Annotated in this window: 99 protein-coding genes and 1 pseudogene (1 of these 100 running past the window's edge); 42 read left to right on the forward strand and 58 right to left on the reverse strand. The window is 69.6% G+C overall.

Translation table 11 applies throughout. The features are described from left to right. Positions 1–129 precede the first annotated feature (129 nt). Complete coding sequence (locus LXM50_RS12970) at positions 130–678, reverse strand: DUF1992 domain-containing protein (RefSeq protein WP_233311752.1); 549 nt, start codon at positions 676–678, stop codon at positions 130–132. A gap of 445 nt (positions 679–1,123) precedes the next feature. On the opposite strand from LXM50_RS12970, the gene LXM50_RS12975 reads away from it, so the two are divergent. The 4 genes from LXM50_RS12975 to LXM50_RS12990 all read left to right on the forward strand — a co-directional run bounded on the left by LXM50_RS12975 (position 1,124) and on the right by LXM50_RS12990 (position 6,039). Then, a complete protein-coding gene (locus LXM50_RS12975) occupies positions 1,124–2,473 on the forward strand; it encodes an HNH endonuclease signature motif containing protein (RefSeq protein WP_233311753.1) in 1,350 nt (449 codons plus the stop codon). A 274-nt stretch (positions 2,474–2,747) separates the two neighbouring features. After that, the gene (locus LXM50_RS12980) at positions 2,748–3,551 is read left to right on the forward strand and encodes a hypothetical protein (RefSeq protein WP_233311754.1); all 804 of its coding nucleotides are present in this window, start codon (positions 2,748–2,750) and stop codon (positions 3,549–3,551) included. Positions 3,552–3,913: 362 nt separating this feature from the next. Next, positions 3,914–4,972 (forward strand): LPO_1073/Vpar_1526 family protein, encoded by a 1,059-nt coding sequence (locus LXM50_RS12985; protein WP_374107834.1) that lies wholly within the window; start codon positions 3,914–3,916, stop codon positions 4,970–4,972. A 287-nt stretch (positions 4,973–5,259) separates the two neighbouring features. Then, positions 5,260–6,039, forward strand: coding sequence for a hypothetical protein (locus tag LXM50_RS12990; RefSeq protein ID WP_233311756.1), 780 nt, complete (start codon positions 5,260–5,262; stop codon positions 6,037–6,039). Positions 6,040–6,211: 172 nt separating this feature from the next. Here the strand turns inward: LXM50_RS12990 and LXM50_RS12995 are convergent, their stop codons facing one another. Then, a complete protein-coding gene (locus tag LXM50_RS12995; protein ID WP_233311757.1) occupies positions 6,212–7,609 on the reverse strand; it encodes a recombinase family protein in 1,398 nt (465 codons plus the stop codon). Between the two features lie 89 nt (positions 7,610–7,698). Here LXM50_RS12995 and LXM50_RS13000 point away from each other — a divergent pair, with 89 nt between their 5' ends. After that, positions 7,699–7,836: a hypothetical protein gene (locus tag LXM50_RS13000; protein ID WP_233311758.1), complete on the forward strand. Its 138-nt coding sequence runs from the start codon at positions 7,699–7,701 to the stop codon at positions 7,834–7,836. Between the two features lie 266 nt (positions 7,837–8,102). Beyond that, positions 8,103–9,407 carry an MATE family efflux transporter gene (locus LXM50_RS13005; protein WP_233311904.1) on the forward strand — a complete coding sequence of 435 codons (1,305 nt, stop codon included), beginning with the start codon at positions 8,103–8,105 and terminating at the stop codon, positions 9,405–9,407. Positions 9,408–9,523: 116 nt separating this feature from the next. Here LXM50_RS13005 and LXM50_RS13010 read toward each other — a convergent pair whose 3' ends face one another. The 4 genes from LXM50_RS13010 to LXM50_RS13025 all read right to left on the reverse strand — a co-directional run bounded on the left by LXM50_RS13010 (position 9,524) and on the right by LXM50_RS13025 (position 13,526). Next, complete coding sequence (locus LXM50_RS13010; protein ID WP_233311759.1) at positions 9,524–10,732, reverse strand: hypothetical protein; 1,209 nt, start codon at positions 10,730–10,732, stop codon at positions 9,524–9,526. A gap of 129 nt (positions 10,733–10,861) precedes the next feature. Further along, positions 10,862–11,518: a response regulator transcription factor gene (locus LXM50_RS13015; protein ID WP_233311760.1), complete on the reverse strand. Its 657-nt coding sequence runs from the start codon at positions 11,516–11,518 to the stop codon at positions 10,862–10,864. Further along, a complete protein-coding gene (locus LXM50_RS18770) occupies positions 11,515–12,813 on the reverse strand; it encodes a histidine kinase (protein ID WP_233311761.1) in 1,299 nt (432 codons plus the stop codon). Before LXM50_RS18770 ends, LXM50_RS13015 begins: the two co-directional genes overlap by 4 nt. A 77-nt stretch (positions 12,814–12,890) precedes the next feature. Further along, positions 12,891–13,526, reverse strand: a complete 636-nt coding sequence (locus tag LXM50_RS13025) for a TrmH family RNA methyltransferase (RefSeq protein WP_233311762.1) — start codon at positions 13,524–13,526, stop codon at positions 12,891–12,893. Positions 13,527–13,639: 113 nt separating this feature from the next. Between LXM50_RS13025 and LXM50_RS13030 the strand changes: the two genes are divergently transcribed. From LXM50_RS13030 to LXM50_RS13055, 6 genes are all read left to right on the forward strand, one after another. After that, a complete protein-coding gene (locus LXM50_RS13030; RefSeq protein WP_374107831.1) occupies positions 13,640–14,929 on the forward strand; it encodes an Nramp family divalent metal transporter in 1,290 nt (429 codons plus the stop codon). A gap of 138 nt (positions 14,930–15,067) precedes the next feature. Next, positions 15,068–15,418, forward strand: coding sequence for a hypothetical protein (locus tag LXM50_RS13035; RefSeq protein ID WP_233311763.1), 351 nt, complete (start codon positions 15,068–15,070; stop codon positions 15,416–15,418). 89 nt (positions 15,419–15,507) lie between these two features. After that, positions 15,508–16,140, forward strand: coding sequence for a metal-dependent transcriptional regulator (locus LXM50_RS13040; RefSeq protein WP_233311764.1), 633 nt, complete (start codon positions 15,508–15,510; stop codon positions 16,138–16,140). 60 nt (positions 16,141–16,200) lie between these two features. Then, positions 16,201–17,028, forward strand: a complete 828-nt coding sequence (locus LXM50_RS13045) for an HAD-IIA family hydrolase (protein WP_233311765.1) — start codon at positions 16,201–16,203, stop codon at positions 17,026–17,028. 3 nt (positions 17,029–17,031) lie between these two features. Continuing rightward, positions 17,032–17,604 carry a YdeI family protein gene (locus LXM50_RS13050; protein WP_233311766.1) on the forward strand — a complete coding sequence of 191 codons (573 nt, stop codon included), beginning with the start codon at positions 17,032–17,034 and terminating at the stop codon, positions 17,602–17,604. Then, a complete protein-coding gene (locus LXM50_RS13055) occupies positions 17,601–17,762 on the forward strand; it encodes a hypothetical protein (protein WP_233311767.1) in 162 nt (53 codons plus the stop codon). The genes LXM50_RS13050 and LXM50_RS13055 overlap by 4 nt, the downstream gene beginning before the upstream one ends. Positions 17,763–17,765: 3 nt before the next feature. Here LXM50_RS13055 and LXM50_RS13060 read toward each other — a convergent pair whose 3' ends face one another. From LXM50_RS13060 to pyrE, 3 genes are all read right to left on the reverse strand, one after another. Next, positions 17,766–19,004 (reverse strand): anhydro-N-acetylmuramic acid kinase, encoded by a 1,239-nt coding sequence (locus LXM50_RS13060; protein ID WP_233311768.1) that lies wholly within the window; start codon positions 19,002–19,004, stop codon positions 17,766–17,768. Positions 19,005–19,006: 2 nt separating this feature from the next. Then, complete coding sequence (locus LXM50_RS13065; protein WP_233311769.1) at positions 19,007–19,930, reverse strand: ROK family protein; 924 nt, start codon at positions 19,928–19,930, stop codon at positions 19,007–19,009. A 133-nt stretch (positions 19,931–20,063) separates the two neighbouring features. After that, positions 20,064–20,639 (reverse strand): orotate phosphoribosyltransferase, encoded by a 576-nt coding sequence (pyrE, locus tag LXM50_RS13070; protein ID WP_233311770.1) that lies wholly within the window; start codon positions 20,637–20,639, stop codon positions 20,064–20,066. A 221-nt stretch (positions 20,640–20,860) separates the two neighbouring features. On the opposite strand from pyrE, the gene LXM50_RS13075 reads away from it, so the two are divergent. From LXM50_RS13075 to LXM50_RS13085, 3 genes are all read left to right on the forward strand, one after another. After that, positions 20,861–21,403, forward strand: coding sequence for a YbhB/YbcL family Raf kinase inhibitor-like protein (locus tag LXM50_RS13075; RefSeq protein ID WP_233311771.1), 543 nt, complete (start codon positions 20,861–20,863; stop codon positions 21,401–21,403). 126 nt (positions 21,404–21,529) lie between these two features. Beyond that, a complete protein-coding gene (locus tag LXM50_RS13080) occupies positions 21,530–21,961 on the forward strand; it encodes a heme-binding protein (protein ID WP_233311772.1) in 432 nt (143 codons plus the stop codon). Then, positions 21,958–24,147, forward strand: coding sequence for a malate synthase G (locus tag LXM50_RS13085; protein WP_233311773.1), 2,190 nt, complete (start codon positions 21,958–21,960; stop codon positions 24,145–24,147). The genes LXM50_RS13080 and LXM50_RS13085 overlap by 4 nt, the downstream gene beginning before the upstream one ends. Positions 24,148–24,236: 89 nt before the next feature. Here the strand turns inward: LXM50_RS13085 and LXM50_RS13090 are convergent, their stop codons facing one another. Beyond that, complete coding sequence (locus LXM50_RS13090) at positions 24,237–24,764, reverse strand: DUF6611 family protein (protein ID WP_233311774.1); 528 nt, start codon at positions 24,762–24,764, stop codon at positions 24,237–24,239. Positions 24,765–24,980: 216 nt separating this feature from the next. Between LXM50_RS13090 and LXM50_RS13095 the strand changes: the two genes are divergently transcribed. Further along, positions 24,981–25,826 carry an exodeoxyribonuclease III gene (locus LXM50_RS13095; RefSeq protein ID WP_233311775.1) on the forward strand — a complete coding sequence of 282 codons (846 nt, stop codon included), beginning with the start codon at positions 24,981–24,983 and terminating at the stop codon, positions 25,824–25,826. Then, positions 25,826–26,818, forward strand: a complete 993-nt coding sequence (locus tag LXM50_RS13100) for a Cof-type HAD-IIB family hydrolase (protein WP_233311776.1) — start codon at positions 25,826–25,828, stop codon at positions 26,816–26,818. Before LXM50_RS13095 ends, LXM50_RS13100 begins: the two co-directional genes overlap by 1 nt. Before the next feature lie 166 nt (positions 26,819–26,984). On the opposite strand, the gene LXM50_RS13105 is transcribed toward LXM50_RS13100, so the two are convergent. The 10 genes from LXM50_RS13105 to LXM50_RS13150 form a co-directional block, all read right to left on the reverse strand. Then, entirely contained in the window at positions 26,985–27,533 is a 549-nt protein-coding gene (locus LXM50_RS13105) for a YcxB family protein (RefSeq protein ID WP_233311777.1), read from the reverse strand. A 46-nt stretch (positions 27,534–27,579) separates the two neighbouring features. Beyond that, complete coding sequence (locus LXM50_RS13110) at positions 27,580–28,158, reverse strand: hypothetical protein (protein ID WP_233311778.1); 579 nt, start codon at positions 28,156–28,158, stop codon at positions 27,580–27,582. A 396-nt stretch (positions 28,159–28,554) separates the two neighbouring features. Then, complete coding sequence (locus LXM50_RS13115) at positions 28,555–28,908, reverse strand: Imm8 family immunity protein (RefSeq protein WP_233311779.1); 354 nt, start codon at positions 28,906–28,908, stop codon at positions 28,555–28,557. Then, entirely contained in the window at positions 28,905–30,431 is a 1,527-nt protein-coding gene (locus LXM50_RS13120) for an RHS repeat-associated core domain-containing protein (protein ID WP_233311780.1), read from the reverse strand. The genes LXM50_RS13115 and LXM50_RS13120 overlap by 4 nt, the downstream gene beginning before the upstream one ends. Before the next feature lie 253 nt (positions 30,432–30,684). Then, positions 30,685–31,062, reverse strand: a complete 378-nt coding sequence (locus LXM50_RS13125) for a hypothetical protein (protein WP_233311781.1) — start codon at positions 31,060–31,062, stop codon at positions 30,685–30,687. 113 nt (positions 31,063–31,175) lie between these two features. Beyond that, positions 31,176–33,233, reverse strand: coding sequence for a collagen binding domain-containing protein (locus LXM50_RS13130; RefSeq protein ID WP_233311782.1), 2,058 nt, complete (start codon positions 33,231–33,233; stop codon positions 31,176–31,178). A 277-nt stretch (positions 33,234–33,510) separates the two neighbouring features. Beyond that, positions 33,511–34,128, reverse strand: coding sequence for a dihydrofolate reductase family protein (locus LXM50_RS13135; RefSeq protein WP_233311783.1), 618 nt, complete (start codon positions 34,126–34,128; stop codon positions 33,511–33,513). Positions 34,129–34,325: 197 nt separating this feature from the next. Further along, positions 34,326–35,006, reverse strand: coding sequence for a helix-turn-helix domain-containing protein (locus LXM50_RS13140; protein WP_233311784.1), 681 nt, complete (start codon positions 35,004–35,006; stop codon positions 34,326–34,328). 18 nt (positions 35,007–35,024) lie between these two features. Then, positions 35,025–35,465 (reverse strand): VOC family protein, encoded by a 441-nt coding sequence (locus LXM50_RS13145; RefSeq protein ID WP_233311785.1) that lies wholly within the window; start codon positions 35,463–35,465, stop codon positions 35,025–35,027. Positions 35,466–35,584: 119 nt separating this feature from the next. Beyond that, a complete protein-coding gene (locus LXM50_RS13150) occupies positions 35,585–36,751 on the reverse strand; it encodes an MFS transporter (protein WP_233311786.1) in 1,167 nt (388 codons plus the stop codon). A gap of 75 nt (positions 36,752–36,826) precedes the next feature. Here LXM50_RS13150 and LXM50_RS13155 point away from each other — a divergent pair, with 75 nt between their 5' ends. From LXM50_RS13155 to LXM50_RS13180, 6 genes are all read left to right on the forward strand, one after another. After that, entirely contained in the window at positions 36,827–38,224 is a 1,398-nt protein-coding gene (locus LXM50_RS13155) for a sensor histidine kinase (protein ID WP_233311787.1), read from the forward strand. Continuing rightward, entirely contained in the window at positions 38,221–38,916 is a 696-nt protein-coding gene (locus tag LXM50_RS13160; RefSeq protein WP_233311788.1) for a response regulator transcription factor, read from the forward strand. Before LXM50_RS13155 ends, LXM50_RS13160 begins: the two co-directional genes overlap by 4 nt. A 68-nt stretch (positions 38,917–38,984) precedes the next feature. After that, entirely contained in the window at positions 38,985–40,214 is a 1,230-nt protein-coding gene (locus tag LXM50_RS13165; protein ID WP_233311789.1) for a benzoate/H(+) symporter BenE family transporter, read from the forward strand. A 137-nt stretch (positions 40,215–40,351) separates the two neighbouring features. Continuing rightward, positions 40,352–41,236 carry an ABC transporter ATP-binding protein gene (locus LXM50_RS13170; RefSeq protein WP_233311907.1) on the forward strand — a complete coding sequence of 295 codons (885 nt, stop codon included), beginning with the start codon at positions 40,352–40,354 and terminating at the stop codon, positions 41,234–41,236. After that, positions 41,233–42,342, forward strand: a complete 1,110-nt coding sequence (locus LXM50_RS13175; RefSeq protein WP_233311790.1) for an ABC transporter permease — start codon at positions 41,233–41,235, stop codon at positions 42,340–42,342. The genes LXM50_RS13170 and LXM50_RS13175 overlap by 4 nt, the downstream gene beginning before the upstream one ends. 288 nt (positions 42,343–42,630) lie before the next feature. Then, positions 42,631–43,215, forward strand: coding sequence for a nitroreductase family protein (locus LXM50_RS13180; RefSeq protein WP_233311791.1), 585 nt, complete (start codon positions 42,631–42,633; stop codon positions 43,213–43,215). A 164-nt stretch (positions 43,216–43,379) separates the two neighbouring features. Here LXM50_RS13180 and LXM50_RS13185 read toward each other — a convergent pair whose 3' ends face one another. Continuing rightward, entirely contained in the window at positions 43,380–45,209 is a 1,830-nt protein-coding gene (locus LXM50_RS13185; protein ID WP_233311792.1) for a glycoside hydrolase family 15 protein, read from the reverse strand. Between the two features lie 117 nt (positions 45,210–45,326). On the opposite strand from LXM50_RS13185, the gene LXM50_RS13190 reads away from it, so the two are divergent. The 3 genes and pseudogenes from LXM50_RS13190 (at position 45,327) to LXM50_RS18615 (ending at position 48,271) form a co-directional block, all read left to right on the forward strand. Continuing rightward, positions 45,327–46,700 carry a glucose-6-phosphate dehydrogenase gene (locus LXM50_RS13190; RefSeq protein WP_233311793.1) on the forward strand — a complete coding sequence of 458 codons (1,374 nt, stop codon included), beginning with the start codon at positions 45,327–45,329 and terminating at the stop codon, positions 46,698–46,700. A gap of 334 nt (positions 46,701–47,034) precedes the next feature. After that, a pseudogene (locus tag LXM50_RS18610) lies at positions 47,035–47,520 on the forward strand (MFS transporter); the annotation flags it as partial. Between the two features lie 94 nt (positions 47,521–47,614). Beyond that, entirely contained in the window at positions 47,615–48,271 is a 657-nt protein-coding gene (locus LXM50_RS18615) for an MFS transporter (RefSeq protein ID WP_267920893.1), read from the forward strand. Positions 48,272–48,530: 259 nt separating this feature from the next. Here LXM50_RS18615 and LXM50_RS13200 read toward each other — a convergent pair whose 3' ends face one another. After that, positions 48,531–49,529: an AsnC family transcriptional regulator gene (locus tag LXM50_RS13200; protein WP_233311794.1), complete on the reverse strand. Its 999-nt coding sequence runs from the start codon at positions 49,527–49,529 to the stop codon at positions 48,531–48,533. An 87-nt stretch (positions 49,530–49,616) separates the two neighbouring features. Between LXM50_RS13200 and LXM50_RS13205 the strand changes: the two genes are divergently transcribed. Together LXM50_RS13205 and LXM50_RS13210 are read left to right on the forward strand one after the other, a co-directional pair. After that, a complete protein-coding gene (locus tag LXM50_RS13205) occupies positions 49,617–51,131 on the forward strand; it encodes a hypothetical protein (protein WP_233311795.1) in 1,515 nt (504 codons plus the stop codon). Continuing rightward, complete coding sequence (locus LXM50_RS13210; RefSeq protein WP_233311796.1) at positions 51,128–52,285, forward strand: S9 family peptidase; 1,158 nt, start codon at positions 51,128–51,130, stop codon at positions 52,283–52,285. Before LXM50_RS13205 ends, LXM50_RS13210 begins: the two co-directional genes overlap by 4 nt. A gap of 280 nt (positions 52,286–52,565) precedes the next feature. Here the strand turns inward: LXM50_RS13210 and LXM50_RS13215 are convergent, their stop codons facing one another. The 14 genes from LXM50_RS13215 to LXM50_RS13280 all read right to left on the reverse strand — a co-directional run bounded on the left by LXM50_RS13215 (position 52,566) and on the right by LXM50_RS13280 (position 72,577). Beyond that, positions 52,566–53,933: an 8-oxoguanine deaminase gene (locus LXM50_RS13215; protein WP_233311797.1), complete on the reverse strand. Its 1,368-nt coding sequence runs from the start codon at positions 53,931–53,933 to the stop codon at positions 52,566–52,568. A 328-nt stretch (positions 53,934–54,261) separates the two neighbouring features. Further along, on the reverse strand, positions 54,262–55,728 hold the full coding sequence (locus LXM50_RS13220) for a nucleobase:cation symporter-2 family protein (RefSeq protein WP_233311798.1): 1,467 nt from the start codon (positions 55,726–55,728) through the stop codon (positions 54,262–54,264). A 285-nt stretch (positions 55,729–56,013) separates the two neighbouring features. After that, positions 56,014–58,236: an ATP-dependent Clp protease ATP-binding subunit gene (locus tag LXM50_RS13225; RefSeq protein ID WP_233311799.1), complete on the reverse strand. Its 2,223-nt coding sequence runs from the start codon at positions 58,234–58,236 to the stop codon at positions 56,014–56,016. Positions 58,237–58,557: 321 nt separating this feature from the next. Further along, the gene (allB, locus tag LXM50_RS13230) at positions 58,558–59,946 is read right to left on the reverse strand and encodes an allantoinase AllB (protein WP_233311800.1); all 1,389 of its coding nucleotides are present in this window, start codon (positions 59,944–59,946) and stop codon (positions 58,558–58,560) included. 89 nt (positions 59,947–60,035) lie between these two features. Continuing rightward, a complete protein-coding gene (locus LXM50_RS13235) occupies positions 60,036–60,761 on the reverse strand; it encodes an aspartate/glutamate racemase family protein (protein ID WP_233311801.1) in 726 nt (241 codons plus the stop codon). 21 nt (positions 60,762–60,782) lie between these two features. Continuing rightward, a complete protein-coding gene (locus LXM50_RS13240; RefSeq protein ID WP_233311802.1) occupies positions 60,783–62,312 on the reverse strand; it encodes an NCS1 family nucleobase:cation symporter-1 in 1,530 nt (509 codons plus the stop codon). Between the two features lie 187 nt (positions 62,313–62,499). After that, positions 62,500–63,498 carry a LacI family DNA-binding transcriptional regulator gene (locus LXM50_RS13245; RefSeq protein ID WP_233311803.1) on the reverse strand — a complete coding sequence of 333 codons (999 nt, stop codon included), beginning with the start codon at positions 63,496–63,498 and terminating at the stop codon, positions 62,500–62,502. Positions 63,499–63,796: 298 nt separating this feature from the next. Continuing rightward, positions 63,797–64,942 carry a glycerate kinase gene (locus LXM50_RS13250; protein ID WP_233311804.1) on the reverse strand — a complete coding sequence of 382 codons (1,146 nt, stop codon included), beginning with the start codon at positions 64,940–64,942 and terminating at the stop codon, positions 63,797–63,799. A gap of 64 nt (positions 64,943–65,006) precedes the next feature. After that, positions 65,007–66,794: a glyoxylate carboligase gene (gene gcl, locus LXM50_RS13255; RefSeq protein ID WP_233311805.1), complete on the reverse strand. Its 1,788-nt coding sequence runs from the start codon at positions 66,792–66,794 to the stop codon at positions 65,007–65,009. A 44-nt stretch (positions 66,795–66,838) separates the two neighbouring features. After that, entirely contained in the window at positions 66,839–67,717 is an 879-nt protein-coding gene (locus LXM50_RS13260) for a 2-hydroxy-3-oxopropionate reductase (protein WP_233311806.1), read from the reverse strand. A 32-nt stretch (positions 67,718–67,749) separates the two neighbouring features. Then, positions 67,750–68,550, reverse strand: coding sequence for a hydroxypyruvate isomerase family protein (locus tag LXM50_RS13265; RefSeq protein ID WP_233311807.1), 801 nt, complete (start codon positions 68,548–68,550; stop codon positions 67,750–67,752). A gap of 537 nt (positions 68,551–69,087) precedes the next feature. Then, positions 69,088–69,903 carry a bifunctional allantoicase/(S)-ureidoglycine aminohydrolase gene (locus LXM50_RS13270; protein ID WP_233311908.1) on the reverse strand — a complete coding sequence of 272 codons (816 nt, stop codon included), beginning with the start codon at positions 69,901–69,903 and terminating at the stop codon, positions 69,088–69,090. Next, entirely contained in the window at positions 69,900–71,180 is a 1,281-nt protein-coding gene (locus tag LXM50_RS13275; RefSeq protein ID WP_233311808.1) for an aldolase/citrate lyase family protein, read from the reverse strand. Before LXM50_RS13275 ends, LXM50_RS13270 begins: the two co-directional genes overlap by 4 nt. A 5-nt stretch (positions 71,181–71,185) precedes the next feature. Next, on the reverse strand, positions 71,186–72,577 hold the full coding sequence (locus LXM50_RS13280) for an NAD-dependent malic enzyme (RefSeq protein WP_233311809.1): 1,392 nt from the start codon (positions 72,575–72,577) through the stop codon (positions 71,186–71,188). A 191-nt stretch (positions 72,578–72,768) separates the two neighbouring features. On the opposite strand from LXM50_RS13280, the gene LXM50_RS13285 reads away from it, so the two are divergent. Next, a complete protein-coding gene (locus tag LXM50_RS13285) occupies positions 72,769–73,569 on the forward strand; it encodes an IclR family transcriptional regulator (protein WP_233311810.1) in 801 nt (266 codons plus the stop codon). A gap of 366 nt (positions 73,570–73,935) precedes the next feature. Here LXM50_RS13285 and LXM50_RS13290 read toward each other — a convergent pair whose 3' ends face one another. The 3 genes from LXM50_RS13290 to aceE form a co-directional block, all read right to left on the reverse strand. Beyond that, positions 73,936–74,610 carry a hypothetical protein gene (locus LXM50_RS13290; RefSeq protein ID WP_233311811.1) on the reverse strand — a complete coding sequence of 225 codons (675 nt, stop codon included), beginning with the start codon at positions 74,608–74,610 and terminating at the stop codon, positions 73,936–73,938. A 184-nt stretch (positions 74,611–74,794) separates the two neighbouring features. After that, complete coding sequence (locus LXM50_RS13295) at positions 74,795–75,721, reverse strand: hypothetical protein (protein ID WP_233311812.1); 927 nt, start codon at positions 75,719–75,721, stop codon at positions 74,795–74,797. A gap of 454 nt (positions 75,722–76,175) precedes the next feature. After that, positions 76,176–78,881, reverse strand: coding sequence for a pyruvate dehydrogenase (acetyl-transferring), homodimeric type (aceE, locus tag LXM50_RS13300; protein ID WP_233311813.1), 2,706 nt, complete (start codon positions 78,879–78,881; stop codon positions 76,176–76,178). A 113-nt stretch (positions 78,882–78,994) separates the two neighbouring features. Here aceE and LXM50_RS13305 point away from each other — a divergent pair, with 113 nt between their 5' ends. Then, on the forward strand, positions 78,995–79,741 hold the full coding sequence (locus LXM50_RS13305) for an SDR family oxidoreductase (RefSeq protein ID WP_233311814.1): 747 nt from the start codon (positions 78,995–78,997) through the stop codon (positions 79,739–79,741). Between the two features lie 252 nt (positions 79,742–79,993). Here the strand turns inward: LXM50_RS13305 and pucL are convergent, their stop codons facing one another. The 6 genes from pucL to coaBC form a co-directional block, all read right to left on the reverse strand. Continuing rightward, a complete protein-coding gene (pucL, locus tag LXM50_RS13310; protein ID WP_233311815.1) occupies positions 79,994–80,887 on the reverse strand; it encodes a factor-independent urate hydroxylase in 894 nt (297 codons plus the stop codon). Positions 80,888–80,899: 12 nt separating this feature from the next. Then, positions 80,900–81,241, reverse strand: a complete 342-nt coding sequence (gene uraH / locus LXM50_RS13315; RefSeq protein ID WP_233311816.1) for a hydroxyisourate hydrolase — start codon at positions 81,239–81,241, stop codon at positions 80,900–80,902. Beyond that, on the reverse strand, positions 81,238–81,741 hold the full coding sequence (gene uraD, locus LXM50_RS13320) for a 2-oxo-4-hydroxy-4-carboxy-5-ureidoimidazoline decarboxylase (protein WP_233311817.1): 504 nt from the start codon (positions 81,739–81,741) through the stop codon (positions 81,238–81,240). The genes uraH and uraD overlap by 4 nt, the downstream gene beginning before the upstream one ends. Before the next feature lie 399 nt (positions 81,742–82,140). Beyond that, the gene (bcp, locus tag LXM50_RS13325; protein WP_233311818.1) at positions 82,141–82,608 is read right to left on the reverse strand and encodes a thioredoxin-dependent thiol peroxidase; all 468 of its coding nucleotides are present in this window, start codon (positions 82,606–82,608) and stop codon (positions 82,141–82,143) included. 22 nt (positions 82,609–82,630) lie between these two features. Continuing rightward, on the reverse strand, positions 82,631–83,503 hold the full coding sequence (locus LXM50_RS13330; RefSeq protein ID WP_233311819.1) for a CoA ester lyase: 873 nt from the start codon (positions 83,501–83,503) through the stop codon (positions 82,631–82,633). Positions 83,504–83,592: 89 nt separating this feature from the next. Then, positions 83,593–84,810, reverse strand: a complete 1,218-nt coding sequence (gene coaBC, locus LXM50_RS13335) for a bifunctional phosphopantothenoylcysteine decarboxylase/phosphopantothenate--cysteine ligase CoaBC (protein ID WP_233311820.1) — start codon at positions 84,808–84,810, stop codon at positions 83,593–83,595. Positions 84,811–85,012: 202 nt separating this feature from the next. Here coaBC and LXM50_RS13340 point away from each other — a divergent pair, with 202 nt between their 5' ends. The 5 genes from LXM50_RS13340 (at position 85,013) to LXM50_RS13360 (ending at position 88,008) form a co-directional block, all read left to right on the forward strand. Then, complete coding sequence (locus LXM50_RS13340) at positions 85,013–85,699, forward strand: NRDE family protein (protein ID WP_233311821.1); 687 nt, start codon at positions 85,013–85,015, stop codon at positions 85,697–85,699. Positions 85,700–85,787: 88 nt separating this feature from the next. Continuing rightward, positions 85,788–86,312 (forward strand): hypothetical protein, encoded by a 525-nt coding sequence (locus LXM50_RS13345; protein WP_233311822.1) that lies wholly within the window; start codon positions 85,788–85,790, stop codon positions 86,310–86,312. 47 nt (positions 86,313–86,359) lie between these two features. After that, complete coding sequence (locus tag LXM50_RS13350) at positions 86,360–87,007, forward strand: lipoate--protein ligase family protein (RefSeq protein WP_233311823.1); 648 nt, start codon at positions 86,360–86,362, stop codon at positions 87,005–87,007. Positions 87,008–87,086: 79 nt separating this feature from the next. Further along, positions 87,087–87,650, forward strand: coding sequence for a hypothetical protein (locus tag LXM50_RS13355; RefSeq protein ID WP_233311824.1), 564 nt, complete (start codon positions 87,087–87,089; stop codon positions 87,648–87,650). 109 nt (positions 87,651–87,759) lie between these two features. Continuing rightward, a complete protein-coding gene (locus LXM50_RS13360; protein WP_233311825.1) occupies positions 87,760–88,008 on the forward strand; it encodes a hypothetical protein in 249 nt (82 codons plus the stop codon). Positions 88,009–88,537: 529 nt separating this feature from the next. On the opposite strand, the gene LXM50_RS13365 is transcribed toward LXM50_RS13360, so the two are convergent. Continuing rightward, complete coding sequence (locus LXM50_RS13365) at positions 88,538–89,482, reverse strand: hypothetical protein (RefSeq protein ID WP_233311826.1); 945 nt, start codon at positions 89,480–89,482, stop codon at positions 88,538–88,540. 511 nt (positions 89,483–89,993) lie between these two features. On the opposite strand from LXM50_RS13365, the gene LXM50_RS13370 reads away from it, so the two are divergent. The 3 genes from LXM50_RS13370 (at position 89,994) to LXM50_RS13380 (ending at position 94,247) form a co-directional block, all read left to right on the forward strand. Then, a complete protein-coding gene (locus tag LXM50_RS13370) occupies positions 89,994–92,414 on the forward strand; it encodes a P-loop ATPase, Sll1717 family (protein WP_233311827.1) in 2,421 nt (806 codons plus the stop codon). Positions 92,415–92,586: 172 nt separating this feature from the next. Beyond that, entirely contained in the window at positions 92,587–92,991 is a 405-nt protein-coding gene (locus LXM50_RS13375) for a hypothetical protein (protein ID WP_233311828.1), read from the forward strand. Then, entirely contained in the window at positions 92,991–94,247 is a 1,257-nt protein-coding gene (locus LXM50_RS13380; protein WP_233311829.1) for a hypothetical protein, read from the forward strand. The genes LXM50_RS13375 and LXM50_RS13380 overlap by 1 nt, the downstream gene beginning before the upstream one ends. A 250-nt stretch (positions 94,248–94,497) precedes the next feature. On the opposite strand, the gene LXM50_RS13385 is transcribed toward LXM50_RS13380, so the two are convergent. From LXM50_RS13385 to LXM50_RS13395, 3 genes are all read right to left on the reverse strand, one after another. Next, positions 94,498–95,712: a glycosyltransferase family 4 protein gene (locus tag LXM50_RS13385; protein WP_233311830.1), complete on the reverse strand. Its 1,215-nt coding sequence runs from the start codon at positions 95,710–95,712 to the stop codon at positions 94,498–94,500. 6 nt (positions 95,713–95,718) lie between these two features. Continuing rightward, positions 95,719–96,963, reverse strand: a complete 1,245-nt coding sequence (locus LXM50_RS13390; protein WP_233311831.1) for a glycosyltransferase — start codon at positions 96,961–96,963, stop codon at positions 95,719–95,721. Between the two features lie 193 nt (positions 96,964–97,156). Next, entirely contained in the window at positions 97,157–99,604 is a 2,448-nt protein-coding gene (locus LXM50_RS13395) for a polysaccharide lyase 8 family protein (RefSeq protein ID WP_233311832.1), read from the reverse strand. A gap of 155 nt (positions 99,605–99,759) precedes the next feature. Between LXM50_RS13395 and LXM50_RS13400 the strand changes: the two genes are divergently transcribed. Next, complete coding sequence (locus LXM50_RS13400; protein WP_233311910.1) at positions 99,760–100,362, forward strand: hypothetical protein; 603 nt, start codon at positions 99,760–99,762, stop codon at positions 100,360–100,362. A 145-nt stretch (positions 100,363–100,507) separates the two neighbouring features. Here the strand turns inward: LXM50_RS13400 and LXM50_RS13405 are convergent, their stop codons facing one another. Next, entirely contained in the window at positions 100,508–100,918 is a 411-nt protein-coding gene (locus LXM50_RS13405) for an MmcQ/YjbR family DNA-binding protein (RefSeq protein WP_233311833.1), read from the reverse strand. A 134-nt stretch (positions 100,919–101,052) separates the two neighbouring features. Then, positions 101,053–101,619: a dihydrofolate reductase family protein gene (locus LXM50_RS13410; protein WP_233311835.1), complete on the reverse strand. Its 567-nt coding sequence runs from the start codon at positions 101,617–101,619 to the stop codon at positions 101,053–101,055. 88 nt (positions 101,620–101,707) lie between these two features. Here LXM50_RS13410 and LXM50_RS13415 point away from each other — a divergent pair, with 88 nt between their 5' ends. Then, entirely contained in the window at positions 101,708–102,280 is a 573-nt protein-coding gene (locus LXM50_RS13415; RefSeq protein ID WP_233311836.1) for a TetR/AcrR family transcriptional regulator, read from the forward strand. A gap of 28 nt (positions 102,281–102,308) precedes the next feature. On the opposite strand, the gene LXM50_RS13420 is transcribed toward LXM50_RS13415, so the two are convergent. The 4 genes from LXM50_RS13420 to LXM50_RS13435 form a co-directional block, all read right to left on the reverse strand. After that, positions 102,309–103,940, reverse strand: a complete 1,632-nt coding sequence (locus LXM50_RS13420) for a fucose isomerase (protein WP_233311838.1) — start codon at positions 103,938–103,940, stop codon at positions 102,309–102,311. Then, complete coding sequence (locus tag LXM50_RS13425; protein ID WP_233311839.1) at positions 103,937–106,546, reverse strand: GH116 family glycosyl-hydrolase; 2,610 nt, start codon at positions 106,544–106,546, stop codon at positions 103,937–103,939. The genes LXM50_RS13420 and LXM50_RS13425 overlap by 4 nt, the downstream gene beginning before the upstream one ends. Continuing rightward, entirely contained in the window at positions 106,543–108,051 is a 1,509-nt protein-coding gene (locus LXM50_RS13430; RefSeq protein ID WP_233311841.1) for an FGGY-family carbohydrate kinase, read from the reverse strand. Before LXM50_RS13430 ends, LXM50_RS13425 begins: the two co-directional genes overlap by 4 nt. A 132-nt stretch (positions 108,052–108,183) precedes the next feature. Beyond that, on the reverse strand, positions 108,184–109,164 hold the full coding sequence (locus tag LXM50_RS13435; protein WP_233311842.1) for a LacI family DNA-binding transcriptional regulator: 981 nt from the start codon (positions 109,162–109,164) through the stop codon (positions 108,184–108,186). 144 nt (positions 109,165–109,308) lie between these two features. Here LXM50_RS13435 and LXM50_RS13440 point away from each other — a divergent pair, with 144 nt between their 5' ends. Both LXM50_RS13440 and LXM50_RS13445 read left to right on the forward strand, forming a co-directional pair. Then, positions 109,309–110,436 carry a glycoside hydrolase family 172 protein gene (locus LXM50_RS13440; protein WP_233311843.1) on the forward strand — a complete coding sequence of 376 codons (1,128 nt, stop codon included), beginning with the start codon at positions 109,309–109,311 and terminating at the stop codon, positions 110,434–110,436. Between the two features lie 36 nt (positions 110,437–110,472). Next, entirely contained in the window at positions 110,473–112,008 is a 1,536-nt protein-coding gene (locus tag LXM50_RS13445; protein ID WP_233311844.1) for a DUF4185 domain-containing protein, read from the forward strand. Positions 112,009–112,120: 112 nt separating this feature from the next. Here LXM50_RS13445 and LXM50_RS13450 read toward each other — a convergent pair whose 3' ends face one another. The 3 genes from LXM50_RS13450 to LXM50_RS13460 form a co-directional block, all read right to left on the reverse strand. Continuing rightward, a complete protein-coding gene (locus LXM50_RS13450; RefSeq protein WP_233311845.1) occupies positions 112,121–112,552 on the reverse strand; it encodes a DoxX family protein in 432 nt (143 codons plus the stop codon). A 186-nt stretch (positions 112,553–112,738) separates the two neighbouring features. Next, positions 112,739–114,517, reverse strand: coding sequence for an ABC transporter ATP-binding protein (locus LXM50_RS13455; RefSeq protein ID WP_233311846.1), 1,779 nt, complete (start codon positions 114,515–114,517; stop codon positions 112,739–112,741). Further along, on the reverse strand, positions 114,514–115,343 hold the 3' end of the coding sequence (locus LXM50_RS13460) for an ABC transporter ATP-binding protein (protein ID WP_233311847.1). Its footprint extends 904 nt past the window's final position; 830 of the gene's 1,734 nt are visible here — the last part of the coding sequence; its start codon lies off the right edge, out of view; it ends in the stop codon at positions 114,514–114,516. Before LXM50_RS13460 ends, LXM50_RS13455 begins: the two co-directional genes overlap by 4 nt.

Here is a 115,343-nt window from a genome sequence, read left to right on the forward strand (position 1 = left end):
CGTCGTTCACTTGTCGCCAATCGCCCTTTCCCGACCGGCGAAGGGGCGATTGGCGACAGGCGAACTCGTCGTTCCGCCGGATCCGGTATCGGAGGTCCCCGGATTCGAGACCGGATCCGGGGTGATCCGTCAGGCCTTGCGGAACCAGCGCTTCTTCGTCGTCGCGATGGGATCCGGATCCGCGATAGCCGCAGACTCCCGGCGCGCTCTCCACGCCGCGATCTCGGTCTCGACGTCACGGGGCTTCGTGACCACCGGCGGCCCGCCGAGGAGCTGCCGCCTGGCCTCGATCACACGGCGGTTGAAGTCCTCCACCACAGCGCGCACATCGGTCTCGCGCCGCAGGGAGTCGAGCTGCGCGTCGAGCTCGCGATCCTCGACGCGCAGCATGAGCGCGGGTGGGCCGAGGCCGGTGAGCTTCTCTCGTTCGATCTTGCGCCGGATCCACCAGTCCGGATCGTGGTGGTCGCCGAGCCCGGGGATGGGCTTGCCTGCACCAGGGAGGTCGTCGAACTGTCCCTGGCGGATCGCCACCTGGATCGCGGTCTCGACGATGGCCGGCATCGTCTCGGCGTTCAGGACCGCCGGCGGCGCAGTGGGTGGCGCGGTGGGATCCGCGGGTGTGCGGCTCAGCAGGCGCTCGGCGTGCGAGCGACGCCTGTGCTCTTCGTCCGTCATGACGCTCCTCCGGTTCTGGTCGGACCTCGGGTCCTCCCAGACTACGGGGGCGGAGGCGTCGCGGGGTCGGGCTCCTCTCCCTCATTCGGGCCTTCCGCGCGCGCCTTCGCCCGCTCGTCGGCGCCTTGCTCGCCGTCTGTCATTCGCCCGCTCGTCGGTGCGTCTCCTCGTCCATGCGCCTGCTCTTCGTCCGCTCGTCCGCCCGTCCGCGCGCACGCTCCTCCTTCGCCGTTCCGTCCGTTCGCCCGCGCGTCTGCTCGCTCCATCCGTCCTCCGCTTCGGTGGTCTCGAACTGCGAATTTCGGAGCCTGAGAACCGTGCCCCGCGACCACGAACACCTCCGAATCGTCCTCCACAGGAGTGGATCCGAAACCGTTCTCCACAGAGTTCGTTTTTCTGCTTGATCAGGTCTTCGAATGTCGGTGGCCAGGAGTTGAATGAGGGTATGACATCCCCGATGCGCGAGGCACTGGAGCAGGTGCAGCACCTGCTCCAGCAGACGAGTGTGCGGGGTGAGCTCGACTCCCAGTTCGAGGGCATGGAGGATGCGGAGACGATCCGGATCCTGCGCGAGTGCGGGCAGGTGCAGCGCCTGGTGGACGCGGCGATCACCACCGTCGTGACGCGAGCGCGGCATCGCGACACCGGGTTGCCGTCGGAGAAGATCACCACCGTGGCCGGCTGCCGCGACGTGACGGAGCTGACCCGGCGGGCGCTGCGGGTCGACGCGGGCACCGCACGTCGATATGTGCGGGCCGCCGATGCCGTGGGGAAGGACTTCCTGCTCTCGGGCGAGCACGCCGCGGCCCACTACGAGCAGCTCGGGCAGTCGCTGCGAGACGGCGAGCTCTCGGTCACAGGTCTGCTTGCCGCGATCGGACCGGTGGAACGCGCCAGCACCCGCATCGGCCCGGATGAGCGGGAGGCGGTGGACGCGCTGCTGGCGAACACCGCGCGCGGACTCGACCTGCCCGATGAACTCGGCAACGCCGGGCCGGCTCCATCGACGGACGAGCTCGCCGACTACGCGCGGGCGCTGATGCTCGCCCTCGACCCGGACGGCGCCGAACCCGACGACGCGAAGGCGGACCGGTCCCGCAGTTTCTGGATCGGGAAGCTCCATGACGGCACGCACCCGTTCGGCGGGCATGCGCTGCCCGAAGTCGCCGGGCTGATCCAGCGACTTATGGACGCGTTCAACAACCCCGCCGCGGACAGTTCCCCCAGTCTCGGCTCCGGTGCGGTCGCCTTCGAGCCGGAAGACGCCGACCCGGCTGGTGCTGCGGATCCTGGTCCGGCGATGGGTCCGGATCCGGATCTCGTCGACGGTCTCCCCGTCCCGGACGATCCGCGCACTCCGGCGCAGCGGAACCACGACAACCTTGCCGCGATCCTGTACGCCGCAGCCGCGTCTGGGGCTGTCCCCGACCTCGGCGGCGCCGCGCCGACCCTGGTCGTCTCCGTCACTGCCGCCGACTACGCCGCCGGACACGGGCGGGCGTTCATCGAGGGCACCGGCGACGACGTGCCCCTGTCCGTCGCCCGGCACACGGCCTGCGCCGGGGGCGTCCAGCGGGTCCTGTTCGACGAACGCGGCCAGATCGTGTCGATCGGAACGACCGCCCGGATCTTCACCGCGATCCAGCGCCGAGCCATCCACCTGCGGGACCGGGAGTGCGTGATCCCCGGCTGTCACGTCCCGGCCACCTGGTGCGAGATCCACCACGTCCGGGAACATGCCGACGGCGGTCCGACGCACACCAGCAACGGCGCAAGTTACGAATACACCCGCTAGCGGATGGATGGCGATTGCGGGAGTCAATTCGCTCCGCTCGACCGGTCGCAACCCACGCCCCAATAGGTGTTGCAGACCACACACTCGTACAAGTTGCTCGAGTCCCGCGCGTGGGTCAGTCGTACTCACAAGGGGGACTCGGCGAAGCCAGTCCTCACAGGGGCAGGCTACCAAGCGATGTTCTCGTGCTCGCAGCAGTAGAACGAACACTGCATGTCAGGAAACCTCGGCAGGAAGTCGCTAGATCCCGCTACGATCCTCGACAGGAGGGCCGATGAATCAGTTCAGTCTCGCAACGCTTGCGGCAGCGGGCGAAGAGGCAGCGCAAAACGCAACGAATTGGCTACCGCTGACGGCGTTGCTGGTCTCCGTTATCGCGGCAATCTTCTCTGGAGTTGCGCTTTGGCGAACGCACTTTTCTAAAGGCGAGGTCGTCTTCGCTCCCGGCAAGGCCGGTATATCAGTGACTCATTGGGCGAACGAGGGCCGCTCCTGGTACACGCCAGACATTGTCATAACGTCCTCGATTGCGAACACAGGGGCGCGCCCGATCATCGTTCAAGGGCTCCGAGTGAGAGTGGACTATCCGGAGCTACCCATTCCTAATGCCCATGAGATCTGGGACTTCAATGTTGAGCTCGATACGACGACGGAGCTACGGTCCGGGCCCGGCAGGAGTGCTCTAAAGGCAAAAAGTGGTACTGGCACACCGTGGGTCGTTTTGTCGAAAGCGAACATAGACAAGAGGTTCGTCTGCTGGAGTCGATGGGAAAAGCCCGTGGTTCAGTCGATGATCTTCACCCTCGAGGCGAAGACGACACGGTCGCAGAGGTGGATCGTGGTCGAGAGCTGGAAGTTCAAGATGACCCCGCAGGAATGGGTGGGCATGACTTCAAAGGGAACGATCGTCTGGGTATCGCCGGAGGGACAAAAAGCCGCAAGATACGTTCGGGCGACTAATCCAAGAGATCTTCATAAGTACACTGGCCCGTCCGAACCACTGCCGGACAAGGCCCCCCACCCCAGTCCTTCATATGTCGTTCACGATAGTGCACCGGATCGCGGCATCGCCGGATAGGCGAAGAGTGGCGTCCGAAGACAGAAGCGGTCACCGAACGGTGCAAGTTCTAAAATCCTCCTAAGCCGACCGCTATCGTTCCACTATGGGTACACCGGAGAAGTTTGTCGCCGCGGGGGGCGTCGTTGTCGGCCTTGGCGGCGCGTTGGGGGTGGCGTACTACATCTACTCGCTCGAGGCTAGGCAGTCATTCTGGTCCTGGCCTGGGGTCGCCGCTCTGATTGCGATAGGGGTCGGGACACTCCTTCTTGCAACCGGTCTTGTCTGGCGTGATACGCAATCAGCGGGCCTACGGCAGCGCGGCGGCAGGAAGTCGAGAAACTACCAGGCAGGTCGGGATATGACGATTGGGCGGAGTGACGATGTTGACCGGTAAGCGCGACCAGGCTCAGGAGGGTGGCGACAACTCAACCAACTACCAGGCTGGCAAGGACATCCATGTTCACGGCCTAACGATTGACGAAGCTCGCGTCGTAGCGCTTGACGTTTTCAGAAGCAACGCGATCGAACTCGCAGGCGTTGCCCAGGCGCTTGCGGTCGCGCGCGCGGAACGGCTAACGGATGAGTTCTTGGCCAAGCTAGAGAGGGAGATACCCGCGCGTGTCGGTCAGCTTGCGGACCCTGACGTCCAGAGCGTCGTCTTTCAGGCGCAGAAAGAAATCGCTCGGTCTGGCGAGGAGGATCTTCGAACTGCGCTTGTCGACCTCCTCGCGGCACGAGTTGGCGAGGAAGAGCGGAACCTTCGGGCTCTGGCGCTGAACGAGGCTATTGCGTCGGCGCCTAAGCTAACCGAGGAGCAAAGACGAGCGGTCGCATGGGTGTTTTACTTGAAATACAGCCGCGCGCTAGATGTTGGCACCCCCGATGCGTTCTACTCGAGGTTGACACGGGAGAGTTCCGCTCTCGGTGTGGATGTCCCCAAGGGACAAGCAGATTATCAGCACATTGAGTACGTCGGTGCCGGATCTCTGAGTATCGCAACTACGAGTTTCGGCAAGGGCATCATGTCGGGCGTTGAGGGCCTATTCACTAACGGGTTCGCCGAGACCGATATTGATCCTGCACTCCTAGAGGAACTACGGACACACAACTTCGTGACTCCTGCATTGCGCGACGCAAACCGCCTTCAACTTGCGCTTTTGGGGGATGAGGATCTCGAAAATCGTGGCGCGGAGCTCGGACTTGCGGCGCGACTTCCGGAACTTAGGAATGTGGTCAGTCTCGGACGCATGTCGGAATCGGACGTGTCGGATGAGGTCGTGGCCAAAGTCCCAGGAATCGCGGCCTTGCGCGACGCCTGGGACGACAACCAGACCGGACTGCAGTCGATGAAACTTACGTCGGTCGGGCTAGCACTGGGGCACGCTTACTGGACCCGCTTGACTGGTGCCGACGCACCCCTAAGCATCTGGTTGCCGTGAACAGTCGTGTGAAGCGCGGCTTGACTTGAATCTGCAACATAACTCGGGGGCCCACACGGTGCCGGAGGCAAGGGATTGGCCGCTTGCGAGCAATCCCGCGGCAGTCGACCGAAACTGGTGAATGACAACGGTGTGATTCCAGAGTATCTTGATCCAATCGAGAACGGCGGCTGGCCCCGCATGCGCTTACATCGAGAATTAGTCCCTCTGCCAGCCGGGGCCCCATAGACATATCTGAGAACGGGCCGTTCGGACCTTGTCCGAACTATGTCTCCTCAGGGGCTCCCGTGTCTTCTCTTCCTTCTTCGCTTGCCGTTGGCGATCTTGTCCGGCCCGATGCGGGCTGGTCGTTCACGTTGATCCCTGCTGCCGCTGAGGGTGGCGGTTCGTTCCGTGCATCGCTGCGGCGGGTGCCGGAGTACGTCGCGCGGGGTGAGGCTGCCGATCCGGATCGAGCCGCGGCGGAGTCCGCACGCCGTGCACGAACCACCTTGCGCCGATATTGCGCAGCCAACGTCCTCAATCGTCTCGGCACGCTGACCTATCGTGCTGAGGGCAACCATGACCCTGCGCTGATCCGTGAGCACCTCGGCATCTTCTTCCGGGATCTGCGGGCCTCGCTCGGGGGCGATCCGTTCCCGTATGCGTGGGTGCCGGAGTGGCACAAGACCGGTCACGGTCTGCATGCGCATTTCGCGGTAGGCCGGTTCATCAAGCGGAGCATGATCGAGGCTGCGTGGCCGCACGGGTTCATCTCGATCAAGCTGCTCGGGAACTTACCGGTCGGGTCGACTCGGTTGACGGAGGCTCGGATCGCGGGTGGCTATCTGGCGAAGTACGTGGCGAAGTCATTCGCCGATCCCGCGGCCCGGGAGCTCGGCTCGCACCGGTACGACGTCGGGGAGGGATTCCAGCCCGAGCGGCTGCGGTTCACCGGCCCCAGTCGGGACGATGTTCTCAAGCAGGCATCTGCTCACCTGGGATCTGCACCGGGCGTTGTGTGGGACTCGGCGGAGTCGGAGCAGTGGCAGGGCCCGCCGACTGTCTGGGCGCAGTGGGGGCGATGATGGCTCCGATCGATCCGCTCGAGGTGGCCGCGTGGGTGGCTCGCACCTGTCAGGCGCAGGGGGGTGCCCGTGTTCGTGTCTGATCCCGGTGTGCTGTCCCAGGTGCGGAGGGTGGTAGGAGCCGGCGGGCCGGGAGCGGGGCCCCGCAGGGGCGCGCTCCGGCCGGCGGCACCTACACCGCCCACACCAGGATGATCCGCTCCGGATAGAACCGGCCCAGGCGCTCCGCGGGCGCAATGGTGGCGTAGTCGAGAACAGCACGGATGATCGCGTGCTGACGTTCCAGGTTCATCGCGGCCCACCCGGCGCGCAGCACGTCGCCCTGGCCGATGATCTGCGCGAGCGCATGCCCGCCGGTGGCACGGGCGAGCTGCTGATCGATCAACGTGAGCTGTCGCTCCAACGGATCCCGTGCGGCCTTCCACTCCATGCGCGAAATCTCTCCCTCGGAGAACATCTCGCTCAACTCCACCATCCGCGCCTGAAGTTTCTCCCGCTCAGCGGTGAGTTCCGCGTGCCTAGTGTCCTGCGCCTGCTGGCCTGTGAGCACCGCTTCCATGTCAGCCGTATCGAGCCGGTACAGCACTGCGGCTGTGAGCCATTCCTCAACGGGCGGGGCTGCCACCGTGACTTTCCCGCATCCACGATGATCCGGACCAGATAGGCACACGTAGCGGCGCTCGTCCCCGCGTGCGGCGGAGAACAGCTTCCCGCCACACTTCCCGCACCGCAGCATCCCCGACAACAGGTAGCGGCGCGGGGCTCGCCGCCCGGCCGCCTTCTTCGTCACCGCGACGGCGAGGATTCGCTCGCGGTCCTCGATACTGATGATCGGCTCCCACATCGCCTTGCCGACGACCTCACCCAGATGCGAGCGCAGACCCGCGATCCGGGCACTGTGCAGCAAGTTCCGGACCGTGGTCGACCGCCACGCCGCCCCGCTCGACGTGGGAACGGCACGGTCCTCCAGGTCCGTCGCGATCGACCGCGCCGACTCCCCACCGATGTACCGATCGGCCATCTCCCGCACGATCTGTGCCTCTGCCGGGTTGATCGTGATCTTGTCCGCCTCGTACCCGAACGGACGATTTGCGCCGCCGCCGGGCTTGCCCTGCTCGGCGTTCTGCCGCGCCTTCCGCTTCAACCGCTCCGACTTGCGACCGGATTCCTTTGCCGCGAACGCCGCGAAGATGCGGGCCGTGAACAAGCCGTCATCGGTGCCAAGGTCAACGTCCGTGGTCACGGTTGCAACCTGAGTTACCCCAGCGGTCTTGCACACTTGCGCGAACTGCTCCAACTCAATCGGACGCCGCGTCAGGCGATCCATGTTGTACACGATCACCGCGTCCCGCAGCCCGTCCCGCACATCCGCGAGCATCCGCAGATAGTCCGGACGATCCTTCCCCGAGTACGCGGACACGTCGTTGTCCACGTACTCAGCCCCTACCGTCCATCCACGATCCGCGGCAAGCTTGCGGCAGTCCTCCAGTTGCCGTTGCACACCAAGCGCGAGTCCGGTCGGGTCGGACGAGATCCGCGCGTACACCGCCGCGGAACGAGGCTTGTTCATGACGGTCATATTACGAACTCACGAGCAACGGCGTCGCCCTCTGCTGGCACCACCACCGCACCCTCGAGGTCTCCGGATGGCGGATCCGTATGAGCCGTGGCGTCCCCGAGATCCGCGGACCGCATTGGTGGGATCCGCACGGCGCCTGGCACCGCCCGCGCACCCGCAGCCGCGACCCGCAGCACGCCCGCCGAACGCTCGCCGACGTGCTCGGCCCACCCGGGTAGGTCCCATCCCCGGATGACCTCGGCTCGCCCGGTTTGCGCTCGGCCCTCCCAGGTTCGGCGCTCGGCCTTCCCTGATCGCCCCCGGATGACCTCGGCTCACCCGGTAGTTCCCATCCCCGGATGATTTCGCCCCACCCGGAGCGCAGAGCGACGCCGGTACCCGTGTCGCCCCGCGCCCCTAGGCTCGTACGGTGCCCTCTCCCACGCCGAACCCGCACCCGGGCGACACCCCGCGCGGTGCGCCACGCTCGAACCCGGCGCCGACCTTGAACCGCGAGATCATCCGCCTGGCCGTGCCGGCCCTCGGCGCGCTCGTGGCAGAGCCCGCGTTCCTCATGGTGGATGCGGCGCTCGTCGGGCACCTCGGCACCACGCCACTCGCTGGACTCGGCATCGCATCGGCGATCCTGCAGACCATCGTCGGACTGATGATCTTCCTCGCCTACTCGACCACACCCGCCGTCGCGCGGCGGTTCGGCGCCGGCGAGCACGGCGACGCCGTGTCGGTGGGCATCGACGGGATGTGGCTCGCGCTCGGCCTCGGTGCCGTGCTCGCGGTGATCGGGTCGCTGCTCACCCCCGCGGTGATCCCGCTCTTCGGCGCGACCCCGGCGGTCGCGGCACAGGCGGCCGCCTACCTCGCGCCCTCCATGTGGGGGCTGCCCGCGATGCTCGTCGTCTACGCGGCGACAGGCCTGCTGCGCGGCATGCAGGACACCGTCACCCCGCTGTGGATCGCGGGCATCGGCTTCGCCGCGAATGCGCTGCTGAACTGGCTCTTCATCTACGGCTTCGGCTGGGGCATCGCCGGATCCGCCTTCGGCACGGTCGTGGCGCAATGGGGCATGGTCGGCGCGTACGTGCTCGTGATCGGACGCCTGGCGCGCAGGCACGAGGCCTCGGTCGCGCCCGAACTGAGCGGGATCCGCGGATCTGCGCGCTCCGGCGGCTGGCTGTTCCTGCGCACCGTGAGCCTGCGCGTGGCGCTGCTCGCGACGGTGGGCATCGCGACCGGCATCGGCACGCGCGAGCTCGCCGGCTGGCAGGTCGTCTTCACCGTCTTCTCCGCGGCGGCCTTCGCGCTCGACGCCCTCGCGATCGCCGCACAGGCCCTCATCGGCAAGAGCCTGGGTGCCGCCGATCCGAACGGAGCCCGGCACGTGCTCGCCCGCACGGTAGCCTGGGGCGCCTGGTTCGGTGTGATCGTCGGAGCCCTCATCGCCGCACTGTCCGCCGTCATCGGGCTCGCCTTCACGGGCGACCCGGACCTCGCGGCACTGATCCAGCCCGCCCTCATCGTGCTCGCGGTCGCCCAGCCGATCGCCGGCATCGTGTTCGTGCTCGACGGGGTGCTCATGGGTGCCGGGGACGCCCGCTACCTCGCCATCGCCGGCGGCCTGAACCTCGTCCCGTTCCTGCCCGTGCTCGCGATCATCGCCGCCACCGGGGTGAGCGGCGTCGCGGGCCTGATCTGGCTCGCCGTCGCGTTCTTCGGCGTGTACCTGTGCGCACGACTGGCGACCCTCGGACTACGCGTGCGGACCGGTCGCTGGCTCTCGATCGAGGTCTGAGAGCGCGCGGGACTCGCCTGCCGGCAGGCGCTTCCGGATCCGCCCCTGAGGTACCGGATCCGCCGAAGTCCCGGGATCGACGTGACGACATGCACTCCCGGGCCTCGCCCTGGCCATCAGCGCCGGCCGCGGTGCACCTCACGCTCCTCGATCGCGTCGAGCTCGACGGTGGCCCGCGCCCGCAGCGCGTCCGAGAGCCCGCGATCGCCGATCGCCCGCGGCACAGCAGGGCGCTCCTCCGTCCGGCCGCGGTGCATCGCGTAACCCCACGTCGCCAGCCCGAGCAACGGCCCCCACAGCCAGAACGGCAGCACCAGCAGCAGCTCGACGACGCCCACGGCAAGGGCGCCGCCCGTCGTGACCACACGCACCAGATCCACACCCCCGACCGTGAACATCACGGCCACGACCGATGCAGCGATCACCGCGAGTCCGACCGGCACCGGACGGCCGCCGACGCCCGCCAGCCATCGCGGGAACCGATCCGCCCACGGCAGGCACAGAGCGAGCGTGAGGAGCCCCGCCGCGAGCATCGCCCCGCCGAGCAGCAGGCCGACCATCAGGACATCGGGCCTCAGAGCGGCCGGCGGGGCGAACAGCGGCCACGGCGTCAGCCAGGTGAGACGGCAGAACGCGTAGGGCAGGGCGCACAGCGCGGCGGCCACCGTGATCGCACGTCGGTGCCGCAGCACGCCCGCGGCGAACCGCCCGCGCACCGCGGGTTCGCCGATCGCCCAGGCGGCGAGCGCGCCCGCCGCGACCAGGTGCGTGAACGAGACCGTCAGCTCACCGGACCGCGGGGCGAGCGCCTCCAGCACACGGGGCGCGAACGTGCCCAGTGGCAGCCGCAGCGCGGCGAACCCGAGCGTGCCGATGACGAGCAAGATCCCGGTGGCCCCGATCAGCGGGCGGCGCACCGTCAGCAGTGTCAGCCCCGCCGCGAAGAGGCCCGCCACGACCAGCACGAACGAGTAGCCGGCGACGGGGATGATCCCGCCCGGGATGAGCGCCGCCACCAGCAGCGCCACGATCACGGCGGCGATGCGCAGCGCGGCCGGCGGCGCCCCGGCGACACCGACCGCGCTCGCGGAGGCGTCGACCCGGTGTCCACGCAGGCCGAGTGCGCCGACGGCCACCGCGGCGAGCCCCGCCCCGACCGACACCACTGCCGCCGCGGGCGCCCCGACCACCGCCGCGACCAGGCTCGGGCTCACCCCCGTCGGCACCGACCCGGCGAAGAGCAGTTCGACCGCGCCGAGCACCGCGACGGCGGCGCCGAGCGCGATTCCGAGGATCAGCAGTACGACACGCGTTCTGTTTCTCATGTCCCGCACGCTACGGATCCGGTTCCCTGCTGCGCGTCGCCCCCGAGGAGGGTTCGGGCTCACCCGCAGGGATGATCCGTGCACGCTCGCCAGGCGGCCGGCGTCGCCCTCACCCGGCGGGGCACGCCGTCATCGGCCCGGCCGGCGGATGCCGTTCTCATAGGCCCAGATCACGACATGCAGGCGGTCGGCGAGACCGAGCTTCGCGAGGACCGCCTTCACATGCGTCTTGACCGTGTTCGCACTGAGGAACAGCGCCCGCGCGATGTCGTCGTTCGAGGCCCCGGTCGCGAGCGCACGGGCGACCTCGCGCTCCCGATCGCTGAGCGGCGCGAGCGCGGCATCGGGATCGACCGCGGGCCCGCCCTCGCGCACGTAACCCAGCAGCGCGGCCGTCGCCCGCGGCGACATCGCCGCATCGCCCGCGGCCGCCGCGGCGATGGCGTCGGCGAGTTCCTGCGGGGCCGCATCCTTGGTCAGGAACCCGCTCGCACCCTCGCGGATCGCCTCGACGACGTACTGGTCGAGGTCGAACGTCGTGAGCATGAGGATCCGGATCCCGGGCTTCAGCCGCAGGATCTCCCTGGTGGCGGCGATGCCGTCCATCCCGGGCATGCGGATGTCCATCAGCACGACGTCGACCGCGTGGCTGCGGATGTGCTCGATGCCCGCGCGCGCATCGGCGGCGACGGCGACCTCGGCGATGCGCGGATCCCGGCCCAGCATGATCGCCACGGCCTCGCGGAACAGCTCCTGATCGTCCACGAGCAGCACCCGGATCGTCATGCTCCTTCCTCCCGGTCCGCGAGGCGCTCCGCCGTCACGACGGGCTCCGAGCCGTCGGCCGTCGCCACCGCGTCCGAACCGGTCGCTGGCAGCACCGGGAGCTCGACTCGCAGCAGCCAGCCGTGGGATCCGGCGCGCCCGGATGAGCCGCTCCCGACGACCGCAACCGGCCCCGACGCGAGCGACCCGCCCGCCAGCCGGATCCGCTCGGCCAGGCTCACGAGGCCGGTGCCGGTGCCGAGATCGGATCCGCTGCGCCCGGATCCGCCATCGTCTTCGACCTCCGCGATCACGTGCTCCTCGGACCAGGCGAGGCGCACCTCGACCTGCAGAGGTGGAAGCGCGTGCCGCATGGCGTTCGTGAGCCCCTCACGCACCGCACGGTGCAATGCCAGCGCTGAGGCGGGAGCCAGGGCGCGGCGCTCTCCGGTCTCCACGAACTCGACCGCGCACGCGGGGCTGCGCACCGCGGCCACCAGCTCGGCCAGCGAACCAGCCGTCGGCGTCGGCTCCTTGGGGGCGTCGCCGTCAGCCGCGACGATCGAGCGCATACCTCGAAGTGCGTCGCGCCCCGTGTCCACGACGACGCCCAGCGCCCGCTCGCTGACCTCCGGACGTTCGCGCACCAGCGCCCGCGCCACCTCGGACTGCGCGATCATGACCGTCATCGCGTGTGCGATGACGTCGTGCAGCTCGCCGCTGATGCGCATCCGCTCATCCGCGATCGCCTGCCGCACGCGTACGGCTGTGCGCTCCTCGGCCCGGCTCGTCGCGGAGCGCACCAGCAGGCCGCACGCCCACGCGGCGGTCGCGCTGGCAGCGAGCCCGAGGAAGGCGCCGAGCCGCAGCAGCCCCGTGTCGGCAGCGGGACCGCCGGCGAAGGAGGGCTCTGCCACCGCGATCATCCCGGCACCCACGAGCGCGACCGCCAACGCGACGACCGACAGCCGCACCCGCTCGCGCACCGCGATCTGGGCCAGGCAGAGCAGGTAGACGGCGGCCGACGGATGCATGGTCGCGGAGACGTCGCGAGCCGCCGGAATGAGCACGAGCAGCAGCATCACGGCGCTGGCGAGGAGGAATGCCGTCCTCGGACGCCTCACCGCGAGCAGGGATGCACCGTGCAGCACGGCGAAGGAGACGGCGAGTCCGCCGACCACCAGCGGCGCCGCGTGCGGGGTGGACCAGGCGAGCGAGGCGAGACTGATGGGCAGCAGCACCACGAGGGCGGCCAGCGCCACGATCAGCGCGGTGCCGCCACCGCGTGCGCCGCTCCGCGCCTTCCCTGTCCGCACGTCCCCATGCTCGCACGCGGCCGTGCACGCGTCCTCACCCGTGCGAGTGAGGTTCACCCGCATCCGGGATCGCGCATTCAACCGGCATGCCTCCGGCACCACTCGTACATGATCACGGCCGCAGCAGCCCCGGCGTTGATCGAGCGGGTGGATCCGTACTGCGTGATCTCGACGTGCCCCGCCGCCGCCGCGAGCGCTTCGTCCGAAAGCCCGGGCCCCTCCGCGCCGAACAGCAGCACGCAGCGCTCGGGCAGATCCGCGCGGTCCACGGGCACCGCGCCGTCGAGGTTGTCCACGGCGACGATCGGGATGCGCTCGGCCTCAGCCCACGCGGTGAACGCCTGCACGGTGTCGTGATGCACGACGTGCTGATAGCGATCGGTGACCATGGCGCCGCGCCGGTTCCAGCGCCGCCTCCCGATGATGTGCACGGTGTCGGCGAGGAACGCGTTCGCGCTGCGCACGATCGAACCGATGTTCATGTCGTGCTGCCAGTTCTCGATCGCGACATGGAAGCCGTGCCGGCGGGTGTCGAGATCGGCGACGATCGCCTCCATGCGCCAGTACCGGTACCGGTCGACGACGTTGCGCCGGTCGCCCTGCGCGAGCAGTTCGGGATCGAAGTGCTCCCCGATGGGCCGCTCCCCCTCCCATGGACCGACGCCGTGCGTGGGCTCGGGCTCGGGCTCGGAGACGGCCTCTGGATCCTGCATCCCGCCAGCGTATCCGCGCGGATCCCCCGGGCGTTGCCGAGCGCGCACCCGGACTGGGGAACGGCCCCGAGCGACATATTTCGGTATGCCTAAAAATGGGGTAGGTTTTCGGTGTGCCTAAAACGACGGTGACCTTCGCGCCCTCGCGCTCCGATACCGCGGCGTCCGCCCGCGGTGCGGCGCTGCTCGGCCCTGCGCTGGTGGCCGGAGTCGCCTATGTGGATCCGGGCAACGTCGCCAGCAACATGACGGCGGGTGCCGGGTACGGCTACCTGCTGGTCTGGGTGGTCGTCGTGGCGAACGTGATCGCGTGGCTCGTGCAGTACCTCTCCGCGAAGCTGGGCGTCGTCACGGGGCGCAGCCTGCCGGAGCTGCTCGGCGACCGGCTGCAGCACCGGTTCGCGCGGCGAGCGTACTGGCTGCAGGCGGAGCTCGTGGCCATGGCGACCGACATCGCCGAGGTCATCGGCGGCGCGGTCGCGCTGCAGCTGCTGTTCGGGATCCCGCTGCTGCTCGGCGGACTCATCACGGGCGCGGTCTCGATGGCGCTGCTCGCCGTGCAGGGCCGGCGGGGCGCCCGGCCCTTCGAGTTCGTGGTCATCGGCCTGCTCGCCGTGGTCACCGTCGGCTTCCTCGCCGGCCTGCTCGTCGCCCCACCGGATCCGTCCGCCGCCCTCGGCGGGCTGACACCGCGCTTCACGGACTCCGGATCCGTGCTGCTCGCCGCCTCGATCCTGGGCGCGACGATCATGCCGCACGCGATCTACGCGCACTCCGCCCTCGCCAGAGACCGGTTCGGATCCGCCCCGATGCACCCCGGAGGCGACCCCGAGTCGCCGTCGCGCACCCCCATCGCCCGGCTGCTCACCGCCACCCGGTGGGACGTCACCCTGGCGATGGTCGTCGCAGGCGCCGTGAACCTGGGCATGCTCCTGCTGGCCGCCGCCACCCTGCCCGGCGTGGCGGGCACCGACTCGCTCGAGGGAGCGCACGCCGCGATCAGCACGCAGCTCGGTCCGCTCATCGGCACCCTGTTCGCGGTCGGCCTGCTCGCATCCGGCCTGGCCTCGACCGCCGTGGGCGCCTACGCGGGCGCCGAGATCATGCACGGCCTGCTGCGGGTGCGCATCGCGATGCCCGTGCGGCGGCTCATCACACTGATCCCCGCGCTGCTGATCCTCGGGCTCGGCGTCGACCCCACCTTCGCCCTCGTGCTCAGTCAGGTGGCGCTGTCGTTCGGGATCCCGTTCGCCCTCATCCCCCTCGTCGCCCTCACCGCCCGGCAGCGCACGCTCGGTCGCTACGCGAACCGCCCCTGGACCACGATCGCGGGGATCGTGGCCGCCGCGCTGCTCATCGCGCTCAACGCGGTGCTGCTCTGGTTGCTGCTGAGCGGGGCGTGAGCCCGGCGCCGGATCCCGAATCCGGGGTGCCTGACCGCGCGCACTCGGATCCCGTCCGGTGGATCGCCCGTCCGGGATCCATCGGACGGATGATGGGGCGCGGGCAGGACCCACAGTCTCCGCCGGTAGGCTCGAGGGATGGCCAGATCCCGCCGCCCGTCCGCCGCGCAGCGCGCCGCCGAGAAGGCCGAAGCGCAGGCCTCCGCGCGCCGGGCCGTCCGCATCTGCACGTGGGCGTCACTCGTCACAGGCGCACTCGGGATCCTGCTCCTCGCCGTTCCCAAGCTGCTGCCGGCGGGCGGACCCTGGGTGCAGCTCGCGCTGGGCGCCTTGACGTTGATCCTCTCGTTCCGGGCCCGCGCGATCGGGATGCGCGGCATCGAAGGATTCGACGGGCGGCTCTCCCTGCTGGGGGCCCTCGCCGGCTTCGCGATCATGTTCTTCGCCGGTCAGGCCGCGTTCGCCGTGCTCTCCGCGATCGGCCACTGACCTCTCACTTTCCTGGTGGTCCCGCCGAGCGTACGCGGGTCGCCCACAACCCCGCGCGGGCCGCGGGCCGTGCCGGTTAGGCTGGAGGGGTGGCATCCCCCGCGGCGGACGACTATCTGAAGACGGTGTTCGCGCACACCGAATGGCAGCCGGCGCCGATCACGCCGTCGCAACTCGCCGCGAAGCTCGGCATCGCCCCGTCCAGCGTCACCGAGATGGTGAAGAAGCTCGCCGCCGCCGGCCTCGTCTCGCACGTGCCCTACGGCGCGGTGCGGCTGACCGACGACGGGGAGCAGCGCGCCCTCGCGATCATCCGACGGCACCGCCTCATCGAGACCTGGCTCGTGCGCGAGTTCGACTACGCCTGGGATGAAGTGCACGACGAGGCGGAGGTGCTCGAGCACACCATCAGCGATCGCCTGCTGGAAGGCATCGACGCGCGCCTGGGACGGCCGCGCTTCGACCCGCACGGCGACGCGATCCCCGACGCCGACGGCCGGATCGAACGCGAGCCGTTCGTACTGCTCGCGGACGCCGCCACCGGCCACGCGGGCCGCGTGCTGCGGGTGGACGACCGCGATCCGGAACTGCTGCGCTCCCTGGAGTCGGCGGGCCTGGTGATCGGCGGCGAGGTCGTCGTCACCCGCGACGGACTGCGCATCGAGGGCTCCGACGTGCCACTGCCTGCCGACGGCGTCGACGCGGTGTGGCTGTCGGCCTGACGCAGAGGCCCGGATCCGGCCCGTCATCCGCCCGTAACCCGGGAGTCCTAGGCTGGGCGCATGGCACAACGCGACGACATCGAATGCTGGCTCACCGACATGGACGGTGTGCTCGTGCACGAGAACGACGCCATCCCCGGAGCGTCCGAGCTGCTCGCCAACTGGGAGAGCAGCGGAATCCCCTACCTCGTGCTGACGAACAACTCGATCTTCACCGCACGCGACCTGTCCGCGCGGCTGCGCACGAGCGGGCTGAACGTGCCGGAGGAGCGGATCTGGACCTCCGCGCTCGCGACGGCCGACTTCCTGCAGCAGCAGCTCCCGGGCGGATCGGCATTCGTGATCGGCGAGGCCGGGATACTCACGGCGCTGCATGACGCGGGCTTCATCATGACCGAGACGAGCCCCGACTTCGTCGTGGTCGGCGAGACGCGCAACTACTCGTTCGAGGCGATCACCAAGGCGATCCGTCTGATCAACGACGGTGCGCGCTTCATCGTCACCAACCCGGACGCCACGGGCCCCAGCGCCGACGGGCCGCTGCCCGCGACCGGGGCGATCGCCGCCCTCATCACCAAGGCCACCGGCAAGGATCCGTACGTGGTCGGCAAGCCGAACCCGATGATGTTCCGCTCGGCGCTCAACAAGATCGGCGCTCATTCCAAGCGCACCGGCATGATCGGCGACCGCATGGACACCGACGTGGTGGCAGGCATCGAAGCGGGCCTCCACACGGTCCTGGTGCTCACCGGGATCAGCGACACCGCGGAGATCGAGAAGTACCCGTTCCGCCCGGACGAGGTCGTGCAGTCCGTCGCCGACCTGCTCCCCCGCATCACCGAGACGATCCGCACGATCCCGCAGAAGGCGCCGAAGACGAAGGACTGACCCATGGGCGCACTCGACGAAGGCGTGCGGGTGACCGCTGCCGATGCGGCGACCTGGCGGGCCTGGCTCGCCGACAACCACGCCACCGCGACCGGTGCGTGGCTGGTACGACCGCGTCCGGGCAACGACGACGTGCACGTCGGCTATGAGGAGGCGATCCTGCAGGCGCTCTGCTTCGGGTGGATCGATGGGCCGGTGCGGAGCTTCGACGAGCGGATCGGCGGGCTGTGGTTCGCGCCGCGCCGGGCGTCCAGCGGCTGGGCCGCGACGAACAAGGCACGGATCGCACTGCTCGAGGAGGCAGGGCTGCTCGAGGAGGCGGGCCTGCGCGCCATCGAGGTCGCCAAGGCCAACGGCGCCTGGACCGTGCTGGACGGCCCCGAAGCCGGCATCGAGCCGGACGATCTCACCGCCGCGCTCGACGCGTCACCCTCCGGACGCGCGGGGTGGGACGCCTTCCCGCCATCGGCGAAGAAGGTCGGCCTGACGCAGATCGCGATGGCGAAGCGGACCGAGACCCGGGCTGCGCGGATCGCGAAGATCGTGGCCGACGCGGCGGAGGGGAAGCGGCCATGACGTCGAATCCGATCATCTGGGTCGCCGCCGTCATCGCGCTCGGTACGCTGACCGCGTGGATCGTGCAGTTCGTGCGCAACCGCCGCGGCGGATCCGCCCGCGACCGTGGCGCGTGGTGGGAGGGTCCCTGGGACGAGGACGACGAGCGCCGCGGCTGACGGTCAGTCGAGGGTGAGCGACGCGATCCCCGCGACCGGCTCCGGCAGACGGAGCGGACCGGATCCGGGCGTGATCGTGCCGAGGATCCGTGGGGCACGGGCTCCGGTCGCGCCCGGGAGCACGGCGGGGACGCCGTGCAGGGTGCACCAGCCGATGAGTGCGAAGAGGATCGCCTCCTTGGCATCGGCCGGGGCGCCCAGCGCGTCGGCGGAGACGACCTCGACGTCGTGGAGCGCGGCGCGCAGGCCGTCCATGACGACGGGGTTGTGCGCTCCGCCGCCCGACACGGCGAGGAAGGCGACGCCCCGCGCGGCGATGTCGCGGGCGACCGTGCGCACCGTGAGCTCGGTGAGCGTGCGCACGAGGTCGGCGTCGGCGATCACGCGCCCCAGAGCTGCCAGGTGCTCCTGCACGTACCCCAGGTGGAAGTGCTCCTTGCCCGTGCTCTTGGGTGCGGGCAAGGCGTAGTACGGATCGTCCAGGAGCGCGGCGAGGAGCCCCTCGTCGACACGTCCCGCTGCGGCGATCCGGCCACCGGCGTCGTAGCCGCGCGGGTCGAGGCCGCGGTCCTGGACCACCGCGTCGATGAGCGCGTTCGCCGGACCGATGTCGTAGCCGAGCACCGGGCCGGATCCGACCACGGTCGCGTTCGCGATGCCGCCCAGGTTGAGCGCGGCGGCAGTGCCGCCGGGCAGCGCGGAGTTCAGCGCGTCCCGCAGCAGGAGGTCGTCGAGGAGCGACACGAGCGGAGCGCCCTGCCCTCCGGCGGCGATGTCGCGGATCCGCACGTCGGAGACGACGGGAGCGCCGGTGCGCTCGGCGATCCACGCCGGCTGGCCGAGCTGGAGCGTGCCGCGGGCGCGCCCCTCCCCGTCGATCCAGTGGAACACGGTCTGGCCGTGCGAGCACACGGCATCCACACCACCCACCGCATCCGCGGCCTGCGCCGCGGCCTCTGCGAACGCCTGCCCGATCAGGGTGTCCAGCTCGCACACCTCGGCCAGGGTCGTGGCGGCGGGAGGCAGCGCGGCGACGAGGCGGGCGCGCAGCTCAGGCGCGTACGGGGTCTCGGCCGTGTGCAGCACGGTGCCGCGCAACGTGCCGCGCAACGCGACGCCGGGCGCGGCGGACTCGTCCGGTGCGACGCCGCGCGAGTCGTCACCGCCGTCGAAGCGGAACTCCACGACGGCCACGTCGATCCCGTCGTGCGACGTGCCGGACTGCAGGCCCAGGATCCGCATGACTACGGCAGCACGAGCGCCGCGGCGCCGATGAGCGGCCCCTCGTCGCCGAGCCCGGAGCGCACGACACGCGTGCGGCGGGAGTAGTCGTGCTGCGCGCTCGCGGTGAGCGCCGCCTGGACGAGGTCGATGTAGTCGTCGGCGACGCGGGAGAAGCCACCGCCGATCGCGACGACCTCCAGATCCACGAGCGTCGAGGCGTCGGCGAGCGCCATGCCCACCGTGCGGGCGGAGCGTTCGATGGCGGCACGTGCGATGGCATCGCCCGCCTTCGCATCGCGGGCCAGGTCCTCGCCCTGCTGCCCCGTCCATCCCTGCGTGCGGGCCCAGGCCACGCTCGCGGGGCCGGAGGCGACCTGCTCGACCGTGAGCTCGGGTGTCGCGTGCACCTGGCCGAGATGGCCGGCGTTCCCGGACGAGCCGGGCAGGTAGCGGCCGTCCACGACGAACCCTCCGCCGACGCCGGTCGACACCACGATCGAGAGCGATGCGACCGCTCCGCGCGCGGCGCCGTAGCGGGACTCGGCGAGCGCGAGGCAGCCGCCGTCATGGGCGAGCACGGTCTCGACCGGAGCGCCGTGCACCGCCTCGGCAGCGGTCCGCACGGCGTCGCGCAGCCCGAAGCCGTGCGCGGCGGGCATGTTCACGGGAACGATCGTGCCCTGCACGCGATCCACGGGGCCGGCACTGCCGATGCCGGCGCCGACCAGCTCGTCCTCGGATCCGCGACTGGCGAGAGCGTGCGCGACGACCGCGTCGATCGCGGCACGCAGCGAGTCGGACGTCGCATCGGGTCCGGTCGGGCGGCGGCTGCGCGTGCCGTCGACGACGGTCCCGTCGGCGCGCACCAGGGCAGCCTCGAGCTTGGTCCCGCCCACGTCGACGGCGAGCGCGACCCGGGGGTCTGCGGATCCGGATCCGGTCATGCGATGCTCCTGATGTCGGGGACGGATGCACGATCCAGGGACGGATGCAGGATGGAATCGGGGATCCGATCATGCAGACGTCGCAACGTCGTGCAGACGTCGCGGAGAGCCGCGGCCGAGGTCGCGGCGTCGGTCACTGCGGGTCGAGCCCGAGGTCGTCGAGGTCGATCGCGGCGAGCCACTGCAGACCGGCGGCCTCGATCGCGGCCTGCGCGCCGGTCTTGCGGTCGACGATCGAGATCACGGCGACCGGCTCGGCGCCCGCGGCACGCAGCACCTCGACGGCCTTGAGCGGGGAACCGCCCGTGGTCGACGTGTCCTCGACCACCACGACGCGCTTGCCCGTGACATCCGCGCCCTCGATCTGGCGGCCGCGGCCGTGGTCCTTGGGCTCCTTGCGCACCACGAAGGCGTCGACCGGGGATCCGGCACGCACCGACTCGTGCATCACCGCATTGGCGATCGGGTCGGCGCCCAGAGTGAGGCCCCCGACGGCGGCGATGCCGTCGAGACCCTGCATGAGGTCGAGGACGATGCGGCCGATCGCGGGCGCTGCGCGGTGGTCGAGCGTGAGGCGACGCATGTCGACGTAGTAGGTGGCCTGCTTGCCGCTGGCCAGAGTGAAGTCTCCGTGGAACACCGCCTCATCCTTGATCAGAGCGATGAGAGCCTGGCGGTCGGCTTCGAGTTCGGGGGTGCTGAGCGTCACGACTCAAGTCTACGATCGTGCCCCTCACTGTGCCGAGCCACCCCTCTGCACCCGAGCCACCGCCTTGCGCCCGGTGTGGAAGGGGGTGGCTCGCGCGGAAGGGGGTGGCTCGCGCGGAACGGGGTGGCTCGCGATCTTGGCCCCGACTCCGGGCGGTGAAAGGATGAGGGCACCCGCGTCGCCGGCGACCGATGCCGCGGCGCCCGTGGATGGAGGTCCGCATGCTCGACGTCGACACCTACGCCGCTCTCGCCCGGCTCAAGCCGGTGCCTCCGCTGGAGTTGAGCAGCCCCGACTTCGACGCGGACGGGCCGTTGCCGGTCTGGGCCTGGTCCGAGTCCCGCGGCGGGGACGACCGCTCCCCCGGCCTGGTGTGGGGCGAGCCGCCGGCCGGCACGAAGAGCTTCGCCCTCTCGATCTACGACCCCGATGCCCCGACCGGATCCGGCTTCTGGCACTGGGCGGTCGCGAACATCCCGGTCGACGTGCGTTCTCTCCCCGCGGGCGCCGGCGACGGCGAGCCCGGATCCCTTCCCGCGCAGGCGATCACCCTGCCGAACGAGGCGCGCCTGCAGCGCTACATCGGCGCCGCACCGCCCGCCGGCACGGGCGCGCACCGCTACGTCATCACGGTCGACGCGCTGGACATCGAGGAGATCGATCTGGACGGCGACGAGACGCCCGCCTACCTCGGGTTCAATCGGCACTTCCACGTGCTGGCGCGGGGGATCCTGGTCGGGACGGCGGACCCCTCGGAGCACTGAACACCCCAGATGGGATACCAATTTTCACCTGGGTATTTCGAGATGTGGAACTTAAGCTTCACATTGTGGTAATCTCGCCGCGAAGGTAATCTCGACATCGAGATAAATCACGCCGAGGAGACGCCGATGTCCACACACCGACAGACCGTCACGATCACGTACGAGACGGCCGCGCGCGCCGTGGCGCTCGCCCTGGAGATCGGCGCCGAGCGCGGCCTGCCCACCGTGGCCGCCGTCGCGGATCCGTCGATGACCCTCATCGCGTACGGCATGGCCGACGGCTCCACCCCGCACAGCGCCGACACCTCGCAGCGCAAGGCGAAGAGCAGCGCCTCGATCCGCCGCCGCACCGGACAGATCGCCGAGGCCCTCTCTGCGACGCTGCCCCTCGGCACGGGCGGCACCATGACCACGATCGACGGGGGCGTGCCGATCTTCTTCGGCGAGCTCCACGTCGGCGGACTCGGCATCGCCGGTGGTCCGCCCGCGCTCGACGCGGAGATCGCACTGGAAACCCTCAAGCGCCTCGGCGCCCGCACAGAAGGAATGGAACTATGACCTCGTACCTCTCCCGCGCAGACCTGTCGGTCGCCGCGCCGATCGTCGAGTTCGCTGAAGCGTCGCTTGCCGATTCCGGTCGCGACGCCACGGCGTTCTGGGCGGGCGTGAGCGAGATCGTCCACGACCTGGTGCCGCGCAACGCCGCGCTGCTCGCCCGGCGCGACGAGCTGCAGCGGCAGATCGACGAGTACCACCGGCAGAACCCGGGTCAGCCGGATCCGGCCGCCTACCGTGCCTTCCTCACCGAGATCGGCTACCTCGTCCCGGTCCCCGAGCAGGTCACCGTCACCACGGAGAACGTCGACCCCGAGATCGCCACGATGGCGGGCGCGCAGCTCGTCGTCCCGCTGCTGAACGCCCGCTTCGCCCTGAACGCCGCCAACGCCCGCTGGGGCTCGCTGTACGACGCGCTGTACGGCACCGACGCGATCGAGCGCACTGGCGAGCTCGCCCCGGGCAAGGAGTTCAACCCCGCCCGCGCGGCGGCGGTGGTCTCCTTCGGTCGCGAGCTGCTCGACGAGATCGCCCCGCTGGCCGAGGGCTCGCACAGGGACGCCACCGCCTACCGCGTCGACGCCGACGGACTCGTCGTGGTGACTGCGACCGGCGATCGCCGCCTCACGGATCCGGACCGCTTCGTCGGATACACCGGCGAGGCCGACGCCCCCGACACGGTGCTGCTGGTGCAGAACGGCCTGCACGCCGAGATCCTCGTCGACCGCTCCGGCCCCATCGGCCGCACCGACGCCGCCGGCGTGCAGGACATCATCCTGGAGTCGGCGCTCACCGCGATCCTCGACCTGGAGGACTCGGTCGCCGCCGTCGACGGTGACGACAAGGCGCTCGGCTACCGCAACTGGCGCGGCTTCATGGACGGCACGCTCACCGAGACCGTGACCAAGGGCGGCAAGACGTTCACCCGCTCCCTCGCGGCGGACCGCGTGTACCGCACCGCCGACGGCGGCGAGGTGACTCTGCCCGGCCGCGCCGTGCTGTTCGTCCGCAACGTGGGTCACCTGATGCGCACGCCCGCCGTGCTCGACCGCAACGGCGACGAGGTCTTCGAGGGCATCGTCGACGCGATCATGACCGCACTCGGATCCCTTCCCGAGCTCGAGGGTGCGAACAAGGGCACCAACTCGCGCACCGGATCCATGTACATCGTGAAGCCGAAGATGCACGGCCCCGAGGAGGTCGCCTTCGCGGCGGAGCTGTTCGGCCGCGTCGAGACGCTGCTGGGACTGCCCGCCCGCACCATGAAGGTCGGCATCATGGACGAGGAGCGGCGCACGTCGGCGAACCTCGCCGCGTCGATCGCCGCCGCGAGCGACCGCGTCGTGTTCATCAACACCGGATTCCTGGACCGCACCGGCGACGAGATCCACACGTCCCTGCACGCCGGCCCTTTCCTGCCGAAGGCCGGGATCAAGGCGCAGCCGTTCATGCAGGCCTACGAGGACCGCAACGTCGCGATCGGCGTCGCGAGCGGCCTGACCGGGCACGCCCAGATCGGCAAGGGCATGTGGGCCGAGCCCGATCTCATGCACGACATGCTGCAGAAGAAGATCGCGCACCCGCTCTCCGGCGCCTCGACCGCCTGGGTGCCGTCGCCTACGGCCGCAACGCTGCACGCCCTGCACTACCACCAGGTCGACGCGTTCGCCGCGCGCGCGGCACTGCCCCAGGTGTCCGCCGAGGCGCTGGACCGCCTGCTCGTGCCGCCGCTCGCCGCCGAGGGCGATCTCACCCCCGAGATCGTCGCGACCGAGGTCGACAACAACGTGCAATCGATCCTCGGATACGTGGTGCGCTGGATCGACCAGGGCATCGGCGTCTCCAAGGTGCCGGACATCCACGACGTCGGCCTCATGGAGGACCGCGCCACGCTGCGCATCTCGAGCCAGCTGCTCGCGAACTGGCTGCAGCACGGCGTGATCAGCGAGGAACAGGTCGACGACAGCCTGCGCCGCCTCGCCGTGGTCGTGGACGCGCAGAACGCCGGCGATGAGAATTACGAGCCGCTCGCGTTCGCCGAGGGCTCCGAGCCCGGCATCGCGTACACCGCGGCCCGTCGTCTGATCACCGAGGGCGCCGCGCAGCCCAGCGGCTACACCGAGCCGCTGCTGCACGGCCTGCGCCGCGAGAAGAAGGCCGAGCAGGCCGCCCGGGTCGCCCAGGTCTGATCCGCTTCTTCGTTTCGAAGAGCGCAAATGGCTGCATCCACGGTCTGGATGCAGCCATTTGCGCGCTTTGAACGGCGGCAGCCGGCCGGTCAGGAACGAGCGTGCGTGTAGACGGCACGCCAGACGCGGTCGAAACCCTCCTCGTCCAGCGCACCGGACCGGTAGGCGAGGCTCGCACCCAGCATCGCGTCGGCGAGCGCATCCAGCCGGCGCCGGGCGTCGTGGTCCGGTCCGTAGGCGAGCAGGGCTGAGCCGCAGGCGGAGACCCGCGCCGCGCCCCGCCTGACAGCGCGAGTGCGGCGGGCGAGCAGCAGGCCGACGACGACCGCGACCGCCGCGATCGCCAGGATGGCGGCCATCGGCGAGACGCCGGCCGCCGCGAACCCGATCCAGGCGAGCAGCGCCCCGCCGGCAGCGACCGCGCCGTAGGTCCGGGAGGCCTCGGCCCAGCGCCGATCGCGCTCCGGGGCGTCCGGCGAGTAGATGACGAGCTCGCTCGACACGACGCCGTATCGGCTGACCGCGCGCGACAGGTAGCCCCAGGATGGCCGGGCGCGCCGTGCCGTGCCGGCCGTGTGCCCGTGCCGCGAGGGCGTGAACCGCTGTTCGATGACCATGACTCCACCCTGCGACGCCGGTCGCAGCCGGGAGCCGTTTCCTACGGAATGCAAACGGGAGCGGGCCGGATCTCTGCGCTTCCCGCACGGTGGGGCTTCAGAACGTTTCGAGGAGCAAAATCTGCTCTCAGACCCGTCGGAACGCAGCAAACAATGCTCCTCGAACCTGCGTCGCCGCGAAACGGCGATGTCGCCGCCCGCCCGTAGGCTGGTTCCATGCGCCTGGCCACCTGGAACGTCAACTCCATCCGCACCCGCGTCGCCCGCACCGTCGAGTTCGCCGTGCGCGAGGACATCGACGTGCTCGCGATGCAGGAGATCAAGTGCAAGCCGGAGCAGTTCCCGTATGCGCCGTTCGAGGAGGCCGGCTACCACGTCGAGGTGCACGGCCTGAATCAGTGGAACGGCGTCGCGATCGCGAGCCGCGAGCCGATGAGCGATGTGCGCACCGCGTTCGATGGCATGCCCGGGTTCGCCAAGGGCCACGAGGGCCCCGATGCGCCTCAGGAGGCGCGGGCGATCGGCGCGATCGTCAACGGCGTGCGCGTGTGGAGCCTGTACGTGCCCAACGGCCGCTCGCTCGACGACCCGCACCTCGCCTACAAGCTGCACTGGCTCGATGCCCTGCGCACCGCGACCGCGGCCGAGCTCGCCGCGACGCCCGGCCTGCCGCTCGCCCTCGTCGGCGACTTCAACATCATCCCGTTCGACCACGACAACGGGGATCCGGACATCGTCGTCGGCAGGTCCACTCACGTCTCCCCTGAGGAACGCGCGGCGTTCTTCGCTCTGGAGTCGGCGGGCGTGCACGACGTCGTGCGCCCGCTGCTGCCCGAGGGGTACACCTACTGGGACTACCAGCGCCTGAAGTTCCCTCGCAACGAGGGCATCCGGATCGACTTCGTGCTCGGATCCGAGGCCTTCGGCGACGCCGTGAAGGGCGCCTCGATCCACCGCAACGAGCGCAAGGGCGAGCAGCCCAGCGATCACGTGCCGGTGGTCGTCGACCTCGAGCTCGGCGCCGCCGAGGAGGACGACGACATGCCCATGATCTTCGCCTGATGAGCACCGTCGCGGATCCGGCTGATGCGGCTCCCGCGTCGCCCCGCGAGGACGCCCTCCCCTCGGGGCCGTTGAGCGCCCTTCGACAGGCTCAGGGACCGGCGGAAGGCGCCCTCCGCTCTGGGCCGTTGAGCGAGAACGCCGAAGGCGACCGAGACGAAACGCGTCCGACAACCGGATCCGGGATCCGCCTGATCGCGACGGACCTCGACGGCACCCTGCTGGATCCCGCGGGCCAGGTCAGCGCACGCACCCGAGCAGCGCTCGATGCCGCGCGCGCCGCGGGGATCGTGGTGGTGCCCGTGACGGCGCGACAGCCGATCGGTCTGCGCGCGGTCGCCGAGGAGGCCGGGTTCGACGGATGGGCGCTGTGCGGCAACGGTGCCTACGGCATCCACCTCGGCACCCACGAGCAGTTGTTCGCGTCGGAGATCGCGGTGCCGGTGCAGCAACGCATCGCTCGCGAGCTGGGCGCCGAGATCGACGGGCTGCTGTTCGCGAGCGTGCGCGAGGCCGGAGAGGTGTTCGTCGCCCAGGAGGGGTACGCCGCCGTGGCGACGCTCAGCGACCACAAGCGGGATCCCCGCACGATGGGCGCCGTACCTCTCGCCGACGTGCTGGCGGCTCCGAGTCTGAAGCTCGTGATCCGGCACGCCACGATCTCCCCGGGCGAGATCTTCGCTGCACTTCGCAACCTTGATCACACCGGCTTCGAGGCCACCCTGTCGGGCGCGCCCTTCGTCGAGGTCATGGCGGAGGGCGTCACCAAGGCCACTGGGCTCGCGCTGCTGTGCGCCGCGCTCGGCATCGATCGCTCCGAGGTGCTCGCCTTCGGCGACGCGCTCAACGACGTCGAGATGCTGCGCTGGGCCGGGCACGGCATCGCGATGGCGAACGCCGAGCCCGAAGCACTCGCCGCCGCCGACGAGGTCACGGCCTCGAACGCCGAGGACGGCGTGGCGGTCGTGCTGGAGCGGGTGCTCGCGGGTTGAACGACGACGAGTCGACGGTCCGCCTGGATTCAGCTCAACTTCTCGGATGATGATCGACCGGCGGCAAACCAGACCGCCGCATCAAGGGCGCTGTCCCGTCGCGATCCGATCACCGAGGAGCCCCTCGACCTGGAGGGTCCCTGCGCACCCGGAGCCGGCATGGCGTTCAGCTCCGGTTCTTTGGGGCGAAGTGCTCCTCGAGAGTACGGATGTCCTCTTCCGTGAACGCCGCTCGCGGCAGGATGATCGTCGTGGGCGAGGAAGCGTGCTTCAACATCACGCTATCCGCAGTCACACGCACCTTGTCGTAGACGCTGAGCATTGTTCGAGCGCTGCCGAGCGCCGCGGAATGCCACACATAGCCGTTGTCCGTTCCCGCATCCACTCGTGAGCCAATCGGGTACGAGGTCGACACGGCCTTCCTCGGCACGTTCCGAAGCTGGATGACGATCCGGATCGGGATCAATACGCCCATCAAGAGCGACAAGAGAACCAGCCAAAACGTTCCCGCCCCGATGAGATCGCGATAGAGCCCGATCAGAGCGAGCAGCGATACGAATCCCACCGCGCCGAACAAGACCATGGCCGGTTTCGCATCCTCGGTCAGCTTGTGCCGCAGATCCGCGACGAGGTGCTCTTGGATGTCTGCGTCGATGACGACTCCGGCATGCGCCCCGGAGTATTCCGCATCGTCGAGCTCGCCCTTGTGGTCCATGTCCCCTCTGTCTCCCGCTCTGGTGGCCCAGCCCGCTCCGCACCCACTAGCGCAGCTTCAGCGAGTCGAAGAACGCGTCATCCCGCTGCTCTCCACTCTGCAACACGGACAGTGCATGACTGCGGTCATCGGCGATCACCGCCATTACCCACATGTCCGACGAGCTTGCTCTCAGATGAGCCGCCAACGCGGTGCCCCCCGAAATCTTCACGGGATGAGACTCGACCACGGCGGCCCCCGACGCCGCCACGCTGCCCTGCAACATCCCCTGCAGCGTCCCCAATTCGTTGACGTCTGGCAGATCGATCACTTGATACAGCTTCTGCTTGTTGCTCCACTGCTCCATCGTCGCCATCGCTGACGTTCCTGGAACGGTCCGTGACGACACCGTCGGCTCCCCCGGGAACAGCACACGATAGCCGCTACCCACATACTCGTGGCCCTGCGCCGCAGACACCGACTGGTCCGCCTGGGTCAACAGCATCTGCGATCCGACCACCGACCCGACACCGACGATCGCGCACAATGCAAGGGTAAGGATGATCTTCTTCTCTTTCCCTTTCCATCCACCCCGGAACAGCACGTCCGTGAACGTCACGCCCTTCTCGGGCTCGAAATCCGTCATCGTCGATTCGTTTCCTATTCATCACATGGAGATTGGTGGACACTCAGGCGAGGAAACGCCAAGAAACTCTCACCATGGGCACCAAATGACTTGTATTCATAATTGCCCGAAAGGGCCACTTGCCTCGTATCGGAGACCACGGGCCTCGACCGGCCCTTTGCCATTTCTTATGCCCCGCGCCCGCACGGCGATCAACGCGTGATCCAGGATCTAACGAAGCTCTCCTGCGTCCCCGACAACGCCAGAGTATGCATAGAGCCTTTCCATGGAATCGAGCGCAAGCACCTCCGCCTCAATCTCACAATCAGTTCGGTGCCTTTCATGCTCGACCGCGATCGTGCACGAACAATTCGACAGAAATAGGCACCTTACCCGTTCCGCAAGATGACCCCCAAACTATTTTCGATAATCCTCGAACTCCCAGTATCCAATACGACCGAACCTCTCACACAGTGCGCTCCAGTCGTCATCTTCGATCGCCTCAAAATGACTCTTTAGGAATTGGGATGCGACCGCGAGGTCGAGCGGATCAACAATCAAACGATGACGACCAACTTGCGGACCTTCCTTCTCGACAACACGCCGCAGCCAAAGCGGCGTGCAAACCAGAACATCGAATGACTCTTCCCCAGAACCCCCCTCCGGCCCAACAACAAGTCGAAGCCAGATTCCGTCGCATTCAGGGTTTTGAGAAACGTATGACGCTACATCTACGTCCGCACTGCCGATTGAGTGAACGATTGCTTTCATTGCAAATCCGTAATATCCAGGTGCCCATTGCTCTGCCACCGTCCGCTGGGAACGGGCCGAGACTCGAAGTTGGACTGCCACGTGTCCAGCTTGGGCTTGTAGCTCGGAGGACGCCATTGCCGCAGGCCGTCAGAACTGACGACAGTTTTCCCGTCGCTGGCCACCCTATATCCATCTCCAACCCAAGCCAGTCCTGCGTTCTCAGCTTGAGCAGCCGTGCCCGAACCAAGACCGAAATTTCCTTCCCCATTTGCCGCGTTGCGAAGAATCCCCCTGACAGCACTCGCATCCGCTGCTGCGGCCTGCTCTACTGACTGGACTGCGGGCGCGGGTTTGGTTCCGGTTTGAGCAGTCTTGCCCGCGTTCGCGAGGAGCGAGGCCGGAGCCTTGCCCACCATGCCGATCGCGCCACCAAGCATGCTGAGGCCCGCTCCCTCGTAGAACGCGCCGTTTGCTCCTTCTGCGGTCTTCGGTCCAGTAGTGGCGAGGTACGCGAGGGTACTCGCCGTGCCCCCTGCCGCACCGGACGCCGCGATGGCGGCGGCTACGCCGAACCCAGCACAGACTCCAACAGTCGCGACTACACAGCCGACAATCAATGTGCCTGCGATCAGCCCAATTCCTACTGCTGCGATCGTAATTGCCACACGCTCGAAGGTCACGTTTGTATCGACGGTACAACGGCCGCCGATTCGACCCGCGACAAGGCACCCGGTGTCGCTGGTGGTGTTCCACCATGTGGCTTCCTGCTTCGGCTTCGGCGAACCACCACCACCGTCGTCACCACCGTTGCCGGCGGCTGGCGGCGTCCCTCCCCCACTACCAGACGGCGACGAGGCGACACCCGTGTACCTCGGCGGGCCACTCACCGTTGGGTCGCCGTAGTCCCCCGCCCCCAGGGGGCGCAGTCCGTCGGCGTCGGAGTACGACACGGGACTGTTGAACGAGTACACGTACCCGTTCGCGTGCCGCGGCTCACCCGTGTCCAGGATCGGATCCACGGTCAGGAACCGGCCCAAGCCCGCGTCATACGCACGAGCCCCCAACTGAGTGATCCCCGTGGATGACGCCGGCTTGTTCAGATAGCCGAGCAGAGACGACCACGCCCCGCCCGCGCCGCGGGCTTGACCGAACGGGTCCATCCACCGGCGGGTCACCGTCCCGGCACCGGCAGCGCTGATCTGCATCCCGACCGTGCCGACCATGTCCGGTGACGACCACCACAAACCACCACCAGCGCCGGAGACGCGTTCCGCGAACCCGATCCCGGCGACCATGTAGGACCGCACTCCGGTCGTCACACCGGCCTTGTTGCGCAGGATCGTGTCTCCCAGGAACAGGGACGCTCCGTCCAGGCCCCCGAACCGGAGCAGGAGTTGCCCGTCCGCGGTGTAGATGCTCTTCTCGGCCGTGGTGCCGGTGCCGATCTGCTTGAGGCGACCCGACTCGTCATACGCGACCGTCGTCCCGGCGTACGTGGTCGTCGAACCCGACGCGTCATATCCGTATGATGCCGTGCTCACCTGCGACCCCGTCACCGTCTGCACCTGAGTCACCCCATGCGGGCGCGGCTGCCCCGCCGCCGGATACGACAACGTCGAAGACTGCACCGACGCCGTTGTACCCGGCTTGAACGACCCCGCCGTGCGATTCCCCGTCACCGGGTCCACCGTGAACGACTCCGAATACGGTGCCGGGCCCCCGAGCGTGGAGGTGATCCCACCCGCACAATCACCGTTCGCGGGCGTCCACACCCCCGTCAGCTCCTACACAGTTCTACGGAGCATCGGATTCACGTGCTAGCACGGATCTCGCGATCGCATCTCCGGTCTCTGTGTTCTCCAGCCAAACTATGGCCCCAGGTGTGGGTATCTCGTCTCGCCATTCGCTCAACCATTCCCGCGTGATCCGCTCTAGGGCTTCTCCACGCGAGAGCGTCCAAGGGTGGTGCCCTTGCTCGTCCACATCACCAGGGATCATCAACCCCTCCACAATCAACTCCGCGATCAGCCCGATCGTGAGTATTCGGCGGGACTCGGCATTAACGATCCCGGCAAGCCGCGCGCTGCTGTAGACCCAACCAGCATCAGCCCAATCGTCGAGACCACCGACCAGGACGTCCTCGCGCGGCGTGCGGTCTTCAATGTCACTCATTTACGTGAATCCTTAGCCGCCCCCTGACGGGCGCTCGCCGACCGTTTCTCAAACTCAGACCGCGGGCGCCCCGTGGCCGAAGCCGACGAGGCGCCTGCGGAGAATCGAACCGGTCAGGCCTGCTGACGACGACGGATCCGCACCAGCACCGCTCCCGAGACCAGCAGAAGAGCGGCGAGTCCCAACTCTCCGAACGGGAGCTCCGATCCCGTCGCGGCGAGCTGCGCACCGCCGGAAGCGCCGGCGCCCGAAGGGTTCGCCGCGCCACCGGTCGCGCCGCCGGTCGCGCCACCGGTCGAGCCGGTTCCGGCGCCTCCGGGAACCGTCAGCGGCGCTCTGCCGGTGAGCGTCGACTTCGCTCCCGTCAGCACGATCCGGTGCTCGCCTGCGGCGACGTCCGGCGGAAGCGTCACGGTGGTGTCGACGGTGCCGTCGGCGCCCGCCGTTACGGATGCGAGCAGCACGGGCACGGAGTGGAGCTCGATCTTCACCGGATCGCGGGGCGCGAAACCCGACGCCGTCACGTGGACGGTCTCTCCGGGATGCGCGGTCGCTGAGGACAGTGCGACTTTCGCCGTGAGCGAGGACAGATCGAAGTCGATGCCGGTCGTGTCGGCGTCCCCGGAGACCACGACCGGAGTCGCTTCGGCTTCGGTGGCAGCATGGGAGTAATACTGCGGCGCCACCGCCCAGGCGAAGCCCTCCGTGCCCTCGACGTGCACCGTGTAAGTGCCCGGGGCGATCGTCAGAGTGTAAGTGCCGTCAGGATGGACGTAGCTCATCCCGGCGAACCGGCCGTTCGACTCGGCGATCACCGCGATGCTCGAGGAACGCCCGCGCAGATCCGTCGATCCGTCGAGGAGCACGGTGCCACGGATCACCCGGGTCGCGTCGAGACGGGCGTCGATGCCGGTGAGCTGCGAGCCCTCCGCCAGCGTGACCGGCGTCGCGTCCTGTGCGCTGGCGGCACCACTCCACCACTGGGTGGCGAACGTCTGATGGTTGTCGCGGAACTCGACGGTGTACTGGCCTGGCGCGGCGGAGATCCGATAGGCGCCGGTGTCATCGGTGGTCGCCCAGTAGTATCCGCCGGTACCGCTCGCGCTCACCGAGATGCCCACCACCGGCGTTCCATCGGACGCGCGCGTCACGGTGCCGCTGATCTGCGCGGGGAGGGACTGCAGCGCGGCGTCGATACCGCTGACCGTCTGACCGGCGACAACGGTGACAGCCGTCGCCGCGGCCGCGGTCGCGGCACCGGCCCAGTACTGCGGGACCAGGATCGGATCGTTGGACGAGAACTTGACCTTGTAGTCCCCCGGGCGGATCCCGTCGATCCGATATGTGCCATCGATGGAGAGAGCTCCCTGGGCGACCGAATTGCCGTTCGCGTCCAAGACGGCGACCCAGCCGTTGGCGACGGCGGAGCCGTCGGAGGCCTTCGTGACCACACCCTGGACGGACCCGCCCGCCGTGAGCACGGCGTCGATGCCGGTGACCGCGCCACCGGCCGCCACAGGCACCCGTGTCGCGGAGAAGTAGTCGGCCGCATCGTTCCAGTACTCGCCGACCAGTCCGTCCCATGTCCCCTGGAACTGGACCACGTAGGAATCGGCTGCCAGGCCCGGAATCGTGTAAGCGCCCGAAGAGTCGGTGAACCCGCTGCTGAAACTCCCATTCGCGCCGTTCGCCCAGACAGGACTACTCACGACGGGCGTGCCGTCTTCCCGAGTGACGACCCCGCTGATGGAGCCGCCGGCGCTGAGCCCCGCGTCGATCCCGGCGACGACGGCGCCTTCCTGCACGTCCACCGTCGACGCGCCGAAGTAGCTCGACGAGTTGTTCCAGTACTCGCTGATGTACGGCGTGCCATAGGTCAGGAAATGCACATGATGCGCACCCGCGAGCAATCCATCGATTCGATAGGTACCGTCCGGGCCGGTCGTCGCCCCGGCGAGGGAGGAGGCGTCATTGTTTTGTGCCTCGACGTACACGCCTGCGATCGGAGATCCGTCGACGTCGCTCGTGACGACCCCCGCGATCGACCCACCGGCGACCGTCGGCGGATCCACGGCACTCGCTGCCCCCACGCCGGTGAACATCAGCGCCGCGGCGAGCAGCGCCGTCAGCGCACTCTTCCAGCCACGACGTCCGGACACACTTCCGGTCATCCCGGTCCCCCCTCGGGTCAGCGGCCGCAGCCCTTCGTCGGGCTCGACCGGAGCCTGAAGAACCAGGCGTCGATGCAATCTATCGTCACAGGGTTCTCTCAGGAAAGAGGCAATTCCCTCGCTCGATCCGCACATGGGAACACCCGCACTCCCCAGAGTGCGGGTGTTCGGGTCAACGTCCCCACGCGTTACGGATGACTGTAGTTTCGCGACGGATCGCCAGCTAGACCGATCCGCGATATTCCGGTCACGAATCCGACACGTCGACGTTCGGGGCTCACATCGTGCCGGTGGTGGGCTCTCCGGGCAGCGGCGCGTAGCGCAGCAGCAACGTGCCGCCGTCGCCCGACTCGGCGTGCACGAGGCGAAGATTGTGCGGGGTGGCGCCGTCGGGAAACACCTTCTTGCCCTGGCCGAGCACGATGGGGTACACCCACAGCTGCAGCTCGTCGTAGAGCTGCTCGGCGAGCAGGGTCTGCACGAAATCGACGCTGCCGATCACGTGCACGTCCTGGTGCTTCTCGCGGAGCGCAGCGATCTCGGCCGGGAGGTCGGCGCCGATCCTGCTGCTGCCCTCCCAGTCGAGCTCGATGCCGGCGTTGCGCGACGCCACGTACTTCGGCACCCGGTTGAAGAGCTCCCCGATGAAGCCCTCGGGACCCGTGGTGTGCTCGGGCCAGTAGCCGGCGAAGATGTCGTACGTGCGACGTCCCAGCACCAGGGCGTCGAGGGTCTCCATGCCCTGGGTCACGCTGCGCATGACGGCCTCGCTGGGCAGCGTCGCCTGCCAGCCCCCGAAGCGGAAGCCGTCGCTGGTGTCCTCCTCGGGGCCGCCCGGCGCCTGGGCGACCCCGTCGACGGTGGTGAACAGGTCGATGATGATGCGTCCGGTCATGATGTCTGCTCCTCGTGGATCCCGGATCCGGTTCGGTCGTTCATGATTCGAGTTCGCCCACCCGACCGCGAGACCGAAGGCGCGTCCCGAAACAGCAGTTCTGTTCTGCGGTCTCGGAACGTAGGTTCGGTTTCGCGGTCAGTGTTCGGTTTCGCGGGTACGGCGCACGATCCGTGGCGCACGCACCCACGGCGACGCTACGCCGCGAGCGGGTCGATGTGGAAGGTCTGCGCGAAAGCGTCCAGGATCCGCTTCTCGCCGCGCACGACGGCGACCAGATCCTGTGCGATCGCCTCGGCGGGTGTGACCTCGCCGCCGATGAGGCGCCGGATGCCGGGGCCGGCGACGAGGACGGCCTCGGGCTCGCCGGGCGGAAGCGCACCGCCGACGGGCGGCGCGGGCGGAGCGAGCTGCGCGACCGAGAGCACCCCGTCGCGGACCACCACCCGCAGCGCGACGTCTCCGAGGTGCAGCTCGACATCGAGGTCCTGCGCGTCGTCCGCACGGAACGCGGTGCGCAGCGCCATGGTGAGGGAGTCGGGCGTCACGATGTCGCCCTCACCGGGGTCGCCCATCGCCTGGAAGCCCCAGCGTCCGAGCGCGAGCACGATCGGCTCCAAGGCCCGGCCGTAGGGCGTCAGCTCGTAGACGAGACCGCTGCCGTGCAGGGGCGCTCGACGCACGACGCCGCTCTCCTGCAGCTCCTTGAGCCGCGAGGACAGGATGTTCGTGGGAATACGCGGCAGCCCCTGCTTGAGGTCGGTGTAGCGGCGCGGGCCGACCAGCAGATCGCGCACGATGAGCAGCGCCCACCGCTCCCCGATCAGCTCGACGGCGGTGGTCACGCCGCAGTACTGGCCGTAGCTGCGCGCGGCCATGTCAGCGCCGTCCCCGCATCACGCGGTCGCGTCGCTCGCGGCGGCCGCCGGAGTCTCGGCCCCCTGCTCTCCTGCGGGAACCATGTAGAGGAAGCCGAGCGAGTTGCCGTCGGGGTCGTCCAGGTCGCGCGAGTACATGAAGCCGTAGTCCTGCGCGGGCTGCGGCTCGGTACCGCCCGCGGCGAGCCCCTTCGCGATCGCGGCGTCGACCTCCTCCCGGGAGTCGAGCGCGAAGGACGCGGACGTCTGCAACGAGATCTTCGGATCCACGATCGGCTTCTCGGTGAAGGTCGCGAAGAACTCGCGCGTGATCATCATGAAGTACACGTTGTCGTCCCAGACGACGCAGACGCCGTTCTCGTCGGACATCTCCGGGTTGATCGCGCAGCCGAGCGCCGTGTAGAAGGCCTTGGTGCGCTCGAGGTCGGTGACCGGAAGACTGATGAAGACGTTCGTCACGATGACTCCTCTGTCGGTGGATCGCTGAGCGGATCCGATGAGGCAAGCTTGCTTTTTGCAAGCTTACTTGTCAAGAGCAAGCTTCACTCGGATCCGGCAGTCGTGAGGGAAGGCGACGATCAGCTCTCGACCGGAGGGCGCCGCAGGCCCAGAGCCGCGAGGATCCCCGCGCAGACCGTCAGTCCCCCGATCACCACCAGCCCCACGCCGGGGACCGTCGCGGTCGCCACGGCTCCGGCGACGAGCGGCCCGCCCGCGTCGCCGAGCTCGCGGCCGAGCTCGGCGGATCCCATCGTGCGCCCCATCCGCTCCGGCGGCGTGGTCGCGGCCAGGTGCGAGAAGGCCACGGGCGTCGCCAGTCCCACGCCCGCGCCGATGAGCACCGCCGCGACGATGAGGGTCGGCAGCATCGGCCACAGTCCCGCGACCACGATCCCGGCCGCCAGCAGCGCCAGCCCGCCGACCGCGCCGAGCCGCACCGGCAGCCGTCCGCGATCGTGCAGGGATCCGGCGAACGGCTGCACGATGCTGCTGACGACGGCCAGCACGGTGACGAGCGCCATGCTGCCGACCGTGCCGATGCCCGTCTCCCGGCCGAGGAGCGGGAGGAAGCCGACGGCGACCGCGAGCCCACCGGTCGTCGCGGCGAGCACGAGCGTCGGCACGAGGAACCCTGGCGCCGCGAGCTCCCGCGCGAGATCCGCGACGGTCACGCGCTTGCGGGGCAGCACCGGCACCACCGGCACCCCGAACCGCACCCACGCCGCGGCGATGAGCGCGACCGCGGCGAGCGCCCAGAACAGGGCGGGCAGGCCGGCCCAGACGATCAGCCCGGCACCGAGCAGCGGGCCCAGCGCATAGCCGAGGCTCTTCCAGGATCCGTAGCGTCCGAAGTAGCGGCCGCGGGAGGCATCATCTGCCAGCCGTGCCACCGCGGCGGACGACGCCGGGGAGAAGGCCGAAGCCGCCGCGCCCTGCCCGAACCGCGCCACGATGAGTCCGACCGTGCCGGGCACGAGCGCGCCGACCACGGAGAACACGGCGAAGGCGAGGAGTCCCGCGACGATGACGGGGCGCACGCCGATCCGGTCGCTGAGCGCTCCGAACACGGGCTTGAGCAGCACCTCGGCGAGGTCGTACAGCGCGAGGGTGAACCCGAACGCGAGCAGGGTCCAGCCGATGTCCTCCGTCTCCGCCCCCAGGGCGGCGGCGATCCCGTGGGCGCCGAACGCGGTCGTGAATCCGGCAAGGTACAGCGGGGCGAGACGCGGGCGCGGCGAGGTCACGCTCCAGTGTCGCACCCGGGCGGATCCGCCGTGCGGGGGATGCTCTGCGGCCGGTGCCCGCCCTACGGTGGAGGGATGCCGCCGTTCACCCGCACCCCTACCTCGCGCGAGCTCCGCGCAGATCTGGTGCTCGCCGCCGTGATCTTCGTCGGCGGCCTGCTCAGTGCGGCGCTCTCCTCGATCTCCGGCGTGTACGGCTCCCAGCAGAACCAGCTGTGGACCGCGATCCCCTACCTGGTGGTCGTCACCGTGGCGGTCGCGGTGCGGCGGCGCCGCCCGGCGATGGCCGCGATCGTCGTCGCCATCGCCTATTCGATCGCCGTCACCCTGCACATCCCCGAGGTGTACGCGGGCAACATCGCGATGTTCGTGACCCTGTACACGGTCGGTGCCTGGACGAACTCGCGTCGCGCGGCGTTCCTGGTGCGAACCGGCATCATCACGGGGATGGGGATCTGGCTGATCATCGCGATGTACCGAGAGGCGATCGACCAGGCAGGCAAGGCGCACGTCTCCACCGCGCTGCTGAGCCCCTATGTCGCGATGATCATGCTGCAGGTGCTGATCAACGTGCTGTACTTCGGCGGCGCTTATTACTTCGGCGAGCGCAGTTGGAGCGCCGCCCGGGAACGCGCCGCCCTCGAGCAGCGCACCGCGGAGCTCGAGCGCGAGCGCGCGCTCAGCGCCGCCCAAGCGGTCGCGCTGGACCGGGTGCGCATCGCCCGGGAGCTGCACGACGTGGTGGCCCACCACGTCTCGGTCATGGGCGTGCAGGCGGGCGCCGCGCGCATGATGATCCCGCAGGATCCGCGGGCGGCCACCGCGATCGTCGCCGGCATCGAGACCGCCGCCCGTGGCGCCATCCGCGACTTCCATCAGCTGCTCGACACGCTGCGCGCCCCCGGCGACACCGAGGACGAGTCCTCGACCGTCGGAGTCGAGGACATCGCCGACCTCGCGGCCGCGTCGACGGCGGCGGGCCTGCCCACGCGGCTGCAGGTGATCGGGGACGCGGTGCCGGTGCCGCGCGTGACCGCGGTCAACCTGTACCGGATCGCCCAGGAGTCGCTCACGAACGCCCGTCGCCATGCCGGCCCCGACGCCGAGGCGGATGTGCGGATCCGCTATGAGCCGGGATCGGTCGAGCTCGAGGTCGTGAACACGGGCCGGGTCGTCACGGGGCTGCGTCCCGGGCTCGGCCAGCTCGGCATGCGGGAGCGCGCGACGGCCTCGGGCGGATCGATCGAGCTCGTGGCCCGGCCGTCCGGCGGATTCCGCGTGCGCGCGACGCTGCCCGTGGTGGCGACCCCGCCCGAAGGTTCGCTCCTCGCTGAGGGCGGTGCGGGTGACCGCGAGAACGAACCCGCGTCTCGAGACCGACGATCTGATCGAGGGTCTCGAGACGCACCTTCGGTTTCGCGACCGCCTGGCCCGCCAGCCGTGGCGGCAAGCGATCCGAGGGGGTCGGAGTGAGCGCTCGGATCCGCGTGCTGATCGTCGACGACCACGCCATGCTGCGTGCGGGGTTCCGCACGATCCTCGACCTGCAGCCCGACATCGAGGTCGTCGGAGAGGCCGGCACCGGATCCGAGGCAGTCGACCTGGCCGGCTCCCTGCAGCCCGACGTGATCACGATGGACGTGCAGATGCCCGACATGGACGGGCTCGAGGCGACCCGGCGGATCACGGCGGACGGGCGGATCCGCTCGTCGATCGCGATCGTGACGACCTTCGACCGCGACGACTACCTGTTCGACGCGCTCGACGCGGGAGCCAGTGGTTTCCTGCTCAAGAACGCCGGACCGGAGGAGCTCGTCGCCGCCGTGCGGGCCCTGGCCGCCGGGGACGGCATGCTCGCGCCGGAGGTGACCCGCCGGGTGCTGCAGCGGTTCGCCGCGCAGCCGGCCGCGGTCACCCAGGGGCTCGCGACCGTCGTGACCGGATCCCCCGTCCTCCCCAGCGCCGAACTGCCCGAGCCGCTCACCGAACGCGAGACCGAGGTGCTGCGTCTCGTCGCCGAGGCCTGGAGCAACGCCGAGATCGCCGCGGAGCTGTTCATCGGCGAGGCGACCGTGAAGACGCACGTGTCGCGGATCCTGCAGAAGCTCGGCGCCCGCGACCGCGTACAGGCCGTGGTGCTGGCGCACCGGCTGGGCCTGGCGTAGCGGAGCCGGCCCGGGGCGCCCCGTACTCCGCGCACCCGCGCACCCGCGCACCCCGCTAGCCTCTCCCCATGTCCGAAACCGCGAGCCCCCCGTCACCGCACTCGGGTTCGTCCGCGTCCCGCCCGATCATGGCCGGGGTCGTCACGGCGCTCGTCGGGTTCACGAGCTCGTTCGCGGTCGTGCTCACCGGTCTCGCCGCGGTCGGGGCGACTCATCCCCAGGCCGCAAGCGGGCTGCTCGCCCTCAGCCTCACGATGGGCGTCGCGTGCATCGTGCTGGCCTGGCGGTACCGCATGCCGATCACCGCGGCGTGGTCGACCCCGGGCGCGGCGCTGCTGGCCGCCTCCGGGGCCGTCGAAGGCGGCTGGCCCGCCGCCGTCGGCGCGTTCCTCATCGTCGCCGCGCTGATCCTGCTCACCGCGCTCGTGCCGCAGCTCGGATCCCTCATCGCCGCGATCCCCCCGTCGATCGCACAGGCGATGCTCGCCGGCGTGCTGCTGCCGCTGTGCCTCGCCCCGATCGTCGGGCTCGGGAAGAACCCGTGGGGCGTCGTGCCCGTGATCCTGACCTGGCTCGTGTTCGCCCGGCTCGCGCCGCGGTGGGCGGTGCCTCTGGCCTTCCTCACGGCGACCGTCGTCATCGTCGTGGGGATCGTGACGGGTGGCCCTGCGACGGGCTCAGGGACCGGATCGGGGGCCGCGCTGGATCCGGCCACCCTGCTGCCGCACCTCGAGCTCACGATGCCGACGTTCACGGTCGGGGCGCTGGTCGGCATCGCCCTGCCGCTGTTCATCGTCACGATGGCGTCGCAGAACGTGCCCGGCGTGGCCGTGATGCGCAGCTTCGGCTACGAGGTGCCGTGGCGTCCGGCCATGCTCGTGACCGGCCTCGGCAGCGCGCTCGGCGCCCCCGCGGGCGGGCACGCCATCAACCTCGCCGCGATCAGCGCGGCCCTCGCCGCCGCACCCGATGCGGAACCGGATCCGAAGCGTCGCTGGATCGCCGGCGTCTCGACCGGGGTGTCCTACCTGGTCCTCGGCGGGTGCTCCGCCGCGTTCGCAGCGCTCGTCGTGCTCGCCCCGGTCGCCGTGATCCCTGCCGTCGCGGGCCTTGCCCTGTTCGGCGCGTTCGGATCCGCGGTGCAGCAGGCGATCGACGATCCCGGCGAGCGCACCCCGGCCGTGGTGACGTTCCTCGTCGCAGCCAGCGGCATGGCGTTCTGGGGCGTCAGCGCCGCGTTCTGGGCGCTGCTCGCCGGCCTCCTCGTGCGCGGCGCACTGCACCTCGGCCGGCGCTGAGGACGCGGCCGGCTGAGCCCGGATCCCCCGACCGAAGGATGCCGGCGGATCCGCCGCAGGGGGGATGCCCGCACCCGGCGCCGCTCACTAGCGTGGGGCTCATGACCACAGTGCTCACCCGCACCACGACCACGGGGCTGCTCGAACTCGAGGGCCTCACCAAGAGCTACGGCGCCCGGCGCGTGCTCGATGACGTCTCGTTCCGCGTCGAGCCGGGCCGCCTCACCGGCTTCGTCGGAGGCAACGGCGCCGGCAAGACCACCACGATGCGGATCGTGCTGGGCGTGCTCGGCGCCGATGGCGGCAGCGTGCGCCTGGGCGGTCACGACGTCGCCGCCACCGACCGGCGCCACTTCGGGTACATGCCCGAGGAGCGCGGCCTGTATCCGAAGATGAAGGTGCTCGAGCAGGTCGCCTACCTCGCGCGCCTGCACGGCTTCGGCAAGCCCGAGGCGATCGCCCGGGGCGAGGCGCTGCTCACCGAGCTGGGCCTCGGCGAGCGGCTGCACGACACGATCGAGTCGCTCTCGCTCGGCAACCAGCAGCGCGCCCAGATCGCCGCCGCCCTCGTGCACGATCCCGAAGTGCTCATCCTCGACGAGCCGTTCTCGGGGCTGGATCCGCTCGCGGTCGACGTCGTCGCGGGCGTCCTGCAGGCCAGGGCCGCACAGGGTGCGTCGATCCTGTTCTCCTCGCACCAGCTCGACGTCGTGGAGCGGCTGTGCGACGACCTCGTCATCATCGCCGGCGGGACGATCCGCGCCGCCGGCTCTCGCGAGCAGCTGCGGGCGCAGCACTCCGCACCGCGCTATGAGCTGATCTCCGACGCCGACGCCGGCTGGATCCGCTCCGAGCCCGGCATCACGGTCGTCGATTTCGAGCGCGGGACCGCGGTCTTCGACGCCGCCTCCCCGGAGGACGCGCAGCGCGTGCTGCGCACGGCCCTCGACCATGGCATCGTGCACGCCTTCACCCCGCAGCATCCGTCCCTCGCCCAGATCTTCAAGGAGGTCATCCAGTGAGCACCGCGACCACTCAGAACGGCGCGCTCTCCGCGTCGAGCGGTATCTTCCTCGTCGCCGAACGCGAGATCGGATCCAAGCTGCGCAGCAAGGCGTTCCTGATCTCGACCGGGATCCTGCTGCTGATCGCCCTCGCCGGCGTGCTGATCGGCGGGTTCATGAGCAAGAACACGTCGGACACGAAGATCGCAGTGACCTCCGAGACCGCCCAGGCGGTGCACGGCATGCCCGGTCTCGCGCTGACCGAGGTCGCCGATTCGACGGCGGCGGAGAAGCTCGTGCGGTCGGGCAAGGTCGAGGCCGCCCTGATCCCGGCGCCGGGCGACAACGCGTTCGGCTACGAGATCGTCGCGCTGAAGGAGGCTCCGAAGAGTCTGCAGGGCCTGCTCGCCAAGACGCCGAAGGTCACGATCCTCGAACCCGATACGACCAATCCGCTGCTGCGGTATCTCGTGGCGATCGGCTTCGGCGTCGTCTTCCTCATGGCCGCATCGACGTTCGGGGCGACGATGGCACAGAGCGTCGTCGAGGAGAAGTCCACGCGCGTCGTCGAGCTGCTGTTGGCCGCGATCCCCGCCCGCGTGCTGCTGGCGGGCAAGGTCATCGGCAACACGGTGCTCGCGATGGCGCAGATCCTGCTGCTGGCGGCGATCGCCGTCGTCGGGCTCATCGTGACGGGGCAGAACGCGGTACTGCAGGGGCTCGGATCCCCGCTGGTGTGGTTCGCCGTGTTCTTCCTGTTCGGATTCGTGCTGCTCGCCTCGCTGTTCGCGGCGGCCGCCGCCCTGGTCTCGCGCCAGGAGGACATCGGATCCACGACCATGCCGATCACGACGCTCGTGATGGCGCCGTACATCCTGGTCATCATCTTCAACGACAACCCCGTGGTGATGACGATCCTGTCGTACATCCCGTTCTCGGCCCCGGTCGCGATGCCGGTGCGGCTGTTCGTCGGTGAGGCGCAATGGTGGGAGCCGCTGGCCTCGCTGGTGATCCTGCTCGCCGCGTGCGTGGCCGCGATCCTCGTCGCTGCGAAGATCTATGAGAACTCCCTGCTGCGCATGGGGGCGCGCGTGAAGCTGTCCGAGGCGCTCTCCGGACGCTGAGCGAGGGCTCGGGGCGGGCATTCCCCGGCCGCTGCCGCTGCCGGGCTCGCGGTACGCCACATCCCGCGAGACTGCATCTCCGTCTCGAGACTGCATGAACCGACTGCAGTTTCGAGACGGAGATGCTATCTCGCGGTCAAGAGAGGAGCGGATCCGAGGACCGAGCGGATCCGGGCGACCCGAGCGGATCCGGGTTCTCAGGAATATTCATACGCATGGATTGTTAGCCTCAGGGTGCGGACGATGGGGTCCGGCAGCAGAACCACCGACCCGAAAGGCCTCATCGCCATGAGCACGCCCGCCATCGACCGCACCGCGGTCACCGACGCCCCGATCCTCGACGTCCTCGCCGAGCGCTGGAGCACCCGCATCTTCGACGCCACCTCGACGATCGACGAGGAGGCCCTGGCCAGCGCGCTCGAGGCCGCTCGCTGGGCGCCGACCGCCGCCAACACGCAGCCGTGGCGCGTGATCGTGGCCCGCCGCGGCTCCGAGGCGCACGCCAAGGTGCTCGGCACGCTCGCCGGATTCAACAGCAGCTGGGCCGGCGACGCCGCCCTGCTCGTGGTGTTCGTGGCCGAGACCACGCGCGACGGCCAGCCCATGACCTGGGCCCTCTACGACACCGGCCAGGCCGCCGCGCACTTCACCGTGCAGGCGCACGCCAACGGCCTGTCCACCCACCAGATGGGCGGCTTCGACCGCGACGCCATCTCGGCCGCGTTCGAGCTGAGCGCCGACTTCACCCCGATCTCGGTCATGGCCGTCGGCGAGCTGGGCGACATCCGCACCGCCTCGGAGGAACTGCAGCAGCGCGAGAACGCGCCGCGCGAGCGCCGTCCCATCGCGGACACCCTCCTCATCAACGCCTGATCCGAATCAACGCCTGATCCAACCGGATCCGGTGACCGCGAGACCGAAACTGCGTCCCGAAACCCGCGATGACATCGTCGGTCTCGAGACGCAGGTTCGGTCTCGCGGTCAAGAGGGGTCGAGGGGCACCAGGGCACCTCGCCCCGACGGGACGCCGGTCCCGGTCAGCGCTCGCTGTGCAGCCCCGCGGCGAGCGCATCCGCCGCACGCACCAGCGAGAGGTGCGAGAACGCCTGCGGAGTGTTCCCGACGTGCCGCCGCCCCACCGGGTCGTACTCCTCGCTCAGCATGCCGACGTCGTTGCGCAGCGCGCAGAGCCGGTCCATGAGCTCCCGCGCCTCGGCCATGCGCCCGGTGACCGCGTACTGCTCCACGAGCCAGAACGAGCACGCGAGGAACGCGTGCTCGCCCCCGGGCAGGCCGTCGACGCCGGATCCCGTGCGATACCGGTTCACGAACCCGCCCTGGAGCAGGGTCTGCTCGATCCGCTCCACGGTCGCCAGCATCCGGGGATCGTCGGGCTCGCAGTACCCCGTGCGCGGGATGAGCAGCAGCGACGCGTCGACCTCGTCCGTGCCGCGGTGCTGCACGAAGCGACCGTCGCGCACGCCGTGCTCGTCGATCTCGGCGCGCAGCCGGTCACGCACCTCCCGCCATCGCTCCAGTGGCCCGTGCTCGCCGTCCTCCTCGATCGCGCGCACCCCGCGGTCGAACGCCGCCCACAGCATGACCCGGGAGTGGGTGAAGAACTGCGGATCCCCGCGGATCTCCCACATGCCGTTGTCCGGGCGGTCGAGGCGCTCCTCGGCCTGGCGCAGCAGCACTCGCTGCAGTGACCAGGACCGTGCGGATTCCCCGAGGCCCGCCCGCCGCGCCGCGGCGAGCGTCACCATCACCTCTCCGAAGACATCCGCCTGGAACTGCTCGGCCGCGGCGTTGCCCACCCGCACCGGCGCGGATCCGGCATAGCCCGGCAGGGACCGCATCTCCCGCTCGAGCAGATCCCGCTCCCCCGCCAGGCCGTACATGATCTGCAGATCGGCCGGATCCCCGGCGACCGCGCGCAGCAGCCAGTCCCGCCAGGCGCGCGCCTCGTCCGCGAGACCGTGCGCGAGCAGCGCCTCGAGCGTGAGCGCCGCGTCGCGCAGCCAGACGTAGCGGTAGTCCCAGTTGCGCGTACCGCCGAAGTCCTCCGGCAACGAGGTCGTCGCCGCGGCCGCGATGCCACCGGTCTCGCGGTTGGTGAGCGCGCGCAGGAGCAGCAGCGAACGCCGCACATCGCCTTCGTGCGGGCCCTCGTGGGCGATCCCGTCGGCCCACTCCTGCCACCACGCCCTGGTGGCCTGCTCCGCCGCGTCCGCATCGAGCGGAGCGGGGGCGGGCCGGTACGACGGGAACCACGTGAGCGCCAGATCCACGGTCTCACCCGCGGCGACCTCGACCGTGCCGAGGTGACTGTGCCCGTGCGGCTGCAGCGCGGGACCCCGCACGACGACGGCATCGGGGCCGGCCGTCGCGGTCAGCTCCGGCGCCTCAGGGCGGCCGGTCTGGCGCACCCACGGGATCGCCCTGGCGTAGTCGAACCGGAGCCGCAGCTCCTGCACGAAGGTCATCCGCCCGCTGATGCCCGTGATCCTCCGGACGACGTCCGTGCGCTCGACTCCCCGCGATGCGTGCACCCCCTCGGGCGAACCCGATTCCTTCTCGACCAGGATCGGCATCCACTCGGTCACCTCGACGACGCCGTCGGCGCCCTCCCACCGGGTCACGAGGCAGAAGGTGTCGCCGTCGTAGCGCCGGGTCGCGGTGGCATCGGGGTCTGCCGGGTGAAGGCTCCAATGCCCCTGCTCGACGCCGCCGAGCAGGGCGCCGAACAGCGACGCGGAATCCAGCCGCGGTGCGCAGAACCAGTCGATGCTCCCGGCCCGCGACACGAGCGCCGCTGTCCGGCCGTCGCTGAGCAGCGCGTAATCCTCGATCAGAGAGGTCTCCACCCTCCGCAGTCTGGCACGGCCCTCATGCTCGGCGCCGGGCGACGCCGGCGATGGGACGGATCCCGCTCCCCGTCGAGGTCGCAGACAGATCCTGGACGCGGACCGTATCGTGGGCGCATGACCACCCCGACGACGCTGCTCATCCTCGGCGCTTCCGGAGACCTCACGTCCCGGCTCCTGCTGCCCGCGATCGCCCAGCTGTTGAAACGGCAGCCCGACCGTGCTCTGGTGCTGCGGGGAGCCGGATCCGACGACTGGTCCGATGAGCGCTGGCAGGAGGCGGTGCGCACCGCGTTCGCCACCGTCGATGCCACCGATCAGCTCCCGCGGATCGCCGGAACGACGTACGTCAAGGCCGACGTCACCGACCGCGATTCGCTCGCCGGGCTCATCGCCGGCATCGACGGATCCCTCGTGATCTACTTCGCGCTCCCGCCCGCCGTGGCGGAGGCCGCCTGCGAGAAGCTCGTCGACATCCCGTTGCCCGCAGGCACGATCCTGGCGTTGGAGAAACCCTTCGGTCACGACGAGCAGAGCGCCGCGGCGCTCAACGCGCTCGCCACCCGGATCGTGCCGGAGAACCAGGTCTTCCGTGTCGACCACTTCCTCGGCCGCTCCACGATCCTCAACGTCATGGGCGTGCGCTTCGCGAACCGGCTGGTCGAGCCGGTCTGGTCGGCCGATCACGTGCAGGAGGTGCTGGTGCGCTACGACGAGTCGCTCGCGCTGGAGAACCGTGCCCGCTACTACGACAAGGCCGGCGCGCTGGTCGACATGATCCAGAGCCACCTCCTGCAGGTGCTCGCCATCCTCGCGATGGAGCAGCCTGCGGATCTGGACGAGATCGATCTGCGCGACGCCATGGCCGCCGCCCTGCGCGCGACCCGGATCCTCGGCGACGACCCGGTCTCCTCGACCCGTCGCGCCCGCTACACGGCCGGCACGAGCGGCGACCACCCCGTGCCCTCGTACGCGGACGAGCAGGGTGTCGATCCTTCCCGCGACACAGAGACGCTCGCCGAGATCACCTGCGAGGTCGACACCGCGCGCTGGGCCGGGGTGCCGTTCACCCTGCGCAGTGGCAAGGCCCTCGGCGAGCGCTGTGCCGAGATCGTCGTCACGTTCCGGCCGGTGCGGCACATCCCCGGCGGGCTCACGGGAACCCCGGCCGACGGCGGCGTGCTGCGCTTCTCCCTCGGCCCCGACCGGATCGAGCTCGAGTTGAACGTGAACGGCGGCGACGATCCGTTCGCGCTGCGCCGGGATGTGCTGTCCACCGAGCTCGGCAAGGGCACGCTGCTGGCCTACACCGAGGTGCTCAGCGAGATCCTCGACGGCGATGTGGCGCTGTCCGTCCGCGGCGACGCGGCCGAACAGTGCTGGCGGATCATCCAGCCCGCGCTCGACGCCTGGAAGGCCGGCGCGGTGCCGATGCAGGAGTATCCCGCCGGATCCCGTGGCCCCGCGGACTGGGCGACCACACGGCGCTGAGTCCGCCCTGCCACCACCCCGTTCGGGGCGCATCCCGTGCGTTCGGGGCACGTCCCACCGCCTGATCCCGGCGGGACGCGCCCCGAAACGATCCATCACACCCCGAGATCGGCGCAGCCGCGCCGCGTCTTCCCACCCGGGCATCGGCGCTGAATCAGACGGATCCACTCCTCTCCTCCGCGTCGGATGACGGATCCCGGGCATCAGCCCATCGGATCCGCACGAGGACCCCTACGATCGGCCCATGACCGCGCTCCCCCGCCGCGTCAGGGTTGCCTACGCCCTGGGCGGCATCGCCTCGGGCACCTACGGCACCGTGCCGGGCCTGATCCTGATGCCGTTCCTCACCGACCTGCTCGGCGTGCAGGCGGCGCTCGCCGGCATTATCGTGTTCGCCCCGAAGGCGTGGGACTTCTTCCTCAATCCGATCGCCGGCCGCATCAGCGACCGTTCGCGCAACGCCCGCGACCGGCGTCGACCGTTCATCCTGCGGGCCGGGATCCTGCTCGCCCTGGCGTTCGCGGCGATGTTCTTCGGCCCCACGGCCCCTCCGGTCGCGGCGGCGCTGTGGGTGCTCGTCGCGTTCCTCGCCTCGGCCACCGTGTACGCGTTCTTCCAGGTGCCGTATCTGGCGATGTCGGCCGAGATCACCGACGACTACACCGAGCGCACCCGGATGATCAGCTGGCGCGTGATCGTGTTCACCCTGGCGATCCTCGTCTCAGGCGCGGCGGCACCCGCGCTGGTGGAGGCCTTCGGCGGCGTGACCGGGTACCGGATCATGGCGGTCGCCATGGCCGCGCTCACCCTCGTCGGCACGGCGGGCGTGTGGTTCGGCACTAGATCGATTCCGCTCACCCGCGGCGAGGAGGCCGAGGGGCGGCTGTTCTCGCAGCTCGCGATCGTGCTCCGGGATGCCGACGCGGATGCTGATCGTCGCGTTCGTGCTGCAGGCCGTCGCGATCGGCATGGTGCTCGGCGGCGTCGTGTACGTCGCCCGGCACGTCGTGCACGACCCCGCGATCGCGACCTACAGCTTCGTCTGCTTCGTCGCACCGGCGATCGTTCTCACCCCGATGTGGAGCCGGCTCGGCTCCCGCCTCGGCAAGAGACGCGGCTTCGCGGTGGCGACGACCACCATGGCGGTCGGCCTGGTCGCGCTGCTCGCGGCCCGCACCGGGGAGGCCGTGCCACTGCTCGCAGCGTCGGGCATCGTCGGCATCGGCTACGCCGGGGCGCAGCTGTTCCCGCTGGCGATGCTGCCCGACCTCGCCGCGGAGGACGCCCGCCGCAACGGCAGCAACCGGATCGGGATGATCTCCGGCGTCTGGTCCGGGTTCGAGCTGCTGGGCTACGCACTGGGTCCGGCGCTGCTGGGGCTCGTGCTGACGCTCGGCGGCTACCGGGCGTCGACCGGCGACTCGACGCCGCAGCCCGACAGCGCGCAGTGGGCGATCGTGCTCGGCGTCTCGCTCGTGCCGGCCGCGCTGTGCCTGGTCAGCCTGATCCCGCTCTCGAAGTACCGCCTCGACGACCGGCTGCGCGCCGCCGCGGATTCGGCCGCCCGCTGACGCCGCACAGCCTTCGCTGGCCGTCAGGGGATCCGGGATGCGCCGCGCCGTTCGCTGGGCCGTCAGGGGAGCCGCGCTCCGCCGCGCCCTTCGCTGCCCCGTCACAGGATCCGCCCGCCCGCCGCCGCGCCGCACCGGATCCGTCCCGAATCGCCGATCATGTCCCGAATCGCCGCCAAAGACAGGCGAATCGTCGGCGGAACGGGACACCGTCGGGAGAACGGGACCAGGCGCGGGCGAGCGCGGACGGCCGGATCCGTCACCAGCGCGGCGGGATCCGCGCGATCGACCGACCCGTCGCATCCAACTCGTGCCCGTTGCGCTTGACCGAGCGCAGCACCGTCCAACGGTCGACGATCTCGACGTCGGCGCCCCACGCCCGCTCGATCGCGGGAAGCGCCGTGAGCGATCGCGCCCGCACGCACGCGAACAGCGGCGCCGGCCCCACGGCGGTCCCCGCGCGGTGCACCTCGGGCAGCCGTGCCGCACGGGTCGAGGCCGCCTCGGGATCGGTGGCGCGCGCCCAGAGCACCGCACCACGTCGATATCCCGCCGCCGGCATCGCGAGGTCGCAGCCGAACCGCAGGAGCCCGGCGGTGGTCGCCCGCTCGACCGCGCGCCGCGCCGTCGCCTCGGAGACGCCCAGGCGAGCGCCGAGCACGGCCGACGGCATGCGCGGATCCTCATCCAGCACGTCCGCGATCTCGGCCACGGTCTGCGGCTTCGGCGGCCGGACAGCATCGGCGGAAGGCCTGCTCCTGGCCTCGCGCGGCGGGCGCAGGATGCGCTGCTGCGCGGCCGAGAGCACCGGCAACCGCCATGAGGAGTCCTCAGCCGAGACACTGGCGGCGACGTCCATCCGCAGGACCGTCGCCTCCGCCTCCAGGGCGCGCACGCGCTCCCCCAGTTGCGGAAGCCCTTCCGACGCCGCGACGAGCAGCAGCAGACCCGCCGAGGTCTCGTCGACGCCCAGCACCCACGGCCGCCGCACCGCCGCGGCCCGCGCGTCGTCCGCGAGCCCGGGGTGCAGCAGCACGAGTGCCAGGTCGGTGGACGACGCCCAGCGCTCCGCCGTGGGCCACGCGGTCAGCCAGGCAAGCCCGTCGTCGCGCAGCGCGTTCCAGTGCCGCACCACGGTGGCGGCGTCCACCCCGATCGCCGTCGCGATCCGCGTCCAGGGCGCCCGGGCGTCGAGCTGGAGTGCGTGGATCAGGGCGAGATCGATCTCGTCCAGCGCACGCGGATCCGTCGGTTCCATGTGACGAAGACTATGCACGAGAACCTCAAGAATGAAGGTTTCGTGTCAAAGGAATCCGGATTCGTATCGGAATCCTACGCTCGCCTCATGAGCGTGACGGCGGATCGGATCCTGGCCACCATCGAGGATCTCGTCGCGCTCGCCCCGCGCGCCACGGGGACGCCCGGGGGCGCCGCCGCCGCAGCGTACGTCGAGGACCGGTTCGCCCGCGCAGGGCTGGAGACCGAGGTCCTCGAGGTGCCGTCCTTCGCCTGGCAGGCGACCGAGTGCCGCATCACGACCGGGGCCGACGGGGCGGACGAGGTCGAGATCCCGAGCTCGCCGATCCTGCACTCCGCACTCCCCGCCCACGACTGGACGGGCGAGGTGCGGCACCTCGTCGACGCCCCGGTCGTCGACATCGGATCCGACCGCGTGCGCCGGCACGACGTGCGCGGCGCGATCGTGCTGTTCGACCTCACCTTCGACATGACGCTCGCGCACACGCTGCCCCTCACGCTGTTCCTGCACGATCCCGGTCGACGCGTGCTGCGCCGCGATGTGCTGCGCAGCCGCAACCCGTACGTCACCTCGCTCGCCCGCACCATGCGCGACGCCGCCGCGGCGGGCGCCGTCGGTGTGATCGGCGTGCTGCGGGACTACCCCGACTCGCTCGGCTACCACAACGAGTACTACCGGCGGACGCTCTTCCGCCTGCCCGGCGCCTGGGTGACGCGCACCGGCGGAGCCCGGCTGCGGGCGCGACTGCGCCGTTCTCCGCGCGCAACGCTCACCCTCGGGGTCGCGCGCGAGGAGGTCGTCTCGCGCACGGTGATCGGGGTGCTCCCCGGGCGCGAGGACACCGCGCCGGGTCCCACGCGGGCCACCTCTCACAAGGCGCCGACCGGATCCGCTCGCCTCGGAGATGCCCGGCGCGGTGACGCGATCATGATCCAGTCGCACCACGACTCGGTCGGGGCGGGCGCGGTCGAGGACGCCTCGGGGGCCGCCGAGGTGATCGCCCTCGCGGAGCACTACGCCGCCGAGGCGGCCGCCGGCCGGCGCCCCGCGAAGACCCTGCTGTTCACCACCTTCGACACGCACTTCACCGGCTACCAGGCGCACCGCGAGTTCGCCCGCAGGCACATGCTGTCACGGGATGCACCCTGGCGGATCGTGCTGAACACCACGATCGAGCACATCGGCCTGCGCGCCGTCGAGGGGGCGGACGGCGGCTTCGCGAACACGGGCGAGACCGAGCCGCGTGGCATCTTCCTCAACGTCAACCCCGCGTTCACCGCGCGGATCGCCGGGCTGATCCGCCGCCACCGCATGCACGCCACCAGCATCCTCGGCGCGAGCCTGCTCGAGTTCTTCGCCGGCGGGATCCCCACCGACGCATCGTTCACCTTCGTCTCCGGCGTGCCGACCGTGAGCCTCATCTCCGGCCCGCTGTACCTCTACGACGACGCTGACACGATCGAGCGGATCGACGTCGCGCAGCTCGAGCCGGTCGCCCGCTTCTTCATCGACGTCGTGAACGACGCCGATGGGCGCCGCGGATCCCTGCTCGGCACCATGCCGGCAGGCCTGCGCCGGCTCCTGCCCCGGGGGCGCTGGTGAACGGACGCTCGGGAGCCGACGACGCCGGGCCGGACGCGACCGGCGGGACCAGGCCGGACGCCGGGTCGGGGGCGATGGGTGGGCCCGGGCCGGACGCGATGGGTGGGCCCGGATCCGGGATCCGTCACGGCTCCACCCGGATCGTGACCTTCGCGGGCGAGAACGCTCCGGAGACCGGGATCCTGCACCTCCCGCACACCGCTCCCCCGGCCGGCGGCTACCCGGTCGTCGCCTTCGGGCACATGACCACCGGCGGATCCCCGCGCTCGGCCCCCAGCCTCGGCCACCCCGGCCACCCCGAGTGGCGGCGGATGTCGCAGGGCGACGCGCTGTGCGACCTGCTGCTGCAGCGCGGGATCGCGGTGCTGCGCCCCGACTACCCCGGCATCGGCGGCGACGGCGTGCACCCCTATCTGCTCGGGCGCCCGCTCGGAGGCTCACTGCGGGCCGTGGTGCGCGCACGCCGCACCCTCGACGAGCGTCTCGGCGACGACTGGGTCGCGGCCGGGCACTCCGAGGGCGCGGTCGCCGCGCTGTTCGCCGGGGTCTCGGCCGAGCCCGACGACACGAGCCGTCTGCGCGGGGTCGCGGCCGTGACGCCGGTCACCCGAATGGACCTCAGCATCCGCTGGTCGCTCGGCATGCCCGGCGCGCTGCCCGGAACGGGCGTCGTCTCGGCGCTCATCGGGCTCATGCTGCGCGGCGCGGCCACCGCCGACGCCGCCCTCGCGGAGCTCATCGCCGGCGAAGGCCTGAGCGCCGCCGCGCACGCGAGGTGGCGCGACCTCGACCGCCTGTGCCTCACCGAGCTCGCCGCCTCCGACTCGTGGGGAGGCATCGCGCCGGGCCGCATCGGAGGGCGGAGCGGATCCGCCCTGTTCGCCCGTCTGTACGCGTCGTTCCGGGAGAACGAGGTCGCCGCACTCACCGGGTTCCGCACGCCGGTGCGCATCGATGCGGCACGGTTCGACGAGGTCGCCCCGGCACCGCTCAGCGCCCGCCTGCTGCGCGCCTACCGTCGGGCGGGTGTCGACCTGACCTCCCGCTGGTGGCCGTCGCACCACTCCGGAACGATGGGCGCCCGGCACGCGCCGCCGGAGGTCGCGGCGTGGATCGCGGATCGCTTCGACCGCTCGCCCTCGCGCTGGCGCTGACCGGGGTTCGCTGGTCCCGTGTCACCCTCCCGGGTCGTTGACCGGGGTTCGCTGGTCGCGAGTCGCCCTCCCGGGCCGTTGACCGGGGTTCGCTGGTCCCGTGTCGCCCCTTGGCGCCCCACGAAGGGGCGATAAGGGACCAGCGAACACCACGAAAGGGCACCACGGGACCAGCGAACCCCACGAAAGGGCACCACGGGACCAGCGAACCCCACGAAAGGGCGCACGGGACAAGGGAACCCGCCGAGGGGCACCACCCGGCCAGCGCAGCGAGCCTGCCTCAGCCGTGGCGGGCGAGCAGGCTGCGCGCGGCCGCGCTGTGCTCGGCGATGAGCTGCGGCACGTCGAGGCCGACGATCTGCCCGTCGACGACGCGCCAGGCTCCGCCCACCATGACCCGGTCGGCGCGCTCAGCGCCGCAGAGCAGCAGGGCCGCGAGCGGGTCGTGGCTGCCCGAGAAGCGCAGCTCGTCGAGCGTGAACATCGCGAGATCCGCCTGCTTGCCGGGTGCCAGCACGCCGATGTCGCTGCGTCCGAGAGCGCGCGCCGAGCCCTGGGTCGCCCAGTTCAGGGCGTGCTCGGGGGTCACCGCGGCGGCGCCGTAGCGCAGACGCTGCAGGTAGAGGGCCTGGCGCACCTCCATCATCATGTTGGAGCCGTCGTTCGACGCGGATCCGTCGACACCGAGCCCGACGGGGACGCCCGCAGCCTCGAGCTCCACGGCCCGCGCAATGCCCGAGGCGAGCCGCATGTTCGAGGTGGCGCAGTGCGAGACCGCCGTGCCGGCCGCGCCCAGGCGCGCGATCTCTGCGTCGTCGAAGTGGATCCCGTGGGCGAGCCAGGTGCGGTCCGAGAGCCAGCCCACGCTGTCGAGGTAGTCCACGGTGCGCAGGCCGAATCGCTCGCGGCAGAAGTCCTCCTCGTCGATGGTCTCGGCGAGGTGCGTGTGCATGCGCACGTCGAGCCGCTCCGCCAGGGTCGCCGTGTCGCGCATGACCTCGGTGGTCACCGAGAACGGCGAACACGGCGCGAGACCGATCTGCACGAAGGCGCCGTCGCCGCGCTCGTGGTATGCACCGACGAGGCGCTCGCTGTCGGCGAGGATCACGTCGGCGTCCTGCACGGTGCTCTGCGGGGGCAGGCCGCCGTCCTTCTCCCCCAGCGACATGGATCCGCGGGTCAGGGTCGCGCGCATCCCGAGGCGCTTGACGACGTCGACCTGCACGTCGATGCCGTCCTCGAGCCCGTTCGGGAAGAGGTAGTGGTGGTCGGCGGCGGTGGTGCAGCCGGAGAGCAGCAGCTCGGCGAGCGCGGCGGTGGTCGCCAGCTCCAGGTCGCGGGGGGTGAGCCCCGCCCAGACGCCGTACAGACCCTTCAGCCACGGGAACAGCTCGGCGCTGACCACCGGCGTCCAGGCGCGGGTGAGGGTCTGGTAGAAGTGGTGGTGCGTGTTGATCAGACCCGGGATGATCACGTGCCGCGAGGCGTCGTAGACCTCATCGACCGGCTGCGACGGGGATCCGCCGGCAGGCACCGCCTCGAGGATCGTGGATCCGGCGACGACGATGCCGCCGCGGGCGTCGGCGGTGTCGCCGGTGTGGATGGCGAGCGGGTTCTTCAGCCAGACGGTGCGAGTGGATTCGGACATTGAGCAGACTCCCTGTGGGTGAGGCGGAGCCGTGATCCGGCCCCGCGGGGGGCCAGCTCAGTGTTGACCTGTCTGCTGATCCAGGTGCGTCCCCGTCGGCGGAGACATTCCACATCTATCACGAGGCTTCGCAGCGGGTCAAGACTTTTCCAGATCCTGGACCGAGGATTCCAAGATGCGGATCATTCGAGAACGGGAGGAGGCGACCCGGCGATCGGGCGAGCCCGCGTTTCCCCCTCCCCAACGCCTTTCCCTCCCCTGGGCGACGCGCGCCAGGGGAGGGAAAGGCGGCCAGGGGAGGGAAAGGCGCAGAACCGGGGCCCGTGCCTCAGTGCGACGGGTGCTCGACGGCGACCTCGTTGCCGTCGCGATCGACGATCTTGCCGTCGATGATCGAGTCGCCGTCCTCGAACGCGTCCAGGTACGCGACCGGGATGCTCCTGGTCGGTGCGGAGACGAAGGCGTTCTTGCGCTTGGCGCTGCCGAGGTGGTTGAACAGCAGGTTCAGCAGGATCGCGGTCACCGCGGCCGAGCTGATGCCCGAGTGGAAGATCGTCACGAACCAGGCCGGCATCTGGCCGTAGATCGACGGGACCGCGATCGGGAGCATGCCCACCGCCAGCGAGGTGGCGACGATCACGAGGTTCATGTTGTCCTTGTACTCGACCTTGGCGAGCGTGCGGATACCCGACGCGGCCACGGAGCCGAACAGGACCAGGCCGGCACCGCCGAGGACGGGCGACGGGATGGCGCCGACGACACGGCCGAGCACGGGCAGCAGACCCAGGATGACGAGCACGCCGCCGCCGGCGGTGACCACGAAGCGGCTCTTCACACCGGTGATGGCCACGAGGCCGACGTTCTGGGCGAACGCGGACTGCGTGAACGTGCCGAAGATCGGGGACACGGCACTGGAGAGCATGTCGGCGCGCAGACCCGCGGCGATGCGCTTGGAGTCGACCTTGGTGCCCACGATCTCGCTCACGGCCAGGATGTCCGCGGTGGTCTCGGTGAGCGTCACCAGGATCACGATGAACATCGAGATGATGCCGGCGATCTCGAAGGTCGGCATGCCGAATCCGAAGATCTGCGGCAGGGCGAAGATGTCGCCCTGGCCGACCTTGCTGAAGTCGGCCTTGCCGAGGAAGATCGCGACGATCGTGCCGAGCACGATCGAGAGCAGGATCGCGAGACGCGAGATGGCGCCGACCGGGATCTTGCTGAGGATCAGCACGATCACCAGCGTGATGCCGGCGAGCATGAGGTTCTCGGGCAGGGCGCCCTTGGCCGCATTCGCGCCCTCTCCGGTGCCGACGATCCAGCCGGCGGCGACCGGCAGGAGGCTGAGACCGATGGTCGTGATCACGGTTCCGGTCACGACCGGGGGGAAGAACCGGATGACGGTGGCGAACACCGGGGCGATGATCAGACCGATCACCGACGCGGCGATGACGGATCCGAACACCGCGGGCAGCCCGCCGCCGCTGGTGACGATCGCCCCCATGGTGGCGACACCGGCGAACGAGACGCCCTGCACGAGCGGGAGCTGCGAACCGAAGAACGGGACGCCGACCGTCTGCAGGATCGTGGCGAGACCGCCCATGAACAGGCACGCGGCGATGAGAACGCCGATCTCGGCAGGCTTGAGGCCCGCGATCTGCCCGATGATGAGCGGCGGGGCGATGATGCCGCCGTACATCGTGAGCACGTGCTGGATGCCGTAGCCGATGGTCGCGCCGATCGGCAGTCGCTCGTCCTCGGGGCGGACGAACTCCTTCTTCTGCTTGGTAGTCAATTCGACCTCTTCGTCGGGTGCAGGCACCGGGTGAGCCGAGCGCCGGCCGGCATGCAGCGCCTGTGCGGCGATACGGTGCGGGCGCTCCGTCCGCCTCGCGAGCGGGGCGGATGCTGTTGGTCCAGGTGCGTCTCCGGCTCTGGAGACACCCTCAGGCTAACGGGGGCACTCGTCGAGAGTCAAGACTTTTTTCCGAATCTCGGATTGTACTTTCCGTTATGCGGATATCTGTAGCGGTGAGCGATTCTCCGGAGAGCGCGAAAAAGGGGCCATGGGCGCCGTGGGTCAGTCGTCGAGCAGCTCGGCCTCGATCGTCTCGTCGTCCGGGCCCGCGTCCGACTCCCGCGACGCCGTAGGCCCGTCGCTGGTGAGCACCAGGGAGGATCCGTCCGCCGCCACATCCACCCGCACGACGTCGCCGTCGTGCACGCGGCCGGAGAGCAGCGCAGAGGCGAGTCGGTTCTGCACCTCGTTCTGAATGAGGCGCCGCAACGGCCGCGCCCCGAACACCGGGTCATAGCCGCGCTCGGCGAGCCAGGCGCGCGCATCCGGGGTGACCGCGAGGGTCAGCCGGCGATCGGCGAGCCGCCGCTGCAGCTGGTCGATCGTGAGCTCGACGATCTGCGCGAGGTCGTCCTCGGTGAGGGCCTGGAACATCACGATGTCGTCGAGACGGTTGATGAACTCGGGCTTGAACGCCTGCCGCACGAGGGCCATCACGGCCTCGCGCTTCTCGTCGGGCGAGAGCGTCGGGTCGATCAGGATCGGGGATCCGATGTTGCTCGTGAGGATCAGGATGACGTTCGAGAAGTCGACCGTGCGGCCCTGGCCGTCGGTGAGGCGGCCGTCGTCCATGACCTGCAGCAGCACGTCGAACACCTCGGGGTGCGCCTTCTCGACCTCGTCCAGCAGCACGACGCTGTAGGGACGCCGCCGCACGGCTTCGGTGAGCTGACCGCCCTGCTCGTAGCCGACGTACCCGGGAGGGGCGCCGACGAGCCGCGAGACCGAGTGCTTCTCGCCGTACTCCGACATGTCGATGCGCACCATGGCGTGCTCGTCGTCGAAGAGGAACTCGGCGAGCGCCTTGGCCAGCTCGGTCTTGCCGACGCCGGTGGGGCCGACGAACAGGAAGGAACCGGTCGGGCGACCGGGGTCGCTGATACCGGCGCGCGAACGGCGCACCGCGTCGGAGACGGCTGTCACCGCTTCCTTCTGACCGATCAGGCGGCGGCCCAACTCACGCTCCAGGTGGAGGAGCTTCTCGCTCTCGCCCTGCAGCAGCCGGCCCACGGGGATCCCGGTCCAGGCCGCGATCACCGCGGCGATGTCCTCGTCGGTGACCTGCTCGTTGACCATGCGCGGCTCGTCGCTGACGGCGTCCGCCTGGCGCTCGGCCTCGGCGAGCTGCGCCTGCAGCTGCTTGATGGTCTCATACTCCAGCTTGGACGCCTTCACATAGTCCGCGTCACGGAGGGCCCGGTCGCGCTCGGTGAACGCCTCGTCGAGACGCTTCTTGAGCTCGCCCACGCGGTTCAGGCCACCGCGCTCGCGCTCCCAGCGGGCCTCGAGTCCGGCGAGCTCGGCCTCGGCCTCGCGCATCTGCTCACGGAGCTTCGCGAGGCGCTCCTTCGAGGCCGCGTCCTTCTCCTTCTTCAGCGCGAGCTCCTCGAGCCGCATCCGGTCGACCGACCTCTTGAGCTGGTCGATCTCGACGGGGCTCGAGTCGATCTCCATCTTGAGCCGACTCATGGCCTCGTCGATGAGGTCGATCGCCTTGTCCGGCAACTGGCGGCTCGGCAGGTAGCGGTTCGACAACGAGGCGGCCGCGACGAGTGCGGAGTCGCTGATGGTCACGCCGTGGTGCGCCTCGTAGCGGCCCTTGAGCCCGCGCAGGATCGCGATCGAGTCCTCCACGGAGGGTTCGCCGACGTAGACCTGCTGGAAGCGCCGCTCGAGCGCCGCGTCCTTCTCGATGAACTCGCGGTACTCGTTGAGAGTGGTGGCGCCGATGAGGCGCAGCTCGCCGCGGGCGAGCATGGGCTTGAGCATGTTGGACGCGGCGACAGACCCCTCTCCCCCACCCGCGCCCATGAGCACGTGCAGCTCGTCGATGAAGGTGATGACCCGACCGTCGGACTCGGTGATCTCCTTGAGCACGCTCTTCAGACGCTCCTCGAACTGGCCGCGGTACATGGCGCCGGCGACGAGGGCGGAGATGTCCAGCGACACCAGCTCCTTGTCCTTGAGCGACTCGGCCACGTCGCCGGCGACGATGCGCTGCGCGAGGCCCTCGACCACGGCGGTCTTGCCGACGCCGGGCTCGCCGATCAGCACCGGGTTGTTCTTGGTGCGGCGGGTGAGCACCTGGCTCACGCGGCGGATCTCCGCGTCGCGCCCGATCACCGGATCGAGCTTGCCCTGCCGGGCGCGATCGGTGAGGTTGATGCCGAACTGCTCGAGCGCCGACTGCTGCTCGTCCTGCTGTGCCGTCTGAGGGGTGGCCATTCGTCCTCCTGGGTTCTCCTTGCGTCTGTGGCGGAAGAGCCGGAACCGATCCGACTCTTCAAAGTTGAGTTGATACGGCTCAAGTTTATCGGACGGGCCACGGCAGGGCAAGGGCCGAGGCACGCGAAAAGGCCGGCCCGATCACAGGGATCGGGCCGGCCTTTCGCGTTCGAACCGCAGGCGGATCCGCAGACGGATCCGCCGACGATGTCGGACGCCGTTGTCCGCACACCGTCGACGAGCTCTCCCCCGTCGAGTCGTCCCCGTCGACACGGACCTCGGCTCGTGCGGACGGGGACGACTCGGTGGCGGGACGGGGTGTCAGTCCTCCTCGACCATGCCCCGGCGCAGGAGGCGTCCGCGCGGGTTCTCGAAGTCGATCGGCGTGCCGTGCAGGTAGGTCTTGCGGACCCGTCCGGCGAGCGCCTTGCCGTTGTAGGGGGTGAGCGGGTTCTTGTGGTGCAGCTTGGTCACGTCGACCACGTAGGCGTCATCGGCGGCGAAGATCGAGAAGTCCGCGTCGTAGCCCGGCGCGATGCGCCCCTTGCCCGTGAGACCGGCGAACTGCGCCGGCTTCTCGCTCATCCACCCCACCACGGTCTCCAGCGACAGACCGCGCTGGCGCGCTTCGGTCCAGATCAGCGAAAGGCCGAGCTGCAGCGAGGCGACGCCGCCCCAGGCCACGGCGAAGTCGCCGTTCTCCAGGTCCTTGAGGTCGAGCGTCGAGGGCGAGTGATCCGAGACGATGAAGTCGATCGTGCCGTCCTCCAGGCCCTGCCAGAGCAGCTCCCTGTTGCCGGCTTCGCGGATCGGCGGGCAGCACTTGAAGGCGGTCGCGCCCAGCGGGATCTCCTCCGCGGTGAGCGTGAGGTAGTGCGGGCAGGTCTCGACCGTGAGCCGGATGCCGTCGTGCTTGGCCGAGCGCAGCATCGGCAGCGCGTCCGAGGAGGACAGGTGCAGGATGTGCGCGCGGGCGCCGGTCCAGCGGGCGCGCTCGATGACCTCGGCGATCGCGAGGTTCTCCGCACCGCGCGGGCGCGACGCGAGGAACTTGGCGTAATCGTCGCCGTCGGGCTTGGGTGCGCGGTCGATGGCGCGGGAGTCCTCCGCGTGCACGATCATCACGGAGTCGAAGGTCGCGAGCTCGCGCATGTCCTTCTCGAGTTCGTCGGGATCCAGCGGCGGGAACTCGTCCACCCCGCTGTGCAGCAGGAAGCACTTGAAGCCGAAGGCCCCGGCGTCATGCAGCCCTCGCAGCTTCTCCGTGTTGCCCGGCACGGCCCCGCCCCAGAAGCCCACGTCGACGTGCACCTGGTCGCGGGCGACGGCGCGCTTGATGTCCAGCGCGTCGGTGTCGATCGTCGGCGGGATGCTGTTCAGCGGCATGTCCAGGATCGTGGTCACACCTCCCGCCGCGGCGGCCTTGGTCGCCGAGGAGAAGCCCTCCCACTCGGTGCGGCCGGGCTCGTTGACATGCACGTGCGTGTCGACCAGCCCTGGGATCAGGGTCTCGTCGTCGGCGAGCTCGATGATCTCGTCGCCGACGAGGTTGTTGCCGAGGGGCTGCATCGCGACGATCACGCCGTGCCGCACTCCCACCTCACGGGGTCGGATCCCCGAACTGGTCAGGACCCGCTCGCCGCGGATCACCAGGTCGTAGTGCTCACCGGTCGGGTCGAGCGAGGCGTGTTCTTCGGTCTCCTGGGACATGTCCGCGGATTCCCTTCTGCCGGCGACGTCGTCGGCGTTGTGAGGTGGTTTGAGGGGTGGTTGTCGGGTTCTTCGATTGTGCTCCGGAATCAGCGCGCCGTCGCCGGGAACCCGGTGACGCGCTTCGGCCGGGGCGAGGCGTAGGTGCGGACCTTGGACGTGGTGAGCCCCAGACGCACCAGGCTCTCGGCGACCTGCACGGCGGCCTGCACCCCGTCCACGACGGGCACGCCGCAGAGTTCGACCACGCGGTCCTTGAGCTCCGCCATGCCGCCGCAGCCGAGCACGATGACCTCGGCCCGGTCGATCTCGACCGCCTTCTGCGCCTCGGCGGCGATCGCCTCGACCGCGCGCTCGGGATCCGACTCGAGTTCGAGCACGCTCATGCCCGACGAGCGCACCGACGCGCAGCGGTCGTGCAGACCACCGAGGATCAGCCGGTCCTCGATGAGCGGCACGGTGCGGTCGAGCGTGGTGACCACGGAGTAGGAGCGCCCCAGGAACATGGCCGTGGAGGCCGCCGCCTCGGTGATGTCGACCACCGGAACGGTGAGCAGCTCCTGCAGCCCCTCCCGTCCGTGCTCGCCGTAGCCGGCCTGGATGACCGCGTCGTACTCGCCCTCGAAGCGCACGACCTTGTCCATGACCGCGATCGCGGCGAGGTAGCTCTCGAAGTTGCCCTCGCAGCTCTCGGCGCCGAAGTCGGGCGTCAGGCCGATGATCTCCGTGCCCGGTGACGCGACAGCCCTCGCCGCCTCGGCGATGGCGTCGGTCATCGCCTCGGTGGTGTTGACGTTCGCGATGAGAATGCGCATGGGTGTTGTCCTCGTCGGATCTCAGTGGCCGGCCTTGACGGCGATCTCCGCGCCGTCGACGTCGTGGAAGGGTCCCCTGCGGTCGGCGATGATCGCGTAGATGATCGCCGCGGATCCTGCGGCGACGAACCACGAGAAGTCGCTGACCGTCTTGAACACGGGCAGGAAGGTGAACAGCAGGGCGATCGCACCCGAGATCACCAGGGCGATGATCGCGCGGGGGTTGAAGCCCTTCGCGTAGGCGTACTCGCCGATCGGCGAGTCGGAGTACAGTTGCGGCACGTTGATGCGCTGCTTCTTGATCAGCCAGTAGTCGACCATGATGATGCCGAACAGCGGGCCGAGCAGGGCGCCGAGACCCCCGAGGAACACGCCGATGACGACGGGCGAGTTGTACATGTTCCACGGCGTGATCACGATGCCGATGACGGCGGAGATCAGTGCCGCGCGGCGGAAGTTCAGATGCCGCGGGAACAGGTTGTTCAGTGCGTACGTGGGCGCCACGAAGTTGGCCATCAGGTTGACCGCGATGGTCAGCGCGATGAGCGCGAGCGAGGCGAGCACGAGCAGGAACGTGTTCGGGATCGCGGCGACGACCTCGGACGGCGACGTGATGAGCTTCCCGTTGATGCTGAAGCTGCCGCCGGTGAGCACGACGACGATCACGCCGAAGAAGAGCATGTTGATCGGGATGCCCCAGAAGTTGCCCTTGACGATCGCCCGCCGGGACTTCGCGCCGCGGGTGAAGTCGCAGAAGTTCAGCACGAACGTGCCGTAGATCGAGACCCACAGCGAGGCGGCGCCGAGCATCTTGATCCACACGTCGGCTCCGGTCGCCGCCTCGGTCGGCGCCCAGTTCACCTGGAAGCCGGACTGCACGAGTACCCACACGGCCAGGATCACGAAGGTGGCGAGGATGATCGGGCCGGCGAAGGCCTCGTACTTGCGGATCATCTCCATGCCGTAGCTGACGATGACGACCTGGATGATCCACAGGGCGACGAAGGTGATCCAGCCGAGGGCCGACAGGCCGAGGAAGGATCCGGACTGCATCTCCTTCACGCCGGGGAAGATCGCGATCAGCACGACCTGCAGCACCTGCGAGGCCAGATAGGTCTGGATCCCGAACCAGGCGATCGCGACACCGCCGCGCAGCAGAGCCGGGATCTGCGCGCCGTGGATGCCGAACGCGATGCGGCTCATCACCGGGAACGGCACGCCCGTCTTCTCCCCCATGAAGCCGGAGAGGCTCAGCAGCAGGAACAGGAACAGGGCGCCGAACCCGAGTGCGCCGAGGATCTGGCCGCCGGTCAGGCCGAGCGAGAACAGGCCGATCGCGAACGCGTAGTTGCCGAGGCTGTGCACATCGTTCGCCCAGAGGGTGAAGATGCTGTACGCGCTCCAGTGCCGGCTCTCGCGGTTGGTCGGCGCCAGGTCGCTGTTGTACAGGCGCGGGCTGATGCCCGCCTGCACCGCGAACACGCTGGAGGGCGCCTCATCGAGCCCCTCGGACGCCCGACTCGGGACGTGGACGTAGTCGTTGGATGTCATTGTGATTTGAACCCCTCTCGACGGCGACAGTGCCGTCGACACTCGATTTCACAATCCGGAATACCGATTTCGGATGGAGATATCGTCGCTCTCCGTCGGGGCCGTAGCAACATCGTTTGCATAATTTGGATCAGCTCCCGGGCCCTCGCGTCATCGATCCCCGCAGCCCCGCGATCACGAGGACGGTTCAGCTCCGCTGCTGCCGTCCGGTCGAGGCGCGCTCGACCAGATCGAACTCGAGCCTCAGGTGCGACGTGAGCGGTGCAGCGCTGCTCAGCCGACGCTCCAGCAGCCGCGTCAGCTGCGACGCCCAGATCTGCATGTTCGCCTTCATCGCCGTGATCGGCACCACCGCGCGCTCGGCGATGACGCTGTCCATCATGTTCGCGACGAGGACGTCGTCGGGCACGCGGAGCCCCCGCGACCGAACCGCCTCGATCGCTCCCACCGCGAACACGTCCGAGGAGGTGAGGAACGCATCGGGCGGCGTCGGTGTGCGCAGCAGCGACTCGGCCGCCGCCGCTCCGCCCTGCTGTCCGCGCACCGGCTCCAGCTCCCGCACCAGCACGGGCAGCCCCCGTGCGCGCATCTCCTGGACGTAGACGCCGGCGATCGACTCCAGGTACGTGTTCTGCGTCGACCCCACGATCAGCGCTGGGCGCTGCGCCCCCCGCTCCAGCAGGTGATCGAGGAGGGTGCGCGCATTGGCGACGTGATCGGCACTGATCCACCACGGGAACTCGTCGTCGTCCGGATCCCGATCCAGCGTCACGGTCGGGATGTCCCGCTCGATGAGCGCACGGAGCACCTCGTCCCCACGGCGGGGGTGCAGCAGCACGAAGGCGTCGAGCCGGCCGACCTGAGCCCCGATGTCGTCGAGCGTGAGGAAGGAGGAGACGGAGAAGCCGGCGCCCAGCAGAGCCACCAGCACTGCACCGGCGACGGAGGTGAAGGCGTCGGAGCCGGACGCGAATCCGGGGATGGCCTCAGGTGGGCGCAGCAGGAGGCCGACGGTGCGCTGTCCGGCATCGCGCTCCATCACGAAGCCGAGGTCGAAGGCGGCCTTCAGCACCGCGGCCTTCGTCGCGGCCGACACCGGACGATGCCCGCTGAACGCATGAGAGGCCGTCGTCGGCGAGACGCCGGCGAGGGCGGCCACATCGCGCAGAAGCGGTCGCTCGCTCATCTGTCCACCTCGCTTGCGAGACCGTCCACCTCATCGTCGAGATCGTCCACGACATCCTCGAGATCGTTCCCCGGGCTCCGATCCTACGCGGACGGGGACGAACGCGGCGGGGTGGACACGGGGCCGTTGAGCGAGCACCGAGCGCCTGCGAGGAGCGAGACGAAACGCGGCGATCTCGCGAGGGCACCGCGTTTCGTCTCGGTCTGCGTTTCGTCTCGGGCGCTGCGCGTCCTCGCTCGACGACCATCCGGCGTCCTCGCTCAACGGCCCCGGGGTGAGGCGCGCGAACGGCGGGCGCTCAGACGGCGACGAGCTCGCCGACCTCGGCTCCGATGCGACGGCCCACCTCGGTGAGGAGAGCTGTGGCCTCGGCCATGCTGCGGGCCGGATCCGGCTCCAGCTCGCTGAGCGCATAGACGCGCTCGAATCCTGCCGCCCTGGCCGCCTCGGCGCTGAGCGTGGAGCGCCCGCACACGGCGACGACCGGGATGCCGGCCGCGCGTGCGGCTGCGGCCACGCCGAGCGGGGTCTTGCCGCCCAGGCTCTGGTCGTCGAGACTGCCCTCGCCCGTGATCACGAGGTCGGCCCTGGAGTCGCCGGCGCCGAGCGCCTCGGCGAGCCCCGTGAGGCGCTGCACGACCTCGACGCCGGGCTCGCGCCGGGCACCGAGAGCGGCCAGCGCCGCATAGCCCACGCCGCCGGCGCCGCCCGCTCCGGGCAGCGTCGTGGCGGCGCGGATGCCGGGCTGCTGCTCCAGCAGCGCGGCGTAGCGCGCCAGAGCCGCGTCGAGCACGGCCACGTCCTCCGCGCTCGCCCCCTTCTGTGGGCCGAACACCGCCGGAGCGCCACGCTCGCCGAGCAGCGGGTTGTCGACGTCGCTCGCGAGCACGATCTCGACCCCGGCGAGACGCGGATCCAGATCCGTCACATCCACCTCGGCGATGCGCGCGAGCGCCCCGCCGCCTCCGGGCAGTTCCTTCCCGTCGGCGTCCCGCAGCGCGACGCCGAGCGCCTGCAGCATGCCCGCGCCGCCGTCGGTGTTGGCGCTGCCGCCGATGCCGAGCACGATGCTGGTCGCGCCGTGGTCCAGCGCCGCCGCGATCAGCTCTCCGGTTCCGCGGCTGGTGGCGCCGAGCGCATCCTTGACGCCACCGGGCAGCTGGTCGAGTCCGCTCGCCGCGGCCATCTCGATGATGGCCTGCGCACCCCGCACGCCGAAGCGCGCGTCGACGGGCCGGCCCGTGGGCCCCGTCACCGTCGCGGTGACCGCCTCGAACCCGGCAGCGAGGGCGGCGTCGACCGTGCCCTCCCCGCCGTCCGCGACGGGGACCGCGTCGATGGCGGTCCCCGGCGCGGTCGCGGTGATCCCCGCCGCGAGCGCGGCGGCGACCTCCGGGCCCGTGGCGGAGCCCTTGAACTTGTCCGAGGCGATCAGGATGCGCATGGTGGCCTTTCTACTTCCGGCTCGTCGGCTTCGCCTACAGGCTACGGGTCGACGGACGGCTGTTTCAGTCGAGCAGCGCGTAGATGGCCTCGGGGGCGTCGGCGGGCGACGTCGCGAGGTCCTCGAACTCGTTCATCGTGTCGAGGTCGGCGCCCATGGCGATGTTGGTGACGCGCTCGAGGATGACCTCGACGACCACCGGCACCTGGAACTCGTCACGCAGGCGCTGCGCCTCGGCGAAGCCCGCGGCGAGGTCCTCGGGACGCTCGACGCGCAGCGCCTTGGCACCCAGGCCCTCGGCGACCTTGACGTGGTCCACGCCGTAGCCGGTGGCGATCGAGGACGAGTCCTGCGGCGTGTTCACGTTGTCGAACGCCAGCGACACCTCGTAGTCCATCTCGAAGCCGCGCTGCGACTGACGGATCAGGCCCAGGTAACTGTTGTTGACGACGACGTGGATGTACGGCAGCTTGTGCTGCGCGCCCACGGCGAGCTCCTCGATCATGAACTGGAAGTCGTAGTCGCCCGAGAGCGCGACGACCTGCTCGCCCGGCTTGCCGCGCACGACGCCGAGAGCGGCGGGGCCGGTCCAGCCCAGGGGGCCCGCCTGACCGGCGTTGATCCACTTGCGCGGGCCGTAGACGTGCAGCAGCTGCGCGCCCGCGATCTGCGAGAGGCCGATCGTGGTGACGAAGGTGGTGTCGCGGTCGAACGCGGTCAGCATCTCCTGGTACACGCGGTGCGGCTTCATCGGCACGTTGTCGAAGTTGGTCTTGCGCTGCAGGCGCGCCTTGCGGTCGCGGCACTCCTCGGCCCAGCCGTTGTAGTCGGGCAGTTCGGCGACGCGCTCGCGAGCGGCCTCGAGCAGGACGTCGATGAACGCGCCCGCGTCGGAGACCACGCCGTAGTCGGGCGCGAAGACGCGGCCGATCTGGGTGGGCTCGATGTCGACGTGCACGAAGGTGCGGCCCTTGCGGTAGGTGTCCAGGCCGCCGGTGTGGCGGTTCGCCCAGCGGTTGCCGATGCCCAGCACGAAGTCGCTCTCCAGGAAGCTCGCGTTGCCGTAGCGCTGCGAGGTCTGGATGCCGACCAGGCCCGCGGCGAGCGGGTGGTCGTCCGGGAGCGCGCCCCAGCCCATCAGGGTCGGGAACACGGGCACGCCCAGGGTCTCGGCGAGCTCAACGAGCTTCTCCGAGGCGCCGGAGTTCACGATGCCGCCACCGGCGATGATCGCGGGGTGCTTCGCTGCGACGAGCATGTCGAGCACCTTCTCGGCCTGCGCACGGGTGGCGACGGGCTTGGCCACGGGCAGCGGCTCGTAGGTGTCGATGTCGAACTCGATCTCGGTCATCTGCACGTCGAAGGGCAGGTCGATGAGCACCGGTCCGGGACGGCCGGAGCGCATGATCTGGAACGCGGACTGGAAGACGCCGGGAACCTGCGCGCCCTCGAGGACGGTCTTGGCGAACTTCGTGACCGGCTTCGCGATCGACGCGATGTCGACGGCCTGGAAGTCCTCCTTGTCGAGCTTCGCCACCGGAGCCTGGCCGGTGATGCAGAGCATCGGGATGGAGTCGGCGATCGCCGCGTACAGGCCCGTGATCATGTCGGTGCCGGCGGGGCCGGAGGTGCCCAGGCAGACGCCGATGCGGCCGTCGCCGGTGCGGCTGTAGCCGTCGGCCATGTGGCTGGCGCCCTCGACGTGGCGGGCCAGGGTGTGCCGGATGCCGCCGTTGGCGCGGATCGCGGAGTAGAGGGGGTTGATGGCGGCGCCGGGGAGGCCGAATGCCTCGTCCGCGCCTTCCTTGATCAGGATCTGGACGATCGCATCGACTGCACGCATGCGGGTCATGGGAGTGCTCCTTGGGAGAAAGTTCGTGTGTGGGAGTCGGCGCGTCAGTCGCGGCCGGAGAGCTCGGTGGTGAGCTTGAACAGGCCCGAGTGGTCCAGGCCGCCGTCGCCGCGGGCGACGAGCGCGTTCACGAGCTGTGCGACAGCGGCGCCGAGCGGGACGGTGACCCCGACCGAGCGCGCAGCCGACGTGACGATGCCCAGATCCTTGTTGTGGAGGGCGAGGCGGAAGCCAGGCGCGAAGTCGCGGTTCAGCATCTTCTGGCCCTTCTGGTCGAGGACCTTGGATCCGGCGAGTCCTCCGCCGAGAACCTTCAGCGCTGCATCGGTGTCGACGCCGAACGCCTCGAGGAACGTGACCGCCTCGGCGAGCGCCTGGATGTTCACGGCGACGATGAGCTGGTTGGCAGCCTTCACGGTCTGGCCGGCGCCGGCGGGGCCGACGTGCACGATGGTCTTGCCGATCGCGTTCAGGACCGGCTCGGCCTTGGCGAAGTCATCCGGGGATCCGCCGACCATGATCGAGAGGACGGCGTCGATCGCGCCCTGCTCACCGCCGGAGACCGGGGCGTCGACGACGCCGAGGCCTGCGGCGACGGCCTCCTCGGCGAGCTCCTTGGCCACATCGGGACGGATGGACGAGTTGTCGATCCAGAGCGCGCCAGCCTTGGCGTTCGCGAAGACCCCGTCCGGGCCCTGCACCACACCGGCCACGTCCGGGGAGTCCGGGACCATCGTGATGACGACGTCGGCGTCCTTCACCGCGTCGGCGATGCCGGCGGCGCCCGAGCCGCCGGCGGCGACGAGCTTGTCGATCGCCTCCTGGCTGCGGTTGTAGCCGACGACGTCGTAGCCGGCGGTGACGAGGTTGGTGGCCATGGGCAGGCCCATGATGCCGAGGCCGATGAATGCGATGCGGGTCATGTCTTCGCTCCTTCGCGGGAAGTCTGGTGGGGTCAGGCCTGTGCGGCCGCGGGGGTGATCCAGGCGAACGGATCCGCCTGGGTGGCCTTGTACTCGAGACCGATGACGCCGGCGTAGCCGCCGTCCTGGGCGTCGGCGATCCACTGCGCCAGCGGCAGCTCGCCGGTCCCGGGCTCGCCGCGGCCGGGGGCGTCGGCGATCTGGATGTGGCCGAACTCGGCGGCGTGACCGGCGATCACGGCTGCGACGTCGTCGCCGTTGACGGCGAGGTGGTAGAAGTCGGCGAGCAGGCGGACGTTGTCCACGCCCTCCTCGTCCTTCACGCGCGCGATGATCGCGAGCGCATCCGCAGCGGTCTTCAGCGGGTAGGTCTCCATGCCCGAGACCGGCTCGAGCAGGACGATGCCGCCGAGCTCGGCGACCGCGCGGCCCGCGGCGGCGAGGTTCTTCACGGCGAGGTCGTCCTGCGCCTTCGCGTCGACGCCCTCGATGCGGTTGCCGTAGAGGGCGTTGAACGCGGTGGTCCCGAGACGGCGGCCGATCTCGACGACGACGTCGATGTTCGCGGCGAACTCGTCCTCACGGCCGACCCACGACACCAGGCCGCGGTCGCCGCCCGGCATGTCGCCGGCGAAGAAGTTCAGACCCGTCAGCTGCACGCCGGCGTCCTGGATCGCGGCGACGAACGCGTCGACCTCGTCCTGCGCGGGCACGGCGACGGCGAACGGCCACCAGTACTCCACGGCATCGAAGCCGGCGGCCTTCGCGGCGGCCGGGCGCTCGAGGATCGGCAGCTCGGTCAGAAGGATCGAGGCGTTGACGGTGTAGCTCATGAGATCGTCCTTGATGTCTGTCTCGGTTATTGGCTTAATTCCGAATTACGGAAATAAAATCTTGATTGATGAAAGTTTAGGCCGCGGCGGTGCGGATGTCAACGGCTCGGATCCGGGATCCTCTCGGGTCCCCCTGGGTTCGCACTCCCCCGGGAGCGCCCCACCGAGCGGTGAGCTCCGGCGGCGCCGTCGTGTGGTGACCTTCCCTGGTCCCGTGTCGCCCCTTGACCTCCTGGGAAGGGGCCACACGCGACCAGCGAGCAGCACCAAAGGGCGCTTCGGGCCCAGCGAACGCGGGTGAAGGGCGACACGCGACCAGTGAACACCGGACCGGAGCACCCCCGGGGTGCTCCGGAAACGCCGACACGACCAGCGCCCCGGGAAGACGGATCCGCGGATCCTCTCCTGCAGAGACACGGATGCCCTTCGGAAACGCCGACACGACGAGCCACCCGGGAGGTCGCGCACGCCCATACGACGAACGCCGCCCCTGGGGAGCGGCGTTCGCGAGGCCCTTCGACCGGCTCGGGACGGACGTCAGGTCAGGCGGATCTGACGGTTCATGTCCTTGTAGAGCAGGTAGCGGAAGTCCTCGGGGCCGCCGGCGTAGCAGGCCTGCGGGCAGAACGCGCGCAGCAGCATGTAGTCGCCGGCCTCGCACTCCACCCAGTCGTCGTTGAGGCGGTAGACGGCCTTGCCCTGCAGCACGAACAGGCCGTGCTCCATGATGTGCGTCTCGGCAAACGGAATGGAACCGCCCGGCTTGAAGGTGACGATGTTCACCTGCATGTCGTGCGCCATGTCGCTCGCGTCGGAGAAGCGGGTGGTGGCCCAGACGTCATCGGTGTCGGGCATCGAGACCGGCTCGATGTCCTTGTCGCTCGTGACGAACGACGCGGGGGCGTCGATGCCGTCGAGGTACTCGTAGGCCTTGCGGATCCAGTGGAAGCTGGTGCGCTCGGATCCCTCGTTGCGCAGCGACCATTCCGCACCCGGCGCGAGGAACGCGTAGCCGCCCTCCTCGAGCACGTGCGTGGCGCCGTCGAGCGTCAGCGTGAGCTCACCGGCGGTGACGAAGACGACGCCCTCGACCCCGGCCTCGGGCTCGGGCTTCGCGGCCCCGCCTCCCGGCGCGATCTCGACGATGAGCTGCGAGAAGGTCTGTGCCGAGCTCGGGGTCGGACGCGCCAGGATCCATGCGCGGGTGTCCGTGAACCCGGGCAGGCTGCTGGTCACGATGTCGCGCAGCACGCCCTTCGGGATGAAGGTGTACGCGAGCTTGACGACGGCGCGATCGGTGAGCAGATCGGTCTGCGGGGGCAGGCCGCCGGCGGGGGTGTAGTAGGGCATCAGGCCTCCTTCGTGGCGAGAGTCGTGGCGAGTTTCGGGTGTGCGAGGCGGACCAGTTCCGCAGGCTCGGATCCGGTCGCGGAGCGGACCTCGTCGGCCGTGAGCGCGCCGCACTCCAGGCCGCGCACGACGAACCGCGCCAGAGCACGGGCCGTCGCCGGCTCGTCCATGATCGTGGCGTCGCTGCCGTGCAGGTAGTTGTCCAGGCGCTTGGCAGCCGCGGCGAACCCCTCGCGGTAGAACGCGTAGGTCGCGAGGTACCGGGTGGGCAGCTGCGCGGCGTGCAGGTCCCAGCCCTGGTAGTAGCCGCGCTCGAGCGAGCGCCGCACCAGGCGGGCGTGCAGCTTCCACGCCGCGATGACGTGGTCGGGATCTCCGACGGGGATCACGTTGGTGGATCCGTCCGAGATCCGCACGCCGGTCTCGGCGACGGCCACCTGCATGACCTGCTTGGCGAAGTCGGCGGCCGGGTGCTCCATGGACTGGTACGCCGCGGCGATCTGCAGCGAGGCGCTGTAGTCGTAGGTGCCGTAGTGCAGGGCGCTCACCCGGCCGTCGGCCCGGTGCAGGAGCGTCGCGACGGGGACGGATCCGTCCGCCGCGACGATGAGCTGCGGCGTCTCCATCTGCACCTCGAAGCGAAGCCGTCCCGCGGGCAGCCCGAGTCGCTCCTCGAACAGCTCGCACAGCGAGACCATGGCCTCGACCTGCTCGACGGTGGTGACCTTGGGCAGCGTCAGCACGAGGCCGTCGGGCAGCGGGCCGTTCGCGACCAGCGTCGACAGGAACAGGTCGAGCGTGCGGATCCCGCGCCGGCGCGTCGGCGCCTCGAAGCACTTGAACCTGATGCCGATGAACGGGGGCGCGACGCCGGCGGCGACGGCCTGGGCGACCCGCTCGGCGGCGAGGATCGCGTCCGCGTCCTCCTCGTCGTCACCTCGGGCGCCGTAGCCGTCCTCGAAGTCGAGGCGCAGGTCCTCGATCGGTTCCGCGACGAGCTTCTCGTCCACGAGGGGCGCGAGCTCGGCCGCGAGCGCGCCGAGGCCGACGGCCTGGGCCAGTGCCACCGTGCCGCCGAAGTCGGCGACGGCCTGCGCGGCCGCCTGGCCGAACTGCGCCGGCAGGTCGAGCCGGAACCGGTCGGCGGGCACGTACAGCGTGTGCACGGGCTGACGGGATCCGTCGTCACCGGGGTACTCGGTGGCGAGCAGCGTGTCGGTGCCGGAGAGGCGGGCGTCGATGTCAGCGAGGTCGGCCTCGCCCAGGGTGCCTGCGGACAAAGGGCTCACTCCTTCGACGACTCGACGACGCGCACGATCGCCTCGGCGACGGCGCCCGCCACGAGCGGGTCGAACACGCTGGGGATGATGAAGCTCGCGTTGAGCTCGTCATCGCCGACGCGGTCCGCGATCGCCTGCGCGGCTGCGACCAGCATAGGCGGCGTGATGTCCGACACGCCCGCGTCGAGGAGGCCCCGGAAGAAGCCGGGGAACGCCAGCACGTTGTTGATCTGGTTCGGGAAGTCGCTGCGCCCGGTGGCGACGACCGCCGCGTGCTTGGACGCGAGGATCGGGTCGACCTCGGGGGTGGGGTTCGCCATCGCGAACACGATCGCGTCGTCGGCCATGCCGGCGATGTCGTTCTCGTCGAGCACGTTCGGGGCGCTCACGCCGATGAACACGTCCGCGCCGACGAGCACCTCCTTGAGGGTGCCCTTGACCCCGCGGGGGTTGGTCGTGGCGGCGAGCTCGATGCGGTGCGCGTCGGTGTACTCCTCGTCGCGGTTGATCGCGCCGTTGCGGCCGCAGGCCACGATGTCGACGGCCCCCTCGGCGAGCAGCAGCTGCACGATCGCGTTGCCGGCGGCACCGACGCCCGAGACGACGATCCGCACCTCGCCGATCGTCTTGTCGACGACCTTGAGCGCGTTCTGCAGGGCGGCGAGCGTGACGATCGCAGTGCCGTGCTGGTCGTCGTGGAAGACGGGGATGTCGAGCTCGTCGCGCAAGCGGGCCTCGATCTCGAAGCAGCGCGGAGCCGCGATGTCCTCGAGGTTCACGCCGCCGTAGACCGGGGCGATCGCCTTGACGATCTTGATGATCTCCTCGGTGTCCTTGGTGTCGAGGCAGACGGGCCAGGCGTCGACGTTCGCGAACTGCTTGAACAGCGCGGCCTTGCCCTCCATGACGGGCAGTGCCGCCTCGGGGCCGATGTCGCCCAGTCCCAGCACGGCCGTGCCGTCGGTGACGACCGCGATCGTGTTGCGCTTGACGGTGAGCTGTCGGGCCTTGCTCTTGTCCTCGGCGATGGCCATGCAGATGCGGGCGACGCCGGGCGTGTACGCACGGGACAGGTCATCGCGGTTGCGCAGCGGCACGCGCGGCACGACCTCGAGCTTGCCGCCGAGGTGCATCAGGAACGTGCGGTCGCTGACCAGGCGGACCGTGACGCCCTCGAGGGCGTCGATCGCGTCGCGCACCTGGTCGGCGTGCTCCTCACCGGTGGTGTTGCAGGTCAGGTCGACGACGATGGTCGCCGGGTGCGACTCGACGACGTCGAGTGCAGTCACGACGGCGCCGGCGGCAGCGGCGGCCGCGGCGAGCTCGCTCGTGACGGTGAAGTTGGACGGCGCGTCGATGCGCAGCGTGATCGAATTTCCGGGACCCGGGTTCGCCATGATTCCTCCTCATCGAGGCGTCCCGGGCGGAGGCCTCGGGCGCTGTTGCGGTGATGAACTCTTTACAAGTTTCGTATTGTGGACACTATTATCTCTATCGTGGAAGTTTCGCGCAAGATGAGATTCGAATCCTCTCGGATTTCCGGCTCGGGACTCTCGCATGATGGAATTACCCAAGGACGGGAGCTGACATGGCGGAGAATCCGAGCATCACGGGCGTGAAGGACGCGGAGCCGAAGACCGGCAGGGCTGCGGGATCGGGCGTGCAGTCCGTCGAGCGCGTGTTCGAGCTGCTCGAGCTCGTGACCGACGCCGGCGGCGATGTCACGCTGAGCGAGCTGTCCGCGTCGACGGATCTCCCGCTGCCGACGATCCACCGCCTGCTGCGCACTCTGGTCTCGCTCGGCTACGCGCGCCAGCTGCCGAACCGCCGCTACGCGCTCGGGCCGCGCCTGATCCGGATCGGCGAGGGAGCATCCCGCCAGTTCGGCGCGCTCGCCCGCCCGCAGCTGAAGACCCTCGTGGACGCCCTCGGCGAGAGCGCCAACATGGCCGTGCTCGACGGCGACATGGTCGTGTACGTCGCCCAGGTGCCCTCGCAGCACTCCATGCGCATGTTCACCGAGGTCGGCCGCCGTGCCAACGTGCACGACACCGGCGTCGGCAAGGCGATCCTCGCCCAGCTCGACGACGACGTCGTGCGCGGCATCGTCGGGCGCACCGGCATGACGACCCCCACCTCGTACAGCATCGGCACCGTGGACGCGCTGCTGGCGGAGCTGGATCTGATCCGCGAGCGCGGGTACTCGATCGACGAGCAGGAGCAGGAGATCGGCGTGCGCTGCTACGCGATGGCCGTGCCGGGCGCCCCCACCCCGACCGCGGTCTCGGTCTCCGGTCCGATCGCGCGCGTCACCGAGGAGTTCGCGCAGCGCGCCGTGCCGCTGCTGCGCGAGGCCGCCTCCGCCATCGCCGCCGACCTGGAGGCCTGAGCCGGGGCGCGCGAGCGCCCAGGTGAGGCATCCCCGGCAGTCGCGGCGAGGCCGCGTCCGGCGCGCCGTGGCGTGGCTGCCCGCCGGCGAGACTGCGCGCCGGGCAGTACCGCGCGGCTGCCCCGCCCGACGAGATGGAAAATGTCGCCCCGAGCCCGCCAGGAGCGACGTTTCCCATCTTGCGGATCCTCAGCTGCGGCCCGATGCTCCGCGAGCACGAGCTCGTAGGGACTGTGACAGAACCATCTCGTTCGGCGTGCATGCCGTCATGGCAAGCATCGGACGGGAATGGAAGGTCAGACCTGATCTTCCTGTCGCAGACGCCGGAGGGCGAGAGATAGCGCGAGCAATCGCATCGTCAGGATGTCACTCGGCAGCCACCTCGCCACCTGGCCGTGGCGGGCCGAAACTCAGCGGGTATCCCTGAGCAGCCGCCCACTGGACCCAACCAGGTTGCACCCACTCCCCCGTGAGATATTGCGGGTGCTGTCGGTGCCTTGCATGCGCCCAGAGCACGAACACGAGTTCGGCCCAGTCAGAGAACAGCCGCCACGTGAGCGGACCGCGTGTCGATTGCCCCTGCATCACCACAGTGCTCGGGCCCGCTGCCTGTAACAGGTCGATGGATCCCCAATCCCATCTCCACAGGCCCTGCAGGTCTTGAATGTAGAACCCGTGGTTCGTGACAGTGATCTGCCCCGATGTCTGATGCCGCCACGCGAGAGCGGCGTTCTGAGCGGCCTGTGCTCGTCGATTCGCGTTTCCGGCTGCGGAGGCCGTGGCCGTGGCGGCGAGGAGGGCAAGACCGAACACACCGGTCCCGCCCGCGAGAAAGGTCGAGCTCTGGTAGGACCCGTCCCCGGCGGACTTGTACTCGTCGATGATGAGAGGTCCTGCCGCGATAGCGGTCTCCCCCTCAACGAGCGGGAACATCGTGGCGATCGGCGCCGATGTGCTAGCAAGTCCGCTCTCGAGCTCATACGCGATACGGCAGGTGTGCCACATCGCCGTATCTGCAGGCATCCAGCTTCGATCTTGCATGACCCTCTCCCCCCTGGAGCGCATTGTGAGTCTAGCTCCGGTCCGCTGCCACCTGTCGGCCGCTGACACATGGGGCCAGAACGTCTCGTACTCCGCGATGCCCTCAACCTGATGCTCCTGCATGGGGCAAGGAGCACCTGGCGACGGCCAGCGACAGCACCCTGCGCCGGGAACTTCTGTCCGCTCAGGCTTGACGCACTGCGATGGCGCGGCGAATCCGGCGCAGGAGCGCGGCGGATCCGTCCGTCAGGTCGAGCTGGGTGATCCGGATCACGATCCATCCACGATCCTCGAGCTCGCGCTGGCGTTGGATGTCGCGTCGCCACTGTGCGGCATCGGTGCGATGCCCATCACCCTCGTACTCGATCGCGATCTTCCACTGCGGATACGCCAAGTCGATGCGCGCGAGGAGACGTCGGCCATCGCGGACCTCATGCTGGACCACGGGCTCGGGCAGCCCAGAGTCGACGAGGAGCAGGCGTGTCTCGGTCTCCTTCGGCGACTCGACTCCAGTGCGTACCCGGGGCAATGCTGTCAGGATCGTCTGCCGCCCGGGGAAGCGCCCCCACTTCCGCACGCGCTCGGCGATCTCGTCCGACGTGTACACCGGTCGCCCCTTCCGCAGGTCGGGGTAGTTGTCGGCCTTCGTAAGCAGAGCGTCGAGCAGGACCACCGCCTGCGCGACGTCCACATCGTTCGCGCAGCTGAGCACCGCGGCGACCGGATCCACGACCGGCGCGGATGCGATCCACCAGGTGCGGGCACGGTCCTCGATCAGGCGACGACCGCGGATCCCTCTGCTCTTCGGCGGCGTCACATCAGGCGGCACGACGACTTCCAGCGGCTCGCCCGGGGTCCAGCCCCGTGGATGCGGGAGGCCCCAGAGCCGCGCCGCCGTCACCCCCACGAACCGCTGCCGCGGGTTCAGACGGCGCGAACCGCACGCGACGAGATCCGAGAAGCTCTCCGGCGCCTGGGCCGTGCGAACCCCGCGGAATGGCCGATGCAGATCGCGCGCATCGGACCGGGCGCGATTGATTCCCGCGGCCGCGGCTTCGCGCAGTGTGAACGTGGTTCCGAGTGACGTCGGTAGCGGGATCCGGTGATGCATGTCCCGATGCTCGCCGACGCCGAGGTTCAAAGGGTTGCCCGTCGCGGAATCCGTGGAGACACCGTCGCACAAGGCTGCTGTGGAGAACGAACGAGCTCCGAGCCCGGATCCGAACCGGAACCGGACCCGATCGGATCCGGACCTGATCGGATCCGGACCTGATCGGATCCGGACCTGATCGGATCCGCGAGATGGAAAACGTCGCTCCCCGGCCCGCCGGAGCGACGAGATCCATCTTGCACCGACGATCTCACCCCAGAGGAGATGAAAAACGTCGCTCCCGATGAGTTGAGAGCGACGTTTTTCATCTCGCGCGCGTGAAGCGCAGCGGGCGTCCTTCATCTCGCGCGCGTGAGGCGCAACAGGTGTCCTTCGTCTCGCCTGCGGCTCGCTCAGGAACCAGTCCACGCCGGTCCCTGGGCGAGCGCAGCGCGACGAAGGGAACCCGTCAGTGTCACTCCGCGTCGGTGCCGCTCGTGCCGGCGTTCACGTCGAGCAGACGGTACCTCTCGGCCGCCTGCGCAGGGACCGATGCGTCGATCTCGCCCCGCTTCGCGAGCAGCTGCAGCGTCCGCACGACGACCGAGGGGCCGTCGATCTTGAAGTACCGGCGGGCGGCGGCGCGCGTGTCCGAGAAGCCGAAGCCGTCGGCGCCCAGGGTCGCCCAGTCGTTCGGGACGAACTGGCGGATCTGGTCCGGCAGGTCCTTCGCGTAGTCGCTGACCGCCACGATCGGGCCGTGCGCGTCCGCGAGCTGCTGCCGCAGGAACGGCTCCCGAACCCCGCGCCCGAGGAACTCGTCCTCCTCGGCGGCGACCGCGTCGCGGCGCAGTTCGGTCCAGCTGGTCACGGACCAGACGTCGGCGTCCACGCCCCAGTCGTCGCGGAGGAGCTGCTGCGCCTCCTGCGCCCAGGTCACGCCGATACCCGACGCGAGCAGGTGCGCCTTGGGCGCCTCGACCGGGGCGATCCGGTGGATACCGCCCAGGATCCCCGCCACGTCGACGTCCTCGGGCTCGGCAGGCTGCACGATCGGCTCGTTGTAGACCATGAGGTTGTAGATGTAATTGCGGTCGGTCGAGTCCGCGCCGTACATGCGCTCGATGCCGGCGCGCATGATGTGGCCGATCTCGTAGCCGAACGCGGGGTCGTACGTGATCACCGCGGCGTTCGTCGCCGCGAGAAGCGGCGAGTGCCCGTCGGCGTGCTGCAGCCCCTCACCGGTGAGCGTGGTGCGCCCGGCGGTCGCCGAGATCAGGAAGCCGCGCGTCATCTGGTCGGCGGCCGCCCACAGCGAGTCGCCGGTGCGCTGGAAGCCGAACATCGAGTAGAACACGTACACCGGTACGAGCGGCACGCCGTGCGTCGCGTACGCGGTGCCCGCTGCCGTGAAGGCCGCGATGGATCCGGCCTCGTTGATGCCGACGTGCACGATCTGACCCGCCGTGGACTCCTTGTACGAGAGCACGATGTCACGGTCGACGGCGAGGTAGTTCTGCCCGTTCGGGTTGTAGATCTTCGCGGTCGGGAAGAACGCGTCCATGCCGAAGGTGCGCGCCTCGTCGGGGATGATCGGGACGATGCGCTTGCCGAACCCGGGGTCGCGCATGAGGTCCTTCAGCACCCGCACGAACGCCATGGTGGTCGCGGCCTGCTGCTTGCCGGATCCGCGGGCCGCCACCTCGTACGCCTTGGGGTCGGGCAGCGCGATCTCGCCGGAGGCGTTCGGGCGCCGCTCGGGCAGGTACCCGCCGAGCGCCGCGCGACGCTCCTGCATGTAGCGGATCTCGGGGGCGTCGGCGCCGGGGTGGTAGTACGGCGGCTCGTAGGGGTTCGCCTCGAGCTGCTCGTCGCTGATCGGCACGCGCAGATGGTCGCGGAAGTCCTTGAGGTCCTGCAGCGTCATCTTCTTCATCTGGTGCGTGGCGTTGCGCGCCTCGAACCGCGGGCCGAGGCCGTAGCCCTTCACGGTCTTGACGAGGATCACGGTGGGCTTGCCGTTGTGCTCCATCGACTGCTGATACGCCGCGAACACCTTGCGGTAGTCGTGGCCGCCGCGCTTGAGGCCCCAGATCTCGTCGTCGCTGAGGTGCTCGGCGAGCTTGAGCGCGCGCGGGTCGCGTCCGAAGAAGTTCTCCCGGATGAACGCGCCCGACTCGCCCTTGTACGTCTGGTAGTCGCCGTCCACGGTCGTGTTCATGACGTTCAGCAGCGCACCCTCGGTGTCGGCGTCGAGAAGGGCATCCCACTCCCGACCCCAGACGACCTTGATGACGTTCCAGCCCGCGCCGCGGAAGAAGCCCTCGAGCTCCTGGATGATCTTGCCGTTGCCGCGCACCGGGCCGTCCAGGCGCTGCAGGTTGCAGTTCACGACGAAGGTGAGGTTGTCGAGCTTGTCGTTGGCGGCGAGCTGCAGCAGCCCGCGGCTCTCCGGCTCGTCCATCTCGCCGTCGCCGAGGAACGCCCAGACGTGCTGGTCGCTGGTGTCCTTGAGTCCGCGGTTGTGCAGGTAGCGGTTGGACTGCGCCTGGTAGATCGCGTTCATCGGGCCGATGCCCATCGACACGGTCGGGAACTCCCAGAACTCCGGCATGAGCCGGGGATGCGGGTAGGAGCTCAGGGCATGCCCCTCGCGGGACTTCTCCTGACGGAAGCCGTCGAGGTCCTCCTCGCTGAGGCGGCCCTCCATGAAGGCGCGGGCGTACATGCCGGGCGAGGCGTGGCCCTGGAAGTAGATCTGGTCGCCGCCGCCGGGGTGGTCCTTGCCGCGGAAGAAGTGGTTGAAGCCGACCTCGTACAGGGTCGCGGCACCCGCATAGGTGGAGATGTGGCCGCCGACGCCGATGCCGGGGCGTTGCGCGCGGTGCACCAGGATCGCGGCGTTCCAGCGCATCCAGGCGCGGTAGCGGCGCTCGAGCTCCTCATCGCCGGGGTAGGCGGGCTCATCGGCGACCGAGATCGTGTTGACGTAGTCCGTGGTCGCGTTCGGCTCGTCGACCACGCCGGCGCGGGCGGCCAGCGTGCGCACGATGTGCTCGCCGCGCTCGGCGCCGCGCTGGGCGACGAGCGCATCCAGCGACTCGAGCCACTCGGCGGTCTCTTCGGGGTCGTGATCCAGGGTCTCGGATCCGAGGGCGGCGGAGCTGCTCTGTTCGTGCATCTTCGGCCTTTCTGTGGGATGTATCGGGAGGCTGCCGGTCGGGCAGCGGGGCTGATCTGCTAGATGTAGGTGGCTGCGGGTTGCGCAGCGGGTCTGAGGTTCGAGGAGTGACGATGAGCGGACGCATCGCCGTGGTGACGGGTGCAGGATCGGGGATCGGGCGCGCCGTGGCGCGAACGATGCTGGAGGCCGGCTACCGCGTGGCGCTGGCAGGGCGGCGCGAGGCTGCGCTGGCGGAGACGGCGGCCGGGCATCCGGACGCGCTGGTGCTCCCGACAGACGTGACGGTCGAGGCCGAGGTGGACGCGCTCTTCGACCGCGTGGTGCGGGAGTGGGGCCGCGTCGACGTGCTGTTCAACAACGCCGGCGCGTTCGGCCCGGCGGTCTCGGCAGCCGACATCGCCCTGGACGACTGGGAGCGGACGCTCGCCGTGAACGTCACGGGCGCTCTGCTGTGCGCACGGGGGGCGATGCGCGTGATGCGCGCGCAGAACCCGCAGGGCGGCCGGATCATCAACAACGGATCCATCTCCGCGCAGGCGCCCCGCCCACTCTCGGTCGCCTATGCGGTGAGCAAGCATGCGCTCACGGGTCTGACCCGGTCGATCGACCTGGACGGACGACCGCACCGCATCTCCTGCGGCCAGATCGACATCGGCAACACCCGCACCGAGATCATGGACGAACTCGGCGTCGGCTCCGGGGCACTGCAGGCCGACGGCAGCCGCAGGGTCGAGCCCACGTTCGACGTGGACGCCGCAGCGCACACCGTGCTGCTCATGGCGGATCTGCCCGCGGAGGCCAACATCGGCGCACTCACGATCACCGCGAGCGGGATGCCCTTCGGCGGACGCGGCTGAGGGATCGCGGGGGTTCGCGATCATCGGCGGACCTCCTCGTCCCTCCCGTCGCCTTCCGGGGCCCGGGCTTCGTGCTCGATTCCGGATCCAATAATCTCGAATCATGGAATAGTTCTTTCAGGATGCGTAACTAGTTTCCTCCCGCGAGGGGGTCTTTGTCAAGGTTCCGGAGGGCGTGAGACCGCCCGGAGACGACGAATGCGGGGCCCGGCGAACCGGGCCCCGCATGTCGTATCGGCGTTGCGGCAGCGCTCAGCAGAAGCCGGCGATGCCGTCCCACGACCAGTGGTCGGTGTCGGCGCCGTCGCGCAGGAACGACGCCTCGATGAGCCCGTAGGGACGGTCGGCGGCGAAGAACACCTCGTTCGGGTTCTCCAGGCCGAACGGCGACAGGTCCACGACGAAGTGGTGCTTGTTCGGGGTGGAGAAGCGGATCTCGTCGATCTCCGGGTGCGCCTCGAGCACGGCCTCGGCCATCTCCTTCAGCGTGTGCTGCAGGGCGTACGAGTAGTTGCGCGAGAAGCCGGCGAGGAGGAGGCGGCGGACGTCCGCGTAGACCTCGTTGAAGTCGAGGTCGTTGCGGTTGTAGCGCCACTTGGCCGTCACCGAGGTGGCGAGGATGCGGTCCTCGGTCTCGGGGAGGGTCGTGTACGGGTCCTTCGGGTAGCCGACGAAGCCGCTCGCGGTGGACTTGAGGACCGTGAGGTCCTGCAGGCCGGCGATGATCGTGGTGTCGTCGCCGTCGATCTGCACGACCGCGGTGCGGGTCTCGGTGCCGCCGCGCACGAACGAGTGGTCGTGCTCGCCGTTGTCGCCCTCGATGCGCAGCCAGGTGTACTGCTCGGCCGCCCAGCGCCCGCCGGTCACCCAGTCGAAGCCGCCGGTGAAGTGCTTGCCCAGGCGGAGCAGGAACTCCTCGGGGCTGCCGATGCCGTCCTTGGCGAAGGCGTAGACCGTGTTCTTCTGCGTGTCGGTGGCGACGACGTGCTCGTTGTTGCCGTCGAAGTGCGCCGAGGCGAAGTCGCCGCGCAACTGCGAGGTGACGTTCAGGTCCTCGATCTCGTGGCGATCGGTGTCGCGGGTGATGCGGACGACGCGGTTCTCGGCCTTGCCGTACTGGTTCTTGCCCAGGATGATGCTGGTCATGTCGGATTCCTCTTAGCTTCCTCGGTAGGTGGAATAGGCGAACGGACTGAGCAGCAGCGGCACGTGATAGTGCGCCTGCTCGGCGTCGACCTGGAAGGTCAGCACCACCTCCGGGAAGAAGGCGTCCGTCTTGATGCCGGCGAAGTAGGCCGCGGTGTCGAACCGGAGGCGGTAGGCACCGCTCTCCAGCCGCTCCGGGCCGAGCGCTTTCACCCGCCCGTCAGCATCGGTGAGGCCCGTACCGATCCCCGACCACCCGTCGCCGACTCGGGCCTCGAGTACGACGGCAACGCCGGGCGCGGGGCGCCCGAGTGTGGTGTCCAGGATGTGGGTGGTCACGTGGGAGACGCTCATGCGCTCGCTCCTTCGGTCTCGATGGCCGCCGCAAGGCGCAGCGCCGCGATCTCGCGCAGCTGCTGATCCACGACGGCGAGCTCCTGCTCGTCGGTGTTGCCGAGCCGCTCCTGCAGCAGGGCCAGGATGTCCTCGGCACTGCGGCCGGCCGCGCGGATGAGGAAGACGCGGTCGAACCGCTCCTCGTAGGCGCGGTTGCCCTCGGCGAGCGCAGCGGCCGTGACCTCGTCGACGCTCGGCTGCTCGCGACGCGAGTGCGCGGCTTCGGCGCTGGTGCCGTCGACCTTGGCGCCGATGCGCGGGTGGTGCGCGAGCGCCCCGTCCAGCTCGGCTTCGGCGAGCGGCGCCGCGACCTCGAGGGCGGCGGCGGAGAGCGCGTCGACCGAGGCGTACGGGCGGCCGTCGACGATCGCGTCGATCCAGCGGACGATGTCCAGTGCGGGCTTCACGGCGGCGATGGCGTCGGCGCGGCCGGTGGAGTTGAACTCCTCGAGCAACATCTTCGATCCTCAGGCCATGCTGGCATCCGGCGTGTAAGGGCTATACGGTCGGATCCTATCGACAGGATCTGATCTCATCCAGTGGATGACTTTCCGTATGCCGGAACTGTTGTTTCAGCATGTGTAACTATTGTGCGGACCGGATCCGAGGATGTCAAGCAGATCCGCGAAAGTTCCCCGATCGGGCCCCAGACCGGCGTCACGATCGGCACGCCCTGTCACGATCAGCACACGTGTTGACGTGGATCCGTGTGCCGATCGTCGCACCGTGTCCCGATCGTCGCACGGAGGACGCGAAGAGCGCACCCCCAGTGATCTCCGGAGATGCGCTCTGCACGACGTGATCCAGACGCCGGGCTCGCTTCAGACGCCGAGCCCGCGTCGGGCGACGGGCTCGTTTCAGACGCCGAGCTCGGCGCGCAGGCGCGCCACGTGGCCCGAGGCGTCGACGCCGTATTCGGCGCGCTGCACGACGCCGTCGCCGTCCAGCACGAACGTGGAGCGGATGACACCGTCGAAGGTGCGATCGCCCACGGTCTTCTCCCCCCACACGCCCCAGGCCCGCGCCACGGCAGCGTCGGTGTCGGCGAGCAGCGGGAAGGTCAGGCCCTCGGCGTCGGAGAAAGCGCGGATGTCGGCGACCTCGTCGGGCGAGACGCCGATCACGGAGTAGCCGGCGGCGTCGAGCGACGACAGGCTGTCGCGGAAGTCGCAGGCCTCGGTGGTGCAGCCGGGGGTCGCGGCCTTGGGGTAGAAGTACACGACGACATTGCGTCCGCGGTAGTCCTCGAGCGAGACGCGAGCACCGTCGGCGTCGTCGAGGGCGAAGGCGGGCGCGGTGTCGCCGGCGGCGAGGCGAGTGGTCATGATGTCTCCGTTCGGATGGGGGTCAGCGGGTGGGCAGTACGCCGAAGGCCTCGGCGAGCTGCATGATCTTGCGGGCGCGGCCGAGGCGGGGCAGGTCGCTGCCGTCGCGGACGATGCGACCGCGCGCGTCGAAGTCCTCGAGGAACTCGTAAGCCCACTCCACGTCGGTGCGGGTGGGACTGATGACCTCGTTCACGACGGGAGTCTGGTCGGCCTGCAGGCAGAGCTTGCCGGTCATGCCCATCGACACCGTGATGGCCGACTGCTCGCGCAGGATCGGGTGGCTGGATCCGACGGTCGGACCGTCGATCGGGCCGGGAAGCCCGCCCGCGCGGCTGGAGATCACCAGGCGCGCCCGCGGGTAGGCCATGGCCTCGCGGTCGGCCGACATGCCGGTGTCGCGGCGGAAGTCACCGCTGCCGAAGGCGAGCCGGAAGGCGCCCTTCGCCCGGGCGATCTCGGTGGCGTTCTCGATGCCGACGGCCGACTCCACGAGCGCGACGACGGGCACCTTCGCGCCCAGGCGATTGAACGTGTCCATGACCTGGCCGCCGTACTCGGTCTTGGCGAGCATGACGCCCTGCAGCCCCGGAGCGTCGCGCAACCCGTCCAGATCCGGGGACCAGTGCTCGCTCGTCGCGTCGTTGATGCGCACCCAGGCGCGGTGGGGGTTGCCGTTCTCGTCGGCGCCGTGCAACCAGCGCACGACGTCGTCGCGCGCGGAGTCCTTGTGGCTGGCGTCGACGGCGTCCTCCACGTCGAGCACCACGGCGTCGGCATGCGAACGCGCCGCGTCGTCGAACGTCTCCGGCCTCGTCGCCGCGACCAGGAGCCACGAGCGCGCCAGCTCCGGCGCGATCTCGCGCGGGCCAGGGGTGGGCAGCGGAGCGTTCATTTCATTCCATTCTATGAAACTTGACTTTTACAATACGAAAACTGTACTCCTGGTGGCACGCAGGCGCCAGCCTGGAGCGGACGTGGGTCTCAGCCGCGCAGTGCGACCACGGCGTCCCAGAGCGCCGCAGCCACGGCACGCTTCGACCCCGCGGCCGTCGCGACCACGGCTCCGTCCGGACCGATGACCTCCACGGCGTTGTCGTGCTTCTCGAAGCCGTGCTCGGCGTCGGCGAGGTTCACGGCGAGCAGATCGGCGCCCTTGCGCTCCCGCTTGCGGCGGGCGCGTTCGCGCCGGGCGGCAGGATCCGTGGCGGTCTCCGCGGCGAAGCCGACGATGACCTGCCCGTCCGGAGCCCCGCCCTCGCGGCGAGCCGCGCCGAGGGCCGCCAGCACGTCCTCGTTCTCGACGAGGTCGATGCGCTCGAGGATCCCGTCCTCCTTGGTGAGCTTGTGCGCGGCGGCCTGCGCGGGCCGGTAGTCGGCGACCGCCGCCGCCATGACCACGGCATCCGCACGGGCGGCGGCGTCCTTCATCGCGGTCGCGAGCTCCGCGGCCGTCGCGACGCGACGGATCCGGATCCGCGGATGTCCCGCCTCGGCGAGGACGTCCCCCGTGAGATTCGCCGCGACGAGCTCGACCTCGGCGCCGCGGGTCGCCGCCTCGACGGCGAGGGCCGCGCCCTGCCGCCCGCTGGAGCGGTTGCCGAGGTAACGCACGGGGTCGATCGGCTCGCGAGTGCCCCCCGCGGACACCACGACGGCGAGGCCGGCGAGGTCCTGCGGGGCGAGCAGGCGCAGCGCGGCCTCGGCGATCGCCTCGGGCTCGCTCATCCGGCCCGGTCCGCTGTCGCCGCCGGCGAGCTCGCCGTCGTCCGGCCCGATCAGGTGCACTCCGCGCCCGGCGAGCGTGCGGAGGTTCGCCTGCGTCGCGGGGTGCGCCCACATCTCTGCGTGCATCGCGGGGGCGATGAGGACGGGCGCCGTGGTCGCCAGGAGCGTGGTTCCGAGCAGGTTGTCGGCGATGCCCGCCGCCATGCGCGCGATCGTGTTCGCCGTGGCGGGGGCGACGACGACCAGATCGGCACCCTGGCCGAGTGCGACGTGGCGCACCTTCGCCACGTCATCGTGCACGCTCGTGGTGACGGGGTTGCGGCTGATCGCCTCCCACGTCGGCGCGCCCACGAAGCGCAGCGCATCCTCGGTGGGGACGACCGTGACCGCGTGCCCGGCCTTCACCAGGAGCCGCACGAGCTGCACCGCCTTGTACGCCGCGATGCCGCCGGAGACCCCCACCACGATGTCCATCCCTCGATTCTGCCATCGGCATCCCGTGGCCCGCCGTTATGCAGGGATCCCCCGCCGTTCGACATGGCCACCGCGTCAGATGCGCCCGTTTCGGACCCCGGACGACTCCTTCTCGCGCCTTCACCCTGCACGACGGCGCGAGCGACCTGCACAACGCCGCGAACACGGCCTCGCCCTCCGGCGCCCTGCCTAGACTGATCCCGTGTGCACGGTCGTGATCGAGGTCGACGGGACGGGGGCGCGGCTGTTGGCCGTGCGGGACGAGGATCCGCTGCGCGAATGGGACGCGCTGGGCGAGTGGTGGCCGGATCGCCCGGGCGTCTCCGGGATCCGCGACCGCCGCGCCGGCGGGGCCTGGCTCGCCGTCGATCCGGCATCGCACCGGCTGGCCGTGCTGCTGAACCGCGCCGACGTGCTCGATCTGCCCGACGAGCTCGCCGTCTCCCGCGGCACTCTCGCGCTGGCGTCCGTGGCCGGCGTCTCGCCGACCGGCTCGGAACGCATGCACGGCTTCAATCTCCTCGAGGTCTCCCCCGCCGGTGCCCGCGTGCTGTCCTGGGACGGCACCGTGCTGCGCGAGACCCCGGTGCCGGCCGGGGTGCACATGATCGCGCACTCAGACGTCGACGACGCCGACACCGCACGCATCGCGCGCTGGCTGCCCGAGTTCCGCGCGCACCCGACGCAGGATGAGGACTGGCCGCAGTCCTGGATCCGGCTGCTCGCGACGACCGCGGAACTGGATCCGGCCGACGACCGCGCGATCATCCGCGACAACCGCCCGCACGGGTACCCGACGCAGTCGCTGCTCTACTGCACGGCCTCGGTCGGCGCGGAGGGCATCGACGTCCGCTACCACGCCCTCCCCTCACCCGCGCACTGGGGCTGAGCACGCCCGACGCAGCCCACGGCGAACCCGGCCGGAGGGTCGCCTGTCCCGTCGCGTCGCCGCCGTGCAGGAGCGGTACGTTCTCAGCATGACGGATCCGCAGCAGCCCTTCTCCGCGCCTCAGCCGCCGGTCGCGAACCTGCATCCCGGGGCCGCGCCCGCCGGCATGCCTCACCAACCTCCGGCCCCCGGATTCGTGCCGCCCGTCGGGGACGTGAGACCCGCGCCGGCTCAGCCGCTCGCGCCGACGTACCCGGGATACGGATACCCGGCGAACGGCGAACCGGGCGCAGCCAGTCTGCAGAATCCGGCGAAGGGCGCCGGGATCGCGACCACCGCGGTCGTGCTGGCCTCGGTAGCGTTCGCCCTGGAGGTGCTCCGCTACATCGGTCTCTCGGTGGCGTACGCCGTGTCCAGCGATGCGACCCTGCCGCAACCGGTGTCGATGGCGATCGACGTCGCCCTCTTCCTGCTGTACGCGGGCGCCGTCGTGCTCGCCCTGATCGGGCTTCCGCGCCGCTCCGGGCGGCTCCGCTCGGGGATCGCCCTGGGCCTCGGCATTTCCGGCGCGGTGTATCTGGTGCTGCAGTTCGTGTTCACCTTCATCCCCTGACGCCGATGGTGACCTCCTCTCCCCGGCTCCCTGTGGTTCCTGGCCGGGTGATCCGGCAGCCAGCGGCGTCGAACGATGACCTCGCGCGCTCGGTCGAACTGCTGCGCGAAGTCGCGACCGGAGCGGGCCCTCAGCGGTTGCTCCGCCTCTACACGCCCGTGCCGACGCTCGCACTGACCCGGCGGGAGAGCCTGATGCCCGGCTACGACATCGCCGTGGCGGCGGCGGAACGGCTCGGCTTCACGCCCGCGATCCGCCCGACCGGCGGCCGCGCCGTCGCCTACGACGAGACGTGCCTCGTCTTCGACCTCGTCGAGCGCGAGGAGGCGCATGCCGACCCCACCGCGTTCTTCGCGCAGGCGGGCAGGACGATCGTCGACGCGCTGCGCGGGCTCGGCGTCGATGCCCGGCTGGGCGAGGTGCCGGGCGAGTACTGCCCCGGCGAGTACAGCATCAACGCCCGCGGCGCCGTGAAGCTCGTCGGCACCTCGCAGCGCGGTGTGCGCGGCGCACGTCTGCTCAGCGGGATGCTCGCGTTCGGCTCCGTCGACAGCTTCGTCGCGGTGCTCACGGAGGCCAATGCCGCGCTGGGGCTCGAGTGGGATCCGCGGACCTTCGGGTCGATGCTCACCGAGGCTCCTGGGGTCTCGCGCGAGGATGTCGAGGAGGCGCTGGCGGGGGCGCTGATCGCCTGACCGACGCCCTCGTCTGAGCTGACATGGTGGGCAGTGCTGCCCATGTCGTGGGAGCACCGGCGCCGGTAGCGTCAGCGGCATGAGCGATCCGCAGCAGTTCCCGCCCGCGCCCGATGCGCATCCGCCCGCGACCGCGTCGACTTCCCCGCAGCCGCCCTACGGATCCGCGCCCGCATATCAGCCGGCTTATCCCGGGGCTACTGCGCAGAACGGCTATCCCGCCGGGGCGCAGAACGGGAACCCGACCGAGGCGCAGAGCTGGCCCTCCGACCCCGCAGGCGCCGTGCAAGCGGGTTACCCCGCAGCACCGGCGCCCCGCGGCACCGGTGGCGTCGCTCGCGTCGCATTCATCCTGGCCGTCATCAGCGTCGCGCTTTCGGCCGTGTCATCGATCGCCCGGGTCGTCGTGTACACCCAGATGAACCGGTTCCGCCTGTCGCTGCACATCGTCGACGGGTTCAACATCGGCTCGAACCTCCTTCTCTTCGCCTGCAGCGCTGCGGCGTTCGCACTGGGACTCGTCGCCGCACGCGGAGAGCGCAAGCTGATGGCGGGAATCGCAATCGGCGTCGGCAGCGTCGGCGTGGTCAGCCTCGCCATCGGCTTCCTGCTGTCGATGCTGACGCCGCTGCTCTACGGCTGAGCGCGGATCTCGATGCGGGTGATCGCGAGCGTGGGCTGGTGGTCGCGGATGACCTTGCCGAGCACGGTCGCGTCGACCGAGTCGAACACCACGATGCAGCGAGTGAGGGGTGACCGACGCGTACTTCGATTGGCACGCCCGCGGCAAGCAGGTGACGTTGGTATCTGGCACAAATGCTGAGGCGGATGCGATCGACGACGCCATCCAGCAGCGACGTCCACCGTGCACGGCGACACCGCCGACGCGGCGGAGGGTCGGGCTGGCTGTCGATGCCGCGGGACTCTACGTAGGCTTCACGCTCAGTCTACCGAGCAACATCGCGGTCTTGCAGCGCGGCATCCCGGAGCTGATGACGTAGAGCCCTGCGCTATCTAGGCGGAGGTGCGGCGTGCGGTGACGGAGCACCTCCGCGGCGATGACTACCGGGCGGGACGTCGGAGCTCCGAGTGCGGGGCGTGGGACGGGGATGTAGAGCCCACCTGCTGCGCCGGAGAGTCCTCAACTATTTGGCCGCGCGCTGCTTATCTGACTTCGCCACGCGTCGTAGGCGCTACCGGTGGGCATGCGGGCGTGTGGGTTCCGAGAGCCGGCACGCGATGCCGCGGTCGAACTCGACACGCTGCACCGATTCCACGATCCCGACTACGCGGCGGGCACGCTGAGAGCCGGGGGCCGATGCGGATCGGGATGTAGAGACGCCCGATTTGCGGGCGTCCAGCGAGAGGGCGGTCCCGGCAGGCCTGTGCGGCCGCCGACGGCGGCTTAGCCGGCACTCGCAGATTCTGCTCGCCTGCTGTTGCGAAGGCCCCGTTTCCGCTCGTCGGGGTCCCGGGTCCAGACCCGGTTGTTGCCCTAGATTCGGTGCTCTCGACGGGCACTATCCATGTTTAGGGAGCCTTCTTCGCGATCGTTGTTAGAAGGTCGATGACCTGAGAGGCAGGCAAAGTGTCGTCCGAGGAATCCTTCGCCTTCTCCGGAGGATTGCCCAGGACTCGATTGGCGAAGGCGCGGTAGATTGCACCGTGCTCATCCTCGGGAGCTCCTTCGACAAACGCACGGAATGACTTCAACTGCACTTCGATGCTCTTTGCCCAGTTGGCTACGCGCCGATGTTGTCCGGCTTGCTTCGCAAGGTAGGCGAAGAGAGCGCCCAGGGCCCCGAGGATCGCAAGTCGGTACACAATTCCGGCCCAGTCGCCCGCGTTGGGGTGAGGAAGGAGAGATACGGCCACCGCAGTCGCAATGATTCCGATGATCGTCGCGCCCCGGAACCATTCGGCCGCCATGCGCTCGCTCTTTGCATAGCTCGCAAAGTACTCAGAGAGCGAAACGTTACCTGTAACGCCAGCTGCGTCGCTTGCCGCCTCGGACGCCTTCCTGGCCTGATCCAAGTATTTTGCAGCGCGTTGAGATCGCAGTTCCGCCGCAGCATCCAGCACCCGGCTTCGCAGGGTCAACTCTTCGTTAAGTAACTGCACCCTGCCCGCTCCCTCCGGAAGGGCGGCGATTCCCGCCTCAATCACTCGACGAGCACCATCGCACCAGTCGAGTAGCGAGCCTCTCGGACCACGCTCCATGGCCACTTGGAGATCATCGAGGATCGCCTCAGCCGCACGATAGATCGCTACAGGCGCGACAGCGACCGCCAGGCGTGGCTCCTGCTTGGAGACGGCCCGGAGTACCGCCCCCAACAGATGCAGTGTGTCCATCGCCGACATCAGCTCAGCACGCATTGGGAGGGCGTCAGATTCGTCCGACCGCGTGGCGAGAGCATCATCGAGGAGTTTCCCTTGAATAGCGATCTCTCTGAGCAGCGGGTCCCAGTCAGTCACACCAGAACACTAGCAATCGGGCGCCCATTACCTCCTCTGAGTGAGCGCTTGAACCAGTCCAGGCTCAAGTCGTCAGTCGACCTGTCGCGGTCTGCGGGATGGCTGCGTGGGGCTTACCCGTCCCCGAGGATAACGACCTGATTCGATTCGGCTGGTCGGCCGTGCCGGGAAGCGCGCCACCGTCTGAAGCTAACCGGCATCCGCATGCGGACCGACCGGCGAGCGAGCGCTAGGACATCCCGCGCACATTGGCGCGAACGTCAGCTGCTCGCTCTTCATCGATCACCCCTCGCTGGTGCTTCTTGGGTGATCCTGCGCGAACCCGCCCGACTCGCGCGCGAGCTGGGCTACACGTATGAGGCGATGCCCGGGAAGGTCGTGCGCGACTACCTGAGCTCCAAGCACCGTAGCCATGACCAAGCGCAACGCTGTCTGCCGCGGACGTTACGCGACGCCGAAGTGAAGTCCAATCCTCCCGTCGGTTGTCGGGCTGGACCGATAGCCTTCGTGAATGGTGGATCAATCATCGACGTCGTGGTTCTTTGCATACGGCGGGAAGCCGAGGCTCCGAGCCGACACTATGCGTGAGGCTGTAGAAGGAATCCGCAAGGGTGGCGGCAAAGCACTGACCTGGGAAGATCTGCGCATCAAGGGTGGAATCCTAATCGACTCCATCACGGCAGCGATCGATGAGCATACGGGCGTTATAGCTGAGGTCAGTGACCTCAACCCCAACGTATTGTTTGAAGCTGGTTACGCGCTCGCACGCGGCAAGCATGTGTGGCTGGCGTTTGACGAAACTGACGAAGACGCCACCAAGAACTGGAAGGAGTTGGGCATCCTTTCGACCATCGGCCGCGTCAACTACTCGGCAAGCTCTGACTCGCTTGTGACGCAGTGCATCACGGAAGATCCGGAGCGCGTCGGAAGTAGCCCTTTGCTCGAACGGCTCCTTGCCGGCGGCAAGTCGAGACAGCCCGAGGCTGTGTTCGCCCCGCCGCTCCCGTCGCGAATCCAGCCTGCGATCTCCCTCGAGGCATTTCTTGAGCGCCAGTCTCACCTTCAACTACTCGGAGCCGGTGACGACCTCGGGATGGCGCCGCTCGAGTTCTATGTGAAGGAGATCTATCGATCCTCTGCAGCAGTTTTCCACCTCCTCGCCGAAAGGAGGGTCCGCGCCCGGGAGCACAACGCCCGTGCCAGTCTGATGGCCGGAATCGCGCACGGATTTGAGCTGCCGATCCTCATGGCCGTTGAAGACGGATTCGAGTCGCCGCTGGACTACCGCGACCTTCTCTACAGCTACGGCAGCACAGCAGACTTGATCGAGCACGTTCGCGGCTGGCTCGATACGTTGCCAAAGCAGGCGGGCACAAACAAGCGGCTGGGTCGGCTCGCGCTCGATATAGAACTGCCGATCCGCAGCTTTGGACAGTTCGTCGCGGAGTATGAGCGGGAGGAGCTCACCGACTATTTTGTGGAGACGAGCGAGTTCCGATCGATACTAGCGGGCGACGCGAAAGTCTTCGTCGGCCGCAAAGGAACCGGCAAGACTGCGACGATGAGCCAGGCTGTTGACGAACTGAGGCGCGATCGTCGGAACCTCGTCGTCTCCGTTAAGCCCTCCGCGTATGAGCTCGCCAGTCTCATCGAGCTGGTAAATCGTTTGGGGACCGGTGGCCACTCCGAGTACCTCATGGTCAGTCTGTGGAGCTATCTCCTTCATACGGAGATAGCTGTGCGCGCAGTGAAACACGCTAGCGAGAAGCCAGCTGGCACGGGCACGAATACTGACCTGCAAGACCTTGCTGCAGAACTCGACGAACTAGATGTCGATCTGGATGACGATCTCTCGACGCGCCTAGAGCGCGCGGTCGATCGGCTGGCGCAGGAAAACCCACGCGACGGCGAGGCGACTCAAGCGTTCGTCGGTCGAATGCTTCGACTCAACCGGCTCGGACCGCTCCGAGAGCTTGTCCTTCGCACAATCAGAGATTTCGATCGCGTTGCAGTACTCATCGACAACCTCGACAAGACCTGGGAAAAGGGCGTCGACTACAGTGTGATGGCCCGGTTCATTCTGGCCCTGCTGACTTCGATCGGACGCGTTGAGCGCGAGTTCAGCAAACCCCCATCGGCTCTATCGCCGGCTCGGGTTACGCTTGGGATCTTTTTGCGAACCGACATCTACGACGCGATTGCCCGATTTGCTCGTGAGCCAGACAAAGTTGGCGTCCTGAGCGTGCGGTGGCAGGACCCCGAACTCCTCGTACGTGTCCTCGAGGAACGCTACGTCGCGAATCGGTCACGCAAGGGAAAGGCCGCTGCCTTTGACATGTGGGGCGAGATCTTCGATCTAGAAGTACGAGGCCTCCCCACACGCGACTACTTCCTTTGGCGCACCTTGTCTCGTCCGCGCGACCTGATCTTCTTCGCAAATGCATCGTTGACCACCGCGATCAATCGCAAACACTCCCGCATCACCGCAGCCGATGTAACGTTCGCCGAAAAGCAGTACTCGCGATTCGCGATCGAAGCGCTCCTTGTTGAGAGCGACGCTGAAGACTTCAATCTTGAAGAAGTGCTCTACGAGTTCGCCGGCCTAGACTGCACCCTCCACGAAGAGGAATTGTCCGAGTTGCTCTTGAACTATGGGAGTCCGGAGTCCCTCCGGGATTGGCTCGTGCGGACGTCCTTTCTTGGGGTCGAAGTTCGTTCTGGCGAGTTCGTCCACGTAGAGGGGGAAACAGACTCGCGCCGTCAGGTAAAGGTTGCGAAGAGGTTCGCATCCAGGCACGACTCAAAAGTTAGGTATCGCGTCCACCCGGCCTTCCGACCGTTCCTCGAGGTACGCGATGACGATCTTCATCGCGGTGACTTGCGAGATGCGACGCTCGATCCAGTGGAAAGCTCCACCGGCACGATCGATTAACTGGTCTGTTTCGCCTGGCTGCGGTGTAGTCATGCGCACCCCGTCACATGCGGGCGCGGCGGTAGAAGCTGTGGTCTTCGGGCGCAGCACAACCTCGCTCCTTCGGTTGCATGGACCTGTTCTGGCGGGGGTAGCTCGCGAGGGTGATCGGACGCGTGGTTTACTTCGAGTCATGCCCCTCCCGTTCCCGCCTGGCTGCCCGCCAGATGACGCCGATCCAAAGCCGGGAACGTACTTCCGGCTGGCCCCGAAGGGGATGGCGGTCGGTGATGCTACGAGCGAAGCGTGCTGGCGGCGCCCTTACGAGACGCCAAAGGGTCGCCTCGAGGGTCAGGGCGATACGCCCGAGGCCCACGGCTTGTCGCTGTTCGCAGACATCGAGGATGTGCGTGCCGCCACCAGGTTCACACCGTGGTTTCGCGGCAAGTCGGTGGCCGAGATTACGATCGGCGCGTTGGATGGGTCCCTTCGTCACAGCCCGACACCGCAGGGCGAAAGCCATCACGACTGGTGGACGAAGCCCTATGACTTCCTACCGCAGGGCGTCATCGTGGAAGTGCTTGAGGAGGTGGCCTGATGGACTTCAATTCTCTCGATCTCATCGGCGCACCCTTCGAGCTCGTAGAGACGTACGTGTACTACGACGGTCCTCGCACGTTCGCGATGCGGTCGACCGGTATGCCCGACCTCTACTACGTGGTCAACACTGTTGACGAGGACGAGGAAACAGGCGACGTCGTCGCGCTCGTCGCCGCAGTCAGCAGCGATCGCTTCCGTGCCATGCGTTCCGGTGTCGTACCGTTCCGTGCCGTGTTCACTGAAGCTGCGCACGGCTCGCTGTTCCGCGTCGATTGGGCGTGGGAGTACGAGCCAACCGGCGGCGCCGGTTGGGTGCCGACCATCTCGTCGCTGATCGGCGGGGATCTACCGAACCGTTGGCTCCCGAGCGAAGAGGCGCGCCTATCGCTACTCACGGCGACCGTCGAGCCATACGAGCCGTCGAGGCTCGTCGCGCTGTCGCAGGCGCAGGCGCGGACGCTGTTCGCGATCGAAGTCGAGCACGAGGGCGCACGCATCACCGAGTTCCCGGCTCGAAATGCTGGCGAGCTGCAGGTGGCCGTCGACGGTGCCATCGTGTCAATCGCGAAGGAATTCGTCGGCACCCGCAGGACGCCGATCACCCGCGAGCTGCACGTCTCGACCCTTGAACTACAGGCGGCGTCGTTCGTGCTCGTGATGGCGATCGACTCTGGCGGCGTCGTCGAACCAACAGACGTTACCTCAGAAGTATTCGATCAACTCTCGTCCTTCATCGATGCCGTCGCATCGAATGAGGTTTCGCCGCTCCTCGAGGAGCTCAAGAAGCACTCGCCGAAGACGCGCAATCGGCTGCGGGACATGCTCAAGCCGCTGGCGGCAGTCGGTAGCGGTATCACTCTGTCGACGGCGATCGCACACACGAATGCGCTTCGGGCTGTGTCGGCCGAGCCCGTGAGTGTGCGGGCTGCGGTCGAGTTCATCGAAACCGTGCCGCCCGAGGTCAGCTATGTCGATGTCCGACGTGGCGTCCTCACCGGCCTCGTGCTCCGGACGCAACGTTTCGAGATTGTCGACGCGGCGTCCAACACGCCGTACAAGGGCTCGATGAGCGACGAAGCGACTGACGAGGCCAACGGTCTCATCGTCGGTAACGAGAGCTATGTCACTGCGAAGATCCGTGTCGAGACGCCCCTCACGAATGATGACGAGCAGACGGCCGGCGTGAAGTACTTCCTGGAGTCCATCGAGCGATTCGCCGAGAACTCGCGACAGGACGACGAACCAGCGCCTTGACAACGAGCGGGGCGGCCTAGACACTGGGCTCTGCGCGAGCGGTCATCTCAACGCACAATGACGAGTGGTGCTTGGCCACATCCTGCTTGAAGCGCCCCCTCCTTTGCGATTTCGCGCGCCCACTGCGCGACGGGCGTCCCCATCACGCTGATGCCCGCAAGAAAGATCCGGTCAGCGCCTGCTGTCCTTTTTGGTCTGTCGTAACCGCGAGCCGCGCCGGGCGGCCGGACCCGCCTCCCCGCACCCCACCTCAGCCTCCGAGCGCGCGCTCGTACACCTCGAGCATGGCGGCAGTCCTCGAGGACTGCCGGAAGTCGGCGGCGACCTGCGGATCCGGCTCGGAGGCACGACCGGCCGCGATGTCCGCGGCGGCGATGCGCAGCGTGTCGGCGAGCGCGGCCACCCGCGCGGGCTCGTCCGCCCCGGCGTCGGGCACGGCCCACAGCCCGCCGCGCAGCTCGCTCCCGATGTCGGGGTCGCTCACGACCGTCGGGGTGCCCAGGGTCGCCGCCTCGAACGGCGTCATCCCCTGCGTCTCGAAGCCGATGGAGGTCTGCACGACGGCGTCCGCCGCGGCGATTCTGGCCAGCACGTCGGCGTAGCCGATCCGCCCGGCGAAGTGGATGCCGGGGCGCCCGGCGCGGGCGGCGATGCGCTCGGCGGCACGGCGCTCTCCTCCACCCCCGACGATCTCAATGTCGGCATCCACGTCGCTCGCGACGACGGCCTCCAGGAACGGCAGCAGACGCTTCTCCGGGCTCATCCGGCCGAGCCAGATGAAACGGGGGCGACCCGGCGCACGTTCCGCCGGCGCTGCCGCGAGCACCTGCTCGCGCACCTCGTCGTCGATGCCGTTCCAGATCACGTCCACGGATCCGAAGACGCCGTGCTGCTCGAGCCGGCGCGCGAAGTGCCCCGAGGGGGCGGTCACCGCGCGCGACTCCGCGGCGATCCCCGCGAGGTACGCCCAGCCGTCGGCACCGCGCGGCTGCTCGCCGATCCCGCGCAGCGCTGTGCGGCGCCACAGGTTCAGGGCGCCGAGCACGGGCCGATGCAGCGGGGTGACCGCGGCGATGCCGACGTCGACGCGGTTGTGCATCGTGTGCACGGCGGGGATCCCGTGCCGGTGCGCGAAGCGATGCCCGATGAACGCACCCCAGAAGTCGGCCTGGACGTGCACGAGGTCCACCGGGGGACGCCGGGTCAGCGCCTGGTCGAGGAAGCGGTCGGTGCGTCGCCCCGGCCAGGTCATCGCGTACTCGCGGTCGGCCGTGATCGGGATCGAGGGCAGGTCCACGTAGCCGGGATCCCCCGCCGCGTCCGTGCCGCGCGCCGAGTGCATCCGTGGCGCGACGATCGTGACCGTGTGCCCCACCCGCTCCAGGTACTTCCGCTGCAGCCGCATCGAGACCTGCGCCCCGCCCAGCGACTCGGCGTGCTGGTCGCCGAAGAAGACGATGTGCATACGGGCCTACTCCGGCAGCGGCTCGTCGCGGTACAGCGCCTCGAAGGTGTCCAGCGTGCGGTTGATGTCGTGCACGGCCACGCCGTCGAGCGAGGCCCGCTGCATCCGCTCGTACTCGGCCGGGCTCGCGGTGAGCACGTCGGTCAGGCGTGCGGCCAGCTCGTTGACGTTGCCGGGCTCGAACAGGTAGCCGTTCCCGCCGTCGTGCACGAGGTGCGGCAGCGCGACCGCGTCTGCGGCGACGATCGGCAGCGCCGACGCCATCGCCTCCATCGTCGCGATGGACTGCAGTTCGGCGATCGACGCGATCACGAAGAGCGACGCGCGGCTCAGCAGCGCGCGCAGCTCGGCATCGGTCGTGCGCCCGTGGAAGGTCACCCGGTCGGCCAGCCCGAGCTGCTGCGCGAGCGCCTCGAGCTGTTTGCGCTGGTCTCCGCCGCCCACGATGTCGAACGTCACGTCGAGAGCCGGATCCAGTTTGGTCATCGCCTTGAGGATGACCTCGACCTGCTTCTCGGCCGTGAGCCGGCCGACGAACACGATGCGGTTCTTCTCACGCGGGCCGATGACCGGCGTGTACTGGGTGCGGTCGATCCCGCAGCTGATCGGGATGACGCCCTCGACGTCGATCGTGCGCTCGAGGAAGTCGGCCGCACGGCGGGTCGGCGTGGTCACTGCGCGGGTGAGTGCGAACGTGCGGGCGGCGTCGGCCCAGGCGAGCTTCAGGACGATGTCGTCGATGAACTTCGGCATCGTGGTGTGGTCGAGGATGTTCTCGGCCATCACGTGGTTCGTGGCGATCACGGGGATCCCGCGCTGGTGCGCGATCCGCGACAGCCCGCGCCCGATCACGATGTGCGACTGGATGTGCACCACGTCGGGCTGCACCTCGTCGAGCACCGTGCGGGCGTAGTGCTTCGCGCGCCACGGCCAGACGAACCGCAGCCAGTCGTGCGGCGCCCAGCGCACCGACGGCAGCCGGTGCAGGGTCATCGCCTCGCCCTCGATCACCTCGACGCGGGGCTTGGCCGTGCGGTACGCCTGGTTGGGGGCGACGACGTGCACGTCGTGACCGCGCTGCACCAGGCCGGCGGCGAGGCGCTCGGTGAACCGGGCGGCGCCGTTCACGTCCGGCGAGAAGGTGTCTGCGCCGATGAGGATCTTGAGCGGGCGCGGCGCGGCGGGCTCGGCCGGGGCGGACGCGGCGGTGTCGGAGGTGGCCTGCGGGCGATGGTCGCCGGGGGAAGTCACGTGATTGCTGCCTTTTGCTGGGCCGCGGTGCCGGCGAGCACCTCATCGGCCGCTCGAACCCCGCGGAGATGGCCTGGATCGGGCGCTGGCCACTCTACCCGAGGGGCCTGGGGATCCGGCGGAGGCGGATCCGGCACGGCAGCGCACGGCGGAGGGCCGGCCCGCTGATCGCAGGACCGGCCCTCCGCGCGGCTCAGTCCCCGAGCACGACCCTCTTGGCGTGCCCGTGTCCGTCGAGGTCGAACTCCAGGGTGAGCGGCGACGTGCCGACGACCCGCACGCCGTCGTCACCCTCGACCACGGTCGACTGCGTGACGCCGGCGAGCACGACCCGGGCGGTCGTCTGCGTGCGGCTGGGATCGGACAGCACGACCGTCGTGCGGCCCGCATCGGCGCGCACCGCGACCGAGCAGGGCCCGCTCACCGTCACCCCGTACGCGGGTGCCGCGCCGGACGGCGTGGCCTGGAAGAAGTTCGCGAGCACGAGCCCCTGTCCCGCCACGCGGATCGCCTGCGCCTGCGCGTTGTTGGCGAGCACCTCGACGGTCGGCGCATCGGATTCCGTGAACGTGACCGAGTGCTCCACGTTCGGCAGCACCATGTAGGCGTAGCCCCCGCCGGACGGGTTCGTGCCGTGGTGGTGGGTGACGGTGACGTAGTCCCGGCTCTTCACGTCGGTCGTACCACCGGTGTCGGATCCGGAGTTGATCGTCTGCCAGTCGCCGGAGCGGGGCACGACCTGCACGTCGATCGTGCCCGAGACGTTCTCGCCCTTGAGGAAGACGTATCCGCCGTGCCCCATGATGTGCACGTTGCGCTTCACCGTGATGGCGCCGTCGGCCGCGGTGAGCACCCGGTTGCGGTTGTCGGTGCGCACGTTCGGCACGGTGCCGGGCGCGAACGAGCGGTTGTCGATCGTGGTGAACACGTCGTTCCCGGAGGTCGAGGCGATCGCCGCGCCCAGGCACACCACCTTGTCGTCGAGGAAGAACCAGGACTTGCGGGCGCTGAGCGACTTGTCGAAGTTGAGGTGGTCCATGCCCTGGATCCCCCAGCGCTCATCGAGCGCAAGACCGCCGCCGAACGCCTGGAACGCCCGCGGGATACCCGTGCCGTCGGTGGCTCCGTTCGCCCGCGTCGCCGCCGTGACCGTCGTGCCGGGAAGCCGGTACGGGTCGACTGTGGGCCAGAAGTCGGCGCTGTACTGCGCCGGATCCGCAGAGCTGTAGAAGAAGGTCAGGCCGTCGCCCTGATACCAGCCGAGGTTGTTCTCGCGGTTGCCCCACTCGTAGCGGCCGATCCGCTTCGAGGAGAGGTTGACCACGGCGCTGAAGCCGGGGCGGTGGTGCACGAGGCGGTCCTGGTCTCCGAACGCCCTGGTGTAGACCGGTGCGTCGGCCGGCGTCACGCTGTCGTCGCCGAGGATCGAGGTCACCAGCAGCGATTTCGCCACGGTCTGCGTGGGCAGGCCGTACAGCTTCTCGTCGGTGCAGCGCTGCAGCCAGCCCTTCACCAGCGAGAGGTAGCGGCTGCGGTACGGCTCCCCCGCGCCCGGGGCGAGCAGCAGGATCGCGGTGATCGCCGCGGCGCCGTCGACATAGTCGGGCTCGGCCTGTCGCGACACCGCCCGGCCGCGGACGGTCTCCATCATCCGGCCGTTCCAGATGAAGGGCGCGTAGGAGGCCTCGACCGCGTCGAGGACCACCGACTTCTTCGGATCCGTGACCTCCCAGTCGCTGCCGCCGAGGAGGCCCAGGATCTCGGCGATGCCGCCGAGCGTGACCACGCCGTAGGTCCCGACGTAGGGCAGGTAGGTGTGCTGGACGAAGGATCCGTCGGCGTAGAAGCCGTCGCCGCTCGTGACGTAGCCGAACACGCTGTTCTTCCCTGCCCGCACCGTGTCGCTGAGGGCGTCGCGGGCGAGCGCGATCTCGTCCGGCCGCCCGTCGAGGATCCCGCGCAGCGCGCAGGACAGCGCCTTGTCGGTGCGGTTCGCGCCCGTCTCGGCGAGGCTCGTGCCGCGGCCGCGCCAGTTCGGATCCGGGGTGAAGTAGCGCGCGGCCGCCAGGAGCGCGGTGCGCACATCGGCCGGGATCTCGTCGTGCAGCAGGATGCAGATGTCGGCCGCCTTGCGGGGCACGCCGATCTCCCAGAACCACCAGTTGCCGACTGCGGACTTGCCGGCCTTGTAGACGTTCGCGCTGAGCCACGTCAGGGCGTCCACGAGGTCGGCCGCGAGCGCGGCGTCGCCGTACTGCGCGCACCCCGCAGTCGCGTGGGCGAGCGCGAGATCGAAGATGCGGTTGAACGTCACGCCCATGTTGCCGGACAGGACAGTGCCCGTCACGCCCGAGAGCGGCAGGTCGGGCCAGATGCCGGGGGATGCCGCTGGTCGCACCATCGCGTTCCACGACGCGGTCGCCGCGGCGCTCATGCCGTTCAGCACGTCGGCGAGCTCGGGGATGGATGCTGCGCTGCCGTCGCCGGCCAGCATGACGCGACGGCGCTCGATGAGCACGGCGAGCGGGTCGTCGGCGGCGGCGGGGACGCGGCCGGACAGCGGCCGGGCGCTCGCGGATTCGCCGGCGACGGCGACGAGCGCGCCGGCGCCGAGCAGTCCGAGCAGGGTGCGGCGGTTCATCTCAAGGGGGGACATCATCGGCCTCCGGGTCGTTCGGGGAAGGATTCGCGCACCATGGTATGCGCTTTCCCATCCGAATAGTAGAGGCGATGTACATATTTCACGGCGCGGCGGACGCACGGCTGGCCCCCACCTTCGCCCTCTACGCTCGAGGCATGCGCCTGCTCGCCGACGCCGACCCCGCACGCTGGATCCCCGTGACCGGATCCCTCGGCCTGCGCGGCCGTCGACATCGCAAGGCGGCGATCCGGATGCTGCTCGGCCAGGCCGGTGCGGCCGTCGGCGCGGAGGCCCGCCCCGGATCCGGCTTCGGAGCCTGGGCGCTCAGCCAGGCCGCCCCCTTCCTCATGCGCAAGGCCGACGGCCGGGTGCTGGTGTGGACCTGGAAGGCGGAGCCCGAGCTCATCGTGGCGATGGCGAGCGCGCAGGAGCTCACCCCGCAGGTGCGCACCGCCCGCGCGATGATGCCGATGGAGTACGACGACACCGAGGAGTTCCGCAACCCCTACCTGGGCGCCGGGGAGAAGCTCGTGGTGCCGCTTCCACAACCCGGCCCCACGGGTCAGTCGGCGCCGCCGTTCGCGACGTACACCTGGGACACCGGCACGCACCTCATCACGCTGCAGGCCGTGTGCGCCGACCGGGAGCGGTTCGGCACCGTGATCTCCGCCGTCGACGAGATCGCGCGCACACTGCGCACCGCGGACGACCTCGCCGTGGGCGAAGCCGGCCCGGTGCTGCGGCTGCCGCCCGCGTGAGCGCACTGGTCGCCTGAACCCGCCGACCCGGTGCTGCGGCTGCCGCCCGCGTGAGCGCGCTGGTGGCCTGAGCCCGCCGGCCCGGGTGCTGCGGCTGCCGCCCGCGTGGCGGGCACATCGGCACGACCGCCGCGCCGGAGCGTGCTCAGTCGAGCCCGCGCTCGTCCAGCCACTGCCGGGCGACCGCCTTGGGTGCGCGCAGAAGCCAGGCGTCGGCGATGACCTCGCCGAGGTGTTCGGGCGCGATCGCGTCGAGCCGCAGCAGCACCGCGGGGTAGCCGGTGAAGTGCGGGATGGTGAAGAACACGTCCGGATCCGCCGCGATCAGCTCCTCGGCGAGGGCCGCCGTCTCCGTGCGCACCGCGAGCACCGGGCCGTCCGGCCAGGTGCGGCCGAGTTCGGCGAGCTGGGCCAGATCCGTCTTCCGCGGCCCTCGCATCCACGCGACCTGGCCTCCGTTGCAGCGCCAGGCGGGTTCCCCGGTGTGACCGCCGACCCGCTCCTCGACGCCCGGCAAGGCGAGGGCCAACCCGCGGACATCGTCGATCGTCGCCATGGATCCGATCCTCGTCGCGTCCAGGACGCGGATCAAGGGCGGGCGGTTGCAGGACGCCGCGACGGATGCAGGACGGATCCGTCGATCCCTTCGTGCATCCGTCGCGGGACCCTGCAGGCGTACTGCCCGCGGACTCACGAGCGCCGGCACTCCACCAGCGTCACACCCGAGTCGAACGCCGTGGCGGCAGTCCGTGTGAACGCCGTGGGAGCGTAGCCACTGCGCCCTAACAGCGGGATCCCGTCGCCGAACAGCACGGGGTTGACCTTCAGGACGAGGCGGTCGATCTCGCCCACGAGCGACGCGGCGAGCGCGCCGCCCCCGCACAGCCAGATGCCGGCCCCGTCCTGCGCCTTGAGTTCGCGCACGACGTCGACCGGGTCGCGGTCGGTGAACTCGACTCCCTCGACCGGATCCGGATCCCGCCGCGTGAAGACCATCTGACGCAGGTGGGCGTACGGGCTGGGCATCGCCGGCAGACCGACCGCGTAGGTGTTCCAGCCCATCAGGACGGTGTCGAACGCGGTGCGGTTCTGCGCGATGCCCAGTGCGTCCGCGAACGACGTGGGGATGGCATCGGCGAAGCGGGCGTTGATCGCCGCCATGTGGTCACCCTCGAACAGAAAGGCGTCGAACTGCCCCTCGGGCCCGGCGATGAAGCCATCCAGGCTGACCGCCACGTAGTAGGTGAGTTCTCGCATAGGTCCTCCGATCGTCGAGCACCCATCCACGACAGGTGCAGTGATTGAGAGACTACAACAGATGTTGTGGTTGCGCTACTCTGAGGACATGGCGAAGAACGAAGCCCGCAGGACCGCCCTCGCCGACGCCGGCATCGCCGTGCTCGCACGAGAGGGGTCGCGCGGACTCACCCATCGCGCGGTCGATGACGCCGCCGGCGTGCCGACGGGCACGGCCTCGAACTACTTCCGCAGCAGGGAGGCGCTGATCGCCGGCCTGTTCCAGCGCATCGGGGAACGCCTCGCCCCCACGCCGGAGGATCTGGCGCACCATGCCGCCCAGACGCCGAGCCCCGCCCTGTTCGCCGACTACATGCGCGACATCGTGCGCCGGCTGCTCGGCGAGCGCGAGGTCACGCTCGCACTGTTCGAGCTGCGGCTCGAGGCTGCGCGGCGACCGGAGCTCGCCGCCGCGCTGGAGGAGTGGCAGCGCGCGGGCTTCGAGGGCGACGTCGCCTTCAACGCGGCCGCGGGGCTCCCGGGCGGACGCGCGGAGATCGCGCTGTTCCACTACGCGATCGAGGGCCTCGTCTTCGACCGGCTCACGTCGTCGATCGACCCCGCCACTCCGGCCGACGACGTCGTGGACGCCCTGGTCGCGGGGCTGCTCCCCCGGGGGTGAGCGACCACGGGTCAGCGGCGGGTGGGTGTCAGAGGTTCACGTCCCCCACGAGGTTGACCCTGATGCCCATGCCGTCCAGCATCGCGGCCTTCGCGATGAGGGCCTTGTCCGCGGTCTCCGCATCGGGCGCGTAGACGAGCTGGGCGTGGTTGGCCTTGTGCCGGGCCATGAACTGGTCCCGGCTCTGCCCGTGCAGCACGACGTGAGCGATCGGCCACTCCGGGTTCGTGGCGTCCTTGCGGCGCTGCGTCTCCTCGGCCGGGAGCGCCACGACCGTGCCGCGGAACACGTCGGCCTGCAGCACCCCGTCGGCGATGAAGATCCGTGAGAGCACGACCTCGCCGGGCTTCGAGACGCCGTTGATCGTGGCGCCGCCGGCGGGGAAGAACACATGCCCCTGCCGCCAGCCCTCGGCCTTGTCCCAGCCGCCGAGGTGCGAGGCCGGGACGGATCCGGAGATCTCGTAGACCCAGACGAACTCGCCGTCGTAGTCCTCGCCCCAGCGTACGTCGTGCAGCGTGTTGTCGGGCACGAGACCCATCGCCCGCCACACCCGGTCGGTCACGAGGGCATCGACCGCGACCCCCTCGTCGGCCTCGTTGAAGTGCGGGAAGGCGCGCCCCTCGTGCAGGATCCGGGATCCGTCGCGCGAGGTGACCGGCGGGCGATCGGTGGAGTTCAGGATCCCCTCGGCGAGATCCGATGCGGGCACCAGATCCTTGAGGCCCTGCTGGTACTGGATCCCGACCGCGTCCAGGCCGAAGTCGTCGGCGATGCGGAGAGCGGCGATGTACATCTTCAGCTGCCACTGCACCTGCTCGCGGGTGAGCTCCGTGGCGGCGTCCGCGCCGTAGACGAACGCCATGCCGTGCGCGATGAGCCAGTCGTACGCGGCGTCGGCCTCGGCATCGGTCACGTTCAGCATCTCCGCATACAGCGCGGACTGCGACAGGCGCTCCTTGTAGATGCCGGTCTGATTGAGCAGTTCGTCGTCGAAGATCGCGTTGTACATGCCCATGCAGCCCTCGTCGAAGACGCCGATGATGGCCTTGTCGGCCCGCAGCTGTGCGGCGAGCGCCTCGCCGAGCTGCTTCTCGGGGCTGTCGGGGAGTTCCGGAAGGGCGCGCACATGCGAGGCGTCGTGCGTGATGCGGCCGGTCTCGGTCCACTCCTTCAGCGCCTCGCGGAACCAGTCGTCGGTGAAGTCGACCGACCAGACGGTGGAGTAGGGCTTGCCCATCTTCGTGAGCCCGGCGTTGAGCCCGAGCAGCCCCACGAGTCCCGGCCAGTCCGGCGCGAAGTTCGCCGTGGTGAGGATCGGCCCGCGGTGCGTGCGCAGCCCCGCCAGCACGTGGTGCGAGTACTGCCAGTTCGCCGTCGCGACGATCAGCGGGGCGTCGTCGGGGATCGCTTTGAACACCTCCATGCCCATCCGCTGGCTGGAGATGTAGCCGTGGCCTGTGGCCGGGTCCACGCCGAAGGGGCGGATGACCGTCCACCCCAGGTCCGCGAAGGCCGCGGTGACCGCCGCCTCCGTCGCCGCCTGCACCGGCCAGCCCGCGATGTTCGCCGATTCGCGGAGGTCGCCGGAGGTGATCAGGTAGGCGGTCTTCGGCGCGGAGGCGGGGCGCGCGGTCGGCGCGGGGATGACGTAGCTCATGGGGTTCTCCGTTGCTGGGTGGTGGTCTCGTCGGTGGTGCCGGTGGGCCGCGGGATGGTGCGGGTCTCGCCGGCGTCGAGGTGCAGGTCGCGTGCGAGGACCGCGTCGTGCAGACGCAGCTCGGCGAGGTCGAGCACGCCGCCGTCGACGTGCAGGGTCAGGGCGTCCCGGTGTGCTTCGGCGCGACCCCACCCGGTTCCGGTGGTGAACAGGAACCGCGCCGGCCCGCCCTCGGCGAAGGCGCCGGAGGCCGGAGCGAAGGACAGGGTACGCGCGGGCGCATCCCATTGCGCGCCGCTCGCGGCGAGCAGCAGCGCCCAGGATGCGAGGGAGCGGGCGTAGTGGTTGCCGCACTCGATCTCGTTCCACGGATTGCGGTGCACCCCGTCGTAACGAGCGCGCACCGTGCGTTCGACGAGCAGGGCGTCCTCGACCCGCCCCGCGTAGAGCAGCGACGCCGCCACCTGGTGCTCGATCCCGGTCCACACCTCGTCCGAGTAGACGAACGGGATCGCCGGGCGACCGCCGCGCGGCCACGACGCGAGCAGCAGCCCGCCCTCGTCGTTCAGGGCGTACACGCGCTGGGTGCTCTCGTGCGCGGACAGGTCGGCTCTGTGGTTGTGCGCCACGACCGCGGCGAGCGCCGAGTCGAGATGCTCCGGCGGCAGGAGCGCGCCGAGCCCGTTGACCCAGGCGTGGAACTGCCCCAGCAGCTGATCCGAGAGCACGCCGTCGCCGTACTGGTAGCGGTGCGCGTCGACGTCGTCGATCACCTGCCGGTAGTACTCGCCGTTGAACAGCACGTCATCCATCGCCGCGGCCACATGATCGGCACGGGTCGACCAGTCGCGGGCGCGCTCCGCCTCGCCGAGGTGGGCCGCCATCCGGGATCCGGCGCGGAGCGCGGCGAGGTGGATGCCGTTGGCGAGCGGATCGATCCCGTGGAACTCGACGTCGTAGGTGTTGTGCAGCTCGCCGTCCAGCAGGCCGTCGCCGTCGCGATCCCATTCCCGGATGGCATGTTCCAGGGTGCGCACCGCCGCCGGCCAGAGCTCGCGCAGGAACGCGTCGTCGCCGGAGAACCGCCACTCGCGATGCAGCCGCAGGAGGGTGCCGAGCTGACCGTCGGCCGCCGGACCGATGAACCACGAGGAGGATCCGAAGACCCGACTGCCGCGGAACCTCTGCGCCCCCTGCTCGTCGGTCTCGAGCAGGAACTCCGGGCGGCGGGCACTGCGCTCGAGCGCGGGGAACAACCAGGCGACGCTCTGCGCGTAGGACCAGACATGGGTGCAGGTGCCCTCGCAGGAGCCGCCGTGGTCGAAGGATCCCTCCCACGCGGCGAACACCGGCCCCTCCCCCAGGACCGGGTTCGGCGACTCCAGGACGAAGCAGGTGGTGGAGCGCACCGCGGCGATGTTCGCCCCGGCGGCTTCGGCGAGCACGGGATCCAGGGTGCCGCCGTACAGGGCCTCGACGAAGGCGTCGGTGGCGGCCTCGAGTGCGGGCAGCTCGCCGTGCAGATGCGTCGCGGCGGCCCAGGCATCGGGCCAGAGCGTCGCATAGTGGTTGCGCACGATCGGCGGGAGCGACGGATCCACCGGCTCGTCGTCCATGATGATGTGCCCGTGCCAGCCGCGGCGGCGGTTCGGGAACGACCAGCTCAGCACGAACTCGAAGTCGCACGCCTCGCCGGGCGCGAGCGTGTGCACGATGCCCAGGGATCCGGTACGCAGCCGGGGAAGCTTGGCGAGCATCTCCTGCTCGGTGAGCGGCGGGGCGTCCGGGGCCGCGTCCCGCTCCGCGAACAGGCCGCGCGGGCGGTCCTCGAGTGTGAGCCGCGGCTCGGGGTCGAGCAGTCCGTCGGCCGTGAGGTCGCTCCAGAACATGCGGGCGCCGTCGGGCCAATAGCTCGTGACCCACTGCGGCTTGACGGTGGTGGACGCGTCGGTCGTGGTGAGGGCGAGGGTGCCATAGCCGGGGTCGTCCTCGGGCAGGTCGATGCCGAAGTCGAGGCCGCGCACGGCGCCGTCGTCGCACCAGCGCACGGTCTGCGTGCCACGCATGCCCCAGGGCGCGTCCGGCCCGGGCTCCCCGCGGCCGGCCGTGTGCGAGACGCTGCCGACGATCGTGACCGCGACGGGCGCATCGCCGGGGTTGGCGACCCGGTATCGCAGCACCGCCGCGGGGATCCCCGAGGCGTCGGCGTCGAGCGGCACGAGCGGGGTGAACGCGTGCAGCGACACCTCCACGGGCAGCACGCGGTCGGCGAAGTCGATGTCGACCACGGGGTACTCACCGTGCATCGTGGCGGCGTCGAGCCGCGGCAGTCCCGCGAGGTCGTCGAAGGAGAATCCGGCGTCGAGGTCGCGCCGGCCGGTCACGCGCGCCTCGAGCACGCGAGTGACCGGATCCGCCCCCTCCGGCGCCGCGTGGATCGCGAAGAACGTGCGGGGATTGCGGCGGTCCTTGTCGGGATGGTTCTCGAGCTCCCAGTCGCGCAGCTCGCCACGGGCGCCGAGCGACACGTTGCCGGTGCCGATACCGCCCAGCAGGAACGCCGCGCGCTCCGCGGTGTGCGGGATGGGGCGGGCGCGGCGCGTCATGCGGACGCCTCCTTCTCGTCGTCGGCCCTCTGCTGCGCCGCGAGCTCGTGCACGACGTCGGCGGTGCCCGCGTAGAGACGCAGGTAGCGGTGGAACAGCGCGTCGTAGACCGGGGCGAGTGCGGGGTCGGGGGTGATCGTGGCGACGACCGGGTTCCAGTCCGCGATCGCGGGGGCCGGATCGGAGACCGCGCCCGCCGCGAGGAAGGCCGCGCCGTAGCTCGCACCGATCGTCACCTCGGGCACCTCCTGCACGAGCCCGGTGACATCGGACACGATCTGCAGCCAGAGCCGGCCCTGCGTGCCGCCGCCCACCGCCACGATCCGGCGGATGTCCGCCCCCGCGTCGCGCATGGTCTGCACGTTGTGCCGCACCCCGAGTGCGGTGGCCTCCAGCGCGGCCCGGTACAGGTCGCCGCGGCCGTGTGCGAGGGTGAGACCGGCGATCACGCCGCGGGCGTCCGGATCCTGGATCGGCGTGCGCTCCCCGGCGAAGTAGGGCAGCATCACGAGGCCGCGCGCGCCGGCGCCCGAGGTCTCGGCCTCGGCGAGCAGCTCGGGATAGTCGGATCCCGTGAGATCGGTCAGCCAGGCGGTGAGCGCGCCGGACGTCGACAGGCCTCCGGCGAGGTTGCGGGTGCCCGCGAAGGCGCCGGCCGTGGTCCACATCGAGGGGGTGCGGAGGGTCTCCTCCCCGGTCGCGATGACGAACATGGTCGTCCCGTACATGAGCATGAGGTCGCCGGTGCCGTGCGCGCCGACGCTGACCGCCTCGGTCCAGGCGTCGATCGTGCCCGCGATGACGGGCGTGCCCTCGGCGATCCCGGTGACCGCCGCCGCCTCGGCCGACACGACGCCGGCGACGTCGCCCGCCCAGAGCAGGGCGGGCTGCTCGAGGGGCACCGCATACCGCTGCCACCACTCGTCGTGCCAGCGCTCGCGCTCGATGTCGTACAGCGGCGAGACCTGGCTCGCGGACTGGTGGTCGAGCACGTAGGCGCCGGTGAGCCGGTGCGCAAGCCACGACGCGGGCATGAAGAGCCGCCGCGCGCGCCGCCAGGACGGCGGATCCTCGTCGTGGATCCAGAGGATCTTGGGGCCGCCCGCCTGCGAGGTGAGTCCGGATCCGCCCACGCGCGTGATCTCGGCGACTCCGAGATCCGCCGTCATCCGGTCGATCTGCTCCCCGGCGCGGGTGTCGACGCCGTAGAGGATGGCAGGGCGGACGGGCTCGCCCGCCTCGTCGGCCAGCAGGATGCACGGTCCCATGCCGCTCACGCCGACCGCGGTGATCTCAGCATCGGGCACGCCGGCCAGCAGCTCGCGAGCCAGCGAGACGAACTCGTCCCACCAGATCCCGCCGTCCATCTCGACCCATCCGATGCGCGGGCGGCTCACCTCATGCGTCCGCGTCGCCTGCGCGATGATCGCGCCGCCGGCATCGACGAGGACGCCCTTGCTGCTGGAGGTGCCGATGTCGACACCGATGGTGCACCGCACGCGCATCCTCCTCGATCGCTCGCCCTGACCGGACGGCGATCACACTACGCGAAATCGATTTCAAGTGCAATCAGTTGAAATCGCGGGGCGCGTGGTGCGGGACCGGTGCGAGCGTGCACCGGTTTCGTGAAACCGAGTTCAGCGCGAGACGGTCGCAGCCTGGATCTCGTTGCGGAGCACGATCGTGCGCGCCGGCTGATCGTCGCCGCCGATCCGATCGAGCAGCATGCGGGCCGCGGTCACGCCCATGTGCCGCGCCGGCAGGCGCACCACGGTGACCACGCTCGGCGACAGCGTCGTGAACGGCAGCGAGCCGACGACCGCGACGCCCATCGCGGGCGGGGTGAGACCGTGCTCGGTGAGCACCTGGATGGCGCCGACGCCGATGAGGTTGTTTCCCGCGACCACGGCGTCCGGCGGTTCGGGGAGCGCCAGCAGCTGCTCCATGGTCTCGCGGCCGCCGTCCACCCTGAAGGAGGAGAAGCGCAGCAGCTCTGGGGCGACGGGAAGGTCGTGAGCGGCGAGAGCCATCCGCCATCCGTCCGCGCGCTCGACAGCCGTCTCGATGTGCTCGGGACCGGCGATGTGGGCGATGCGCGTGTATCCGGCCGCGATCAGCTGCTCGGTCGCGCTGCGGCCGGCATCGCGGTTCGCCATCACCACGCCGTCGATGTCGTAGCCCGTGCCGCGGTCGACCGCGACGACCGGACGCCCCGCCGCCATGATCTCGTCGAGGCTGGTGCGATCGGAGGCCGCGGCGAGGATCACCCCCGACATGTGCTCGGCGATCGCGATCCGCAGATACGTCTGCTCCTTCTCGACCTGCGCGTCGGAGTTGCACAGCACTACGGAGAAGCCGGCCTCGGAGGCGACGTCCTCGACCCCGCGCGCCATCTCGGTGAAGTAGGGGTTCTCGATGTCGGGGATCACGAGCGCGATCACCTCGGAACTCTGCCGGCGGAGGGTACGCGCGGTCCGGTTCGGGAAGAACTTCAGCTGCGCGGCGGCCTGGCGCACGGCCGCGACCTTCTCGTCGGAGACGCCGACGCCGTTGAAGACGCGCGATACCGTCGCCGGGGACACGCCCGCGAGACGCGCCACGTCATAGATGGTCGCCATCCCGCCCTGCCTTCTGTTGTCCGTCAGGACACACTACCGCGATGAAATCGATTGCAACAGTTCCGAGGAATCGGTAGGGTGGCCGCACGCGCTGCCACGCTCCGCGCGCGGATCCACCCACTCCACACGAGGATGTGCCCCGCCATGACCCTTCCCGACCTGTCCTCCCTGTCCGCCCTGCGGACCGTGCAGACCCGGTCCATCTCCCCGGAGAACTTCGACGGCGCCGTCGGCGGCGGCGCCCGCGCGACCGAGGGCACCGGTGCGGACTGCGCGCGCGACCTCGGCCCCGGCTGGAAGATCTCGCCGAGCGTCGACATCAAGGCCGGCGACACGTTCGATCTCGCCGCGATCGACGGCCCCGGCCGGATCACGCACATCTGGATCACCACGCACACCGACAACTGGCGCACCCTGATCCTGCGCGCGTACTGGGACGGCGCGTCCGAGCCCGCCGTCGAGGTGCCCTACGGCGACTTCTTCTGCAACGGCTGGGGCGTCTTCGCGCAGGTGAACTCGCAGGTGATCGCCGCGAACCCGCACGGCGGCTTCAACTCCTATTGGCCGATGCCGTTCCGCGAGGGCGCCCGCCTCACGATCGAGAACACCTCCGAGGTCGACGTGCGCGTCTACTACCAGGTGACCTACGAGATCGGAGGCGACTACTCCGCCGACGGGTACTTCCATGCGCAGTGGCGCCGGTCCAACCCGCTCGAGGAGCTCGTGCCGCACACGATCCTGGAAGGGATCGAGGGCCGGGGCCAGTACGTCGGGACGTACATCGCATGGGGAGTGAACTCCAACGGCTGGTGGGGCGAGGGCGAGATCAAGTTCTATCTCGATGACGACACCGACCACCCGACGATCTGCGGCACCGGGACCGAGGACTACTTCGGCGGTGCGTGGAACTTCGACATCCCCGGCCAGGGGTACACGGCGTTCTCGACGCCCTACCTGGGCATGCCCCAGGTGATCCGCCCCGACGGGCTCTACGTCTCGCAGCAGCGCTTCGGCATGTACCGCTGGCACCTCGCGGATCCGATCCACTTCTCCACCGGGCTGCCGAAGGTCGACATCCAGGCACTCGGATGGCGCAGCGGCTGGCGCTACCTGCCGCTGCGCGACGACATCGCCTCCACGGCGATGTTCTACCTCGACCGGCCGACGGCCCGCCGTCCGAAGGCGCCCGCTGCCTCCGACATGGAGGTGCACCTAGGAACGGCCCCCGTGCCGGACCTGGGATCCACTCCCCCGCGCGCACCGCGCAGCTGACGCCGGCGGGCGGCGACGCGAAGAAAGGAGAGGGCGATGAAGCCCCTGACCAGGATCGCGGCGGGCGCCGCGATCACCTCCCTCGCCGTCGCCGCCTTCGCGGCGGCGGCCGCACCCCCGCCGGCCGTGGCCACCACCGCGACGACCCCGGCCACCGTCGTCGAGAAGCTCACCGGTCCGGATGCTCCCAACAACACCTGGGGCCGCTGGGACGTGAAGGCCACCGACCTCGGCATCCCGTGGGATGACGGATCCGGCCACGTGCTCACCGCTTTCGGCGACACCTTCGGCAACTCCTGGACCGGCCCCGGCGGCGGCGCTCCGCCGAACGGCAACTGGCGCAGCAACGTGCTGCTGCGCTCGAGCGACACCGACCTCGCCGACGGCATGCTCTTCGACCACGCCGCGCAGGATCCGCAGGGGATCGCGAAACAGATCATCCCGTCGAAGAAGGTCAACGGCGACGAGATCACCGTCATCCCGACGAGCGGCATCTCGGTCGGCGGGCGCCAGTACCTCGGCTTCATGTCGGTGCGCCAGTGGGGTCCGCCCGGCATGTGGGACACGAACCATGCGGGCATCGCTTACTCCGACGACGACGGAGAGACCTGGACCGTCTCCGACACCCGCTGGGATAACCCCGACGGCCACGATCCGTTCCAGATGCAGGCCTACGTGCAGAAGGGCGGCACGATCTACGTCTTCGGCACCCAGAACGGGCGCAACGGTCCGGCATCGGTGGCGAAGGTGCCCGCCCAGAAGCTGCTCGACAAGGCGTCCTACCGGTACTGGGACGGCGCGTCATGGAGCAAGGACGAATCGGCCGCGAAGCCGGTCATGGACGCGCCGATGAGCGAGATGTCGGTGCAGTGGGACGAGTACAGCAAGCGGTTCCTGATGATGACGCTCTCGGGCGAGGACATCATCCTGCGCACCGCGACCAGCCCCGAGGGCCCGTGGTCCCCGGCGCAGACGGTCGCGAGCTCGACCGACTACCCCGCGCTGTACGGCGGCTACTTCCACCCGTGGAACAAGAACGGCGAGATCTACTTCACGATGTCGCAGTGGAACCCGTACAACGTGTATCTGATGCACCTGCGCATCGACCGCAACGGCACGATCATCAATCCGAACCTCGTCACGGATCCGAGCTTCGAGCGCGCGACGACGCTGGGCGACGGCACCGGTGGCACCTGGGGCGCGAAGCCCAACTCGGGCATCGACAACGCTCCGGCCGCGGGCTTCACCGGCGACCACCGCGTCTTCGTGCGCTACAACGACGGGTGGCGGGACGTCTGGCAGGACGTGGCGGTGCAACCGCACACGACCTACCGCCTGACCGCGTTCCTCCGCACCTCGGTGAACAGCGACGCCGGGTACTTCGGCGCCCGGTCGCCCGACGGCACGGTGATCTCCGAGGCGCACTTCGCATCGGTGGGCGCGTGGACGCGCTTCACCGTGACGTTCGACTCCGGCGACCGCAACGCCGTGCAGCTCTACGGCGGCGTCTGGACGAACAGTGGTGACATCTGGATGCAGATGGACGACGTCGCGCTCGTGCGGGTGCCCTAGCCGCGGTCGCGGTTCACACGCAGGACGTCGCGACGGATGCAGGATCGGATCGCGGGATCCGTCCGGCATCCGTCGCGCGATCCTGCATCCGTCGCGGGAGACGTCCGCGCACTCAGGCCAGCGCGCGCACCGGGCCGCGCAGCACGGTGCGGTCCAGGCCGTAGCGGCCGGCGCCCGTGAAGGCGAGGGCCAGCGCCCCCGCACCGAGCACGGCGGCGAACTCCCAGCCGCCGTCGCCGACCCAGATGCCGTTGCCGAGGTGCACGAGCACGATGGCCCCGACCATGTCAGCGGCCAGCAGCACGCCGACGGGGCGCGTGAACAGGCCGGCGATGAGCAGGATCCCGCCGATGAGCTCGAGGAACGCGATCACGGGGCCGGCGATCTCGGGCAGCGGCGCGCCCATGCCGGCGAACGCCTGCACGGTGCCGGGCAGGGTGTACTCGAAGACCTTCTGGGCGCCGTGCGCGGCGAAGACTCCGCCGATCACGAGGCGCAGGACCAGGAGTCCGAGAGAGGCGGCGGGCTTCGTGGTGTTCGTCATTCCGGACATCTCCTTCGTGGCAGGACACGAGCTGCGAGCTCGCCTCGGGGCCTTTGCCCCGGTCTTCCACGCTACGGAGCCGACCCTGTCATGTTTCTGAACGCAGGCTCAATATCCGGTGACGGTGCCCTCCGGAGCACAGCACCGGCAGCGCTCGCGAGCCGGCTCCGTCCTCAGCGGTCTCGATCATCGCTCGTCGTCGCCCGGCGCGACGCCTACGGCGCCGTCGTCGCGCCACAGCGCCCAGAGCCGCGCATAGGCTCCGCCCGCGGCGACGAGCTCGTCGTGGGATCCGAGCTCCACGATCCGTCCGCCGTCCACGAGCGCAATCCGGTCGGCGTCGTAGGCGGTGTACAGCCGGTGCGCGATCGCGATCACCGTGCGCCCCTGCATGGTCGCAGCGAGCGCGGCCTCGAGATCGCGCGCGGCGGTCGGATCCATCGCGCTCGTCGCCTCGTCCAGGATGATCGTGTGCGGATCCGCGAGGAGCACCCGGGCGAGCGCGAGCTGCTGTTCCTGCGCTCCCGTGAGCGGGTGTCCGCCGGATCCGACCACGGTGTCCCAACCGTCGTCGAGAGCGTCGACCCAGTCCAGCGCTCCCATGGTCCGCAGCGCGTCGCGGATCTCGTACTCATCGGCGTCGCCCCGTGCGAGCTGCACGTTCTCGAGGATCGATGTCGCGAAGATGTGACTCTCCTGCGAGACCAGCATGACCTCGCGGCGCCGACGATCCAGCGCGATCGCATCCGCGTCCACCCCGCCGATGAGCACGCGCCCTCCGGTCGGCGAGTCGATCCCCGCGAAGAGCCGTGCAAGGGTCGACTTCCCCGCGCCGGAAGGACCCACGAGGGTGAGCCGCTCACCGGGGATCACCGCGAGCGTGATGCCGTGCAGGACCTCGTACCCCGCACGATAGGAGAAGCGCACGTCGCGCAGTTCGACGTCCTTCGTCGACGGCTCGGCGGATGCGCAGGCGTCACCAACGCTGATCTCACTGACGCCGAGGATCCGTGCGAACGACACGAAGCCCTTCTGCAGCTCGTCGGTCCAGCCGATCAGCGCCTCGAGCGGCGCCACCAGAGCCGATGCGAAGAGGGTGACGCTCACCACGGTTCCGATGGACACCTGGCCCACGGAAGCGAGCCAACCGCCCCACGCGAGCGACGCGAAGACCGGGATCGCGAACGCGAGATTCGTCCAGGGCAGCATCACCTGGCGCAACCGGATGCGCGCATACCAGGCGATGCCGATGCCCGTGATCGCGTCCTGCATCGAACGGTCCCGCGCCTCGGCGATGCTCAGCGCCTCCACGGTCCTGGCTCCCGTCGCCGTCTCGTTGATGGACGCGAAGATCGGACCCCAACTGGCGCCGAGTCTCTCGTAGACACCGCCGGCCCGCCGGATGAACCAGCGCATCACCGGTACGAGGATCGGCACGCTGAGCAGATAGACCGGGGAGATGAGCGGAGAGGTCAGCAGAGCGGCGATCAGAGTGAGGACGACCGTGATTCCGGCGATCAGCGATTCCGGAAGAGCACGGCGCACGGTGTCCGAGACGGCGGAGATGTCCTGGGTCGTGCGCGCGACGAGGTCTCCCGTCCCACCCTTCTCGAGCACGCCCATCGGCAGGGTGAGCGCGCTCGCCAGGAACTCCTCCCGCAGCTGAGCGAAGACATGCTCACCGGCGATGTAGGCCAGACGGCTCGCACTCAGCACGAGGAGGCCCTGCGCGAGAGCGAACCCCAGCATGGCGCCGCAGTAGACCGCCAGCTCGCCGGGGTCCGCCCCCGCCGTGAGGCGATCGATGAGCAGCCCCATCAGCCGCGGCGGGGCGAGCCCGGCCACGGCCGCCGCGGCGAACAGGGCGATCACGGCGATGAACGCGGCCCGCCGTCCGCGCCAGATGGCGCGCATCGCGGCGAACACATGTGCGCGTCCTGCCGTCGGGAGAGCCGACGCGCTCACTGCTCCACCCCCTCGGCGCGCATCACGAGCGTGCGATACCCCTGGTTGCTCTCGAGCAGGCCGAGGTGGGTGCCGTCCGCCACGATCCGGTCGTCGACGACGAGCACAACCCGGTCGGCGAGCGCCAGTACCAGAGGACTCGTCGTGACGATCAGCGTCGTGCGCCCTCGGCGATGCGCGCAGATGCCCGATGCCATGCGCTCCTCGGTCGGAGCGTCCACCGACGAGGTCGGTTCGTGCAGCACCAGCAGTTCCGGTTCGGAGAGAAGAGCGCGCGCCGCGCCCAGCCGCTGGCGCTGCCCGCCCGAGAACTCGACCCCCCGCTCACCGACCAGCACGTCGAGGCCGCCCGGGACCGACCGCACGATGTCGGACGCATCCACCGCGGCCACGGCGGCGAGAACGGCCGCGTCGTCGTGGCGCCCCCAGGGGTCGAGCACCTCGCGCAGCGTGCCGCTGAAGAGGAACGGCACCGGGTCCGACACCACGATGCGCCTCCGCACCACCGCGATATCCCAGTCCGGGAGTCGGCGACCCTGCAGCACTGCTGATCCCTCCTCGGCATCCGGGAGGAGGCGCCCGACACGATCGACCAGCGCCTGAGCGCTGCCGGCCTCGGAGACCACGACGCCCACGAGTTCACCCTCTCGCACGACGAGGCCCGTGACCTCATCGTGCAGCAGTTCCACTCCGTGGGTCGAGGATGCCTCAGGAGCGGCGTCCTTCGCGTCTTCCTCCCACGTCGGTCGCAGGGTGAGCAGTCCGACGATCCGCCGCGCGGCCACGCGCGCGTCGACCGCCACCGTCATCGCCTGGTTGATGAGAG

Source organism: Microbacterium sp. Au-Mic1, assembly GCF_021341785.1.
Taxonomy (GTDB): domain Bacteria; phylum Actinomycetota; class Actinomycetes; order Actinomycetales; family Microbacteriaceae; genus Microbacterium.

Coding starts and splice junctions, on each gene's coding strand:
- LXM50_RS13110 (WP_233311778.1), bottom strand. CDS start 28,158: ATGACGGATTTCGAGCCCGAGAAGGGCGTGACGTTCACGGACGTGCTG.
- LXM50_RS13240 (WP_233311802.1), bottom strand. CDS start 62,312: ATGACATCCAACGACTACGTCCACGTCCCGAGTCGGGCGTCCGAGGGG.
- LXM50_RS13250 (WP_233311804.1), bottom strand. CDS start 64,942: ATGCGCATCCTGATCGCCTCGGACAAGTTCAAGGGCTCCGCCACGGGC.
- pucL (WP_233311815.1), bottom strand. CDS start 80,887: ATGACCAGCATCATCCTGGGCAAGAACCAGTACGGCAAGGCCGAGAAC.
- LXM50_RS13345 (WP_233311822.1), top strand. CDS start 85,788: ATGACGGATCCGCAGCAGCCCTTCTCCGCGCCTCAGCCGCCGGTCGCG.
- LXM50_RS12995 (WP_233311757.1), bottom strand. CDS start 7,609: ATGAACAAGCCTCGTTCCGCGGCGGTGTACGCGCGGATCTCGTCCGAC.
- LXM50_RS13060 (WP_233311768.1), bottom strand. CDS start 19,004: ATGCGGATCCTGGGCCTGCAGTCCGGCACGTCGCACGACGGGATCGAC.
- LXM50_RS13050 (WP_233311766.1), top strand. CDS start 17,032: ATGGGCGCACTCGACGAAGGCGTGCGGGTGACCGCTGCCGATGCGGCG.
- LXM50_RS13215 (WP_233311797.1), bottom strand. CDS start 53,933: ATGTCCGAATCCACTCGCACCGTCTGGCTGAAGAACCCGCTCGCCATC.
- LXM50_RS18615 (WP_267920893.1), top strand. CDS start 47,615: ATGCCGACGCGGATGCTGATCGTCGCGTTCGTGCTGCAGGCCGTCGCG.
- allB (WP_233311800.1), bottom strand. CDS start 59,946: ATGTCCCAGGAGACCGAAGAACACGCCTCGCTCGACCCGACCGGTGAG.
- bcp (WP_233311818.1), bottom strand. CDS start 82,608: ATGACCACTCGCCTCGCCGCCGGCGACACCGCGCCCGCCTTCGCCCTC.
- LXM50_RS13035 (WP_233311763.1), top strand. CDS start 15,068: ATGGCCAGATCCCGCCGCCCGTCCGCCGCGCAGCGCGCCGCCGAGAAG.
- LXM50_RS13260 (WP_233311806.1), bottom strand. CDS start 67,717: ATGACCCGCATCGCATTCATCGGCCTCGGCATCATGGGCCTGCCCATG.
- LXM50_RS13205 (WP_233311795.1), top strand. CDS start 49,617: ATGAGCGTGACGGCGGATCGGATCCTGGCCACCATCGAGGATCTCGTC.
- LXM50_RS13405 (WP_233311833.1), bottom strand. CDS start 100,918: ATGGCGACGATCGACGATGTCCGCGGGTTGGCCCTCGCCTTGCCGGGC.
- LXM50_RS13010 (WP_233311759.1), bottom strand. CDS start 10,732: ATGAGAAACAGAACGCGTGTCGTACTGCTGATCCTCGGAATCGCGCTC.
- LXM50_RS13445 (WP_233311844.1), top strand. CDS start 110,473: ATGAAGCCCCTGACCAGGATCGCGGCGGGCGCCGCGATCACCTCCCTC.
- LXM50_RS13155 (WP_233311787.1), top strand. CDS start 36,827: ATGCCGCCGTTCACCCGCACCCCTACCTCGCGCGAGCTCCGCGCAGAT.
- LXM50_RS13295 (WP_233311812.1), bottom strand. CDS start 75,721: ATGCATCACCGGATCCCGCTACCGACGTCACTCGGAACCACGTTCACA.
- LXM50_RS13330 (WP_233311819.1), bottom strand. CDS start 83,503: ATGAACGCTCCGCTGCCCACCCCTGGCCCGCGCGAGATCGCGCCGGAG.
- LXM50_RS13140 (WP_233311784.1), bottom strand. CDS start 35,006: ATGGCCGCGCGCAGCTACGGCCAGTACTGCGGCGTGACCACCGCCGTC.
- LXM50_RS13090 (WP_233311774.1), bottom strand. CDS start 24,764: ATGGTCATCGAACAGCGGTTCACGCCCTCGCGGCACGGGCACACGGCC.
- LXM50_RS13430 (WP_233311841.1), bottom strand. CDS start 108,051: ATGCGCGTGCGGTGCACCATCGGTGTCGACATCGGCACCTCCAGCAGC.
- LXM50_RS13025 (WP_233311762.1), bottom strand. CDS start 13,526: ATGCAGGATCCAGAGGCCGTCTCCGAGCCCGAGCCCGAGCCCACGCAC.
- LXM50_RS13245 (WP_233311803.1), bottom strand. CDS start 63,498: ATGAGCGAGCGACCGCTTCTGCGCGATGTGGCCGCCCTCGCCGGCGTC.
- LXM50_RS12970 (WP_233311752.1), bottom strand. CDS start 678: ATGACGGACGAAGAGCACAGGCGTCGCTCGCACGCCGAGCGCCTGCTG.
- LXM50_RS13055 (WP_233311767.1), top strand. CDS start 17,601: ATGACGTCGAATCCGATCATCTGGGTCGCCGCCGTCATCGCGCTCGGT.
- LXM50_RS13375 (WP_233311828.1), top strand. CDS start 92,587: ATGCCCCTCCCGTTCCCGCCTGGCTGCCCGCCAGATGACGCCGATCCA.
- LXM50_RS13450 (WP_233311845.1), bottom strand. CDS start 112,552: ATGACGAACACCACGAAGCCCGCCGCCTCTCTCGGACTCCTGGTCCTG.
- aceE (WP_233311813.1), bottom strand. CDS start 78,881: ATGCACGAACAGAGCAGCTCCGCCGCCCTCGGATCCGAGACCCTGGAT.
- LXM50_RS13095 (WP_233311775.1), top strand. CDS start 24,981: ATGCGCCTGGCCACCTGGAACGTCAACTCCATCCGCACCCGCGTCGCC.
- LXM50_RS12980 (WP_233311754.1), top strand. CDS start 2,748: ATGAATCAGTTCAGTCTCGCAACGCTTGCGGCAGCGGGCGAAGAGGCA.
- LXM50_RS13290 (WP_233311811.1), bottom strand. CDS start 74,610: ATGCAAGATCGAAGCTGGATGCCTGCAGATACGGCGATGTGGCACACC.
- LXM50_RS13410 (WP_233311835.1), bottom strand. CDS start 101,619: ATGCGAGAACTCACCTACTACGTGGCGGTCAGCCTGGATGGCTTCATC.
- LXM50_RS13165 (WP_233311789.1), top strand. CDS start 38,985: ATGTCCGAAACCGCGAGCCCCCCGTCACCGCACTCGGGTTCGTCCGCG.
- LXM50_RS13065 (WP_233311769.1), bottom strand. CDS start 19,930: ATGACCGGATCCGGATCCGCAGACCCCCGGGTCGCGCTCGCCGTCGAC.
- gcl (WP_233311805.1), bottom strand. CDS start 66,794: ATGACCCGCATGCGTGCAGTCGATGCGATCGTCCAGATCCTGATCAAG.
- LXM50_RS13280 (WP_233311809.1), bottom strand. CDS start 72,577: ATGGCGAACCCGGGTCCCGGAAATTCGATCACGCTGCGCATCGACGCG.
- LXM50_RS13265 (WP_233311807.1), bottom strand. CDS start 68,550: ATGAGCTACACCGTCAACGCCTCGATCCTTCTGACCGAGCTGCCGATC.
- LXM50_RS13190 (WP_233311793.1), top strand. CDS start 45,327: ATGACCACCCCGACGACGCTGCTCATCCTCGGCGCTTCCGGAGACCTC.
- uraD (WP_233311817.1), bottom strand. CDS start 81,741: ATGTTGCTCGAGGAGTTCAACTCCACCGGCCGCGCCGACGCCATCGCC.
- LXM50_RS12985 (WP_374107834.1), top strand. CDS start 3,914: ATGTTGACCGGTAAGCGCGACCAGGCTCAGGAGGGTGGCGACAACTCA.
- uraH (WP_233311816.1), bottom strand. CDS start 81,241: ATGAGCGTCTCCCACGTGACCACCCACATCCTGGACACCACACTCGGG.
- LXM50_RS13235 (WP_233311801.1), bottom strand. CDS start 60,761: ATGCGCATTCTCATCGCGAACGTCAACACCACCGAGGCGATGACCGAC.
- LXM50_RS13135 (WP_233311783.1), bottom strand. CDS start 34,128: ATGACCGGACGCATCATCATCGACCTGTTCACCACCGTCGACGGGGTC.
- LXM50_RS13080 (WP_233311772.1), top strand. CDS start 21,530: ATGTCCACACACCGACAGACCGTCACGATCACGTACGAGACGGCCGCG.
- LXM50_RS13420 (WP_233311838.1), bottom strand. CDS start 103,940: ATGAGCTACGTCATCCCCGCGCCGACCGCGCGCCCCGCCTCCGCGCCG.
- LXM50_RS13225 (WP_233311799.1), bottom strand. CDS start 58,236: ATGGCCACCCCTCAGACGGCACAGCAGGACGAGCAGCAGTCGGCGCTC.
- LXM50_RS13180 (WP_233311791.1), top strand. CDS start 42,631: ATGAGCACGCCCGCCATCGACCGCACCGCGGTCACCGACGCCCCGATC.
- LXM50_RS13425 (WP_233311839.1), bottom strand. CDS start 106,546: ATGACGCGCCGCGCCCGCCCCATCCCGCACACCGCGGAGCGCGCGGCG.
- LXM50_RS13370 (WP_233311827.1), top strand. CDS start 89,994: ATGGTGGATCAATCATCGACGTCGTGGTTCTTTGCATACGGCGGGAAG.
- LXM50_RS13105 (WP_233311777.1), bottom strand. CDS start 27,533: ATGGACCACAAGGGCGAGCTCGACGATGCGGAATACTCCGGGGCGCAT.
- LXM50_RS13115 (WP_233311779.1), bottom strand. CDS start 28,908: ATGAAAGCAATCGTTCACTCAATCGGCAGTGCGGACGTAGATGTAGCG.
- LXM50_RS13125 (WP_233311781.1), bottom strand. CDS start 31,062: ATGAGTGACATTGAAGACCGCACGCCGCGCGAGGACGTCCTGGTCGGT.
- LXM50_RS13000 (WP_233311758.1), top strand. CDS start 7,699: ATGAGCCGTGGCGTCCCCGAGATCCGCGGACCGCATTGGTGGGATCCG.
- LXM50_RS13400 (WP_233311910.1), top strand. CDS start 99,760: ATGCGCCTGCTCGCCGACGCCGACCCCGCACGCTGGATCCCCGTGACC.
- LXM50_RS13085 (WP_233311773.1), top strand. CDS start 21,958: ATGACCTCGTACCTCTCCCGCGCAGACCTGTCGGTCGCCGCGCCGATC.
- LXM50_RS13395 (WP_233311832.1), bottom strand. CDS start 99,604: ATGAACCGCCGCACCCTGCTCGGACTGCTCGGCGCCGGCGCGCTCGTC.
- LXM50_RS13385 (WP_233311830.1), bottom strand. CDS start 95,712: ATGCACATCGTCTTCTTCGGCGACCAGCACGCCGAGTCGCTGGGCGGG.
- LXM50_RS13415 (WP_233311836.1), top strand. CDS start 101,708: ATGGCGAAGAACGAAGCCCGCAGGACCGCCCTCGCCGACGCCGGCATC.
- LXM50_RS13355 (WP_233311824.1), top strand. CDS start 87,087: ATGAGCGATCCGCAGCAGTTCCCGCCCGCGCCCGATGCGCATCCGCCC.
- LXM50_RS12975 (WP_233311753.1), top strand. CDS start 1,124: ATGACATCCCCGATGCGCGAGGCACTGGAGCAGGTGCAGCACCTGCTC.
- LXM50_RS13100 (WP_233311776.1), top strand. CDS start 25,826: ATGAGCACCGTCGCGGATCCGGCTGATGCGGCTCCCGCGTCGCCCCGC.
- coaBC (WP_233311820.1), bottom strand. CDS start 84,810: ATGGACATCGTGGTGGGGGTCTCCGGCGGCATCGCGGCGTACAAGGCG.
- LXM50_RS13075 (WP_233311771.1), top strand. CDS start 20,861: ATGCTCGACGTCGACACCTACGCCGCTCTCGCCCGGCTCAAGCCGGTG.
- LXM50_RS13015 (WP_233311760.1), bottom strand. CDS start 11,518: ATGACGATCCGGGTGCTGCTCGTGGACGATCAGGAGCTGTTCCGCGAG.
- LXM50_RS13200 (WP_233311794.1), bottom strand. CDS start 49,529: ATGGAACCGACGGATCCGCGTGCGCTGGACGAGATCGATCTCGCCCTG.
- LXM50_RS13285 (WP_233311810.1), top strand. CDS start 72,769: ATGGCGGAGAATCCGAGCATCACGGGCGTGAAGGACGCGGAGCCGAAG.
- LXM50_RS13130 (WP_233311782.1), bottom strand. CDS start 33,233: ATGACCGGAAGTGTGTCCGGACGTCGTGGCTGGAAGAGTGCGCTGACG.
- LXM50_RS13435 (WP_233311842.1), bottom strand. CDS start 109,164: ATGGCGACCATCTATGACGTGGCGCGTCTCGCGGGCGTGTCCCCGGCG.
- LXM50_RS13305 (WP_233311814.1), top strand. CDS start 78,995: ATGAGCGGACGCATCGCCGTGGTGACGGGTGCAGGATCGGGGATCGGG.
- LXM50_RS13045 (WP_233311765.1), top strand. CDS start 16,201: ATGGCACAACGCGACGACATCGAATGCTGGCTCACCGACATGGACGGT.
- LXM50_RS13440 (WP_233311843.1), top strand. CDS start 109,309: ATGACCCTTCCCGACCTGTCCTCCCTGTCCGCCCTGCGGACCGTGCAG.
- LXM50_RS13380 (WP_233311829.1), top strand. CDS start 92,991: ATGGACTTCAATTCTCTCGATCTCATCGGCGCACCCTTCGAGCTCGTA.